The organism is Streptomyces purpureus (assembly GCF_014648195.1).
Lineage (GTDB): Bacteria > Actinomycetota > Actinomycetes > Streptomycetales > Streptomycetaceae > Streptomyces > Streptomyces purpureus.
The window spans coordinates 122,012-233,519 of record NZ_BMQQ01000005.1 but is presented as its reverse complement, the minus strand read 5'-3'; the positions used below and the strand labels follow the sequence as shown (position 1 = coordinate 233,519).

The following is a 111,508-nucleotide window of genomic DNA, read 5'->3' as shown; positions in this document are numbered from 1 at the left end:
CGGCAGGACCCTGGGCGGGGTCGGCTGGTGGCAGGACAACGACCGCTACGGCGCGCTCGTGCTGTGGGACGTACGGGACCAGGCACGGCCGCGCCAACTTGGTGTCCGGCGAGGGGTGTACGAAAGCAAGGAGCTGCATTTCAGTCCTGACGGGCGGACCCTGTTCACCGCTTCCGGTGCGATCCTCTACGTCAAGGACTGGCACGACAAGGACTCGATAGCCCACCACTCCGGTGCGAAGCTGTGGGACATCACCGACCCGGCCCGGCCCAAGGAACTGAGCACGTTTCCCGTACGGGAGGAGGCGGCGGCCTTCAGCCCGGACGGTCGCCGGCTGGCCACCGCCGGCGGCGGGACCGTAGAGCTCTGGGATCTCTCCACACCGGCCAAGCCCCGCCGCATGCACCACTGGCTCGCCCACAAGGAGAATGTCACCGCCCTCGCCTTCCGGCCGGACGGCACAACGCTCGCCACGGGCAGCCTGGACAAGAGCGTGGTCCTGTGGAACGTCACCGATCCGAAGAAGCCCGCGAAGGTGACGACCCTGGTCGAGCACGACGGGTTGGTGGACACGATGGCGTTCGCTTCCGACGGCCGACGGCTCGTCAGCGCCGCGGACGAGGAGGTCATCCACTGGAGGGCGGGGGGAGACGGCCGGCCACGAGCGGTCGCGTCCTTCGACGGGATGCGGGGCTACGACACCTTCGACCTCAGCCCCGACGGCACGCTCCTCGCGGGCGGCGGGGACGAAGTGGTGGACCTGTGGGACGTCCGCGACCTACTACGCCCCAAGCGCCTGGCCTCCCTGGCCGGCCATACGTCCACCGTCAGGGGCGTCGCCTTCAGCGGGGACGGAAAGTCGCTGGTCAGCGGCGATCGCGGCGGCAAGATCGTGTTCTGGGACATTGTCAGACCGACGCGTCCGCGTACGACGGCCACCGTGCGGCGCGACAAGCCGGTCGAGCAGCTGGCCTTCTCACCGCGCGGGGACAGGCTGGTGTCGGTGGAGGGCGACCTGCCGTCCCCGTCCGGCCAGGGCACGGTCTGGGACACGACGGACCGTCGCCGCCCCCGCGCCCTTCTCACCCTCGCCGACCTGGTCCTGGTGGAAGCGCCACGTTTCCGGCCCGACGGCAAGCTTCTCGCCTTCCAGGTCTGGACCGCGAAGCCACTCGGCGTCCAGACGCTGCTGTGGGACATGACGCCGGGCGGGAAACGCGTCGAGGTGAAGGGCGCAGGACCCTTCGCGTTCTCCGCCGACGGTCAGACCTTCGCGAACCTGTACCTGGGCGACGACCTCGAACTGTGGGAGGTCACCGACCCCCTTCGACCCCGCGCGCTGGGCAGAGCGGCGAAGAGGGGAAGAGGGCAGAAACTCCAGGAGCTGGCGTTCCATCCCGGCGGCAACCTGGTCGCCGGGGCGACCAGGGAGGGGAGCGTCGTGCTGTGGGCGGTCGGTGACCGTGGCCTGCCCCACCAGGTCGCGAACCTCACCGAGGCCCGTGCGGGGGTGGATTCCGTACGGTTCACCCCGGACGGGCGTCGTCTGCTCGCCACGGACGGGCGCAGCGTCCTCGTCTGGGACCTGGACGACTTCCCTGAGATCGCCGCCGACACGCTCGGTCGCGCGTGCGCGGTGGCGGGCCGCGGCCTCGCCGACACGTACGACGAATGGAAGAGGTACGCGTCAGCGCTGAAGTACCGGAAGACCTGCCCCTAAGGCACTACCCCGCCAGCGCCGCCGCCCCCCGCGCCAGCGCCTCCACCCGCCCCCAGTCCCGCGCCGCGACCGCGTCCGCCGGGAGCATCCACGTACCGCCGACGCAGCCGACGTTCGGCAGCGCGAGGTAGGACGGTGCCGAGGCCAGGGAGATCCCCCCGGTCGGGCAGAAGCGGGCCTGGGGGAGCGGGCCGGAGAGGGACTTCAGGTACGGGATGCCGCCCGCGGCCTCCGCCGGGAAGAACTTCATCTCGCTCACCCCGCGCTCCAGCAGCGCCACGACCTCCGACGCCGTCGACACCCCCGGCAGGAACGGCACCCCCGACGCCCGCATCGCCTGCACGAGGGCGTCCGTCCACCCCGGACTCACCAGGAACCGCGCCCCGGCCGCCACCGCGTCCCGTACGCCCCGAGCCGTGAGGACCGTACCCGCACCGACCACGGCCTCCGGCACCCCGTCCGCGATCGCCCGGATCGCCCCGAGCGCGGCGGGTGTGCGCAACGTGACCTCGATCGCGGGCAGGCCCCCGGCGACGAGGGCCCGGGCGAGGGGGACGGCGTCGGCGGCATCGTCAAGGACGACCACGGGGACGACGGGGGCGAGGTCGAGGACGGAGGCCATGGCGCCATCCTCACGGGGTGTCGCGACACTCGCAACGAACGTTGCACATGCCGCAACGGGCGGTCAGTGAATCTCGTCCACCAGCACATCCAGAGACCAGGCCGTCCCCGCCCGCGCCGGAGCCTTCGGCTCCACCACGTACCCCAGCCCCCGCAGCGTCTCCACCAGCTCCGCCGGGTCCTTCGGGGCCGCCGCCGACTGAAGGAGGCCGCGGACGATCCGTCCCTTCGTCGCCTTGTTGAAGTGGCTCACCACCTTCCGCGTCGGCGCGTGCAGCACCCGCACCGTCGCCGTGCGCTCCGCCACCTCACCCTTCGGCTTCCAAGCCGTCGCGTACGCCGCCGACCGCAGGTCCAGCACGAGACCCTCCCCGGCCGCCTCGGGCAGCACCGACGCCATCGGCGTGCGCCAGTACGCGCCCAGCGCGCCCAGGCCCGGCAGCTTCACGCCCATCGAGCAGCGGTACGACGGGATCAGGTCGTCCACCCGGACCGCGCCCCACAGGCCGGAGAACACCAGCAGCCGCTCCCGCGCCCGGCGCCGCGCCGCCGCGTCCAGGGTGGCCAGGTCCAGGGCGTCGTACAGCACGCCCGTGTAGATCTCACCGGCCGGCCGCGCCCCAGCAGTCCGCAGTCCGGTGTTCTTGGCGATCTCGCCGCGCAGGCCCTCGCTCAGGCCGAGGACCTCTCGCGCCTTCTCCTCGTCCGAGACGCACAGCTCCACCAGCTCGTCCAGGACCGCGGCCCGCCCCTCGGCGAGGCCGGGCAGGGACAGCGCCTCCGGCTTGAGCGGAGCCCCGCGCCCGGAGGCGGCCTTACCCTCCGACGGCGGCAACAGCACGAGCACGGCGTTTCTCCTTCATGACGTACGGGACGGGGGTGCGGCCCCGACCGCCCAGCGTACAAAGCCCCGCCCCGCCGAAATGCCGCCCCGCGCCCCCCGGCCTACGCTCGACCCATGCCCCGCCGTCATATCCGTGTGATCGGCGCAGACGACGGTCCGCTGCAGGCCGCCCTGCGCGCACTCCGCACCCAGCTCCGCATCCCCGCGGGCTTCCCGCCGGACGTCGTCGCCGAGGCGGCGGCGTCCGCCAAGAACCCGGCCCTGCCGGACCACGACGCGACCGACATCCCCTTCTTCACCATCGACCCGCCGACCTCCGTCGACCTCGACCAGGCCATGCACCTGGCCCGGCGCGACGGCGGATACCGCGTCCACTACGCCATCGCCGACGTCGCCGCGTTCGTCACCCCCGGCGGCGCGGTCGACGCCGAGGCCCACCGGCGCGCGCTGACGCTCTACCTCCCGGACGGCAAGGTGCCCCTGTACCCCGCCGTGATCTCCGAGGGCGCCGCCAGCCTGCTGCCCGGCAACACCGCGCCCGCGCTGCTGTGGCGCATCGACCTCGACGCCGAGGGGCGCAACGTCGGCACCGACGTACGGCGCGCGCTCGTCCGCAGCCGCGCCAAGTACGACTACGCGGGCGTCCAGGCCCAGATCGACGCCGGCACCGCCGAGGAACCCGTCGCCCTCCTCAAGCCCGTCGGACTTCTCCGCGAACGGCTGGAGATCGAACGCGGCGGGGTCTCCCTCAACGTCCCCGAGCAGGAGATCATCGTCGGGGCCGACGGCTCGTTCTCCCTCGAATACCGCGCCCCCCGGCCCGTCGACGGCTGGAACGCCCAGATCTCCCTGCTCACGGGCATGGCCGCGGCCGACCTGATGACGGCGGCCGGCACCGGCATCCTGCGCACCCTGCCGACCGCCCCCAGCGGGGAGGTGGCCCGGCTGCGCCGCACTGCGAAGGCGCTGGGCATCGACTGGCCGCACCACGTCTCGTACGCGGAGCTCATCCGTTCGCTCGACCCGCACCAGAGCAGGCACGCCGCGTTCCTCCAGGAGGCGACCAGTCTGCTGCGCGGGTCGGACTACACCGTCTTCACCGGCGGCCAGGTGCCGGTGCCCGCCGTCCACGCGGCCGTCGCCGACGAGTACACCCACGTCACCGCACCGCTGCGGCGCCTGATCGACCGGTACGCGGGCGAGTTGAGCCTGTCGGCCGCCGCGGGCACGCCGCCGCCCGACTGGGTGGTGGGCGCGCTGGAGGCGCTCCGGCAGGCCATGAAGAACGGGTCCCGGCTCGCCAACACCGCCGAACGCAGGTGCGTCGACATCGTCGAGGCGGCGCTGATGAGCAACCGGATCGGGGAGACCTTCGACTCGGTCGTCATCGACGTCCAGGAACAGGAACCGGACCTCGGCACCGTCCACCTGAAGGACCCGGCCGTGGTCGGCCGCGTCGAGGCCGACGGTGCGGAACTGCCCCTGGGCGACCGGCTACGGGTCCGGCTCACGGAGGCGTCCCCGGGGACGGCGAACGTCCTGTTCGTCCCGGCGTGAGGTCATGGGGGCCGGCAGTGTGAGCCGCGCCCCGCGTCGAGCCGTCCGCCGTCACGCGTGACATTGCACGCACGGCCGTCAGCCCAGTGGCCTCACGCGTGACATTGCACGCGCGGCCGTCAGCTCGATGTGCCCTCACGCGTGACATTGCAACGCGCGGCACCCGCCGCACCCGCCACCGCCTCCCGCACCGCCGCCCCCAGCGCCCTCGCGTCGTCGGCGTGGCACCGTACGGTCCTCACCTCGTAGCGCCGCCCCAGCATGCTCACGGCCGTCACCGGCTCCGACAGCTCCAGCGTCAGCGACGTCTGCGCCGCCACCTTCAGGTCGAGGACGCCTTCCTGCTTCTCATGCGTGAACAGCAGCTCGTGCCGGACTGCCGCGATCCGCTCCAGCGGGATCCGCAGATCCACATGGGCGGCCTGGCGCAGCCGCAGAGTGTCCGACGTCAGCACATGGGGCCGGGTGACGGACGCCGCCTGCAGGCCGACGACGAACAGCACCGTGTACACGTCCAGGAAGAGGACCACGGCGTGCACCATCGGCCAGGCGCCCAGGAGGTACGACATCCCGACCGTCTCCACCGCGCACACGAACGCGAAGCCGTACATCAGCGCCGCCTGGTCCCGGGCGTGCCCGAACGCCCGGTCGCCCGGTCCCACGCCGTCACGCCGCCGGGCCGTCCAGAGCAGCAGGCTGTGCATCAGCCGCAGCTCGTGACCGACCAGTCGCAGCACCGGCACCGGCACCGGCACCCGCCGCGCCGTTCTCCGCAGGGCCCGCCTCACCGGGCACGCTCCATGACGATCCGCAGGGCCCGGGCCACCGCCGCGCCCTGGGCCGGGGCGAAGTCGGCGAGGAAGACATCCAGGAACCGGCCCTCGGACCCGGCCCCGCCCGCCTCCGGGCCGAGGTGGGCGACGGCCGCGTCCGGGATGAGCTCCGCGAGTCCCCGCGCCGCCGTCTCGACCGCCGGGTCGGCCGGGTCCGCGTCCACGAGGGCGTCGAGCATCCCGTACACCTCATGGGCCCGCTCCACCGCTCCCGGAGACCGGGCCATCGTGTGCAGGGCTTCCATCATCCGGTCCCGTTCGGCGTCCGAGGCCACGGTGTCCAGCAGGGCCAGCACCTCCCGGTCCTTCGCGGCCATCGGGGAGGCGTCCGCCGGGCCGCCGGCCATCTCACGGAACACTTCGGCAAGGCGCGGCGACACCGGCCCCTCGGCAGGCAGCCGCCCGGCACGCGCCTGCTCCAGCAGCACCGCGAGCCGCGCCCTGCGTGACTTGACCAGCGCCTCCTGCCGCCCGAGGTCGGCGTCCAACTCCTCCAGTACGTCGACCAGCTCGCGGCCCTCGTCGTCGGCGACCACGTCCCGCACCTCGTCCAGCCCGAGCCCCAGCTCGGTCAGCCGCCTGATCCGGGCCAGCAGTACCGCGTCGCGCAGGGTGTAGTCGCGGTATCCGTTGGCCCGGCGGACGGGCTCGGGCAGCAGCCCGAGGTGGTGGTAGTGCCTGATGGCCCGCGTGGTCATCCCCACCATCGCGGCGATCTCTCCGATACGCATGACCTCAGTACAAACGTTGACGTCGCGACAAGGTCAAGCGTCCGGGCGGGCCCCCTCGGGCGGGTAGCATGGTCGGCACGGCAGACGAGCCGGGCGGGCGGCCGCGTGGGGGTCTTTGGATCCTCCCGAGGAACGTCCGGGCTCCACAGGGCAGGGTGGTGGGTAACGCCCACCCGGGGTGACCCGCGGGACAGTGCCACAGAAAACAGACCGCCGGGGACCTCGGTCCTCGGTAAGGGTGAAACGGTGGTGTAAGAGACCACCAGCGCCTGAGGTGACTCAGGCGGCTAGGTAAACCCCACCTGGAGCAAGGTCAAGAGGGGTCGTCCTCGGACGGCCCTGCGCGGACGATCGAGGGCTGCCCGCCCGAGTCCGCGGGTAGACCGCACGAGGCCGGTGGCAACACCGGTCCTAGATGGATGGCCGTCGCCTCGACGACCGCGAGGTCCCGAGGCACAGAACCCGGCGTACAGCCCGACTCGTCTGCCCCCACCTGGGGCTTCGCCTCGGAAAGGGCCTCTGACCTGCGTCGGAGGCCCTTTCCGGTCTTTCGGGGGCTTGCCGCGTTAGGCGGCGGAAGGTCCCTCGGAAGTCCCTCGGACAGCACTGAAAGTCCCTGAAAAGTCCCTGGCGCAGAGGCGCGGAGGACGCCTCCGACCTGGGCTAACCATGTTTCCTATAGCCTCAGCGCGTGGCCCGCGGAAGCTGGGCGCAGCGGGTCGCAGCGCTCGTCGTCGAGATCATCGAGACCCCCGGAATCCACACGTCGGCCGAGCGCTTCGAGAGCGAACTGAACGTCGTCCTCGGCACCGTCCCCGTCGTCTGGGGGGCGAGGACGAGAGCCTCACCGCCGCCTGCCCCGCCGCACTCGCGGCCTGACACTCCAGCAGGTTGTCCTACGATCGGCCCTGGTCGCCTTTCGGTGGCCGGGGCCCTCGTCGTCTCGGAAGGAACGGGCATCGAGCACGCACACCCTCACCATCAACGGCGAGAAGGTGACCATCACCCAGGAGAGCGTCCTCCTGGCCGCCGCCGACGCTCGCCCGAACGTTCGCCCCCATCGCCATGGCGTCCTCATCGGCTCTGTCCTCTGGGCACCGAAGGACCTTCTGCGGACCGTCATCGGAAACGACGACCTCGGGAACGTCGACTCCCCGCGCGCCATGAAGGCGTTCAATATCCTCGGCTTCCAGACCTTCACCGAGACCGTCTACACCGCGGACGGCCTCCCCTTCGTCCACCCCGACAATCAGCTCCGCACGCAGGGCGCTCGACCGTGACCAGCCCAACCACCACGCCCGTCTACGCCTCCCTGGTCGCCGCGATCGAGGAGAAGAACGGAGTCCTCCAGGCCGATGTCCGCCGCCTGCGGGACATCCTTGGGGCCGGCCGCACCGGCAGCACGGTCGCCCGCACCATCGAAACCGAGCTCGCCCGCGCAGGCATCCTGCACTTCCCGCCGACCATCCCCACCAGCCAGGACCGGCGCGTCGTCCTGTGCACTCACCCGATAGTGAAGCTGGTGATCGAGACCCTCCGTGCTGCTGACGTCGAAGAACCGACAGACGCGGACATCACGAAGGCGCAGGTATCGCTCGAACTCATGGCAGCCGCGTTCAGCCCCGGCAAGACGGCTGAGGAGGCGTAATGGCCAACCCGAACACCGACACCTGCCCCATCCTCGTGGATGCGAACCGCACCTGCGGCGCCACCCTCCGCTGGGAGGTCACCCCCGAGCGCGACATCGAGCCCTACGTCGCCTGCGGCCAGCACATCACCGCGCCCATCATGCGCTCGGACGAGCTCGTGCCGTTCACCGCCCGGCCAATCTGAGCAGCGCAGCTGCCCGTTGTCACTGTTCCACTTGGAGTAGTTCGAGCAGCGAACTCCGCGCAGAGGGGCTTCAGTGATTGCTATGGATCTGACTGTGACCGCGCGGTGCACTGCGGATGAAGTCAAGCACCTGGAAGAGGTGTTTGGCGATTTCAAGCAGAGAAACCTTGCCACTTTGATCGCCAAGGCAGGTGCGCGGGAAGCGCTGGATCAGGCGATGGGTATCGTGACTCCATCTACCGCTAATGATATGCGCGTGGCGCGCATTCGAGCTTTGATCCAGGAGGAAGTTCCTGTTGGAGATGCAGAGAAGGTAGTTGCGGCCCTGTACAGGGTGCCGACACCAACCGCCCGGGGCTTGGTTCGTGCGGCGATTGCCCGATTCGAAGATGTTCGAGAAAAGGTGATTCTCGCAATTCGGTCTTCTTTGGATGGTGCCGACCCGGTACCGGACAATGAGGTGTGGGAGGTATTGCTTATCTCAACGCCTGTGCGTGAATGGATCATGGCGGAGACAGCGGTGAGCAATCATCCTAGCTCGAGGCCTTCCAAGAATGCAGGGCTTCGCCTGTTCCCGGACGATACATATCAGTATCTCAGGGAGCGAGTCGGGCTCCCTAGGAGGCCTTGGTCGTGAATCTCGACAAAGAGATAGGCGACGCGTTCTCCCTCATCGGCCTCTTGCTGGTGTTTTTGTTCGCCTACTTCTCTGCTCTCTGGACGCAGGTTGACAACCTAGTGGGCCGCCCAAAGCGCAACGAGGAAACAGGTGCGTTGCGCAATCTGAGGAAGGTGCTGGTTCTCAAGAGGCGGCATCTTGCAGCCTTGTCACTTCTAATTGTTTTGGTCGTTTTGCTCCTCGCTCCACTCTCCTTCAAAGTGATACAAAGGATGCAATGGGGTGGAACTTTCAGCACCATTCGAGCAGGCCTATTGCTTGTCGCGCTCCTTCTTGTAATGCTGCTCGCGGCGGTGGTTATCCTGAATCGAAAAGCCGCCTTTGACGTCGCATTCATTGACGGTGAACTCGAAAGAAGGAAAGCTTCCCCACCCCCTCCAGAGAGGGAGTCCCAGCTTTCATGGGACCAATTTGTCTTCCCGGGCGGAAAAAGGCCATGGGTGAAAGAGAGGAATCCTAGGGGTGGCGACTGATGCGCCAGCTGTAGTTCCGATCAACTGCACGCATTGCCGGCGATCGACGGTCAGCCCGTCACGATGTCACGAGTTCAAGATCAGTAGGCGGGCCGCTGGATGGTGGCGACCCGCCCATCTTCTCTGCCAGGACCCGCTCAGTGGGTTACCAGCCGAAGGTGTACCCGTCGCCGTTGCACGAGCTGCAGACGCCGTCCCCTCCGCATTTGTCGCAGTCTCGCGGGAAGGGGAAGCCGTCGACCTTGCCGGTGCCCTTGCACTTTCGGCACTCGCCCTTCTTGTCGGGGCATGACTTGCATCGGGCCATGAGAGTTCTCCTTCTCATCTTGAATGTTGATAGCCGTAGCCGCCGTGGGTTGTGCACTTGTCGTCGCCCGGGTCCAGCCGGGCAACGGAGAGGACCTACAGGGGTTCGTCTGCCGGCTCGAAGTAGGGGAGGGACGGGCTGGCTACAACGGCGCTGCCTCCCCATCGGACGCGATGCGTCTCGGTTCCTCCTGAGGGGCAACAGGTGGGATCGGTGTCCTTGAAGATCGGTCGGGTGAGTACGGCTTCCGTGCCGTTCTGCGAGGCGAGGCGGAGCTGCCCGGATCCGGTCGCCTGGCCCACGTACCTGTTGCCGTAGAAGAAGAACACGCTGACGCAGTTGCCGTTGGCGCTGCCTACGCAGGCGGCTTGGACGGCGCGTAGCGGGCCGGTCATGCGGGTGATCTCCTGTGCGGTGACAGTGGTGCTGAAGTTGTGCCGCTGGATGAGCCCCAGGGCCGCGGCGCCGTCGATGGTGGTCGTGGTCGGTTGTTGGGCTGTGGCCGGGCAGCCGGTGAACTCGAGTAGCCGGGCGGGCGGTTTCATGCCTCGGAGTCGGCCGCAGTCACGGACCCAGTCCGGGTCGTGGTCGTCCTCCATGACCGGGACGAGGTGGGTGGCCAGTTTGAGCCGGCCGGCCGTACGGGTGAAGACCGTGGTGATCACGGAGTCGGTGGCGGGAGTGTCTCCCCAGATGACGGCCGACCAGCCGGGGTAGCACTTGCTGTCTCCGAGGTGGACTTCGGAGGGCGCTTGCAAGGTGCGGGTGACTGCCGTCTTCAGTTCCGCGCGGGTGGGGCACGGGTTCGTGGGGACGGGCTTGACGGGCTGTGTGCCCCGGATGCGTTCGATCTGCTTGATCACCGTCTCCATGACGACGGGATCGGTCTTGATGTAAACGTGGTTGCAGCCGCTCTCAAGAACCTTCCAGCCGCTCGGGCGGCAGGTGAGGACTTGCGGCTTGCCGGTCATGTTCGCGTACGCGGTGGCGGAGTCGAGGGTGACGGCGATGTCCCCGATTCCCACTTCGGGCGGCGGGGCGACGTCGAAAGGCCCCCGGGGCAGGGTGAACCTGATGTCGCCCGCGATCGCCCGGACGGGCAGTTCCTTGGGCCAGGGCGGCAGTTTGCCGATCTCGGCCGAGCGGTACCTCAGCGCACGGCCCTGGGGAGATCTGAGCGCTGTGAATGCATTGCAGATGTCGTCTTCGTGTGTGAGGTCGTATCCCGCACAGAAACTGAGGACGGCGTCGAGCGTCATGAGTACGGGGTGACGGGAGATGCTGAGCAGGTCCGTGCCCGTTTGGAGGGCGGTGATGAGTTGGGAGCCGACCGTCGGCGTGCCGATGGTGATGACCTCGGCGATGTTCTGCCACGTCTTGCTGTCGGACCGGCCGTCGGAGCGTGAGGCTGCGTACTGGGTGGCGAGGCCGCCCATGGAGTGGCCGACGACCACGACCTTGTGGCCGGTCGCTCGGGCCAAGCAGTTGATGGCGTCCGCGAGCGCCGGACCGATGCGACGGTCCGTGACCCATTCGGGCTGGGCCGCGTAGTAGTCGTAGGTCCACGCCGTGACCCGGGCCAGGTGGGCGACTCTCGCGGGAAAGGATCCCTTCCCCGGCCGGTATGCCTCGCCTGCCTTCTGCGCCTTGTCGGCCGGGTACACCCCCTCGGGTTGGTTCCAGGTGTCGGCTCCGGCGTTGATGCCGTGGACGAAGAGGACGGGCGTACTGTTCGCCACCGGCCCGCGTGGCTCGACCTGTACGACCTTGCCGCCCGTGGAACAGGGGCCCGCCGCTGCGGTCCCGGAAAGCACCGTAGTGAGGCCGAGGAGGGTCAGCAGGGTGAAACAGAGGGCGACAATGCGTTTCCGGATCGAATGGCCCGTCACTTCAGGACCTCCACTACGGTGATGCGCCATCCGGTACTCCGCTTGGCGAACCCCATGAGGACGTGCTGTGCGGGTTTCCCTGGTTTCGTCAGGGTGGCCTGTGCGTTGGCGTAGCCGTTGGCCTCGTGCCAGCTGTCCTCGCTCAGGTCGATGCGGGTTCCCTCGGGGAGAAGGCGGCCAGCCTCCAGAGCGTGATCCAGTTCCGGGGTGAGTGCCGCCCGCTGGGTGGCGGCATCGCTGGAGGCCAGGTCCTGAGCGATGTCAGCCGCTTGGGCGGGCAGAGGTCCACCCGACTTGTACGGAAGTGAGGGGGCGCCTGGGGGCTTGCCGTTGTCCGGTGGGCGTGGTGGCTGGTCGTCGCGGAGAGCCAGATAGCCGATTCCAAAGGCGGCTACCAGGGTCAGGCCGAGGAACAGGAGGGTTTTTCGCATGACTTCATGCCTCCGTGGAGAGTCAGGTGTGCGAAGGACACATAAGCGGGAAACGGAGTGCCTCGGTGCGGTGCGCCGTGATCAGTACCGGTTGACCGGGCCCCAGCCGCTGGCATGTGAGGTGAGGCGGGTCTTGATGTAGTACGTCGGGCTCAGACCGCCTCCGTTGGGGCGGCCTCCCAGGCCAACAGGAAGGTGCCGTGTGCTCATGGCGGGGCTGTAGGCCCGGAAGATCTCGCCGGCGCCCGTCAGACAGTTGTTTGTGAGGAGGTCATAGCTCGTGCGGGCCAGCGCTCGGTAGGTGCGCTGTGCGTGGGCGATGCTGCCGCTCGCGGTTGTCTGGCATCGGTAGAACTCGTACTTCGAGGGGGCAAGGATGCTGCCTTTCGCAGTCAGGTCTCGCCAGGTTCCGCCTGCGATGCGAGCGCCCATGGCGAGGGGCTGCTTCATGGTCGGCCCTTGGAAGGTTCCCCAGATGTAGTGGTCGGCGCGGGCGGTGTCCTTGACGGCCCAGCCGGCGTGTCCGGCGCCGCCCGCGCTGTCGGTGTCGAGGAAGAAGCACACCTGTCCTCGTCCTGCGGCGTGGGCCTGCGGGGTTGCCAGGGAGGTGGGGAGCAGGGCGAGTGAGAGGGATACCAGGGCTGCGCCGAGGCGGAATGCAGAGGTCCTCGTGGGCTTTGCGGGCATGCGGGCAGGCATGAGCGACCCTTCGGTGGTGGTGGGATGACCGCGATGCGGGGCGTCGCTGCGCGTTCAAGCGCTGCGGCCTGCGATCTGTCACCACCGTAGGACGCCTTGGGGTGTGTCTGTGCAGGTTGGCGTGGTGAGCTTTGGCGTGAGCACAGGTGACCAAGATCATTAAGAGAGGATCGGGGCGCCGGATTGATCCGCATCGCCCCACAGTCGGGATCAGTCGAGCAGGCCCATCCGGCATGCCCTGACCACCAGTTGAGTGCGGGTGCTCACCTCGAACTCGCGGCAAAGGTCCTTGATGCGGCGTCGTGCGGTCGACGGCGATACGCCGAGGCGCCGCGCGATGGCCTCGTCCTTCACCTCGTCGGCGAGCAGCGCGATGAGATCGCGGTGCTTCTGCATCAGGTCGCGGGGTGTCTGGTGATCAGGAGCGGCAAGCGGTGCGGCTCCGCGCCAGTGACGGACGAAGAGATCGGCAGCGGCCGCGACCGCCCCCGGTGTTCGGACGACCATGATCCCTGCCTGATTGTCGGCGGGGTCCAGAGCGGTGGCGACGTACTCGTCGTCGACGATGAACACCCAGACGGGGAGCGTGGGCACGGTGCGGATCTCGACACCGGCCGCTGCCATCGTGTGGGCGCCGTCCACCAGGCTGGGCAGGATGTCGATGCTCTCCAAGAGCAGGAGCTGCACGGGGGTGCCCCGCCGGGCAGTGAAGGCCGCGAGCTCGCCGATCGCCGTGTAGTCGGAGGTCTCCCCTACTCCCGGGGCGGCGCCGGCGGCGGCCATGCACTGCACCGACGTCGACGCCGTGGCCGCGATCTGCTCCAGAAACGACCAGGCCGCAGCGGCTCCACGGTGAACCTCCGCCTCGGCAAGGGAGGAGACCCTCTCCGATCCGATCTCGGAGGCCAGCTCATCGACCGCCGCACGGCTCAGCTCGAGTTCCTTCTGCTGACGTGCCAGACGCAGTTCGGCGCGTTCCAACAAGGGATGACAGGCCAGGACCGGATGGACGGCACGCAGTTCTCCCCCTGCGGTCCCGGCGAGCAAGCCCAGCGACAAGAGCCGCTCTGCGACAAGGTAGGCCTCCTGCGCGGAGAGGCCCACCGAGTCACCGACACACTCTGCGGTCGACGTCAGCCGCGTCAGAAAGAGGCGGTAGAACTCCGACTCAACAGCTCCCAGACCCAACCCCGCCAACATGGTCTTCCCTTTGTCCTCGCTCGCCAGACGAGCCTGCGGCCGCACCATGTGGCGGGTTGCACGGCCAGTTCCGGCACTGGTGTGAAGCTCACCGATTCTGCCCGATCTCTGCGGTACTGAAGTCACAGAAATCAGCCATGTGATGCGGCATCACACTCATGGTCTGGGCCCAACGAAAGTGCGACTCTCCTCGCCGTCGTCATTGGCCACTCCCCGGAGGACGTCCGTACGGGCCTCGAAGGCGGAGCAGCGGTCGTCGCGGTCGCATCCAGGAAGACTTCGGCTCACGTCCTGAAAGACGCCGGGGCCGAAGTGGTCCTCGAGACTTTGGAAGACCTGCCCGCCAGGCTCGTGACGCAGCTACGTCTCGTCGGCCACCTTCGTCCCCTGCGTAGTTCAACCGTCCAGCAAGGCCACGCTCGCGATGGTGTCAGGCAGTTGGCGCGCGAAGTCACCCATCCCCCGGAGATAGAGAGGCCCCGGGCCACCGACCGTGAGCTGCGTGGCCTACTGGTCTCCGTCTGATTCGCGGGCCCGGCGACCGCCTCGTCGTCCCGCTCGATCGCGCGTCGGGCAGGGACCTGGCAGGACCAGCCGCTTCGCACCAGCAGCTTCCGCACACCCTGGATCGTGTAGGTCATGTGGCAGCGTCGGCCGATCACCTTCACGCGGTTCAGAGTCCAGCGCTAGTCTTCCCAGCTGTGCGCGGCCGGCCCCTTGGTCAGCTCTGCCTCCAACTGGGCGAACTTCGTCTCTCGTGACGAGCAGTGAGCCCCTGCGACTCCACGAGTTCAACCTCAGCAACAATCGAGCCTCCGGCAGAGTGGCTGTGGCAGGCTAGGAGCCACCGCTCCATGGTTCAGGCAGCGGTGGCTACGGCGGCGTCGGTCAGGGCGCCACGCGGGCGTGGTCGAGACGGCGGTGAACCATCGAGAGGGTGGTCAGCAACTCCAGCAGCTCGTCGTCGGTGACGGGCCGGTGAAGCCGCGGATCGTGCGCCGTGGGGTTGCGGTACATGCTGCCCAGCCCCTTGATCAAGGCTGCGAACCCCTTCTGTTCGTCTTCCTCCGTTTTGGTCGCTCCGGTGTTGATGGCGACGCGCGGAGTACCGGTCGAGCCGGACATGAGCACGGCGTCGAGCAGTCGGGCGCCGTCCAGCCTCTCGCCGGTGAGTTGTCGGAGGCGGTCAAAGACAGACTTCGTGGCCTCCAGGCTGGCGTGGAAGGCATTCTTGGCCAGGATCTCTTTGGTGCAGTACGCCAGCACTTCCGGGTGCGTTCCACGACGGCGAAGCTCCGACCGCAAGGAGTTGGCGTGCTGAGCTGCCTCATCCAGCGTGCTCGCGGCTGGCCCTCGTGCCACCTTGCCCTCGTTGTTGACGCGCAGGCCGACGTGGACCAAGACCTCGTTGAGGTCGTCACGACGCCGGGAAAACACGTCAGGATGCTGCCGGTAGCGCACGGGAGCCATGGCCTCGGTGATGAACTTGATCACGCAGTTCGACGCCTGATCGCGGGCCTGCCGTACGAGCAGTGCCTGCGCCAGCCGCTTGCGCTTACTGGACCCCTCGGCGTCCGCTATGCCGATCTCGGCCAGCAGGAGATCGACCTCCCCGCCAGTCAGCCCCTCGTTCGTGTCGGCGAGAACGTCCGCGACCGCGGTGACCGTGGCGGGAGGCCAGGGAGCGTACTTGTTGGACGTGGTCATTCCATGCCCGTCCTGGGCCTGCTTCGTCTGCAGGCCAGGCAATCAGGATGGCATGAGCGCGCGCTTCAGCGTGCGGAAGTTGCCTTGCTTACGGCACGGCTGACGCGATCGCGGAGCACGTCGGCGGAGACATATGAGAGTGCCTCGGCCAGCGAATCGAGTGCGGAGGCGAACTGGCCCTCCTGCTGGCGCAGGTGGGCGTCAAGGAAGGAGACGACGGTGCCCGTGGCGCTGCGGCGGGCTTGCCGTGCATACAGCACGGTGAGGGAGAAGGCCCAGCACGCGTGCAGGAAGCCGTAGACGGGGCGAGGAGTTCCCCGCCAGGGGGAGAAGAAGGTGACGTCGGCGGGGAGGCTCACGTCGTGCGCGGCCAAGGCGTCGTTGAGCCAGTTGTGGGCGGCCTCGTGGATCAGGTCGCGGGCCAGGACCTCGGGGTGGGCGGTGTAGTCGGTGAAGACGGTGCCAGGGAGGCGGGTCAGGGCCCAGCTGTGGAGGGTCTCGTCCAGTCGGCGGCGGTTGAGCAGGCAGATGACGGGGGCGTGCTGGGTGAGCAGTGTGCGGAAGCCGTGCTCGGTGGCCGAGGCAAGCGCGGCGCGCACGAGCGCTTGGGCTTCGGGCAGGGCAGGGCTGGTGTCGGGGCGGATGAGGTAGTACGCGGTTTCGGAGATCTCCGAACGGAGCAGGTTCTCGGGTCGCGGGCTGAGCAGGATGTGCGGGCCGGCGGACAGGTGGGTCAGGTCCCGCGTCGTCGTCTTCCGGTACCACGCGAGGAGGTCCGTGTTCCGGGCGTGCGCGGCGTGCTCGGCGCCTTCGAGCAGGTGGTGGGCCACGGCGTAGTCGAGGGTGGACGAGCCGAGGCCGTTGCCGAGTGCGGAGGCGATGCGGCTGGTCCGGAGGTGCTGGTGGCCGGCGATGCCATCGAGGGTGACCAGGGCTTCCGGGGACAGGGTGCTCATCTGGACTCCAGGTGTGGACCGGGGCCGGACCCCGGCTAGGGCCGGCCCCGGTAGAGGGTCAGGCCGTGGTGGTGGGCTCGGTGGCGTCGGGCTCCACCGTGGCGGCGAGCCAGGTCTCGGTGGCCGCGTTGGAGGTGTGCGCGGTCGTGCGCACCGGGTCGCTGTCACGCAGGGACGCGACCGCCTCCAGGAACTCGTCGAATGTCTTGTCGTCTGCCACTGCTCGCTCTCTCTTCTGATCGGGGCCGCGGGTTGGCGGTGAGGGGATGATGGGAGGGACGGCGGGCCACGGGGTCCGTTCATGACGGGGTGCCCGCTCACTCGGAGACGAAGAGCGTGAGGAACTTGCGCACACGGCCGGTGCGGACCGGCTCCGTGCCGTGGACGAGTTGGCTGCCGAAGACCACGAGCGTTCCCGGAGAGGGGGCGACGCTCCAGCGAGTGCGCGGCATGCCGCGGAACCAGGGGGAGGACATGTCCGTCCCCTCGTGTGCGAAGCGCATCCCCGGGGCGTAACCCGACCCGGTCGGCGCCTTGTCCGCGGTCCAGACGGCGTCGCTACCCGTGGTCTCCACGTAGAACGCGCCGCCGGCGTCCTGGATGTCCGTGAGCGTGACCGTCGCGGCGGCGATCTGGCGGGGACGGGTGAGCGGATCGGGGGCGATGCCGTCGGCATGTGGGGTGATGTACTGGCCGGCGCCGTACTCGAGGTAGATCCACGGCCGGTGGCCGGTGACCGACGGCAGCATGCCCGTGATGGCGGCCATGTGCAGTTCCAGGGCCTGGTCGAGGAGGGCGGTCGCCTCGTACGGGATGTCGGTCATCTCGATCCGGCCGGCCGGCTCGTAGACGTCCTGCGCCTCGGCGGGGGAGTGACCGGGGATCTCGTGGATGGTGGTGTGGCGGCCCGTGCCGTACTGGTCGCGTCCGAGGGGGCCGAGTGTGTCGTCCATGACGTCGTTGAGGCGCTGGATCTCTTCCGGCTTGATGAAGCCCTCCACGGTACGGATGGACAGCGTCTCGGCGATGTGAATCATTGCTCGCCTCCGCACGCGCAGGGGGTGGAGGGCGGGGCGGCGGCTTCGGCCAGGGCCACCGTGAGTACGCGCACCGCCTGGGCGAGATCCTCGAAGTACTCGGCAGGAGTGGTGCCGGCAGCGGGTACGAGATGGAGGTCGAGCGTCGGATACACCCGGCCGGTGGTGCGGCACGTGAGCTCGCTGCGACCGAGGACCAACGAACACGCTCCGGGCAGGGAGGACTCGGCTGCGCTGGCGGCACGGCACAGGCGTGCAGCTGTACGCGCGTACTCGGCGCGGTCGCGCGGCAGGATGCCGACCGAGAGGAGGCGGGGCTCGGCCCCGGGGAGGTCGGCGTAGGCGTGGCCCTGGCAGCTGTCGTAGGTGACGGCGTTCCAGCCCGCGGTGAGCGCGTCGACGACCGGGCGGACGCCGGGCTCGATGCCCGCGTGCCACTGGGGGTGGTGGGGGTCGAGGTCGTCTGCCTCGTGCACGCCGGGCAGACCGACCGTGTTGATGTTGCCGTGGGCGCTGACCTGGACGCGTGCGGGCGTGCGGGGCACGGTGGCGTCGTCCCAGCGGGTCAGGAACGCCGCGACGTGGTGCATGTCGTTGGGGCGGACGGGACGCCAGCGCAGCCGGGAACAGGAGGCACCGGGCGGGAGGTTCGGATGGGCGAGCAGGGCGGCGACGCCGTCGATCAGACGCATGCGGTGGTCGCAGTACGCGTCTTCGTCGCCCGCGGCGGCGAAACGGAGGCGGACCGCCGGGCAGCCCGCGCCGCAGGTGTCGCGGTAGTCGCAGGTCGTGCACTTCGTGACCAGAGAGCGCGCCTGCTGAAGCAGCGGAGCGCCGCCCTGGGCGCCTGCCACGTCCGCCTCAGCGTGTACGTCACCGAGCGCGGTGAGGCCGGCCTGCGGCCAGGGCAGTTCGTCGCAGCTTCCCAGGCGGTCATCGGGATAGAGGGTGAGGACGTGGTCGCACTTTAAGTCGGAGAAGTGACAGGAACGCGTCCGCAGACCCCTCAGACGCCGGATGACGGAGACGACGGGCTCCAGCTTGACGCGGCGGAACAGACCGCTGGCGACCCAGTGGTGGGCGGCCTCCAGCACGAAGTCGGCGTACTGACGCGGCGTGACGGCCCAGGCCGGGCCGGTGGGGCCGATGGCCCGTCGCTGGAGTGCCCGACTGGTCGGCGTACGGGATCCGGCCACCGAGGTTGACCGGGTGACCGACGCGTCGAAGCACGGCACCAGGCTGACCGTCGTCACGGCGGGGAAGGAGGCGAGGTGCTCCATGATCTCGGAGGCGCGGCCGAGGACGTACGGGGTGACGGCGCAGATGACGCCGACGTGGCGTTCCCGACGGTCGAGGAGTTCCAGTGCTTCGACCACTCGGGGGTACGTGGGGCGGCCGTCGTAGCCGACGCGCCATGAGTTCCCGAGCGCGTCGCCGTCGAGGGAGAGGCCGATCTCCAGGTCCGGGTAGTGCCGCTCGAAGAGGTCCAGCCAGGTGTCGTCGAGCTGGAGGCCGTTGGTCTGGAGGCTCACGCGGATGACGTTCGGCTGTGCGGCGAGCGCGTCCAGGATCTCCGCGATCCGTTCCCGGCCGGCGGTCAGGGGCTCCCCGCCGTGGAGTTCGACGCTGAGCGGACGTCCGGAGAAGATCGAACCGAGGCGGTGGACCTGTGCCGCGCTGATCCGGGTGCCGCCCGGCGACTCCTTGCGCTTCTCGAAGCAGTACAGGCAGTCGATATCGCAGGTCTCCCCGCGGAGCTTGAGGATGACGGAGACTGCGGTGTCCGGACCGGTGCTCGGCAGCGGGGCGTAGAGACTCTCCAGGTCGGTCGGGGCGGTGCGGGTGACGGGCATCAGAGGACTCCCGAGGAGGAGAGGCGCGGTCTACGCGCCATCGGTGGAGACCGTGGACAGCCACCCGAGAAGCTGTCCGCCGGTGATGGGGATGTGGACGTCGCCGCGGCGAAGGAACCACCCGTCGGCGTACCGCTGGGGCAGCCAGCCGGCGTCGGGGGCATTCAGGTTGGGAGGCTTCTGCAGCGGGTCGTCGACGGGCCAGCAGTCCAGGAGGGCGCTGGTCACGCGTCGCTGAACCGGACGGAACCACTCCCACGTTTCCGTACGGGCCGGGTCGATCGGCGGACGGAACGGAGCGCCGGCAAGCAGCGGCAGCCACTTGTCGCCCAGGACCGGGTGGCCGGCCGCCGCGCACTCGAGCGCGGTGAGGCAGGTCTCCAGCTTCCGGCACACGACGTCGGCGGGTTCGGCCAGGCCGTCTTCGACGAGGCCGGTCAGGTCCTCGGCGAGACTCGCCGCGACCTCGGCCTGGTCGGCGACTGCCCAGCGTCGGTAGCCCTGGCGCTCCTCGGGATCGAGCACCGGATTCCAGCGTCTGGAGCCGTACGAGAGAGCGGTGCGCAGACACATGAGGTCGTGCATCGAAGCGCGTACCCGGCGGAACGATCCGAGGTCGTCGCGGCGGACGTCGAAGGAGCGGAGCAGGTGACGGAGTTCCTCCGCCCGCTGCGGCGCCTGCGCCTGGAGGTCGACACGGACGCCGTCCACGATGCGCGACTCCCACGCCGGAAGGGCGCCGTCCACGATGCCCCGCAGGTCGATGTCGCTCGCCGCGTGGGCGAAGCCACAGGCGAGGGCTCCCTCCAGCCAGACCTCACGAGCCTCGCCGGACGCGAGCAGCGCCTGGGCGACTCTGTCGGCGATCTCCCGGCGCAGTCGTGCCGATGGGTTCACCGGTGGCCTCCCTTGATCAGGATCTTGTCGTCAGCGGTGATCTCCCTGAGGAGATCTATGGCCCATATGTCGAGCGCGCCGCGCACGTCGGACCGCTGGGCACCTATGTGAGGTGAGGCCAGGAGGTTGAGCGGCGTCGTGGAGTCGGTGAGGAGCGGCAGATGCTTCCGCTCGACCGGGTCGAGGGCGAGGCCCGAGAGCCTCCCGTTCGCCAGCGCCCGCAGGCAGGCGGCGACGTCGAGGGTCTCCAGCCGCCCTGCACAGATCAGCAGAGGCCGCTGCGGAGCGACGCGTGCGAGGAAGTCCTCGCCGATGAGCTGTTCGGTCGTGGGACGCAGCGGCAGAGCGATAACGTGTACCTGCGACTGCTCCATGAGGGCTGTCGGCGACAGCTCCCGCAGACCGGGAGGGTTCGACGGCCACGTGGCGAAGGCCGTCCGGCCCATGAAGGGGGCCAGGGCCCAGTCGGCGGCCAGCCCCACCGGGCCCGCGCCCCAGATGCCTGCGGCCAGGGTGCCGAGTGACGCACCCATGCACGCCTGCTTCTCGTGCCGGCCGAGCAGCAGCGCGTGCTGCCCCAAGGGGATCCGCCGGGCCAGGGCGAGGGCAGCGGCGAGGACCCACTCGCCCACGGCGTCCGCGCCGGCCTCGGCGTTGCGGTGCAGCGTGATGCCACGGTGCCGGAGGGCGTTCACGTCGATGTGGTCGATGCCGGAGCCGGTCCGTACGACGTGCCGCAGGCGAGGAAGCACGTCGAGCTCCCTCTCGCCGAGACGGACGCCGGAACGCAGGACGAGCACGGCCGTGTCGGCGGGCGGAGGCGCGTTCAGATCCGGAAACTCGTGTAAGTCGACATCGGGCAGGGCGCGGCGGATCGCGCTCGCATCCGCCGCACCGCGTACCACTAGGACGGCGGTCATCCGAGGATCTCCGGCTTCTCGTACCGGCCGAAGGCGAGATCACCCTCGCCGACGACGACGGTCACTGGCGAGGGCGCGCCGAAGTACGCGTCACAGGCACGCTTCACCCCCGGGAGCCCGTCCCAGGCCCGCGGATTGACCGCCGTGTCCGCGTAGTCGTCGACGAGCAACACGCCCGTCGGCACCAGGCGGGTGACGCAGTGCCTGAGTCCCGTGAGGGTCGAGTCGAAGAAGTCGCCGTCCAGGTAGGCGAACGCGATCTCGTCGGGCAGCTCCTTGGGAAGGGTCTCGTCGAACCATCCCGGATGGATGACCGGCGCCGGCCTGCCCCAGGCCGCGTGCGTGGCGCGCACGTCGTCCGGGGACGACCGGAGCTCGCCCGCCGCCAGATGGTCCGAGTCCTCGGTGCCGGGCGCGGGCATGCCCTGGAAGGAATCGTAGACGTGGATCTCTCGGTCGCGGTCGCCCAGCGAGTCGAGCACGCTACGGATCCAGAGGGCCATCGCGCCCTTGTAGCAGCCGAGTTCCACCACGGCTCCGGGCAGACCGCGGGCGGTCAGGTCGGCGAGTTCGTCGGCCATCACGCGGAGCCGGTCGGCACAGACCGTCCCGGAGTGCTCCCGAAGCAGCCACTCCCGCAGATCCTTCAACATCGGATCCATGAAGGTCACCACCTGTCCACGAAGGGGTCGGCGAGCTCCCCGTTCAACGCCGCCGACAACGGGCTGTTGATCCGGGGCAGCAGGTACACGTCGCCCAGGCGTTCCAGCGGAACCCACTCGAAGCCCACCTGGATGGGGTCCGGCGGTTCCGGCATGCGCGGCTCGGCGTCGTCCACCTGCTCGGCGAGGAAGTTGAACTGAACCTTCTGTACGTCCCCGAACTCGCCCTGCCACGACTCGGGGACGTACTCGACGACGCACAGCAGACGCCGGGCCACGACTTGGAGGCCGGTCTCCTGCGCGACCTTGCGGTTCACGGCCTGGCGCAGGTCCTCGCCGACCTGGGCTTTACCGCCCGGGAGGTTGTAGTGGAACCCGGCCTCGTCGTCGTACGACAGCAGCAGGACGGCGCCGTCGCGCACGATCGCCGCCTTCACGGAGACACTGATCCGAGGCAGCTCGGGTGTCAGACGCACGACAATGCCTCCGGCTCGCCGACGCGCATCAGGTCGCCGACCTCCGCGAGGGACCCCGCGACGGTGGAGCGGAAACTCCCTCCACGCCGGAACTGACGGGCGGCGGCGCGCATACCCGCGAGGGCGGCACGGCTGAGCTGGTTCGCGTAGATGCAGAGGCGGAAGCCGGCCTCGCCGAGGTCGGCGGCGCTCAGATCCGGGAACGCCGTGGGCACACTGAACAGCGGCACGCTGTGACTCCAGGCACGTCCGATGGCCCGCGCCTGCTCACCGGTCGCGTCCTTGGAGTGGATGAGTACCGCATCCGCTCCGGCCTCGGCGTACGCCTCGGCCCTGGCGATCGCCGTGGCCATGTCCTCACCGGCGATCAGGGCCTCGGTGCGGGCCACGACCACGAGGGCGTCACCGGCGACCTTCCGTATGCGCCCCACCTGCTCGCACAGCAGGTCCCGGTCGGCGAGGCTCTGGGCCCGGTGGGCCGCGAAGCTGTTGCACTTCGGGTACGCGCTGTCCTCGACGCACACCGCTGCGGCTCCGGCGCGCATCAGGTCGTACGCGAACCGCTCCGCCGTGCGCCCCGAGCCGCCCGCGTTGTCGATGTCCACGATGACGGGCAGTTCGGTGACACGGCCGAGCGAGGCGACCACGTCGGACAGGTCCCGGGGGCCCAGGACGTTGGCGTCCGGCAGGCCGGAGGCCGCGGAGACCTCCAGACCGCTCACCCACAGGGCGTCGAAGCCCGCCTCCGCCGCGACGTGCGCGGCGAGCGCGTTCACCGCACCGATCGCCAGGAGCGGGTGCTTCCGCTCGCTGTCGTCGAGGGCCTCCCGCAGATGCGTTGCCTTCATGCTGTCAGCCATGGGTCTCTCCTCCTTCCGTGCGGGCGGCGATGGGCGGTACCAACTGCCGTTCGCGCAGTACGTCCCAGGCGGCGAGCAGCACCTCGGACCGGGGCCGGCGGGCGTCCAGACGGACCACGTCACCGAGGAGCGGGAACTCGTCGGGCTTCGTGACCACGGCCTCGTAGGTCTCCCGAACCCGGCTCTGGACGTCGTGCACGTCCCAGTCGGCCCGGACGGCGTCTCCCTGTCGGGCCTGCGCCCGGCTCATCGAGGCGTCGGTCTCCAGGTCCAGGACAAGCGTGAGATCGGGGGCCGCGGTGAGGTGCGCGGCCAGCGTCTCGTACGTCTCCGACGCCCTCATGCCGTGCTTCACGGCGAAGAAGGCCAGTTCGCTGAGGAGCCAGCGATCCGCGATCACGGGCCGGGCCGGTCGCTGGGGGAGAACGAGGCGATCCAGCGTGGCCCGCTTGTCCGCCGCGATCGCGGACAGGTAGGCGTCGCGGTTCCCGGCGTTCGGCTGGTACTTGCCGGTGACGATGGCGGCGGCCTGTTCGGCTGCGAGGAAGTTGGTGGTGAGCACGCACAGCGGGGTGACGCCGTAGAGCCCCTCCCAGAGCCGGAACAGGCCCTTGCGCAGCGTCGTCTTGCCGGTGCCGTCGAGCCCCTCGATGACGATGAACGGATAGCGGTGGTTCATTCGACCTGCCCCGCCCCCGTGCCGCCGGCGTACTTGGTGAAGCGACCACGCCAACGGGCCGTGGTGGACACCAGGTCCACAAGCCGGAGCTCCGCCAACTCGTCGATGAGGCGGGGCAGCTCGGGCTCGGCGCAGATGCCGGCCTCGATGGCCCGGCAGTACGCGGCGCGGAGGGCCGGGTCATCGTCGGAGTCACGCAGCGCCGCCTCCAGCACCCGCGTGGCCATGCCGTGGGCCACGACGCTCACCGCGGTGCCCAGTGCCTGCTCGTGGAGCGGGCCCGGGTGCGGCTCCAGCGTGATGTGGTGCACCCCGCGGTGGCGGATCACCGCGAAGAAGCCCACCCACCACGCGGCGGCGGCGCTGGCGGAGGCCACGGCGTTGGACCATGCCGCCCCGGACTGCTCTGCGAGGATGCTCTGGGCAGCGGTGTCGGCGGCGCGGTGAAGTGCCCCGCGTTGGTTCCGCGACTCCGTTCCGTGCTGCCGGGGCAGCTGCCACCAGAAGCCGAGCCCGGCGTCCTCCAACAACGCCATCGCGGACTCGTCGCCTGCCGCCAGCAGGGACGGGCGCTGGGCCAGCACGGAGACATCGGCGCCCGGCACGTCCGGCAACGCCTTCTCCTCGGCGACGGCAGCCCGCCATTCGTCGAGATGGAGATGGAGCCGCTGGGTCAGCAGGCCGTCCGCCAGCGTCTGCCAGGCATCGGCCAGCGGCGGCGAACCGGGGGGCCGGGGCGGCAGGGTCAAGGAGGTCACAGGTCGGATCCTCACGTCCGGGGAGTCGCGGCACGCGGCTCCGGTCGGTGGTGCTCCACCACGATGGCCGCCACGAAGGCCCACGCCTATGAGTGTTTATGAGCCCCACCAGCGGAACGTGTCCGGGCGTCGCAGGGCGAGGGAGAATGCCGACCATGGTCGACAGCGGACAGCGGCGGTGTACGCGCTGCGGTGCCCTTCTCAGTCGCTTCAACGCCGGTACCCGATGCGCCTCGTGCCAGGACGGGCCGGCTGCCCGACGGGCCGACCCGGCCTTCTGGCGTGATCCGACGGTCCGGCGTGCCGTGGCCGCATGGGAACTCGGCACCGTCGTCAAGCTGTTCAGGAAGCACACCGGCCTATCCCAGGCGGGCGTGGCGCGGATGGTCAGCATCGACCAGGCCGAGGTCAGTAGACTGGAGCGAGGGCTCAAACAGATCCGCGACCGCCGGCAGTTCGTCCAGTGGACCGATGCACTGGGAGTTCCGGAGGAACTGCTCGGGCTCCTGCCCACGGCCGATCCGCACATCCCGGACGCCACGGGCCGCCGGGGAACGGCGGACACCGGAGCCCGTGGGTACGTGGCGCTGCCCGAAGGCCCAGGCCAGCTTCTGTTACCCGCCGGTCGGTCCGTCCCGACGACGGCGATTCCCGTGCTGACCCTTCCCGCAGCCTCCTTCATCGGGGACAGCCTGCGACTTGACTCCCGCCCGGAGCTGGACGCCTGGCGCACCATGCCGATGCGCGCGCTCGTCGTCGCGAACCGCACGGTGGACGGGGCGGTCCGGCAGTTCGTCACCGACGCCAGGCCGAGCGACGTACGCGGCACCGCCTCCGACCCGGTCGACATCCCCGCCGCGTACGAACTGGACGACCTGACTTACGGCATCCTGTGGGCCATGTCGGGATTCGAGGCGGCCCTGCTCGGCGACGACCAGGCCCTACACACCTCGCTGGCTTCGCTCGCCGCTTCCCCAGGCTCGCCGCTCGCCTCCGACCGCGGCCTGACCGAAGTGTCCACGATGCTGATCGGCTCGGAGACCGCAGCCCGGTACATCCTGGGCCACCGTGACCACCTGGGCGACGCACCCGTCTTCTGGACCAGGGAACAGCGCGGTGAGGAGGCCGCCACCTGGCTGTTCTTCCGGCACAAGTACCGCTACCTCGAACGAATGGCGCCCCGGCGTCCAGGCGGTACCAGCGGCCGGGGGTTCTGCGTCCCCGAGACGGCGGTCGCCTCCTCGCCGGCGTACGAGCGCGTCCTGATGTTCCTCGCCATCGCGCTCATGGAGTCCTTCGGTATCCGTACCTGGGTGACGGACGACGGAAGCTTCGCACACACCGACGGTTTCGTCCTCTCCCACGGGCGCCGAGCTGTCATCGCCTCATGGGTACGGACCGAGGGGGCGTCCCACCTCGCGGTCACCGCGCGGCCGGGGGCTTTGCGGACGTTCGCCGACGTGACCGGCCACGTCAGCCACCACTCGGCTACGGCGGCCGAGCAGGCCGGACAGCGCCTCGCGGCAACGGCGGAGTACCTCGGTCTCGACGCCTCCTGGCTCGGACGCCGGTGCGCACAGTTGTCGGCCGTCGGCACGGAGCGGCTGGCCCGGCCGCGCAGCCGGCTGCTGGGCCTCGAAGGGCTGGAGGCCGCCTGCCGGTTCGTGGCTGAACAGCTGGTGATCATTCCGTGTACCCGTACGGCGCCGACCCGATAGCCTGCGTGAACCACTCGCGAGGCCGCGCTCGGCGGCGTCCGGACAGGGGAGCAGGGGATATGACGGAGTCGGTCAGGAACGTGGCGGTCTTCTCCCTCGGCGGCACGATCGCCATGACCACCGATCCCACCACCGGAGGCGTCGTACCCGCGCTCTCGGCCCACGAACTCCTCGCCGCGGTACCCGCTCTGGCGACGAGCGGCATCGGCCTCAAGGTGCGGGACTTCCGGCGTCTGCCCGGCGCCTCCCTGACCTTCGAGGACCTCACCGCGCTGTCGGCCGCGATCACGGCGGAGCTGGAGGCCGGTGACATCGACGGCGTCGTCATCACCCAGGGCACAGACACCATCGAGGAGACCGCCTTCCTCCTCGACCTCTACCACGGCCACGAGCAGCCGGTCGTCGTCACCGGCGCGATGCGCAACCCCACCCTGCCCGGCGCTGACGGTCCGGCCAACCTCCACGCCGCCGTCCTGGCCGCCGCCGATCCCGGACTCGGCGGCGCCGGTTGCCTCGTCGTACTCGGCGACGAGATCCACTCGGCCCGGACCGTCCGCAAGTCCCACACCACCAGCCCCGCTGCCTTCACCTCACCAGCGTGCGGCCCGATCGCGCGGATCGCGGAGAACCGGGTGCGGATGGTGGGCGGTCTGCCGTCCCGTGGACCGCTGGTAGGTGCCCCCGACCGTGAGGCGCGCGTCGGGCTCTACACCGTCACCCTCGGCGACGACGGCGCCCTGCTCGACCTGTGGGACGGCAACTGCGACGGACTCGTTGTCGCGGCCTTCGGCGTCGGCCACGTCCCGGAGCGCCTCGTCGAAGGGCTCACCAAGCTCGCGTCCCGCATCCCCGTGGTCCTCGCCTCCCGCATCGGCAACGGCCCGGTCCTGTCCGACACGTACGGCTTCCCCGGCTCCGAGAAGGACCTTCTCGGCCGCGGGCTCATCGGCGCCGGAGACCTCGGCCCGTACCAGGCACGGCTCCTGCTGCATGCCCTGCTCACCCGAGGCGCCGACGGGGCGGTCGTCCGCGAGACCTTCACCAGCGCCTCCGCCCGCTGATCCCACGTCATCAGGAGACACCCGCACATGCGTGCTCACGAGCTGACCGTCGGCCGTACCTTCGGCGTTACGTTCGACCACGGAGAGGACTTCTTCGAGGCGCTGTCCACCTTCTGCCGGGACAACGGTGTACGACAGGGCTACATCCCCTCGTTCATCGGGGCCTTCGCGGAGGCCGAGATCGTGGGCGCCTGCGAGAAGCTCGCCGACCCGGACGCCCCGGTCTGGGCGAAGACGTACGTCACCAACGTCGAGGCGTTCGGCGCGGGCACCCTTGCCCACGATCCCGCCACCGGCGGGATACTCCCGCACATCCATGTCTCCGCCGGCCTCAAGGCCCAGTCGGCCGACGGCCGCACGAGCCATCTCCTCAGCGCCAAGGTCCAGTTCCTCAGCGAGCTGCTGATCGTGGAGGTCACGTCGCCCACGATGACCCGGCCCCGGGACCCCGACCTCTACGACGTCCCGCTGCTCACGTTCGGCTGACCGGTAGGAGCCGACGGAGCCAGTGGTGAGTGGGTGCGATCACCTTGATCGCGTCCGCCAGCCAGGCGCGTGCCGGAGCCTCGAGCAGCGGCAGCACCGCTTCGAAGTCGGTCTCGTCCTTGTCCCGGGTCGCCTTCGCCTTGTAGAAGAGCTGCACCTCGGGCGCGAGATACGGGATACCCGTCTCGCTCGTCCGCCCGAGCCGGTCGATCGGGAGCCGGATCTCCGGGGTGCGCCGCGAGACCCACTGGGTGCCCTCGGACTCGTCCAGCATGAGCTGCACCGACCAAGGTGCCTCCGGCGTGCGGCGGCACCAGATGTCGTGCAGCGGCGGCCGAAGGACCTCTCCAGGACGCCACGGTCGCAACTCCCCCTGGCCGGGCGGATCCGCCACGTACAGGTCCCAGTCGGCCAGGAGATCTTGTACGCGGGCTTGGTCACGCCGGAGGACGAGGACGTCGAGATCGCCGTGCGCGCGCAGCTCGCGGCCGACCGCGAGTTCGATCGCGTACCCACCGGCGATCCACCACGGGAAGACCGCCTTGGCGAAGACCGCAGCCACATCCTCGGGACGATCCGGCACCCAGCGTCCCAACACGTCAGCACTCACCCGCCCATACTCCCAGTGACCAGACGGGCGAAGGCGAAGGCCGGCGGCGGGTCGACGGCTCGCTGGAGCGCCGTGTTGCCCGCCCGTCCCCGCGCTCATAAACGCCCATGAGCATCAGGGACACCGGCATCCATCGTTGAGTGTGTGACTCGCGACCGGCCTCGTGGCTGGTGCCTGAGCCACGATCCTCCCGGGGCCGCGCGCCCGAAGCCAGGGTGATCCCCGCTGCCGTACGCCTCTCAGCGGCGTACGCGCCGCAGTTCCGCGACCACATCGCAGCCCCGGGAGGAGGCCATCGCTGTCACCCACAGGAGGTCCGTCGCCCGATGATCAGCGCGCCATCCGCCGCTCTCGGCCTCGTGTACCGCTGGACCGACCGCACTCCCAACCCGACCGGCGAAGCCCGCGCGGTTCTGCGACGTGTCCTCAAGGACCTGGGCCTGTCCGGGGACGTCATCAGTGACGGCGTCCTGGCCATCTCGGAGCTCGTGGCGAACGCGCACGAGCACGCGTGCGGCCCGTACGAGGTACACGTCCGCTCGGCCGCCGGGAGGTACATCTGCGAGATCCATGACGGGGATCCTCTGCTCCCCACGGGCCTCTACCTCGGTGCCACGCCCGCGCCGGACACCGAACCGGCCGAGGGAGCGAGCGGGTTGCTCGTTGAGCGTGGACGGGGCCTGCGCATCGTGAACGAGCTGGCCCAGGGGCAGTGGGGGTTCCACGTCACGGAACGTGGCGCCAAGGCCGCCTGGATCGTGCTGGCCCAAGCGTTGCCAGACCCGTCCGACGGGAGTGACGCTGACGGCACTCGGGCATCGCGTTTCGGGAATGAGTCGCTCCGGCGGCTTGACAGCGCATCAGAAGCCCACGATGGCAGCGGTCAAGCCCGCCGCCGGCAGGAATCGGCCACAGATGCTCCACGTGCCCGGTGCGGCGGAGCTCCTCCCCTCGCCAACGTGTACGGTCCATCGAACAGCCTGGTGGCCGAGGGCACGGGGGAGTCTTGAATCTTCAACACAAGGCCGGGAACTACGTCAACGCTTCGTGGTCCATGGTGCGGCTGCGGGACCTGATCTACGACATGCTGGGTCTGCTGTTCACGGAGCTCAGCGCTCATGGCGGGATGGCGGGTGACGACAATGCCGGCCGAGCCTTCGCCGCCGTGTACAAGCCGGCCGTGAAGACCGTCTTCGAGGCGGCTGGCCTCGCTCACCAGGTGATGGCGAACGGTGCGGGCGCCATGCTGAAGGCCACCGAGGACTTTCTCAAGCAGGAGAGCGCGATCGCCGCGTCCCTGCTCGGCCAGAGCGTGGCGCCGGACATCGGGGCGCAGCCGTCGAGGCCGGACTGCAATCCGCGGGCCAGCCACAAAGCCGAGGAACTTCCCGAGGTCGTCGGCGAGACGAGCTGGACCGACCAGTACCTGCTCAGCTCGCGCTTTCACGGCCAGCGGGACAAGCTCCGCAAGACGGCCAACGCCTGGCGTTCGGCGGCGGGCATCCTGGACGACGCGTACTGGGACTCCGACAGCGCCTGGCGCATCGCGACCGCCCAGCAGCTCGGCGAGACCGCCGCAGCCGTCCAGACCTTCTTCACCGTGTTCGTCGGCAAGACTCCGCCTCCCTCCGAGGTCGGCGAGGACGAGACCCTGATGGCGAATCTACCGTCCGCCTGCCGGATGATCGCCCACGCCTGCGACGCGTACGCGGATCACATCGAAACGGCGCTGAAGAAGATCCCGGATGAGGAAAGCCCCCTCTTCGGCGAGCCGCTCGCCATCTGGGAACGACCGCAGTTCGGTGGCGAGGGACATGACGGAGGGCTGCACGAGCTCGTCACCGGCGACATGCGCATCGCGCGCCTGGGGAACATCCCGCCGGCGCTCGACAGCTCGCAGGCCAAGGTCCCCATGCCGCAGCCGGACGGGGGCGGCTTCCTGCCCGTTCCGTCCCTGCCGCCCTTCCTCGCGCCGCTGATCCGGGTGCCCCTCCTGGTCCCAGTGGGCTACCGCCCGCCGAACGGACCTCGCGTCCAGCCGATGGCCCCGCCGACGCCGCCGGACCCGCGCTTCCCACCCCTTACTGCCCCTGAGCAGCAGAACTTCCAGACCTGGTTGAACTCTCTGCGGGCCGGAGACGTGTCCGGCGGGAAGCCCGCAGAGGTCGCCTACCAGAAGCGGGTCGCCGGATACCCCGAGTACGAGGTCCCCATCCCGCTCGGCATCAGCGCCAACAGCACCCTGATGGTCGACGGCTTCCGTGACCGCGACGGCATGGCGATCGAGGCCAAGTACGTCAACAACCCGAACAAGCCGTGCTACCGCTCGCTCGACGAACTCCGCGCGAACCACCAGTCCGCCAAGAAGGACTTCCTCTACGACAAGGACCGCAAGGAGCTCACGAAGTACAACGCCGCTCTCAACGACCCGCGCAACAAGGAAATGCGGGGCGTGGAGACGGTCACCAACAACGCCGATTCCGTGGCCTACTGGCGCGTGATGATGGCCGCCTACGGCGTCAAGGGCTACGCCCGATACGTACCCTGACCAATGGCAGCACACGATGAGGAGCGAGCGCGTGGACGCGTCCGAACTGGCCGAACTCCGCACCATGTACGTCTTCGGCCCTGCCGAGGGTTCCACATGGGGCCTGACCTACGAGGGGATCGAGGCCAAGCTGCGCGAGCGGGAGACGGATACGTTCGTCCGTATTGACGCGGGGGACGAAGGCCCCGTTCGCGGGTCCGTCATGCACTTCGGCATCACGGTCGGCGAGGAGGAGCTGGAGGGCATGGCCAAGCTGTCCCCGGAAGGCATCGCCGTCGAGGACTGCACGGCCCATGCCGCAGCGGAGTTCGTCCGGTGGCTGTGGGGCAGCGTCGTCCCGGACGGCAGCAGCATCACCTTCAACACGGAGTGGGGCCTGGAAGCCGACCTGCCCGACGCGCTCGTCCCCCACGTCCCCCGTCCACGCCTCGTGGCCACCTTCCTCGCTCACCTCGAAGCCACCGGCGGGCTGGACTGACAGCGAGCATCCCCCCGGGATCATGGCCACGTGAGCGACATGCGAAAGGGCCTGGACACCATGACAGAGAAGACCTCCCGTGTCTCGGGCGCAGAGGCCGTTCGCGACGCCGGCCCAGCTGGTGCTCCGGTCGTCCTGGGTAGCGAGCCCGGCTCGTTCGCCTGGGGTGTGCTGGCCAAGCGCCACCCTGCCCTCATCCGGCAGGTTCGAGACGCCTTCCCGTACGGCCGCCGACAGCACGAGGCCCTCGACGCCCTGCTGGACGAGATCACCAACGGCGTCGTCGAGCCCCTGGCCCTCGAAGACCACGACTTCGAGCGTTGGGCGGACTGGGGTCGGGGGTACTTCGGGCGGTCTTGGTACGACGCGCCGTTCTTGTGGGCGGAGAGCTACTTCTACTGCCGCCTTCTCGGTGCGGTCGGGTACTTCGGTACCGGGCCGTGGCGCGGAGTAGACCCCTTCGCGCCGTTCAAGCAAGCCGAACTGCGAGGCGAGGCGGTGGAGGAGGAGCTGCGGGCCCTCGACGCCCTCGCCGACGTGCCGGCCGAAGAGCGGGCTACGGCTCTGCTGCACGCGTCGCTCTGGGGCAACCGCGCGGACCTCGGCTTCCGCGTTGCGGCGGAGGAGTCGGCGGATGGTGAGGCCGCGTCCTCGGCGCTGGTCGCCGACGACAGCGCCACGCTGTGGCAGCTCCTGCCTGCCGGAGCGTCCTCCACCGTCGCCGTGGTGACGGACAACGCGGGGCGAGAGGTGATCCCGGACCTGATCCTCATCGATCACCTCCTCGAACGGCGCCATGTTGAGCGGGTCGTGCTTCACGTCAAGCCCTACCCGTATTACGTCTCCGACGCGATGACGGCGGACGTGGTGGACTGCCTCCGCCGCCTCACCGAGGCGTCCGGCGAAGCCGGCCGGATCGGCGGCCGACTGTGGAAGGCCATGGGGGCGGGAAGCCTGGAGGTCCGCACCCACCCGTTCTTCTGCGCCCCGCTGCCGTACGAAGAGATGCCCGACGATCTTCGGGAGGAGTTCGCGGGCGCCACGCTCACCATCCTGAAGGGTGACCTCAACTACCGCCGCTTGGTGGGCGACCGGTTGTGGGACGCAACGACGCCCTTCGCCGACCTCACCGTGTACTTCCCGGGGGCGGTCGCGGCGCTTCGGACACTGAAGTCGGACGTCATCGTCGGCCTGGAGCAAGGAACGCTGGACGCCCTCGAACGGTCTGGCGCTGCGTGGCGTACCAGCGGCACGCACGCGCTGATTCAGGTGCGCCGGTAGATCTTGGGTGGGGTGAACCCTCGCGCACAGGTCTCATGCCTTGAGTGGCCGGCAAGCTCAGCCCGGCCACTTCACGGTAACTCCCGTCGCAGCGAGGGGGCGCCAGACCCGCAGCAGGACTACTGCGCGGAGGGAGCGGCGGCCGTGACCTGTACGCGGACCTCCTTGCCCTGGTGATGGGGGAGCCGGACGGAGACCTTGGCCTCCGACCCGTGGGCCCTCACTGGTGAGTGGCCGCAGGCGAACGTCCCCCTCCTGCCGACGGAGGAGCCGTGGCGGGGGCATCGTCAGGAGAAGCAACGCAGCACGAAATCGAGCGGCGGCCGCAGAGCGTCGACGAGTTCCTGACCCTCATCGACCGCGAACACGACAAGCACCCTGACCCGTCGAGCGCCGGGGCGTGCACAGGCAGCCTCGACGGCGACGTGCTGCGCGGCGAACCGGTCGAGGGATAGCTCTTCAGGCTGCGGCGCTCGCGGCCTTGGGCGCATCGACATGCCCCATGGCTCGGTCGATCGTGATCTCGATGACCACACGCTCCGGGTCCGGAGCCGGCGTGCGCCGGTACCGCTTTCCGTAGCGCGCCACAGCGTCGTCCACTGCGGCTGCGTCCGTGCGCACTTCAGCCGTGCCTTCCAGCGTTGCCCAGCGGCCTCCGTCCACCTGGCAGACGGCGACGCGCGCTTGGCCGGGAAGCGCCGCCTGCACGTTGGCGACTTTCCTGCTCGATTTGCGGGTGATAACCCGCGCGATGCCGGTGGCGGCGTCCACGGTGACCCCAACTGGCACGACATGCGGGCGGCCGTCTGGGCGGAGCGTGGTCAGAGTGCACAAGTGGTACTCATTCCAGAACTCCAGGTAGTCAGTTCCTTTGCGGTGTATCTCGGCGTGCATGCCCGGAAGTCTAATCGTGAGTGACGTCCCGACTGTCCGAAAGTGGTCGTGGCCACACCCTCCCCTCGTCATGAAGGGCAGGGTTTTTGGTGCTGGATATGCCTATTTGACGTATTCGCTCCCGATGGAGGCATCTCGGATCGGTAACGAAGGCAACCCCTCTTGAGGTGCCTGGCGTGGTCGCGTCGCTCGCGAGAACTGCCAGCTCAAAAGCATGATCTACAACTCTGTGTGCTGATTTAGTGCGATTTGGTGCATCGGTGCCGCCGTGGCCCGGTAGGTGTCTTCCGGCCGGATCTTGATGCGGCTTCGCGTAGTGTCCGATGACGTCCCCAGAGCCTGCCCGGGATGCTTTGCGTCGTGTCATTGCCCGTTCGCGTCAGTGACTTCGGTGTCTGAGGAGTCTTGGGCGCGCGCCTGTGTGGTTCACGGATCAGGTCATTCGCGGCCTGGATCGACGTACTGCCCTCGATGCCCGTGATCACTTTCGGCTGCGCTGTGCGGCGGGACTGGACATGGTCGAAATGGGCGCGGCCGTCGCCCGGCTTCGTGTCGGAGCAATCCACGGCTGGTGCGAAGGGGATTACTGATGTGGCCGGGAAGAACTGACCGCGACACGACTGAACACAAGGTGCCGGCGCAGGGCGGACTGAGCCGTCGGCGCTTGGGGCGGTGGCGTACCGCGCAGAAGCGGACGGTGGAACGAGACCTGCACCGTCGGCTGCGTCGCGAGCTTCGGGACCTCGGTGTCCAGCCGCCGCTGGACGTGAAGGAGCTGTGCCGGGCACTCGGCGAGAGGCGAGGGCGGCCGATTGTCCTGCGGCCCTTCCCCCTGGAGAAGCCCGGACCGTCGGGACTGTGGGTCGACACGCCTCAGATGGACGTGGTGCTCTACCAGCAGGAAACAACCCCCCTACATCAGGATCACATCATCCTGCATGAGGTGTTCCACATCATCGTGGCGGAGGACGAGCAGGCCGAGGAGGAGCAGGAAGCTCCGGACGACTTCGTCGAGGGCTGGGCCACGATGATCCCGGTGCTCGATCCCGCGCTGATCCGGCGTGTGGCCCGCCGATGCTCGTACGACGACGGGGAAGAGTGCGCCGTCGAGCTGGCGGCCACGATCATCCTGGAGTGGTCGTCGGTGCTTGACCATGTTGCCCCGATGCCGGAGGACCCCACGGTGCAGCGAGTACAGGCGGCCCTCGGCGACCGACGAGGATGGCTGTAACCCATGACCGAACTGATCCTCCTGGGCCTCGCCGCTGCCGTGGCGTGGAAGCTCTACCAGTGGTCACGAGCCCCGCAGGACGCGCCGCTGCGTTCCGTCACCCTGTGCCTGCTCACCGCCCTGCTCTCCTACCCCCTGGCCATGCCGGGTGGCGGTTCGGGCGTCGACACCGTGGCCGGGCACGGCACGGCGAAGCTCGTGCAGAACGTGCTGCTCCTGCTGACGGTCTACTTCCTGATGTGCTTTTACCTGTACTCCGCCGACGGGCCGGCCGCCCGTCGACGGGCCCGTGGAGAGGCCGTCGTCGTCGCGCTGGTGGCCGTGGCCATCGTCGTGGCCGCGGAGACGGTCCCCCATGACGTCTTCGCCGGCTCCTTCAGCACGGCGGACATGACGATCCCGCAGATCGCCTTCTTCTACGGTGTCACCGGCCTGTACCTCATGTACGCCCTCGGCGTCACTGGTCGGTGGACCCGCCAGTACGCCCGCATGTCGCAGCGCCCGCACGCGACGGGATTGTGGATGGCCGCTGTGGGCCTGAGCGCGATGGCGGTGGCCTGCGCCGTCCGCGCGGTCTTCGTGGCCGTCCGTTGGAGCGGCGGGACCGTACGGCAGCCGCTCATGGCCGGCGTCGCGGTGTTCCTCGTCGTGTCCATCCTGCTCTTCGTCTCCGGTGTCACCTATGCGGGGGCCCGCGCGAGGGTCACCTCGGCGCGGCTCTGGCTGCGGCGACGCCGTGACCACCGCCGCCTGGCCCCGCTGTGGCAGCTGCTCACCGATGCGTACCCCGAGAACGTGCTGCGCCCGGCTTCTCCGGCGCTTTGGGATCGTTGGAGGGCGCATGGCGTGCACCGGCGCTACCACCGGCGGATAGTGGAATGCCGGGATGGATTGGTTGATATCAGCCCGTATCTGGCTCACGAGGGTGAGGGCACCGAAGTCCTCTATCTCCCCCCTGCCGTGCTGGCGGACCGCCTTCGCCAAGCCGTGACCACGATCGGGATGGACGCCCGTCCAGCGCGTCAGGCCGTACCCCTGGCAATGCCCCAGGCGGATGACCGGGACGCGGACGTGCGTCACCTGAGCGCGGTATCGGACGCGCTGCGCCTGTCCGCCTGAACGTCGACGATCAAGGAGGCCGAGATGCTGATCACCGCCCGCCGAGTCCTCGTGGGCCCCGGAACGTATCTGGACGATGGCGCAGTCCTCGTCGAAGGCGACTCGATCACGGCGGTGGGGCCACGCTCGCAGATCGCGGAGCGGGTCGGCTCGGACAGGACACACCTCGCGTTCCCCGAGGGCACGGTGGTGCCCGGTCTCATCGACGCACACGTGCACCTGGTGTTCGACGGCGGCGCGGACCCGGTGGCCACGCTCCACGAGTCGAGCGACGAGACCCTGCTGAAGGACATGCGCCGCCGCGCGGAACAGCTTCTCTCCAGCGGCGTGACGACGGCACGTGACCTGGGAGACCGCAACGGCCTCGCCCTCCAACTGGACGCGGAGGTCGCCAGCGGCAGCACTCCCGGTCCCCGGATCGTCTCCGCGGGCACACCCGCGACCCCGCCTGGAGGCCACTGCCACTTCTTCGGCGGTGAGGTTTCAGGGGAAGCCGAGGCCCGCGCTCTCGTACGGCGCAACATCGAGGCGGGCGCCACCGTGATCAAGGCGATGGTGACCGGGGGCGGTCTGACCAAGAGTGGGCCGCAGAGCTGGCAGAGCCAGTTCTCCCCGGAAGAACTCCAGGCCCTGGTGGACGAGGCCCACCGGGCCGGCCTGCCGGTGGCCGCCCACGCGCACGGTACGGATGGCATCAACGCGGCCGTCGAGGCCGGGGTGGACACGATCGAGCACTGCACGTGGATGACGAGCGATGGCTTCGACCTGCGGCAGGACGTCCTGAAGCAGATCATCGACCGGGGCATCGTGATCTGTCCGGCCGTGAGCCCCCACTGGCAGATGCTCCCCCGCTTCTTCGGCGAGGAGCGGGCGGCGGCCATGTTCGACCTTGTACGGCAGATGGCGGAGGCCGGAGCCAAACTCATCGCTGGAACCGACGCTGGAGTCCAGCGCGCAGGGTTCGACGGACTGGTGCCGGCCTTGTCGTTCTACGCGCACCTGGGCCTGCCGAACGGCAGGATCCTCGATATGGCGACTGGCGACGCGGCCGACGCGCTCGGACTGGGCGGGACGACAGGCCGGATCGCTCCGGGGTTCCGCGCGGACCTGCTGGTGGTCGATGGAGACCCCCTCGAAGACCTCGGCGCCCTGAAGGCGGTCAGGGCCGTGGTCGCCGAGGGCCGCCTGCACGAGCCGGGCAAGACGCCAGGGCATCAGTAGCCGCGCCGCCCGTCCGCGGCCCAGGAGCTGCGGGCGGGCGCTACTCGGCGGCGTCCGCTTCCTTCTCCTCCAGCTCCGCCACCAACTCGTTTACGAGCGCCATCGCCTTCGGCGACAGCCCCTGCGAGCCCAGCCCGCGAGCCCTCACCCGGCTCACGGCCCCCTTCTTCGCGGCTGCGAGGAGCTGAAGCCCCTCATAGACCTGAGCAGCCACGGCGGCGTCCGGCTCGAAGTACATCCGCGAGACGCCGACGACGGCTGAGAGTGCATCCAGAACCGCAGGAGACGCGGTCCCGGTGATGCCTGTACGGAGATCCCGGAAGCCCTCCTCGGTGGTGACCTGCGCCCTGGCATGAGCGTTCACCTCGTTCGCCATCTCGGCATCCGAGGGGGGCCCCTGGGGACCGGGATACGAGCTGTTCAGGAGCAGGGTGATCTGATCGCCCGGCGGGCCACCGAGGCCGACCTGTCCGGACACCAGGAGACCTCCGGCGTCCGAACGGAGCGGGTCACCGGTGACCGTCCGGATACCCGCCTCGGCTGGGGCGTACGAGGCACAGCCCAGGTCACGTCCGGACAGCCGGCCGAGTTGCCCGGCCCGGACACCGGCCGCCCGGCGGTCACCAAGCGGCCGGACACCTCGGACACCGTGTCCGGAGCGCGGGAGAAGCCGGTCGAACCGGAGCCCGAGCACGGTGGCCGCGACGCTGACCAGGGCGGACACCCCGCTCCCAGACCCCGCCCGGTCACCCACCCCGCCGATCCGGCCAAGCGTCCGGACACCAATTCGGGCCCGTCCCCGAAGGCCGGGCCCACCGACCCTCCGGACGCCGAACCCCGCAAGTCGGCCCCGGTCACCGACGAACAACTCCTCGCGATCGCCCGCCAGGCGGTCACCGAGGCCGGCGACCTGACCCGCAAGGTCGTCGCGGACGCCATCCGCGGTCACGGACACGGCCTCGGCAACGACCGGCTGACCGTCCTGATGCAGCACCTCCGCAAGGAAGCGGACAAGGCTCCGGACACCCTGACCGGCTGACCGGACAGCCTGCTCGGCGGGTGCCCCGGCCCGGACATCCGGACTGGTGTACCCGCCGAGCACACGACTCCCTCCCACCTCGCACACGCACCGGAGCCGCCACATGCGCACCACCACGGCCACCCGAGCCGAAGCCGACGCCTGGATCACCGTGCTCAGCCGGTACGGACACCTCCACCACGCCGAACCCGGCCCCGACGGAGCCTGGACCGTCCAGCGCACACCCACGAGCACACCCCGCACCCTCCACCACCCCGTCCTCGCCCTCGACTTCGTCGCCGAAGTCCTGCGCGACGTACGCCGGGACACCACCGGGCTGCCCCGATGACGCTCCCCGAACCGCTCGGCACACCCCCTGAACTGGGCGAAGACCACCGCCCGGCGCAAGGCCGAGCAAGCTGTAGCTTCCGAAACTCCTCCGCAGCCAAAGGCCGCGGAGGAGTTTCGGAAGCGCATGCCCCCACCCCCGAGGGGGTGGGGGAGAGCCGGCACCAGGGGGCACCGGACTCTGAGGCCGCGGCCGAGGGCGGATCGCAGCCGGGGGGAGAAGAAGCCGTGCGCTCCGAGCCGCGTACGCGCCCCCGCCTGCGCCAGAGCGTGCACCGCGACCAAGTCCGCAGCGTCCGCCTCACCCGCGACGAACTCGACATCATCAAGCGCGCCGCCGAAGCCGTCGGCCTCAAGACCGCCGGATTCCTCGCCGACGCCGCGGTCGCCGTTGCGCAGGCCCAGGGCGGTCCCAAGGCATGGCTGATGGACCAGCGCGGACGGGTCGAGGAGCTGATGGCCGCCAGCGCCCAGCTCGCCCGCGCCGGCAACAACCTCAACCAGGTCGCCCGCGTCCTCAACTCCGGCGGCCAGGCCGAGTACGCCGACGACGCCGTCGCCCGCGTCTTGCGCGCCGCCGCCCGGGTCGAGGCCGCCGCCATCGAGATGGCGAGGCGCTGACACCGTGGTCCCGGACATCTCCACCGGCAGCCGCACGTACGGACTCCTCGCCTACCTCTACGGACCCGGCCGCCGGGACGAACACACCGACCCGCACCTCGTCGCCGCCTGGATGCCGGAACTCGCACCCGACCCCGGACGTGACCCGGCCGCCACCCTCAAGCAGCTCACCGACCGGCTCGACCTCCCCGTCCTCGCCCTCCCCAAGGACCGCCGCCCCGCCCAGCACGTCTGGCACTGCCCCGTCCGCACCGCCCCAGGCGACCGGCACCTCACCGACGCCGAATGGGCCGAGGTCGCCCGCCGCATCGTCCACGCCACCGGCATCGCCGAGGAAGGCGACGACAAGGCGTGCCGCTGGATCGCCGTACGCCACGCCGAGGACCACATCCACATCGTCGCCACGCTCAAACGCGAAGACGGACGAAGCCCCCGCCGTCACCAGGACGGCATCCGTGCCCAGGCCGAATGCCGCAAGATCGAAAAGGAGTGGGGCCTGCAGATCCTCAACGAAGGCGACCGCACCGCCGCCCAACGCCCCACCAGCGCCGAACGCGCCAAGGCGGAGCGCACCGGCCGTACCGAACCGCCCCGTGAAACGCTGCGTGAGCACGTCCGCCAGGCGCTGGCCGGCGCCGCAGACGAGGACGAGTTCTTCCGCCGTCTCACCGAAGCCGGACTTCGCCTCGAAAAGCGCGCGGCCCCCTCCGGCGACATACTCGGCTACAAGGTCGCCCTACCCGGCGACCGCAACCGTGACGGCGAGCCCATCTGGTTCCCCGGCTCCCGACTCGCCCCCGACCTCTCCCTCCCCAGGATCCGCCAACGCCTTGCGGACGGACCGCCCGAGGACCAGCAGACCTCCGCCCCGGGCCCGGTCCCCCGGGCCCTTCGCCCGGCCAGCGCCCGCCGCGACGCAACCCAAGTCGCCGAACAGACCGTCGCCGTGCTCACCGGGGACGACGATGCGGCGGGCGCGGCCCAGCTCATCGGCGTTGGTGCACTCCTCGACGCCGTCGCCCAGACCGCCCCGGCCTCCACCCGCAAGGAACTCGCCGAGGCCGCCCGCGCCTTCGAACGCGCCACCCGCTCCCACACCCGCGCCGAGCACGCCGACCACCGCGCCCTCCGCTCTGCCGCGCGCGGCATCGTGAGGGCCGGCAACGCCCTCGGCAAAGGCGAGGACGGCGGCACCACGGCGATGCTCCTGTCCACGATGGTCCTCGTCACGATCGCCGCCATCCGCTGGCACTCCGCCCGCGGCCACGCCCAGCAGGCCGCCGCCGCCCGACAAACCGCCCAGCACCTGCGCGCCGCCTACCAGACCGCGTCCGCCACGCCCATGAAGGCGATGCGCGAACAGGGACGCCGACTCCCCGCCCCCGTACGCGATCGGTACGCCGACACCGTGGAAGCCGCCCTGCCCGGGCAGTCCGACCACATCCTGCGCGAGCCTGGCTGGGACGCGCTCGCCGCCACCCTCGCCCAAGCCGAACGAGTGGGACACGACCCCGACGCACTGCTCCAGCAGGCGATCGAATGGCGCGAGTTGGAGACCGCCGACAACGTCACCGACGTACTCGTCTGGCGCCTGCGCCGCATGGGGAAACTGCCCGCCACCGCAGACCTGCCCGGCACACGCGCGCACCCGGGGACACCCCCGCCGCAGCCCCGATCCCCGAAGCAGCCTGCGGCCGAGCCCACGGCTCACCGCGACACGAACAGCACCCGCAGGCCGGGCCCACGGCGCTGACCAGCACCTCAAAGCGCTGGACACCTACGGCCGACGCTGTTAGGGCTGGTCAACAAGAGGACGAGGAGACGATGCCAATGCTCAGCGAAGACCTCCGGACCCGGAGAGCCGTGCTGCCGGAGACGGCAGCCGACGACCCCTTGCTGAGGCTCCAGCAGGAGACGCGGCTCGGCGACGGCATCATTCGCCTCCGCGCCACCACCCACCCGGAGGAAATCCGCATCGGCGGCATCCTGGTGATGTGCCCGAAGTGCGGAGCCCGACGCGACTGGATGGTCATCTGCGACCGCAGCAAGATCAGCATCCGCTGCCGATGCGCGCACCAGTGGGTCGAGCCCGAACTGACGCGCGCGGACTACGACGCGATGATCGACATCGGCGGCCAGGACTACCCGAGCCTGGACGCCGCCGCCCAGGCCGTGGGGTACGACGGCACGCTTGCCGGCACCTACCTGTCGAAGCCGAGGCCCGAGTAGACGACCGGCGAGTGCGTACCTCTGGCAGGGGCTCAGGGGCGTATCTGCTCGATGAGACGAAGGTTGCAGGACGCGTGACCCCTGCCGTTCTTCGGTAGCACCCAGAAGGACCCGTCGCTGTCACGCCCCACCAAGATGGACGTACTCCTCAGCGAGTCAGGCACATGGTTCTTGGCCACCCTGCGCAACTCGACGAGCGCCTGTTCACGAGTCTTGTTTCCGTGCAAGGTCCGAACGACCTTGACCCGCCGATGCGATCCCTCCGCATCGGCTGTACCCGTCTCCTCCGAGATGATCAACCACGTGGACACGATCAGCCTCCCTGTGACTAGCGTTGGCGACGACGCACTCTTTACGAGCCGTGAGCATCGGGGATCGACAGGGCTTCCACCCTCGGCATTGCTCCCCGGGGATAGCGCCGATTCCAGGCCGTCGGCCTATCGGACCGGCGGCTGGTACTGCTCTTCGAGACCCATGCCGCGCATCAGGTCGTACATCAGCAGCTCGAACATAGGTTCTTGATCGGAGAAGAGGGGCGCGAAGTGTGCGAATACTTCCAGCGCGACTTGGCCGTAGATCGAGCGCCAGCAGCTCAGCATCACGACCAACGCACCGGGCGGGAGGTCCACACCCGTGTCTGTGCGGTAGTCCCGCATCTGTTGCCGTAGGCGGGGATCCATCTTGTCCTCAGCGAGGACCGGATACGGGCGCTGCGTCCACAACTCTACGAAGATTGGCCCCCATACAGCAGCGAGTCGCCGCACCCAGGCGCTGGTCAGTTCTCCGTGGGCGTCGCCCGCTGCTGCGGATGGCGCGCCAAATAGTAGGTTGAATTCGGGTTTGTGGCTTATCGCCCAGTTCCGAAGTGCGCGTACTGGTTCAACCAGCCGCATCGCGAAGTTGTCTCTGGGGTGAGAAGCGGCCGCAGACTGAAGGTCCTGGACGAGCTCGTCAACGATATCTTCCGCCACTCGGTACACGATCTCCGGGAGGCCGTCCTCGAAGTGGTGGTAGAGGGCGGCAGGAGTCACGCCAACATCCCGGGCGATCGCGGAGAGGGTGAGGGCATCGACGCCCTCGTTCGCGATGATACGACGGGCGGCGGATCGCACTTCTGCCGACATCTGGGCTCGCATCCGTTCGCGACGCCCCCGTGTCGTCATGTGCTCGCCCCTCCTGCTTCTGTGTAGCTCCAGCCACTCTCATGCGCCAAACCCCACGCACTTTACGGCACAGTTGTCAGTCGGCGCCGACGAGGCAGTTGCGGTCACCGCCGCTCGTGTAGATGCTGGCGAGCTCTCGCGGGTCGCTGGGGCAGTCATGGAAGTGTCGGTAGAGGAATTCACCCGAGATCCTCCATCGATCACCGAAGCGCTCCATGTAGATGTAGTCCAGGTCCTCTGGCGTGTCTCCCGGTTCGCGCAGGGTCAACTCGGCAATTCCGCTCTTCACCACGACCTTGGATAGCTGCACGGTGCCGTTTCCGAGTACCTGCAGCGAGCCGGAATCTGCGCTGTTGAATGCCTCCTTGAAGTATTCATCGCATTCACCCATCTTCTGTTCCAGTTTGGTTCGGGCGTCAGGGGTGTGCAGGGTGCACGCCGTGGTCGCATCTCTGCCGGAGATCGCCTTGGCATACGCCGTCCATGTCTCGCGCACACCGTCCTCGCCAGGTGCAGCCCCCACGGAGGCGACGCCCTGAGTCGCACCTGGGGAGCCGAGCCCCGGGAGAAGGGAGTCGCTGTCCTCCCCCGATGTCACGTAGATCACGCCGCCGGCCACCACACCGCCCAGCAGTAGAAGCAACCAGGTGGAGCCGCCGATCCCGAATCGGTTTGACCGCTTCGAGCTGTCGATGTTGCCTCCGGCGACCTGGGCGCCCTTCCCGGAGACGCCGCCGCCGTTGATGTTGACTTGGTGGTGAGGTGACCCGGAGGTTGCGGTGCCCTGGTTTGCGGCCTTGTGGTAAAGGCCGACCGCGTCGTTGAGGGCCTGAGCGTACGAGCGGTCGCTCTGTGCAGCGGCGGCGATCTCGCCAGCGGCGGCCATCCGTCGCCCCGGGTCCTGTGGTGCCTCTTCCAGGCGCGCCAGCGCGGTTACTCCTTCTTCGGTCGACTGTAGGCGTTGCCTGACCAGATCGGTCACAGCGCTGGCTGCCATGTTCTGGGCGACCCCGGCCAGGAAGTCCCCAGCGATGCCGATCGCTACCCCCGCCAGGATTCCGAGCTCGATCATCTGCACTCCTTGCGTTTTCGGTGTCACTACCTCTACCTAAAGAGCCTTTAGAAAGTAGCGCATCTTTAAGATCGCGCTCTAGCGAGGCAGGCGTTTTGGCATATGCGCAATCGGGCCATGGCGATAACCGGCGCGGTCGTTACCGGTGGCAGTGACTCCGCTTTGAGGCGGCCGTCGAGCCTCCGCCCCGCGCGCCTCCATGAGGACCCTTGCGGTCGAATGCCCGCTCATGGGCGTAAGCGTGGCCGCAGTCATGGGGGCGATGGTCGGCGCTCCAGGCGGCCTGGGTGGTGGGTCGCTCATCGTGCTGGGCCAAGGGTGCGACGCGGGCGGTGACGGCGAAACGAGAGCCGGACCAAGTCCCCCGGATGGGATCAAGGGAAGCCTCTGGGCACGGAGCCGTCCTGATGCGCGGTGGCCGTGCCTTGGGGCTCGTGGAACGAAACGCGCCGAGGGGCTGCCCTGGTCGGGACAGCCCCTCGGCGTTCGAGATGCATCGTGGAGTCAGGCGTCAGCAAGGTGGTTGGCGAGGTGCAGCGCGTCGATGGCCACGGACAGCGCTGCGTGCAGACCGATTGCCTCCAGCAGCGTGGGGTGGACGACCGGGGTCCAGTCCCCGTGAAGGTTCGGCCACGTGGCGAGGGTGACATTCGCTGAGGTCAGGCCGAGGTAGGCGGTGACGTCCATCCCGCCGGAAGGGGCGAGTTCCCAGAACAGCAGAACGGAGCCCGGACGAAGAGGAGCGCGGTCCTGCGCGGACACCCAGGTCGTGCGAACCGGCTCGGTGGCGCATCGGGGAACGGAGCGGACGAGAGCACCACGTACGCCTGGAGGCATAGGGCGTCGGGCGACATTGCCGAGGAGCAAGGGCGGGCGCGGAGGGTTCTTCGCGCCCGCCGCGAACTGCGAGCGTGACCAGCGGTTCACACGTCGGCCCAGTCGAGCTGAGTGCGGACTTCAGTTGGCAGCACGCCCTCTTGGCCGTTCTCGGCAAGGTAGACGGCGCCGTCCGGGCCGCTGGTCTCGATGACGTGACCGATGCGGTGGGTCTGGGGCCAGTCCGGGTTGATGGCCAAGTACGCGGGGAGATCCGGGTCGACTGCCTGGAGCTGGTGGATCAGTTGGCGAACGGTGATCTCGCGAGGCAAGAGAGACTCCTGAGTTGGTGAAGGGGGCGGCGTAGGTCAGACGCAGGCGCAGTGGCGGTTGGGGAAGGCGATGAGTGCCGCGAGGAACCCGGCGACGGCCTGGGCCGGGACGCTCGACCCGAAGGTCTGGCTCCATGCCACCCGTCCGTCGGCTTCTTTGACCTGGATGTGCCACAACTCGCCGCGCTCCGCCTCCTTGGTTTCGGGGAGGAACCCGACGTACACACGCTGGTCGGGGCTGGAGCAGTGGACATTGGCAGCGAGGTCGGGGATGACGTCCCACCCCCGGCCTTTGAGGAGGTCGACGACCGGGCCCGCACAGTGGCAGTCGAGCAGCCACTCGCGGTCGCCGGGCGCCGAGTCACGAAGTGCGGCGGGGACATGGGACGGGGCGGTGGCGGTAAGCGTCACGAGCAGCAAACCCTTCGTTGACCTGTGGTTTTTCGAAGCGGTCGTACGTTGACATGGTCGAGGAGTAGGTCTCCAGTCCTTCCCAGAGGTGGGCGTCTGCCGTGGGCGAACTGGCCACGGCAGCGCCCGCATATGACCACTCGGAGGAATGGATCGGTCGCCCCGGGAGCTGTTTCCGGGGCGACCGATGGAAGGCGGGAAGAGCGGCGTGCTGGACCACGAGATGGGTACGTACGGCGAGACCGTGGATGACGTGGTAGCGGCGTCCTTGGGTCGATCCCGCATGGCGGACGGCAGACGGATCGATCTGAGCGTCGAGGAGCTGGCGGAGGCGGTGGGCGCTGGCGGGGGCGAATTCACCCTGGAGCGTCGTGGGGCCGACGTGAGCTGCCGGGCTGGTGGTGCCGGGAGCCACCGCCCGGCCGGCGTCTTGGATACCCGTAGGGACGAACCCGACCGCCTCGGTTGAGCGGGTGCGAGCAGCCTCTACTTGCGTCGTGGTCGACCGTGCCAGAGCGTGAGAGGCCGTCGGTGCGGCCTGCCGTTCACGAGCGTGCCGCAGCGGCCCGCCGTCGATGGGCGAGGCGGGTCGGTGGGACAGCACTGGGGCTGCCCGTCGTTGCGGACGCCGCTGGTGCTCGGCGGACGTGGTGACCCACGTGGGAGCGCGCGCGTGCGGCTGCGGCGCGCCGGATGTCCAGCGGAGTCGGCACCGGGGGAGCCGCCGGGCGTATCCGGGCGGCACTGCGGTTTCGCTTGGGGACCTCGGTCTCGTAGCGGAGTACGGGGGCGGGGTCGGCCAGTCGGGCGGTGGTCGCCGCGATGAGGTCGACGGGGACCGCGGTGGTGAACGTGGCGTACCAGCGTGAGCTGTAGCCGTCGTGGCCACCCCAGAGCAGCCAGCGGTCCTGGTCGCCGCGGAGTTCGGCGTGGGGATTCAGGGCGCTGCCCTTGTGGGTGAGGCCGGCGAGTTCGTCGGGCGTGGTGAAGAGGGTGGTGAGCTGCCGGTTTCCTCGCCTCCATCCGGCGTCCTCCAGGGGGCGAAAGCCGTCCTCGGCCTGGCGGCGAGGGCCAGTCAGGACGGCGTCCGGGTTCTCGGAGTAGTTGGTGGCGAGGGTGGAGGTGAAGGCGGTCACCAGCTCCGTCGGCGTGTTGGAGTCGAAGGTGGCGAGCCAGTCGGGCGGTCCGAAGGGATCGCTGTGGGCGGCGATCTTCCACAAGGTGTTGTCCGTGCCCTCCGGCAGGAATCCGAGCCGGACGTGCTGGTCGGGGGAGGAGACGTAGACGTTCGCCAGCTCGTCGCTCTGCGCCATGAAGCCGTGGTCGAGGAGTGGTTGCATCGCCGGGTCGCCGATGGTGGTGGAGCCGGCGAGGTACAGCGGGGTCACGTAGACGTCGCCGTCGAGCGTGTGTGAGGGCATGCGGGATCTCCGGGTGTGAGCGGCGGGCCGTCAGCGCTGACGGCGTGAACGACCGTGCGCGGCAGGTGATGCGGGCGAGGTTGCGGCCTCCGCCCCGGGCGCGGGTGTGTGGACGGCGTACGGCCGACGGGCCAGGGCCGCCTGGGCCCGGGGAACGGCGGCCATCGGCTCGGCGAGGCGCACGTTCACCAGGTCGCGGTGGCGTTCGGGGATGTCGCCGGCGAAGCGCGGCACAGCGTCCAGGCTGGTGAGAGCGGTGGCGGCAGCGGCGCGCAGGTGCTGTGGGGTACTACTGCTGAAGAAGGCCCTCCAGGTCGGCACGTGGACGGGATCGACGCCGCCGGACAGTCGCCACATGGACTTCTCTGGGGTCAGCAGCTCGGTGTACTCGTCGAGCCACCCGCTGCGCGTGCGCAGGGCCGCGCGGCTGTCGGGCGAGACGATCCAGTACGGCCGACTTCCATGAACCGGCTCCCAGTTGCTCCGGCGCAGTACGTCCTCCTGGCCGAGGCCGGTGTAGAGCTCGCCGTCGCTGAAGTAGTCCCGGAAGTGGTTGGGCAGGCTGTCGACGAGCGTCTTGGTGAAGGCGACGACGATCTCGCGGGGCGTGTTGCGGTCGAAGGTAGTGATCCAGTCCGGAACGCCGAGCGGGTCCTCGGAGTAGGTAATCGTCCAACCGCCATAGGCGCTCTCCACGGGGTTGGCGATACGGACTCGCTGACACGGGCTGGCGTAGTACGTGTCCGTCTCGAAGGCGACGGTCTTCGTCCAGCCGGCGGCGTTGTCGAGGACGCTGAAGACTGCCTCCTCCGTCCCGGGACCCGCGAGGTGGACCGGCGCGACGAGGACCTCGGTATCTTGGGCGAGACCGCCGAGGTCGAGAGGTGACATGGGGAGGTACCTCCGATCGGTGGCGGATGAGGGGCTGGGCGTCATGACCGGCGGCGAGCTCGCGGCTGAGCCGTGGAAGCGGCGGGGGCCGGCGAACCGGCGTGTGCCGGACCTGCGCTCCCGTGCGGGGAACGGGACCGTGCCGCTTGGGCGCGGCGGCCATGGAGCGGCGCGGTCCCGGCGGATGCCTCACGTTCGCGGTCCAGGCGGCGAGCCGCGGTGCGGTACGCGGCCTGGTCCTGGCGCTCGCCTACCGCGAGGAGGTAGATCTCCCGGCGGTGCTGCGAGGTCGCCGGGGCGTCGCGGTACTGGACGACCATGCGCCAGCGGGTCTCCGGATCGACGTAGATCTTGTGGCAGCCCGCGAGCTCGCGGGTCAGCGCCGCGCCGCGTTCGTTGCCGTGGACCAGGTGCTGCAGCTCCAGCAGGGCCAGGTCGCGGATGCTCTCAGGAACGGAGCGCAGATCGGCCAGGGCTTCGGGGTGCGCCGCGAATGCGTACCGCGCCCGGCTCACAGCGAACCCCGGTGAGAGCGCGGTACGGAAGGAGACGCGGGGCGAGAAGTCGCGACGGGCGCCGGGGGGACCGCGAGGGCAGCGGTTCCGGCGCGCGAGGAGCGGGTGCGGGCAGCCTGGGCCCTGTGGACGACGGTGCTCTTCGGGGCCATGGCCAGCGGGAGAGGAGTGCTGCGATCCATGACCCAGGCGTCCGCCGCCCCGGCGCTGGTGAAGGCCCCTTCGCGCACCGTGTAGGAGCGGAAGTCCCTGGCTGTCTCTTCCAGGAAGAGACGGTAGGGGGCGTGCGCTGAGTCCGGGTGGCTGTCGTGGACGAGGGTGCGCACCTCGGTGCCGACGTCGAAGGAGCCCGGGCTGTCGGTGTGGTGGGCGATGACCTCGTACCGGACGTCGGGATTGGTCCGGAGCAGGTCCTCCAGCCGCGAGGTGAGCGCATCGGCGGGGCGTGGCCCGTGGTTGCGGCTCGGAGCGGTGGCCTCCGGCGGGCAGCCCCGGCGGATGAGCCAGTTCTGGGCGAGCGGGGCGGTGGGGGCCCGCTCGTACTCGAAGTCGAAGGTCCGCTGCTCCACGTCTCGGGTGAGGTGGAACGCGACGTACTCCGCTGTGCCGGGTACGTCCCAGATGGCCGCCCGGTCGTGGAACAGCAGGTAGCTGTCGCGTCCGTCGTCGCTGTGGTGCTCGGCGAGGGGTACGAACATGTCGTCCGAGAGCGTGACCGAGAAGAAGTCCTCCTCGATCCGCTCGGTGGCTGCTTCGAAGCCGTCGATCCGGTAGTCCGGAGCCTGGGGCTCGTATGTGGCGGTCATGTCAGGCTCCCGCGGGCTCGGGCGAAGCCAGGAGCCGGTGGTTGGGGCGGGTCGGACTGGTGGTACACGCCCCGAATGGACCGTCGGGAACGCGGAGTTGGAGAAGAGTGGGGTCGAGGTGGTCGCGGTGCCATGTCGAGGGGCCGGTGAGGCCGGCCTCGGTGTCGGTGAGCTGTTGCCAGGCCAGCCACAGGGCATGGAGGCGTGCCACGGCCTCGGGGTGCTCCTGCCACTGCCGGCACCACGGCCGGCCGGTGGTGATCTCCCGCCCGTAGACCGGCAGCAGCAGGTCGTGCACCCAACTCGTCAGCGCCGCGAGTTCCTCGACGTATGCCTTGCCGTCGAGGGCCAGGATGAAGATGGACGCCGGGCGCTCCTGCGAGTCGCCCGGCTCGGCCGCCGACGTCGCGGCGACCGAGCCCTCGCCATCACCGCGCTCGGCTCCGTCGCCCTCGTCGTCCGAGGGCGGGGCGTCGTCGGTGAGCAGGGCGAGCGTCTCGCCCTGCTTACGGCTCTCCGCGACCAGCCTCGCGACCGTGGCGACCAAGTCGTCCAGATCGTGGTCCGCCACGCGAATCGGCTCATTTTCCTGAGCGGGTTCGGTCATCGCTACCCCTCCGCAAGATCGGGTGGTTGGGGTGGCGAGGATCCGAAGAAAACCGGGTTTGGCCAGGCCGGGAATCCGGTGTAGAGAGTGCCGTTCACCGCGAGCCGTGATGGCCGCAGACCGCGACGGGAGGAGCGAGGATCTCCAGCGCGCGAGCGGCCTGCTGTGGCACGACTCCGTTGCCCAGAGCGGATAGTTGGGCTGGGCGTCCCAGTCCCGGAGTGGCCGTCACCCAGCCGGGGTCAAGCCCTTGCATCCACTCGACGAACAGCGGGCTGAGGCGCCCCGCCTCATCCGTGGGTCGGGGTGCCGGGCGCGTTGCCCTCTCCCATCGGGCGATGGCGGCGGCGTACGGTCCCCACGCCCTTCGTCCGTCGGCGTCTGAGCCGTGAACATGGGGAGCACTACCGCTGAGAGCGGGGGCCGGAAGCCCGCGCCCGCTCGGCGTCCCGGAGTGCCGGTGTCGCTTGCCCGTGGGGTCGGCAGCAGTCGGGCAGCCGCCGAGGGCAGTGTCAGGTCCCCGTTCCCGTGACGCTGGTTGGGCGATCCCTTGGCTCCGTCCGACGCCTTCGGTGTCGGCAGCAGCCACTCGACCTCGTCCGCCAGATTCGGACCGTGCCCGCCCTGCTTCCTCTTCGTCGGGTGCTGACTCCCTCCGTTCGTCGCCAGGTTGGTCGTCGGCGTCTTCAGCAACGGCGGTCCGCCAGGAGGGCCAAGCGGCGAGGAAGATGCGCTCACGGCGGTGCGGGGCTCCGACTTCAGAGGCGCGAAGCACGCACCAGCGCGCATCGAACCCGAGGTCGGCCAGGGAGCCGAGTACGGCACCGAGTGCGCGCACAGCAGGCTGGCCTGCGGTGTCTCCCAGACACCACGGGCAGGGTTCCACGTCGCCAGGGGAACCGGCGGGGGAGGTGAGGAGTCCTCGGACATTCTCGATGACCACCAGGCACGGGTTGAGGGCTTCGATGGCACGGACGATGTGCAACCACAGACCGGACCGGGTGCCATCAGCCAGTCCGGCGCGACGGCCGGCGACCGAGACGTCTTTGACAGGGGAACCCGGCCGTCAGGACGCACACCTCCGGGACATCGGCCCAGTTCACGGCCGTGATGTCGCCGAGATTGGGTACGGCCGGCCAGTGTCGGGACAGGATCCGGGCTGGGCCTGGATCGACCTCGGCATGCCAGGCGATCGTTCCGCCGAGGACGGCTTGGACGCCGAGATCCAGACCGCCGTACCCGGAAAACAGGCTCCCGATCGACGGCGGGTGCGCCGCTGCCTGGAGATCAGCGCGCATGGCGGGACACCGGCATGTAGGCGAGACGGGTCGGCTCGGTCGCGGGCAGCTCGGCCGGGACACGGTAGATCGAGTTCGCTGGGCGTGCCGAGCGGCTGAGCGCGGCGAGGACACGAGGCGGGGTGCCGTCGATCCGGTCGGCCGCGTGCCGCAGGGCGACGAAGGCTTCCTGCAGCGAGTCCACGGTGAGGTCCAGCCGGTCCTGCACGACGTCGAACGCGGCCTGGCGGGCGTCGCGGAGGTCTGGCGAGGCTGGGGCTTCCGCGTGCTGGCGCAGGAAGCCGAGCTGCTCGAAGGCTTCAGTGTAGTTGGTCACGGCGCGTCCCGCCGGGGCGGACGCGCTGGTGTACGCGGCGATGACCGGACCGAAGTCGAGGCCCGGGTCGTTGTCGGTGACGCGGAAGAGAACCTCGTCGGACAGGTCCTTCACCAGCCCCGTCAGCGCGGCGAGGTGGTGGGACGCGGTGACGAGGTCAGGCAGGGAGTTCGTTGTGTACGACCCGACAATCTCGTGGCGGGCCTCCTCGAACTCCAGGGCCACTGCGTACAGTTCGTCCTTCTCCAGGCCGGCGCGGCCGGTGTGGTCGGTCATGACGGACTCCGAAGGTTGTGGCGGGAGGGAAGCGCGGCGCAGGAGGCCGCGACCGGCGCCGCGGGGGCCGCCGCATCCGCGAGGCGGCTGCGAGCACGGGCGGCGTCGATACGGGCGGCAGGAGGCGGCGCACCGGGACGGCTTGCCGGCCGCCGCTGCTCGGGTTCGGCTTCGCGCGCGAGGCGCAGTCGGCGGCGTACGTCGTTCAGCGGGCCGAGCGCGTGCAGGGCGTAGCCGATGAGCTGCCCGGGCGCGAGCGCGTCGCGGTTGGCCAGGGCGCCGACCTGCCGGGCCGCGAGGGCGGCCGTGCGGACGAGGGAGGCGTGGACGACCTGCTCGCCGATGTGCTCGGCGGCCCCGCCCACGAGCGGATCGCAGATCCGCATCACACGCTCGGTGTCGAGCGTCCCGTCTGCGAGGGTGCCGCGACGCTGGGTCTCCCACAGCACGGTCAGCTGGTCGATGGGTTCGCCGCGATGGTGCAGGGCCCCCAGCGCGCGGTAGAGCTGCTGATGGCCCGGGTCGGCGAAGTCGCCGGGGCGGAGCCAGCGCACCAGGCCGAGCAGCTGTTCGGGGCGGGCGGCGAGGCAGCCGAGGAGGAACTCCTCGTCGGCGAGGACCTGCTCGCCCACCGGCTGAGGGCGTTCGGCCTGGGGTGCGTACGGGGCGGGCGGCTGCACGGGACGTGCCTCCGTGCCCCAGCCGCGCGCCAGGTCGGCGAGTACGTCAGTCAGGACCTGGGCGTGGTGCAGCGTCTCCTCCACCGTGCCGGCCCCGGCGTCGGCGAGCGCGGCCTGGTGGAGGCGGGCGGCGTGCTGGGCCACGCTGCGGTGGATGGCCCCCTCCAGGACCATCCGCCCGTACACCGGGGCGTGGTCGGGGCGCGGGCACGCCGACGCGAGGGAGTGCAGATACGAGGCGGTGAGCCCGCGGGTCCGTGTGCTCGCCTCCCGCAGCGTGTCGGTCACCCAGGCCAGCGGGACGGGGAAGCCGGCCGCTGTGGCTGCCGCCGGGTGACCGTCGGTCTTGAGCTGGAGCATCGCGGCGTAGATCGCCGTGTGCGCGGGGCGGGAGAAGTGTTCCGGGCGCAGCCAGGGCGAGAGCCTGTCGAGTTGGCCGGGCTCTAGGAAGATCGCGCCCAGCACGGCCTGTTCGGCGTGGACGAGCGGGGTCACGGCCGTGCCTTGCGCGAGGGCTTGCCCTGGGCGCGGATCTCGGCGACTGCACGGTCGGCCGCGGCTAGGTCGGCGGCGAAGCGGTCCAGTTCACCGGTGAACGCGGGGTCTGAGGCGAGCAGGGAGCCGGACGGGGACACGAGCCACCAGTCGGCGCCGCGCCGTACGACGGGTGTGCCGGCGAGGCGCTCGGACCGGCGGATCGAAGCCCAGGACGGGGCGGGGTGGGACATGGGAGTACCTCAAGGAGATGGGGGGCGAAGGCCCAGGGACGCGACGGTTGGGGGCGTGCACCGTTGCGTCTCGCCCGCCGGGCACCTGGCAGCACCGGGTTCATGCGGCCGGACCGAAGTCGTCTCGGCGCCGGCTCTTGGCCAGCGCGCGCTCGGTGATCGCCGCGGTCGCCGTGGCGGACGCGGCGCCGAGCCGGTCGGCGTCCGGCTCCCGGTACCAGGGCTTGAGGTCGAGGAGCGCGGGGCGGATGCCGGTGGCCAGCAGCAGGGCGGAACCCTTGCGCAGGGCGCGGATCGCATCCGCCGGCAGCACGCGCTCCTGGCGCATGGAGACCGATGTGGACTTGCCCGACTCGCTGGTGGAGACCGAGACCGTACGGACGTCGTGATCGCCCACCAGGCGGCTGAGTTTGTCCGCGAAGTCGGCGTCGTCGATGCCCGAGCCGACGAGTTTGATCGTCGCGGCTGACCACAGGGCGTCCATCCCTGCCTCGCCCCAGACCCGGACGCCCTGGCGGTAGGACTGCAGGATCGTGATCGGGATGACGCCGCGGGAGCCGAGGTGCGAGTACAGGTCCGGCAGGTCGGCGATCTTGCACACGTTGGCGGCCTCGTCGAGGATCGCGAGCAGCGGGGCGTCGAGCCGCCCGCCGTCGCGCTCGGCCTGGATGACGGCCGCGCGCATCACCGCGTCGGCGGCGGCGGCGATGATCGCCGAGGCGGAGCCGCCGCCGTCCTTCGACAGCAGGAACAGGGTGTCCTTGCCGGTGGCGAACGCCTCCGGCTTGAACTCGCGGATCTTGCCGAGGCCGCTGGGCGGCGTGACCCAGGCGGCGATGGCCGGGTCGAGCAGGCAGCTCGCGTACTGCCGAGCGGTCTCGAAGATGCCGTCGCGGGTCTCGACGGCGCCGGCCACGGTGCCCTGGAGCTGGGCGGCGACCGCGTCGAGGCCGGCGTCCTGGAGCAGGTCGATGGGGGAGCGGTCGGCCGGTGAGGCGAGCCAGGCCAGGACGTCGGTGATCGGGCGCCGGTCGCGGGCGGCGGCGAGGAACAGCGCGGTGAGCGTGTTCGCGGCGGCGGTGGACCAGAAGTCGCCCGCGTTCGACTCGTCCACGGAGGCGGTCACGAAGTGCCCGGCCAGACGGCGGGCTCCGGCGAGATCGTGGGCGTCCGCGAGGATGTCCCACCACATCGTCTGGGGCGCGTGGGCGATCTGCTGCGGATCGAGCGTCCAGACTGTGCCGGCTTCGGCGCGGGCCGCGAGCGTGGCGGTGTAGGCGTCGCGGGCCGCCTTGTTGGAGGTCAGCAGCACCGGTCCGGGCGCGCGCAGGATCGCCGGGATCGCCAGGCCGGAGGTCTTTCCGGACCGGGGTGCCATGATCGCCAGGATCACGTCCTCCCACGAGGAGCGGACCTCGCGCGCGCCGGGCGTGAGCGTGCCGAGCAGGACGCCGCGGTCGTCGGGGACGACGTCCTTGGGCTTGGTGCCCTTGAGGCTTGGACGGAGGTCGATCGCCTTGGCCGCGATCTTCTTGGGCATCAGGTCGGCCAGGTCACGCTGGTCGGCCAGCCCCTTGGGGTTGCGGCGCAGCCGCAGCCACACCTTCGCGCCGAGCAGCGCGGCGGCCACGAGTACGAATGCGGGCAGGACGTAGCAGGCGCCGATGAGGACCGGCTGTGGAAGGTGCGGCCAGACCTCGTGGGGGTGGAGCAGCGCGTCGGTCGGCTCGTACGGGGCCCAGGAACCGGACCTGGTGAGGGTGTTGGCGGCGTTACTGAACAACCAGGCCAGCGTCCCGGCCCCCATGCCGAGGCCGGCGACGGACAGCATCAGGTACAGCAGGAAGTCGGTGCCGGTGGCGGTGGCGGTCGAGGGTGTGCTGGTGCGTGCAGGAGACAAGGCGCGGTCCCGTTACGTCGTGCGAGAGGGGCGATGGGCTGGGGCCGGCGGGTTCTTCTGGTGGTCACGAGGGGCTCCTAGCGGCTGCGGTGGGCGGAGATGGAGGAAGCCGCGGGCGCGGCCGGGGCCGTGGTGTCCGGGCGCGCCGGTGGCGCGCCCGGACCGACGGTCGACGAGGACGACGTGGCCGCGCCGCTGATCCGGTGCCGCCGGACCTCGTCGCGTACGGCGGCGACGGCTTCCTCGGAGACCAGGTCCTCGGCGACGTTCGCGTCGAAGCCCCGGGCGCGCAGGAGGCACGCGGCGCGCGTGGCGCGCCGCGCTTGTTCCTCCTCGGGCAGTCCGTCGGGCAGCTGGTGCCAGACGTAGTGTGGCGGGACGGTCTTCTTCACGAAGCCGCACGTGGCAAGCACCTCGTGGGCGCGCGGGTCACCGCAGTCGGCGATCACCTCGTTGCTGAACGGCTTGCGGTAGATCTCGGCGTCGGTTCCGTACTCTTCGTGCAGGATGGACACGCAACGGCCTCTCTGATGAAGGGGATTGGTCAGCGCGTTCGGTTCGGCCTGGACGCGGGCGGTGGAGCGGCAGCGGACCCCTCGGGTGTGACGGCGGGTGTTCCGGTGCGTTGGGTGGCCGGGGTGGTCGCGTAGTAGTTGGCGACCCGTGCCTGCCAGCTCGGCTTCGCCGGCCGATTGAGTGAGCGCAGCTGGTCGGTGGCGTCGTGCAGTTCTTCGCCGAGGGCGGTGAGCGTCGCGGCGGCTTCCGCGAAGTCGTACGACAGATCCCAACCGGCATCGGTCTCGGATGCCTTGGCCTGCTCGGCGGCAGCCTCGAAGAACTCACTGAGGCGGACGAGCACACCATCGTGGGGGTCCAGGACGTGCTCCGCGAGATCAGCGGCAGTCTCGTACGCCTCGGCGCCGTTGAGTTCGTCGGTCAGCCGCAGGACCTGGTGGCCGAGGACGTGTTTCCCCTGAGGGTCGGAGGGCGTCGTGAGGGGGCCCACGTGCAGATCGGGGCCGAGGTCGACGCGGTAGCCGACGGCGCTGAGCATGCGGGCCGCGTGGCTGGCCATCTGGTTCTCGCGGGCTTCGCCCATGTCCCAGGGCAGGCGGTACCAGAAGGACCGGGGCGTTGTCTCGATGACGTAGCCCGCGCGCTTGAGGAGTGTGGTGGCGAGTTCGTCTCCGCCTTCGGCGGTGACATTGCCGGTCGGATGGCGTGTGATGACGACGTCGGGCGGGGTGGGCATCGTGTGGTGGTCCGTTCAGTAGTGGGGGTTCTCGGTCGGCCGGTCGCTGGTGGAGGCGGCGTCCAGCAGCTCGGGCAGGTCCGCGGGGTCGGCGTCACGCTGGTCGAGCCACCAGCCGGCGCGGGTCAGTAGCCGTACGGCGTCCTCGATGGCCTCCCACTCCGTCTCGCTCGTGGTTCCTTCGACGACGAGCGCGGTGTACGCGGCGGAGACCAGCTGGTGGCGACAGCGGGTGGCCCAGGCGACCGCGCGGTCGGTGCCGTCCAGCGGGGGCATGCGGTACTGCTCGGACCACGCCTCGGCCTCGGCCTGCTCGGTCACCCTCTGCTTCGCGAGCCACTCGGCCGTGGCCTCGGGGTCCTCCGGGCGAGAGGTCCGCCAGCAGTCGGCGCAGTCCCGGCCGGCGAGCCAGCGGGCGTATCCAGCACGGCGGTCGGCCGGACGGTCGGACAGATCGGCCTCGACGGTGTGACCGCAGGCGTGGTCGATGGTCCAGAACTTCTTCACGGCCATGAGCCGGACTCCTTGAACGTCGAGAAAGGGAGGATCAGCGCGTACGACTCGAGGCAGTCGGCGTTGCCTGGATGCGCGGCACCGGCTCGTCCTGCGGCTTCGGTGCGTTGGCCGGGCGGTTGGGGGACGACGCCATGGCGGCGCGCGCTCGCGCGGTGTGCGTGACCCGGAGCCACTCCTGCCGCTCGGGCAGCGGCACCTCAGCCAGGGGTGGGGCGTTCTCGGGGGGCACGTCGGGCATGACAGCCAGTTCGAGCTGGGCGCCGACGAGCCGGTCGCCGAGGAAGGCGACGTGATGGGCGATGTTGCGCAGATGAAGGCCCAGCTCGTGACCATGCGGAGTGTCGAGCCGCTCGCACCAGGCGGCGGCCGTGTCGATGAACTCCTCCAGGTCGAGCACGACGCCGTGGTGTTCGTCGAGGATCTCTCCCAGGACCTCGGAGACGTCCGCCGCGCGACGCAGCTCGTGCAGCTCGCCGGTCAGCGCGGTAACGGACTGGCCGGGCCGTGTCGCCCGCGCCGCGACTCCGTCCGGAGTCGGGACCGGCGGCGGGATCATGATCCTGGGATCGGCTGCGACCGACAGACCAGCGTCCTGGAATTCGCGGGTCGCCCTGGCCACGGTCCGCACCGCCGTGTTGTGGGGAGTGTCGTCCGCCAGCAGGTAGACGTCGAGGTACTCGCTGTAGCGGAAGTGGTGCTTGCGCAGGACCTCGTCGAGGAACGGTCGGGCGTCCGCGACGGCGGCGGCCACCCCGTAGTCGGGGTGCATTCCGAACGCGACTTCCGGTTCGAGTTGCAGAGTCATCGCGCGGGCTCCTTGGTGGGGACGGTCTAGCGGGTGCGGACCGGCTGCGGGGCGGCGGAGGGGGCAGGGCGGTACTCGACGGCGACGCCGGGCTGCCGCGCCGGCGTCGCGGTCGCGCGGGCCGGAGAGATGGCGGTGGCGGCCTGGGACCTGCGCTGCTGGGCCGCAGGCGCCACCGGTGAGGCGGAAGGTTTCTCCAGCCGCTCCAGGAGGCCCCGGCCCGTGCCGAGCCGGGTATGGGGCTGGAGGTCGTACGCGACATCGGCGTTGACCCTGTACTGCGCGGCCCGCAGGGACTGGACCGCCTGCGCCCCGCGCCGTACCGGATCACGCTGCGGATCGGTCAGCCCGTACAGCGTGCTGCCGGGCAGCCGCTCGAAGCCGACGAGCCGCAGGATGTGCTCGGCGACGTGGTTGTCGTGCGACGTCGCCGCCACGACGCCGTACTGGTCGTGATGGCCGACGGTGATGTGCGGACGTGTTTCCGCCACGAAGATGCACCTCGCAGAGGTCGGGGCCGTGCGGAGGACGAGGATGCGGCCGAAAGGCGGATTTGGTGTGGCCGTGGATTCGCGCTAGTTCCGTACTTCGCGGGTGACTGAATCGGCTGGTTCGGGGCCTGTGGGAGTATCTGTTGGGGCCGTGGCCGCATTGGTGGGGCGTGACGAACTTTTCCCGGTCCCCGCGGCCACGGACGGTGCGTCCGCGCATGGAATGTGTCGTCAGCGCCGTGGTGGAAAAGCGACTGGGCGCTCTGCCTGTCGCTGCCGATCGAGCGCCAGGTCCGCCGGGCCCTCGGGAGCCACCAGAAGATGCTCGGGCTCTATCCGGCAACTAGCAGGTCCGGCCCACCGGCCGGTGATCCTCTACCATCTCTCCGGCCTGCGGCTACGCGTCGTCGGCGCCACCAACCCGCCCATCATCGTCATCAGCCGCAGCGTCCAGCTCCATCTCCTCGACCTCCTCGGCCTGGAACCGACGCACCCACGCTGGCCAGAGACCTGAACGAGCTACCCGTGCCGCGCCATGCGCCCTCCTGGGAGCGTTGACGGCATAGGTCACAACTAGCGGGCGCGCACGCCCGTGTAGGTGCGCATCCTTCCCTCAGCGTTGGTGGACGTACGGAGGATGACCAAGTGGACGCCGGAGGCACGTGACCTGTGGCAAGCTCATCTCCCCGGGGGGAGAGGAACGACTGATGACCCATTACCAATGCGGATCGTGCTCGTATCAGAGCGACCATCTCGGTGAGGCTCAACAACACTCGCACCAGACGGGCCACGTTTGCATCGGCAAGGACGGTGCCGGGCCAGCCGGAGGTAAGTCCGGCAAAGCCAGGGGCGTGGTTAAGGCCGGCGCCAGCGTTCTGGCGGCCACCACCATCGGAGTCCTCGCCTGGAAGTACAAGGAGCTCCAGACGAAGCACGAGGGGCTCCTGTCCATGGCTGCCGGACTGGTCGTGCAGTTGGCGGAGTCGACGGCGGAGAACGAGATCCTGAAGTCGGAGAACCAGAGCCTGAAGTCGGAGAACGACTACCTGAAGTCGGCCACCGGTGCCTCGAAGACGCTCAAGAGCTACGACTGCTGAGTGAGGGCGTACTGCGGGTAGTGCCACTGGTGGACGGGTGCCCCGGCGCTAGATCCTTCTCCGCAGGTCACCCATTCGGGAAGATCAACTGATCGCAGCGGGCCAGCCACCGATCAGCGCAGCGGTCCGAGTTGCAGAACCCGCCGAAGCACGATCACCTGAGGACCGTGATCAAGCTCGGGGGCTGTGCAAATGAGTGACCCGCGAAGTACGGAGCTAGTCAGCGTGAGCGCGGCGGCCTGCTGGAGTTGAAGAAGCGGATGGCCGGCGGACCGGCGTTCTTCTCGATCGCCGCGGTGATCTGGCGGGCGGCGTGTGGCGACCAGGAAAGGGCAGCCTCGGCGCGTGGCGACCGGACCTGCTGCGCACGGAGCGGTCGGGTCGGTGGCGCGGGCGGCGCCTTGTCGGCGCGCGCGATGTCGACGAGGACGCCGGCGTTGTCCATCCAGGTCAGGGAGTAGTGCCAGCCCTCGGCGTTGCGCACGGCCACGGCGTCCGCGAACACCGCCTTCGAGCGAGGATGGTCGGGCAGGAGCGCCTCGGCGACCACCTGGAACTCGGCCTGCACCCGGGCGCCGCCGTCCAGTGCCTCGCGCAAGGCACGGAGCCGGTACGCCCAGCGCCCGGCCGCACGCTCCGCGGGATCAAGGAGAGGAAGCTCTTCCTCGGCGTGCGCGACCAGGGTGGGACCGTGCTCGAGGAAGGGAGCGAACTGCGCCCACATTTCCGCGTCCCGTACCTGTTGGCGCAGGCCGTACCGCTCGTCGAGCGGCCAGTGATCGGCATCGCACAGGCTGTCCGAGACCGCGTCCCATTCGGCCAGAACGCGCTGGCCGGCAGCCACCGACTTGGCGACTTGGCTGAGCCGGGTCTCGCGGACGGCCTCGTGGTACCGGGGCAGCAGGCGGGTTGTCACTCGGGAGGCGGCTCGCATCGGGTCGTTGCTCACGACGATGCCGTTGGGTGTCTTGGTGGTCGTGTCGAACACGCTGCCTCGTGGCTCGAACGCGGCGATGAGGAATTCGTGCTTGCGCAGGGGGCGGTCGGTGACCAGGAGCTCGATCCCTGAGTCACCGGTGAGCACGGCGCTTCGATGTGGGGTGAACTCGGAGAGGGCCCAGCTCACGTGGCCGCAATCCCAGACCCGTTCGCTGAGCGGGAGCTGGCCTCCCTCTGCCGCGTGTTCGTGGACGGTGGCAGTCCAGGAGCCGGGGAGCCGACCCGACAGCTCCTCGGCGAACCGGGTGAGATCGGCCGCCCGCGAGCCCGGCTGGCGCGGTGACGGGGGCGGCGGGTGCGCGGGCTCTGAACCACGTGGCGGCGCAGGGCTGGTGTGCATGGGGCCGTCGAGCGAGGCGTCGTCGATGGCGACGTAGTGGCTGGCCACGGTGCTGTAGAGCTGCTGAAGCGTCGCCCGGACCTCGTCCGGACGGCTGTCGCCGAGGGCATAGGCGAAGTCGGGATGCCCGGTGGAGAATCCGGCATCGAGCAGCAGCCGGTTCGCGGAGCCGAAGTCGTCGTGGAGGGTGGCGGCGGTGAGGCCGAGCTGAGGGTGCTTGCCCAGCGTGATCCATGCCAGCTCAGCCATGGTGGGTCTCGCCCTCGTCGTGCGCGTCAGGGCGCCGGTCGGTCTCTGGCCGTGTCGCGTCCACGGGATCGCACGGGCTGGGGGTTACGGAGGCATGGCCGTGTGCGGTGTGGGCGCGAGCGGCGTCGGCGTAGAGCTGGACGAGGCGGCGCAGGCCGCGACGGATGGTGCGCTTCAGGTGCATGGCGGGGCGACTTCCTGTGCGGAGGGCGTGATGTGACGACTGGCGAGGGGGAGCCGGGGAGGCGTGGGCCGGCTCCCCCGGGGCGTGTACGGGAGCGGACGGCTCAGGTGTGCATCCGGGCATCCGTGTCGAACAGCTCGCGCTCGTGCGGGTGGAGCAGATGTTGAGTAATGAACGACCGGCCTGCGACTTTCCACAGGCCGCGCCCCTTGGTGAGGGCGGAGACGGCCTGGGTCTCGACGCCGGTGAGACCCAACAGGGCGGCGGCGGAGCCGAGTTGGTCGGCTTCCTGGCGGTAGATGATGCGGGTGGAGCAGTCGGTGAGCAGGCCCTCGGCGAGGGCGCGGCCCCGGGATCCGGCGTCGCCCGCGGTGAGCAGGTCGCTGAGGCGGTGGATGACCATCATGTTGGCGATGCCGAGGCCCCGGCTGAGCTTCCACTGGCTCTGCATGCGTTCGAGCAGGGCGACGTGCCGCATCACGCGCCATGCCTCGTCGTAGATCACCCAGCGCCGTCCACCGGTGGGGTCGGCGAGCGCGGACTCCATCCACGCGGAGGCGCAGGTCATCGCCAGGACGAGCGCGGTGTCGTCGCCGGTGCCGCCGAGCCGGGAAAGGTCGATGGAGAGCATCGGCGCGGCCGGGTCGAACGCGACGGTGCTTGGCGCGTCGAACATGCCGGCCAGGTCGCCGTGGACGAGGCGCCGCAGCGCGTGGGCCAGGTCCTCGGCCGCGCGTCCGAGGCGTCCGGACAGGTCACCGAGTGCGGTGTTGAGCCGCTCGGGTGCGCCGAGTACGTACGCGATGTCTCCGAGCAGCGGGGTGGTGCCGGTTGCTTCGGCGTGGGCGACCGCCTGGTCGAGTGCCACGTCCAGGGCGGTGTGCTCCATCGGGTGCAGGTCGCGCCGCAGAACGGTCTTCGCGAGGGAGCCGAGGAGAAGCAGGCGTCGCTTGCGGACCTCGCCGGCCCAGTCGTCCTGGCTGACGCCGTACGGCCGGGCGGGGGCGTCCAGTGGATTCAGCCGGCCGGGAAGGCCCGGGCCGAGTGCGATGGTCTGCCCGCCCAGCGCCTGGGCGACCACGGTCCATTCGCCCTTGGGGTCGCAGGGCACGTAGATGTGGTAGCCGAAGGCCACGGCTCGTACGGCGAGGGACTTGGCCAGGGCGGACTTGCCCATGCCGATGACCCCGGCGAGCAGAATGTTCGGATTCGTGAAGCCGTCGAGCCGTCCGTAGAGCGCGAACGGGTCGTAGGTGAAGGCGGCCTCCGCGTGCACGTCACGGCCCACGTAGATGCCCTGGGCGCCGAGGCCGCCCTCGGCGAGGAAGGGGTAGGCACCGGAGGCGGTGGCTGTGGTCATCCGGTGGGCGGGGAGCTTGAGCAGGCCGCCGCGGGCGGAGGTGGGACCGGAGCGGCCAGCGGCCGGGTAGGTGGCGCGCAGTTCGGGATCGATGCCGGTCGTGGTATGGCGGACTTCGGGCCGGGCGGCGTGGCGGGCCTTGTCGCGGGCGGCGGCGAACTGGTCGCGTGCTGCGCGGGCCGTGCGGCGGTCGGTCTTGCGAGGGACGAACAGTGGGCTGGCGCTGGCGCGGGTGGTTCGGGTGGGCATGGCGGTGGTGCTCCGGTGGTCAGTGGCGGGTGAGGCCGGTGAAGGGGTCGCGCAGGTCGGCCGGGGTGTGGGCACGGCGGACGCGGGCGGCGGTGGCGAGGTGGCGCTGGCACACGGTGAGGTCGGGGGCGCCCTCGGGAAGGTGGGCCCGGCATGCCTCCCGCGTGGGGAGGCGGCCGGTGAGTCGCTGCGGGGCCGCGTGATACGCGGCGTGGAGGTGCTCGGCTGCCTGCCACAGCCGGATGCGGCAGGCCCTCAGGTGGTCGCCCTCGGCTGCGGCCACGGGAGAGGTCCGCGCGGTGTGCGCGTCCAGCAGCCCGTACAGGGCGACCAGGTGGGCGTGCAGGGAGTCCAGTTCGGTGCGGCTGGCGGCGACCGGGGCGACGGGCATGTTGATGGCCCGGTGGAAGTCGAGGGCGGCGGTGGCGAACGGGACGAAGTCCGGAGCCAGGTCGGGCAGGGGCTCGGTCGGCATGGGGGTGCCCTTCGGTAGAGCGCGGTCGGTGGTGCTGGGCTGCGCTACAGGCGGGCGAGCGGCAGAGCGGCGTTGGTGAAGGCTTCGGCCTGCTGCCAGGTCAGCAGGCGCAGGTCGACGAGGGCGGCGACGGCCGCGGTCTCGACGGCGGCGCAGGCGGCGTTGAGTTCCTCGCTCGTGTCCGCGCTCACGGTGAGCAGGCCGGTGAGTGCGACATCGGCGTGTCCGGCGATGAGCTGGCGCTCGCGCTGCTTGATGTCGGCGTACTCGACCGAGTCCTCCTCGGAGTCGACCTGTCCCTTGCGGGCCCGCTCGGCGGCGTCCGCGATCACGGTGGCCTTCTTGCGCTGTACGTCCTTCAGGGCGGCCTCCAGTCCCTTGGGCTCGTAGGTCAGCGAGAGGGTGCGGCGCACGCCGGTGGTGAACAGGAGCTGGTGCAGGAAGCCGGGGCTGGTCTCGATGCGCGGCCAGTTCTCGATCCAGAACGTGGCGTGATGGGCCGAGTCGGTCTGGATACGGTCGGCCTTCTCGACTAGGACCACCGGCCCGGCGGCAGCGGGGTCGGCCTGCGGACGGCCCGAGTCGGACCACCGGTCGAGCGCGGCCGACGCCTTGGGGTCGTACGCGGTGCGGATCACGGCGGCGATCTCGCGCGCGGGGAGCCAGCCCGCGGGCATGAGCCCGGAGGTCCGGGCGGCCTGGTCGAAGGTGGAGGCGAGCTGGGACAGGACCGCGAAGGCTCCGGTGAGCCCGCCGCCGGCCTGGTTGATCAGGCGGCGGGCCGCCTTGAGATCGAGGGCGAGGGAGACGTACGCCTCGTGGGGCGCGGCGGCGGGGCCGGCAGCGGCCAGCAGGTCGCCGTAGATCGGACCGGCAAGCGGGGTCTGGGCGTTGCCGTGCTCGTGCCAGTAGCGGTTCAGCGCGTCGCCGGAGTCGGGGACGGTGCGCTCCAGGACCTGGACGCGGGCGATGTGCCCGGTGCGCGCGAGCGCGGCCAGGGTGCGGCCCCAGCCGGAGACGTTGCCGGTCTGGGTGGCGGGGTCGAGCAGGGCGAAGGCGCGGGAGGAGACCTTCACCACGGCGGTGAGGGTGGCCTGGTGCGGATCGTGCACCGCGCCGAGGCGGCCGTCCGGCGAGGAGACCACCCGCAGGGACGCGGCCGTGCCAGGCAGGTGGAGCAGACCCTCTCGCTGCGGTCGGGTGGACGGCCGGGCGAGCCAGACCAGCTGCCCCCGGAAGCGTCGGAGCGCGTATCGGATCGCGATCGGCGCCCAGTCGACGAGCGCCCGTCCGCGGTGGCGGATGAAGACGGCCGCGAGGACGACGGCCCACAGCGGTACGAGCTGGAGCGCTCCGGTCACACCGGAGGCGAGCAGCACCCCGAGCAGGAGCAGACCGCAGGTCGCGACGACGATCAGCTGCGGGGCCGAGAGACCGAGCAGCACGCCCCGGCGCGAGCGGTGAGGGAACTTGACGGTGGGCGGACCGTCGGGGTGAGAAGTGTCAGAGAGCATGGCGAAGCCGTCCTTGGAACATGAGGAGAAAGAAGAAGACGAGGACGGGGTGGGCCGGGCGGGCCTCGGCCCACCCCGTCAGCTCCGGGCTACGAGCCCGAGCGGTCCGCTGGCCCGGGATAGATCCACCGCTGCGGGGTGGCGCCACCCTGCGGAGGAGGACCGCTGCGCCGTGGTGCCGGCGGGTCCAGGTGCGTGACCTGCGGGACCGAGACCGAGGCGCCCTGTGGTGTAGGCCCGGAGAGCGCCGGCGCCGAGTCGGACGCCTCGCTGCCACCGGGGCGCTGGATGAGCGGGACTCCGCGGTCGCCGTCCGTGGGAGGACGGCGGATCAGCGCCCGGCCCTTGTCGCCGGTCGCGTTCGGATCCTCACCGAAGCGGAAGTGGGTCTGCTTCGGTTTGGCCTCACCACTGGATCCGCCCGTCGGGTCGATCCCGGAGGCGACGCCACCGGAGCCCTGGCCCGGCACCTTTGCCGGTCCCTGCGGAGCCCGCATTCCCGTGCCGGCCTGGACCGCGAGCTGGCCTGCGGTCTTCGCCGCACCCGCGGCGACCGCCATGCCCGCGACACCGGTGCGGTGCAGATCGTCGTGGCCGCCGCCGTCGGCCGCCCAGTGCACGAATTTGTACGTGGCGTAGGGGCAGAGCAGCACCAGGACCATCACGACGATGCCCGCGATCGCGTCCGACAGGGCGCTCAGACCGTCGCTCGCGTCGGTCTTGCCCATGGCGGAGACGCCCAGCAGGAACACGATGGTCATCAGGAGCTTGGAGACGATCAGGGTGCTGGTCGCCTCGATCCAGCCGCGCCGCCAGCGCCGCGCGACCTCCCAGCCGCCGCCGGCCCCGGCGAACACGGCCAGGGTGACCAGGACCAGGATGCCGACCTTGCGGGCGACCATCACCGCCCAGTAGAGGAAGGCGCCGACCGCGCAGCCGAGTGCGACGATGGCGGGGACGCCCCAGCCCAGGCCGTACATCGCCCCCAACTCGTTGACCTTGATGATGCGGCGTACCGCGTCGTCTACGGAGCTGTTGGCGGCCTTGAACAGGCCGGCGCTGAGCGCGTCGACCACGGTGATCGCGACGGTGGTGCAGGCGATGGCGGCGAACGCGAACAGGACGCCGGCCACTGTTCCGTATACCGCCTGAGCGAGGGCGCGTTCGTCCCGGCGCCAGGCGGCGCGGGTGAGCTGGAGGCAGAACGTGCCGACGGTGAGGATGAGGCCGATGGGCAGGATCAGTTCGTAGTTGCTCCTGAACCACTCGGCGTTGAGATCGATGGCGGTGGTCTTGTCGACGGCCTTCGAGGCCAGGTCAGCTGCGGCCTGGGCCATCTCGCCCATCGACTTGGCGATCCAGGCGCCGATGCCGTCCGTGACGGCTTCGCCGGTCGCGCCGACGACACCGCCTACGGTGTCGCAGACCGTACTCATCAGAGGAAGGTCGCAAGCCCCCATGAGGGTGCCTCCTTACACAGGTTGAGGGCGATCACGGCGCGACGTTCGGCAGGACGCCGACGAGGGCGCAGTCGCGGTCCGGTCGGCACTGGACGGCGAGGGTCGTCGAGCGGGACTCGGCTCCGGCACCGGAGCCCTTCCAGGCGATGGACTGCTTGCCGGTGACCGTGACGGCGTAGACGTACGCCTCGGTGATCGCGCCGGGGTCCTGGGCCAGGGCGGTCTTGAATGCCTGCGGGAAGTGGCCCTCGCCGACCGTGGCGCCGGCGTGCTGCCCGTTGTCGTGCATCCGCGACCACAACACCGGGCTGGGTACCTGGTCCGAGACCGACTTCCAGTCCGCGTACTTCTTCTCGCTGGTCATCCACTGCTTGAGACCGGCCAGGTGCTCGGTCTGCGAGAAGGACCGGGTGTCGTACGTCCACAGGACTTTGGTGGCGGCCTTGGCGAACTCGATCGGATCCGTCGTCCTGGGCGGCGCGACCACCGCCACCCCGGCGTGCGTGGTGGTGGCAGGGGAGGGCGACGTCGAAGAGGACGCCGGCGCGGGGGTGGCCTTCGGCGCGGCCGGGCTCTCCGCACGGGTGACGTACGCGACCAGACCGGCGACGGCCAGCAGGACAGCGAGGACGATGCCGCCGATCGAGGCGCGGCGCAGAACCGAGGACGGGGCTCCGTGCCTCTGCCCCCTGGCGGAAGGGAAACGATTCTTCGGCATCAGTGAACCTGCGTCCCCATCGCCGAGAAGAACGCGACGACGCCGTTGGCCGCGCCGAGCAGGAGGGCGCAGCCGGCGGCGACGACTGTGCCCTTCTTGCCGTTGGCCTCGGCCTGGTGGCCTCCGCTGTGGTGGCCCCAGGCCCAGACGATGGCGGAGATGGCGAGGGCGCCGACCGTGGCGATGATGCCGAAGAGGTTGATGCTGCCCATGACCTTCTTGAGGACGTCGAGGCCGGGCAGGCCGCCCTCGCTCGGTGTGACGCCAGGGTTGTACGCCAGCATCTGGGCGTGCTGAATGAGCTTCATTGGAACTCCAGTACGAATATGGGCGCGCGAAGGCCCGGAAGGGGAGGAGTGAGAGGGGGAGAGGGGGGCCGGTCAGACGATCCGGCGGGCGGCGAGCACGTCCGGCCGCCAGTCGGCGAGAGTCGAGATCTTGACCACGTCACCGGTACGCGGAGCATGCAGAATCAGGCCGTCACCGATGAACATCCCTACGTGTTCCGGGACTTGGGCCGTGCCGCGAGTGAAGAGGAGATCGCCCGGCTTGAGGGCATCGACGCTGACCGCCTTGCCCTCCTTGACCTGCGTGTACGTGGTCCGGGAGATCGAGACGCCCCCGGCCTTGTACGACATCTGCATCAGGGACGAGCAGTCGCAGCGGCCCATCGGGTCCTGGCCGCGCGGATCGGTACACGCGCCACCCCACTGATACGGAGTGCCGAGCTGACCGAGACCCCAGCGGATGGCGGTGCGGACCGACTTGGGCGCATCAGCCGGGATCTTGTAGTCCTTGGGGACGGAGCCGGCAGGGATCGGACCGAACTTGGCACCGTCCTCGCCAGTGCCGCACGCGCCGGGCGTCGCATCCGTCGGGTCGGTCTTGTCGCCCGTGTCGGAACTCGACCCTGCGGACAGCGACGTGGCGATGGCCTTCTGTAGGGCCGTGGCCAGCGGCTCCCACTTCGCGTACGCGTCGGGGAAGCCGCTCTTCTGGACCGCCTGCGCCGCCTGCGTGACGGTCATGGACTGCCAGCCCGGGACCTTCAGCAGCGCCTCGTAGAACTTTGTCGACGCGTGCACCGGATCGCGGATCTGCTGGGCCGTTCCCCAGCCCTGGCTGGGGCGCTGCTGGAAGAGACCGAGTGAATCCCGGTCGCCGTAGTCGAGATTCCGCAGCCCCGACTCCTGCAAGGCTGTGGCCAGAGCCACGACCTGGCCCCGGGCCGGCACCTTCATGGCGACGCCGGTGGCCTGGATCGTCTTGGCGTTCGGGATCTGCTCCGCGGGATCGTCCAGCCCCGGGACGGACACTGTGGCCTTGCCGCCGCCGCCCTTGAGGATCGAATCCACCTGCTTGGCAACCGCCGCAGAATCCACAGCCTGTGTATTGCCGTTCGCGCAGGCGGCCTGGGCGCTGGACGCGCCGGCCAGAGCCATCGCGAGCGGGGCGACCAGCAGCAGCGGGCCGAGAGCGACGGCCCCGACTATCGCCGCGCCCGCCTTCACAGCTGAGGGCCGTCCGCCGAACCGAGGGCGCAGGAGCCGGGCTCTGGGGAAGGGCGTGCCTGGGCATGCTGCATCAGCAGCTCCTTACTCGTAGGCAGCGCGGCACCAGCGTTCTCGTCGAAAAGGTCACCGGCACCGCACCGGTCGGAAATTCACAACCCTTGAGATCAGGGAATGGAGGTCCAGGGGTCGGGAGCGGCTAACTCCCGACCCCTGGGCACCTCTCTACTGGAGGGCGGCAGCCAGCCGCGCTCTTAATCTCACGCGCCACATAGAGAAAACGCCTCGCCTAAATATCAGACCGCTTCGCGGATGCTGCCCGTGCTGCCATCTGGACGAGGCAACACGCATCAACACAGCTCAACAGGGTGGGAGGGCGACCCCGGTCCGTCGAACACGGCGAGACTGTAGAGACGAATTCCGGCCGCACCAAACGACGCCACGTCTGGCAGTCGAGGCCCGTGATGCGGCGGCAGAGCGCCATTAGGTGCGGCCGAGAATGGTGGTTACTCTCCAGCCCATCGCTCTCCGCAGGCGGCTGCTTCTGTGGCTTCCGGGAGCGAATCAAGCCGACGTGCGCGGTGTTCCGGGAACGCGGAATCCCGCACGACCGTCCCCGCGGAAAGAGAGAACCGCACCATGCCGTACACCCTGCACCGAGGCGACGCGCTGACCGCCCTCGCCGGCATCCCCGACAACAGCGTCGATGCCGTGATCACGGACCCGCCCTACAACAGCGGTGGCCGAACCAGCGGCGAACGAACCGGCCGCAGTGCCCGCGCGAAGTACACCTCGGGCGACGCCGAGCACGACCTCGCCAACTTCCCCGGGGAGAACCGCGACCAGCGCTCGTACGACTTCTGGCTCACCCTCCTGCTCACCGAGTCCTACCGGGCCACCGCCGAGTCGGGCGCCGCGCTTGTCTTCACCGACTGGAGGCAACTGCCCACCACCACCGACGCGCTCCAGGCCGCCGGCTGGACCTGGCGCGGCATCGCCTCGTGGCACAAGCCCGTCGCCCGACCGCAGAAGGGCCGGCTCAAGCAGTCCTGCGAATACATCGTCTGGGGCACCAAGGGCCCGGTCGACCCCGACCGGAACCCCGTCTACCTGCCCGGCCTCTACACCGCGAGCCAGCCTCGGAAGGACCGCGTGCACATCACGCAGAAGCCCGTGGAGGTGATGCGGGAGCTGGTGCGTATCTGCCCGCCGGGCGGAACCGTCCTCGACCCCTTCACCGGCTCCGGCACGACTGGTGTCGCAGCCCTGCGCGAGGGCCGCAAGTTCATCGGCGTCGAGCTCTCCGAGCACTACGCGGACATCGCCGAGCAGCGGCTCCGCGCCGAGCTGACCAAGGACGACTTCGACCTGGCCGGACCGGAGGCCTGATCATGAGAGCAAAGAGAGCCCGGGGCCGGCGGGCCGCAGACGCCGAAGGGCGGCTGGTGCATCGATTGACCGATGCACCAGCCGCCCTTTTCGTTGCGTCACGCCGCCTCGAACGCCCGCCGGATCAACGGCGCTGCCTTCTCCAGGTCCGCCGCTGAAACGAGGCGCACCTCCAGGTCCCCGGTCCCGAGATGCCCGATGCCTCGCATGTCCCGGGCAAAGCCCTCCTCCAGCACGACCGAGTCCGGGTCGAGTCTGAGATAGACCAGAATCACCTCGTGCTTCGGACGGAAGATCACCGACGCTACGTTCACCAGCCGCCGGTGAGCGATGTAGTGCCGCAGCGCCGCCACCTCCACCTCGCCCCACGCCGTGAGCGCCTCGTCCAGCTCCGAGTACAGGTCACGCAAGGACTCCGGCACGAGGCCAGCACCCGTAGGCGCAGGAGTCGCCGGTGCCGCCGGCGCGCTGCCGATCACCGCGTCCCGCTCCCGGCTCCGTCGAGACGAAGCGGCGCTCGCTGAGCCGGGCGAGGAGTCGACAAGCAGCAGGCTCAGCAGGCCGCCCTCGAAGACCCGGTAGCGCACCAGGTCGATCCGCTCGGGCAGCCACTGCACGGCCACCCGGTCGTGGTGGGAGAAGCCGGCCGCGATGCAGACCATCCGCGGACGCCGCCAGTCGATCGACTCGGCGGCCTCCGCGCCCAGCACCTTCCGGACGAGCGCCTCGAACTCGTGCTGTGCCGAGCGCAGCCAGGACAGATACGAGACGGCCTGCGACAGCACCCCGCTGTCGGAGCCCTTCTTGAACTCGATCACGACCGGGGTGCCGTTCTCATCCAGCCCCAGCGTGTCGATCCGCCCCCGATGCCACGGACCAGTCGCATACTCCGACACCACAAACCGGATACCGAGCATCTGCTCCAGCCCGGCCTCGACCCGCCGCTGCAGCTCCACCTCCAGCGCCACCGTCGAACCGGACAACTCGACATCCCGCCCGTCCGCGTCCCGCCGGAACAACATCAGCTCGGCCACCAGCGTCCCCCTCCGTGATCACTACAAGAGGAGCAATCGAAACCGGCCTGCGGGTATTCCAGTGGATACCTACGCCTCATGCCTCGTCGGGCTCCGCTCGCTGCTTCTCAGCCACCGTGGACGCCTCGGGGTCGTTCAGGGAAGATGATCAGCTGCGTTGGGCTTGTCGCATTCGGACACGTGCTGGACGCGTCACGGCGCTCGCGAAGTGGGCTTGGGAAATCGCCCCGGGGCAGCGTGGGTTCAGCGTCGGATGGCGACGACCTCGACCTCTGCGTTCATCGCGCGCAAGCGACGTGCCGATTGGAGGAGGGAGACCTGGGCGAAGGCGAAGAGGGAGTCGACGGTGATCTCCTTTCCGTCCTTGAGGAGGATGCCGAGCACGACCTTCAGCGTGCCGAAGTCGCTCAGGAGACGGTGCTCGGGAGTACGATCCGCAACCTGCCCCAGGAAGGCGCTGCGGATGGCTTTGTCGCTGCGCAGGGTTTCGACGGCGGTGACCGCCTGGGCGAAGAGGTGGTTCAGCGGCGCGGTGCCGTTGCTGCTGGTGGCCTTCTTGACGCAGATCAGCTGGTTGTCCGGGCCGAGGACATCGCAGACCTCCAGGCCGCCACCGTTGAACTTGTCCGTGACGATGTTCTTCTTGTCGAAGAGGAGGTAGCCCTCCTGGCCTGCCGCCTGCTTGTTGTACCAGTCCTCATCGTGAGAGTCCCGCCCCTTGGCGTTCGGTACTCCCTTTGGCCAGGCGGGCAGTTGGACGCTGGCCGACTTGCCGAGCAGTTCCCGGAGCTCTTCCTCCAGCGTCTCGAGGAATCCGGCTCCCACCTCGTACCACTTTCCGTGGCCGTAGAAGTACCGCACTGTTTCCACAGGGACGTCCGCGATGAGCCACTCCTTGCCGGTGGTCGCGGCGCTGGCCGGCGTTTTCAAGTCGTCGTCGCTGAACATGACGACCCGGACCTGGCCGAGGGCCTTGAGGCGCTCGCCTTCGGTCTTGTCCGAGACGAACTCGAGGAGGACAGGAAGGTCCAGGTCGGTGACGTCGATGCTGCGGCTACCCGAGCTGATCCGGAACGCCTGGGCTGAGCCGAAGCCCTCCTGGCAGCTCTCCGGAACTCCCAGCGTGAGCCGCGGGTGAGTCGGGTCGGCGAGCATGCGCTCAAGGACTGCCTGGGCGTCCACCGCCTTGCGGCTGCGGTTGTCCATCGTGCGGAGCCGATCGACGAAGCCCAGTTCGGGCAGCGGATCCGGGCGCGAGCAGACCTCCTCTATCGCGCGCAGGTCGTTGAGGAATTCCTCCGGGGTGGTGGCCAGCGGCAGCTTGATGGTCGACTCGGAGCACTCGACTCGAACATGCTTGGAGATACCGGAGGGCAGTGAGGTCAACGGGATGCCGCTAACGGTTCCGCAGATGCGGCGGACGACTGCGCCGAACCGGTCAAGCCCGAAGCCGTCGATACGCTCTCCCCGGGCGACGGAGTACTCGTCGACGCGCCCTCGTCCGTCCATGATCTGGTTGCGCACCCTGATGATGCCGTCCTCGTCGAGGCAGCGGGTGGCGAACTCCAGGCCGAACTCATCATCACGGTAGTACGGGTCCAGCATGTGCTGGCCGACCCCGTAACTCAGGGCGTACAGGCCGCGCTCGGTGCGCATGAGCACCAGGCCCGCAGCGGAGTGATTCCGTTCGTTGACCTCCAGGCCGGTGATCCGCTCGACGGCCGGGCACCAGTCGGCGCGGTCTCGGGGGATTCCCCCGTTCACCAGCAGCCCGGTGACGCCCTCCCGGGCGAACTCGCGGACTTGGTAACCGGGTCTGTCGAGATAGTGAGGGCGCACAAGAGTGCGGAGTTCTACCTCGCCACCATTAGGAACAGTGAGCCGGTGCAACGTGGACTTCCGGGTGCCGGTGCTGCTCTTCTCCTTGGCCGCCACGTGATGCTCCTTCGAGTCGAGGTGCCGGAGGTCGATGCCGCGGGGTCGTTCTCCTCGATCCGCGTGACTTCGTGCTCACGCTCGGTTCTCCTCCGGTGGGGTGTGCTGTGTGCGGCGGAGTCCATGGCGCGTGACCCCCAGTGAACAGGAGCTAGTTAACGCCGTCAACTGAATGTAACTTGGAGATCCGAGTGGGAACGGTGTACGGTCGCGCCATGATCGGAGGAAACGAGGCGGCTGATGCCACGGCGACCGCTGCGGAGATCGCACGGTTGGCGGGCGTGACGCGTGCCGCGGTGTCCAACTGGCGCAGGCGTCGTTCGGACTTCCCCGCGCCCGTAGGCGGCACCTCGGCGAGTCCCCTGTTCTCGCTCGCCGAGGTACGGCAGTGGCTGGAGGGGCAGCGCGACGGGCGAGAGGTCAGCGGGGAGGTCCGGCTCTGGCAGGCGCTGCGCGGCGCCTACGGCGAGGAGATGGCCGGGGCGCTGGCTGCTGTCGGGGACTATCTCCGGGGCGATGCGGAAGAGCTCGCCGACCAGGCCGTCCGAGAGGCGGTGGACGGGCTGGTCGCCGACCGGAGGCCCACCGAGGTGATGGACGCTCTGGTCGCCCGGCTGCTGGAGTCCACCGCGCGCGCCGCGTTGGACGGGGCCTCGACATTGCGGCTGGCTCGCGCGGTCCGAGAATTCGCTGGTGAGACCTCAGGTACCGTCTTTGACCCCGCGTGCGGCATCGGCTCGCTCCTCGTTGCGGTGGGCGGCGGTACGGTCCAGAGCAGGCTGGGGCAGGACACACAGTCGGATGCGGCACGCGTAGCCCAGGTGCGTGCGGCCTTGGCCGCCACTGAGAAGGCGGCGCCGGTTCAGGTCGTGGCAGGCGACTCGTTGCGGGCTGACGCGTTCCCCGATCTCCGCGCAGACCTGGTCGTGTGCGAGCCGCCGACCGCCGTGGCCGACTGGGGCCGCGAGCAGTTGCTCGTCGATCCGCGCTGGGAGGCGGGGGTGCCCTCGCGCGGGGAGAGCGAACTCGCCTGGCTTCAGCATTGCTACCACCACACGGCACCCGGCGGGCGAGCCGTGGTGGTCCTGCCGGCATCAGTCGCCCATCGTCGCTCCGGTCGCAGAATCCGTGCGGAGTTGGTGCGTCGCGGCTGCGTCACCGCAGTGGTGGCTCTACCGCCTGGCCTCGCCGCCAGTCATGCACTTCCGCTACACCTGTGGCTGCTGAGCCGTCCCTCCAACCCTGGGCGGGCGGCGGGGACCGTACGCATGGTGGATCTCAGCGCCAACAGCCCGGACGGACCGTGGGCCCCTCAGCCTCACCAGGAGGCGGAGGTGCAGCTGATCGATCTGCTGGACAACGAGGTGGACCTCACTCCCAGCCGCTACGTACGCGAGCCGGAACCCGACTACGCGGTGGAATACGCCAAGCTGCGTGAGGATCTGGACACGCGCCTGCGCCGCCTTCGGGCGCTGCTTCCCGAGCTCCCACCACGTGGCCGGGCCGACGCCCTGGATGATGGCGTCCCGGTGGCTGTGAGCGACCTGCTGGCCGCCGGCCTGGTCAGCCTGGACGGTGACGAGCTCACCTCCGTCAGCGACCAGTTGGACCCCGACTACGTGCGTGGATTCGCCAGCAGCGCGGCGAACGTCCGTCGTAGCACGTCCTCCTCGGGTACGTTCCGAGCGGAGCTGCAGGCGGCGCGCCTACCCCGCATGGACGTTGAGCGGCAGCGCCGCTACGGCGACGCCTTTCGCTCGTTGGGCGCGTTCGAGCGCGAACTCACCGAACTCGCCAGCATGGGCGACCGGGCTGCGCGGCTCGCCCGCGACGGCCTCACCGGCGGCGCACTCGATCCGCCGGCGACCCGTGACGGCGGGAACTCTGAACACCAAAGCACGACGATCGACGGAGACGCCGCAGTGGGGCGAGAGGACAGGACACTTTGAGCAAGAACCAGGAACTGGCCGATTTCATCTGGTCGGTGGCCGACCTCCTGCGCGGTGACTACAAGCGCTCGGAGTACGGAAAGGTCATCCTGCCGCTGACGGTGCTGCGCAGGCTGGACTGCGTCATGGCCCCGACCCGCCCGGCGGTGTGGGACCGGGCGGCCTCCTACACCGGAGAGAACAAGGACGGACTGCTGCTGGCAGCGTCCAAACTCAAGTTCTACAACCTGTCCGAGCAGACCTTCGACACGATCAGCAGTGACGCGGCCAACGTGGCGAAGAACCTCAAGGACTACATCCGGGGCTTCTCCTCGGAGGCCACCGAGATCATCAACCGCTACGAGTTCCACCTTCAGATCGACCGCCTGGACAACGCCGACCTGCTCTACCAGGTGGTGCGGAAGTTCGCCGGCCTGGACCTGAGCTTCGAGGCCGTGGACAACCACGACATGGGCTACGTCTTCGAGGAGCTGATCCGTAAGTTCGCCGATGCCTCCAACGAGACCGCCGGTGAGCACTTCACCCCGCGCGAGGTCATCGAGCTCATGGTCGAGCTGCTGCTCGCCCCGGATGACGACCGGCTGAACGGAGAGGGCCAGGTCGTCAAGATCCTCGACCCGGCCTGCGGCACCGGCGGCATGCTCTCGGCAGCTGAAGAGCACATCCGCAAGCTGAACCCGCGCGTGCGCGTCAACCTCTTCGGACAGGAGCTGAACGCCGAGTCGTACGCGATCTGCCGCTCCGACATGCTTCTGAAGGGCCACACCGCCAAGAACATCCGCTTCGGCAACTCCTTCAGCCAGGACGGCCACGACGGCGAGACCTTCAACTACATGCTCGCCAACCCGCCCTTCGGAGTGGAGTGGAAGAAGGTCGAGAAGGTCGTACGGCAGGAGCACGAGGACCGCGGATTCGACGGCCGCTTCGGAGCCGGCCTGCCCCGGATCAATGACGGTTCGCTGCTGTTCCTGCAGCACATGATGAGCAAGATGCAGCCGCTCAAGAAGGACGCGGCAGGCGATGAGGTCGGCGGTACCCGCCTTGCCATCGTCTTCAACGGCTCCCCGTTGTTCAGCGGTGGCGCTGGGTCTGGCGAGTCAGAGATCCGCCGGTGGATCATCGAGCACGACTACCTGGAGGCGATCGTCGCCCTCCCGGACCAGCTCTTCTACAACACGGGCATCTCCACGTACTTCTGGATCGTCACCAACCGCAAGCCAGCCGATCGCAAGGGCCGTGTGATCCTGCTCGACGCCCGCGACCAGTGGACCAAGATGCGCAAGTCTCTCGGTGAGAAGCGCAAGGAAATCACACGGGCGCAGATCGGAAATATCTGCGCGATCTACCGCGATGCGCTGAGCATCGCCAGCGACGAAGCCCACCCGGATCACGGGCGGGTGAAGGTCTTCGCCAACCGAGACTTCGGCTACCAGCGCATCACCGTGGACCGGCCGCTCAAGCTCCGCTTCGAGCTGACCGAGGACAGCCTCGCTCAGCTCGGCGCGTCTGCCGCCGTGAAGAAGGCGGTCGGGGGCGAGGCAGCGGTCGAGTTGTTGCTGGCCGCGCTCAAGCCACTTCTCGGGTCGCAGTGGTCGACCAAGGCTGAGGCGTGGGACGCCATGCGGACGGCGATGGTGGCCAGCGGCGTGCTGTGGCCCTCCGCCGCGCCGTTCCAGAAGGCTTTGCGTGACGCCGTGGGGGTGACCGACCCGGAAGGTGAAGTCCAGCTCATCAAAGGCAAGCCCGAGCCTGACCCCGACCTGCGCGATAACGAGAACGTACCGCTGAGCGAGGACATCGACGAGTACTTCACTCGTGAGGTGCTTCCCCACGTCCCGGATGCCTGGATCGCCGAGACCCGCAATCCGAAGACCAAGGAGACGGAGCGATTCAAGCTGGGATACGAGATCCCCTTCACCCGCCACTTCTACGTCTACACGCCACCGAGGCCGCTGGCGGAGATCGATGCGGAACTGAAGGCTTTGGAGACAGAGATTCAGACGCTGCTGAGTGAGGTGACGGCGTGACCTCGACCGTTCCGCTGAAGCGAGTAACACGCATGGCGTACGGAAGTTCTTTGGCTTCGGATATGAGGATCGATGGCGAGTTCCCAGTCGTCGGATCCGGCGGAATTTCAGGCACTCACACCGCACGGAATTTTCGGGCGCCAGGCATCGTAGTTGGCCGCAAGGGAAGTTATGGCTCCATCCATTGGCTCCCGACAGGTGGATTCGCCATCGATACGGCCTATTATATCGACGAGCGACTTACCTCCGCCGACCTCAGATGGCTTTACTATGTCCTCCAGGCTGTTGACCTCAAGGGTCCGTCACAAGATGTTGGAGTGCCGGGCTTGGCGCGTGAGGCCGCGTATGAGGTTCCCGTACCGACTCCACCCCCACTGGAGGAGCAGCGTCGCACCGCTGGCTTCCTCGACGCCGAGACCTCTCGGATTGACCGCCTCATGGCGAAAATGTGCTCTCAGGACGAGTTGCTTTCCAGCCGCCGACGAGCGGTACTTGCTGCAACCTGGCACCCCGAAGTTCGGGTGGCGAGGTTGGGGTACTTCCTTAATTTGGTGACTAGTGGCCCGCGCGGGTGGGGCGAGTATATCGGCTCCGAGGGAAATATGTTTTTTCGGAGCGCCAACTTGTGGCGTGATTCCACGGAGCCGAAACTCGCTTCGGTTGCCTATGTTGATCCTCCGCCATCTGCATTGGCGGAATCTATCCGATCTACGATCCGCTCTGGTGACGTTCTCGTTGGTATTACCGGCGCAAATACTGGCTGGGTATGCCTAGCCAATCAGGACGTCGTAGGTGCGAATGTCAGTCAGCATGTCTGCCTGCTCCGCCCCTCCAGGCTTGTGTCTGGGAAGTGGCTGGCCTACCTCCTGTCGTCACCCCTCATCCAAGATTCTCTTCTTGGGAGTCAGTATGGCGGCACAAAAACCCAGCTCTCACTTCCCGATTTGAGGGACTTGAAAGTTCCGATCCCTGACCTTCGGACGCAACAGTCGGTAGCCGACGAGATCCAGCATCAGATCATCGCGATCGAGAACGAAAGGGGTGCACGCGCCAGGCAGTTGGCACTCCTTGCCGAACGCCGTCAGGCACTGATCACCGCTGCCGTCACCGGCCAGCTCGACGTCACCACCGCCCGCCCCGCGCCCGACCGCGATCTCTGAGGGGGATTCAGATGAACGACGCCCGCGTATACACCGAGAAGGCATTCGAAAACGCCGTGGAAGCGGCGCTACTGCGCAGCGGCTGGCAGCGCGGGCTGTCGAACACCTACAACCCCACGCTGGGCATCGACACCTCCGAGTTGTCTGCGTTCCTTGGCGCGTCGCAGAATGACGCGTGGCTGGCGCTACAGGCCGCCTACGGCGAGGACGAAGAGCAGGCCATCGGCCGGTTCGCGAAGCGCGTGGCGCGGGAGATCGACTCGCGCGGCTTGCTGGACGTGCTGCGTCGGGGCGTGAATGACCGCAACGTGAAGATCCAGCTTGCGTACTTCCGTCCCGCGCACACTCTCGCCGCCGACGCTTTGGCCGAGTACGACGCCAACCGGCTCACCTTCGTACGTCAGTTCCGCTACTCCGCGGCGCGTCCGGCCGACAGCCTCGACATGGCGTTCTTCCTCAACGGACTGCCGGTCGCCTCGGTGGAGTTGAAGAACGGACTGACCGGCCAGACCGTCGAGGACGCCAAGCGGCAGTACCGCCGCGACCGCGATCCGAAGGAACTGTTCTTTGCCAAGCGGAGTCTGGTCCACTTCGCGGTCGATCCGACGCTGGCATTTCTGACGACCCGCCTGGCCGGCGACGCCACCCGCTTCCTCCCCTTTAACACCGGCTCCGGTGGCCCCGGCCAGATCGGCGGAGCTGGCAACGTCCCGGCCTCGACCGATGGGAAGTACCCCACCTCCTACCTTTTCGACGAAGTGTGGGCTCGTGACAACTGGCTGGAGCTGCTGCAGCGGTTCCTGCACGTCGAGGACGCCGCCGCGAAGGCCGGCCGTGCGCCGTCTCACAAGCCGGGTAGCGCGCACACGCAGCCGTTGATCTTCCCGCGGTTCCACCAGTGGGACGCGGTGCGCAAGCTCATCGCACACGCGGCCCGCCACGGGGCGGGGGAGAACTACCTGATCCAGCACTCCGCCGGCTCGGGCAAGTCCAACACCATCGCCTGGCTCGCGCACCACCTGTCCAGCCTGCACACCTCCCACGATCCTGGGCAGATCGCACCCGCCGCGCTCGCCTCCGGCTTGGGGGCAAACAAGCTGGTCTTCGACAAGGTGATCGTCATCACCGACCGGCGGGTACTGGACAAGCAGCTCCAGGACACCATCTACCAGTTCGACCACAAGGCCGGCGTGGTCGTGCGGATCGATGAGAACTCCCAGCAGCTCGCGGACGCGCTGACCGGGCCTACGGCCCGGATCGTGATCACCACGGTGCAGAAGTTCCCCTTCGTCCTGGACAAGGTCGCGGGGCTGGGAAGTCAGCGTTACGCGGTGATCATCGATGAGGCGCACTCCTCGCAGGGTGGGGAAAGCGCGGCGGCCTTGAAGAAGGCGCTGGGACGTCTCGGCTCGGACGCGGTGGACGAGGACGGTGACCCGCTGACGGCCGCGGCCCTGGCGCGCGGCAAGCAGCCGAACCTGTCCTTCTTCGCGTTCACGGCCACCCCCAAGGCGAAGACGATCGACCTCTTCGGCACCCCTTACGCCAATCCTGGCTCGGGGGAGCAGGAGAAGGGACCGTTCCACGTCTACTCGATGCGGCAGGCCATCGAGGAGGGCTTCATCCTCGACGTGCTCGGCAACTACATCACCTACGCCACGTACTTCAAGCTCCAGGAGGCCGCCGCCGAGGAGGCGGAGCAGCAGGTGGACCCACGCAAGGCCCGCTCGCGGCTGGTAAGGGCCGCGCTGATGTCGGAGGCGTCGATGGCCTCCCGGGCGAAGATCATCGTCGACCACTTCCGGTCGCACTCCAGCCCGCGTCTTGGCGGCCGGGCCAAGGCGATGGTGGTCACCTCCGGCCGTGACCACGCCGTACGGCTCTACCAGGCCATGCGGGCCTACATCGACCAGCGGGGCTTCACCGACTGCGGCACCCTGGTCGCGTTCTCCGGGGCCCTGACCCTCGATGGGATCGAGTACACCGAGGCCAAGCTCAATGGCTTCCCCGAACGCGAACTGCCGGCACGTTTCGGCTACACCCGCGCGGACGACCCGAACCCGCCGTCCGTCCCCAAGCCCGAGCACCGCATCCTCGTCGTCGCCGAGAAGTACCAGACCGGCTTCGACCAGCCGCTGCTGACCACCATGTACGTGGACAAGATCCTGGTGAAACTGGCCGCGGTGCAGACCCTTTCCCGGCTCAACCGCACCCACCGGCTCAAGACCACCGAGGACCTGTTCATCCTCGACTTCGCCAACCGGCCCGAGGACATCGAGCAGGCATTCCAGCAGTACTACGAGGCGTCAGTCAGCGAGCCCACCGACCCCAACCTGCTGTTCGACCGCGAACGCGAGGTGATGGCCTATCAGCTCCTGGTGGAAGCCGAGATGGACGCCTTCGCTACCGCGTACTTCGCAGCCTTCCAGGGCGGCTCGGCCACCGACACCGCCATCATGAAGGCCCACGCCCGCCTCTACGGCTACCTGCAGCCCGCCGTGGACCGCTTCAACGCCCTCAACGCCACCGAACCGGACACCGCCGCCGAATTCCGCCGCGCCCTGGACTCCTACACCAAGGCGTACGGCTGGCTCTCCCACGTCATCGGATTCGAGAACCTCGAACTGGAACGGCTCTACCAGTACGGACGCTTCCTGCTGCGCCGCCTTCCCGCGCCCGCCCGCAGCGCCGGCGCCGACATAGGGACGGCCGCCCCAAGTCACATGCGCATCGCTCAGACGGGCACCCCGGAGCTGCGCTTGGAGGCGGCGGGCGCCCAGGTACTGCCTGGCCTGGTACCCGAGGCGGCCGGAGCGGTGGCGGAGGCGGAGGAGATGTCGCTGGCCGAGGTGATCCAGTCGGTGAACGAGGAGTACGGGACCGGGCTGTCCACCACCGACCAGATTTTGCTCGGTCAGCTCGTTGTCGCCGTCAGCGAGGACCCGGAACTCCGGGCCATCGCTCTGCACCAGGACCAGGACGTCTTCGGCGGGGAACTGGAGAAGGACCTCGACCGGATCGTCATCGACCAGGCGGCGTCCAACGACGCCCTGATGGTCCGCTACTTCGACGACGCCGACGTCAACCGCCTGTTCAAGCAGGTCGCGACCCAGCAGGCGTACCAGCTCATTCGACGCCCGGTCCGACGTGAGGCCGAGCGCCGGGCCACCGAGCAGCGGGCCGCCGAGCTCAAGTCGTCCGGAAGCCGTCGGGCGGAACCGCCGACCGCATAGCCTGTGCTTTGCAGCACGTCAGACAAGAGGCCGAACGGGGTGGTCACGCTCCGACCACACAGAGGGGGACCTCGTATGGTGCAGGGCGGTACGCCGATCTTCGACGCCGGCGTACCGGCTCGCGTGATCGCGGGCCGGTACCGGCTGCACACGCCCATCGGCGCGGGCGGCATGGGCGAGGTCTGGCAGGCGTACGACGAGCGCCTGGACCGCCGGGTCGCGGTCAAGATGATGCTGGCCGAGAGCCCGGTCCCGCCCGGGTTCCAGGGTGCGGCGTTCGAGGAGACCCTGCAGACCCGCCGTGCCCGATTCCTGCGCGAGGTCCAGATCACCGCCGGCATCGAGCACCTGGGTGTGCCGGCTGTTTACGACACTGGAACCGACGAGGCCAGTGGACGGCTGTTCGTCGTCATGCAGCTCCTGCAGGGACGCGAACTGCAGACGTTCATCGACGAGACCGACTACGAAAGCGAGACGGTCCCCGTCTCCTGGGCCGCGGCCGTCGGCGCCCAGATCGCCTCCGTCCTCGACACCGTCCACCGTCACGACGTCGTGCACCGCGACATCAAACCGTCCAACCTGATGCTCACCCCCGGAGGCGTCGTCAAGGTCCTCGACTTCGGCGTCGCCGCCCTGCGCGGAGTCGGCACCCTGCCCCGCCTCACCCAGGTCGGCATGACCGTAGGCACCCCGCCCTACATGTCCCCCGAACAGAGCCTGGCCAACGCCGTCGGCCCCGCCGCAGACGTCTACGCCCTCGCCTGCGTGCTCCACGAACTCCTCACCGGAAAACCGCCGTTCACCCCCGACGACAGCCGCTCCCACATGTGGCACCACGTCCACACCCCACCCCCGCCCATCCGCACCCTGCGCCCGGACGTGCCGGCCGACATCGAGAAGCTCCTGCTGGCGATGCTCACCAAGGAAGCCGAGCAGCGTACGGACGCGATGGCGGTCTACGACACCCTCCTGCCCTTCGTCCACGCCTCCACCGGCGCCGCCGCCACGACCGACGAGAGCACCCTCGACCCCCGTCTGCCGTTCCTGCGCCCCTTCGGAGGCCGGGCACCCAGCCCCAGTGTTGCCGCTTCGTACACACCCACAGTTGTCGTCCCGTCGCCGCTCGCGCCCTCACTGGCAGCAGCCGCACCTCAGGGGCCGGCATCAGGCCCCGCTGCACTGACAGAGCAAGAGGCGGACGCGGTCTCTGATCGGGCAGCGCGGCTCGCTCAGGATGGCCAGTTCACCCAGGCCGCCGACGCGCTCGCCGAGGCCATCGCAAGAGCCGCTGACCCGGAGCTCAAAGAAGGCATGCAGTTCAGCCTCGCCCAGGTGAAGTTCCTGGCCGGAAGCCACAGCGAGGCCCTCGCTCTCTTCGAGCCGCTCGCCCACCACTACTCCGACCGCTACGGCGACCACGACGAGCAAGCTCAGCTGTGCTGGTACTACGCCGCGCAGTGCCGGATGGAACTGGGCGAGGCCACCGCCGCCATCCAAGCCTTCGACCACGTCAGCGAGGCCACGCCCGCGCCCGATGACGAGGACGCCGTCAACCGCTACTTGGACGCCCTCGCACGATTGATGAGTCTGCACGCCGCGGCGGAAAGCCTCCCGCACGCACTTCACGTAGGTGACCGGCTCCGATCGGAGACCTCCCGCCTCCGGGGAAGCGACTGGCCCGGATTGGTGCAGATCGACGCCTACCTCCGCCGCCTTCGCCAAGACCTGGGCTAATCGGCTGGCACCGCCGGCTCCGTCGGGGATGGCATACGTGTCCGCCCTCTGCGGTCAGCGGGCAACTGCAGAGCTACTGCCGGAGAGCTACACAACGGGCTCGCGGCCCTTGATCAGCTCCGATCCTTCCCCCGGAGGTGGTGGAGGAGTAGACGCTGGGATTGGCCCTGGTCGCCAAGCTCGCCGACAGGCCCGTCACCTACAGCGCGAGTGCCCTGACCGGCATTGTGCACCGGGTTGGCGGCGACTTCGTCGATGTTCCCCTTCTGCCCAGACGACCAAGCCGCCGGGTCAACGCAGCAGGTCGTCTCGTTCGAGGATCAGCAGTTCGACGCCGAGTTCGTCGCAGCGGGCCTTGGCGCGATGCTTGGCCTCCTCCTCGATAGGGCTGGTGGCGGCCATCAGGTAGATATCCGAGCGGAGCCGCTCGGCGATGTCCATGTCCTTGTTGAGCTGCGTGTCGGTGAACGACCTGCCGGACATCTTGACTTCGCCGCTGACCAGCTTGCCGTCGCAGATGCCGATGACGTCGGCTTCGCCTTGCACGCCGTCAGCGAAGAAGAGATCAACCCCCGGCTTGAGGAGGGTGTGCGTGTAGCGCCGGTCCAGGGCGCCGATCACCATGAGGTGGGCGATCACGCCGTTGTCATTGGCGAAGTCCACACGCGCGTCGAGCCGGTAGTGAAGGACCAAGCCGCGGCCCGGCTCGCGCGTGTAGTCGGTCGACGAACCGCATACGGGGCAACGTGCGATCCCACGAACGGTCTCTTGCGAGAACGGCGCGAAGCTTTTGATCTTGCATTCGCTGCACGCGGTTTGGAAGCCACGCTCGGCCCAACCGATTCCGGCAAGGTGCTCCAGAGCCGTTTGCGCGGTCTCGAAGGATCCGCAGCCCAGGCGGTTGGCGCTCTTGAAGACCCGTTCGCTGCGGCCACCGAACTCCTCAGCGAACGCCTTCTGGTCTTCAGTCAGCGGCCGGTCCTTGCCGAACAGCTTCTGCAGCTTCTTCGCGATGTCCTCGCCGCGCGGAGTCGTCAGCTGCCGGATCGTCTCGAAGACGTTTGGCTCGGCCAGGACGTCCGTCGCGGCCTCATCCAGCAGCCCCGCTCCGATTGCCCCCTTGTCGGACAGCAGGTGAGACGCGGTCCGCTCCCGCATGACCGCCTCGTAGGCCGCGGCCGGCGTCGGAATCCGAAGCTCAAGTCGCCAGTCTCGCTGAAGGAGGGCGGCGAGCTGGATTGCGTCGTCGTGCCACTCGGCGTTGTCTGTGACGAGTTTGGCCACCGGCTCACGCTTGGGGAGCGCGTCAATCGGCCCGCCAGAGATGCTGACAAGCGACATCCCGCCGTAGTCCAGCTTCGTCGGCACCGGGCTGGTGAAACGCAATGCGGTCTTTTCACCGACCACCGGCACATCGACCAAGGCCGCCAGGCCGTACCGGCGCTCGAAATCGACGTAACGCATCGGCAAGCCAACCAGGTAGGTGAACGGAGCTGAGCGCTTCGGCACCTCCTTGCCGAACGTCATCGAGCGGCTGACCTGCTGCTCCTCGGATAGCTGCAAGCCCATGTTCTGGGCGAAGGTGTGCATCGCCTGCTCCCCCACAGAGGAGGAGGCAATCAGCACATCGGGGGAGAACTGGTCGGGTCGCTGCAATGCGCCAGCCAGAACGCGCGGCCATGCCGTCCAGTGGCTGATGTCTACGGGTAGCAGGTGCATGGGAATTGCCCCGCGACTCACCGAGCGCAGAGCTCGCAGGTTCCAGAACGCCAGGCAAGTGTCGAAGTCGTCCGCATCCGACACGAGGAAGAGCACCGTCGGCGAATCCGAAGGGGCCGGCGACGCCCATTCCTCACTCATCGACACCGTGGTTGCCCCGAGCAGGGTGTGATCCCAGAGTTGCGACTCGCCGATCTCGTGGTCAAACCGGACCCGGCGCACTGCCGTCCCGGCGTCGTGGAACCCCTTCTCCGCTTCGCTCCTCAGGTCGCCCGCAGCAGCCACCTGCCACAGTGGGGCGCCCTCGGCGGCGATGACGTAGCCGTTGCTCCCGTCGATGGTCGCTGGCAGCGCCAGATCGGCGGGATGGCTCGTGCACCTGGTCGCGCCCCACCGGTCGATGTGATCGATCGGCGTAAGCTGCATATCGAACGACTCGGCCAATGACTGCGCGTGATCGGCCGGCGCATCGACGTTCACCAAACCATCCACGTGGGCGACCTCGATGACGCGCCTGTGGTCCGGGGCGATCGTGCCGTCCTCCGGGACGGGAACGATGGGCTCGGTCTGACCGCCCCACCGAGAAGTCGCTTCCTGAACCGCTCGCCGAAGGCCGTCCCGGCTTCCCTCGGCGATGAGATAGGCAGCCCGGGCAGGCCGCACCGTCAGTTTGAAGAGGGCTGACTGTCCTACAAGACTCATGGCCCCCATCGTCCCGCGCTTCGCTGCGCAATCGGGTATCGGCGCGAACCCGGTGAACCTTTTAGGTCACAGCACTCGCTTCGCCGCCGACGACGAACGCGCGTGACCTTGCCCCGTCGGTCCTGAACGGGATGCGATGGTCCTCGGCACGCAGAGTCTGGTGTGTGTCGGCACTCTGCGGCCTCGGACGTCAGCAGGCGACGGTCGGCCGCTCTTTATCACGAGGTGACAGCCGGGCCAAACCACTGATTCTCCGGATTCTGAACCTGCTCGCCAGCAGTGATCCGTGCGGTTTCGCTGCGCGGTGGGCGGTAGGACGGAACGACTGCTGCTCCGGCAGCGCACACCTCGGAGACACGCGATGCGTAACCAGTCCCAGCCTGCTGTTGAGGCTGCGTTCCTGAATGTTCAGAACGCTGCGAAGTACATGGGCATCTCGGTGAACACGCTCTACGTCTGGCGCCACCGCAGGCAAGGGCCGCCCAGCTTTCGGATGGGTCCCGGCGGAAGGGTCATGTACCGGCGGGATCTGCTCGATGCGTGGCTCAGCGAGCAGCAGAAGGCGGACTCGCGGTCGAACCCCGCCCTCAACCCGCTGAACAAGGCCCCGCGGCAGCGTGAGCGTCGCCGGGCTGCTGACCTGGGAAAACAGGTATGAGGAGTTCAGCAGCACTCGGAATTTCATGCGCACGGCGATCGTCTGTGTGTCTGATCGCGACGCAGATCGCGCCGAGAGAAGCCAGGCGAAGCCGAGGGTAAGACGAGTATGGCGGGTTACATCGAAGACCGGTGGCTCAAGAAGCGACCGAACAAGGAGACGGGCAAGCGCGAACGCACCGCTCTGTGGGGTAAGTGCACGCGCTATCGGGTCAAGGGGATACCAGGGGTCCGCGACCGCTCTTTCGACACGGTCGCGGACGCCAAGGCGTGGCTGGCCGAGGCGCAGACCGACGCGCGGCGTGGGGATTTCGTCGACGCGCGAGACGGTGCGATCAGCCTTCGTGAGTACGTCGAGAAGCACTGGTGGCCGTCCCAGGTGCATTCCGCCCAGACGCTGGAAAGCATGAGGCACCGGATCTGGGGGCAGGTGCTGCCGCAGCTCGGAGACCTGGCGCTCAGGGACATTGGCGTCGCGGAGCTGCGCAAGTGGTCGGCCGACGTTCAGAGGGCGGTGGCGTCGAGTACGGCCTATGTCGCGTGGGTGTACCTCAAGGCGATCATGCAGGCCGCGGTCGAGGACAAGCGGCTCTACCGCAACCCGTGCAAGGGCAACAGCTCGATCAAGCCGCCGAAGAAGCCGGAGCGCAAGGCTCGAGCATGGGAGCAGGACCGTGTCGACGCCGTACGGGAGGCGCTGGCCGACCGCTACCAGATCGCGCTCGATCTCGGCGTCGGATGCGGACTCCGACAGGGTGAGGTGTTCGGCTTCAGTCCCAACGACGTCCACGGCGACTTCGTGCACGTCGAGCGCCAGATCCTCATGTACAAATCGCGGCTGTACTTCGGCCCGCCCAAGGGCGGCAAGGAACGTGACGTGCCTCTGCCGAACGTGCTCGCGAAACGGCTCCTCACCCACCAGGAACGCTTCGAACCGATCGACGTCACCCTGCCGTGGTTGGACCCCGAGGAGCCCGACCTTGCACGCGAGGACCGGCGCAAGGTGACCGTCCCGTTGCTCGTGTACACCGGGCGGCGCGGCGCGATCAACCGCACCACCTGGAACACCAAGGCGTGGAAGCCGGCGCTCGCCGACGTGGGAGTCATCTCGCCGCTGCCCGAGCGGCAGCCGGGCGAGAAGCCGTCGCGTGTATGGGAGCCGAGCCGCGAGCACGGTTTCCACGTCCTGCGCCACACGTACGCCTCGGTGATGCTCGAAGCCGGCGAGTCGATCGTCTCGCTCGCGAAGTGGCTGGGGCACTCCGACCCGGCGTTCACGCTCCGGACGTACACTCACTTCATGCCGCAGGCTGGCGCGCGGGGACTGTCCGCGATCGAGGCGTGGCTCACGGATCTCGGCTGAAAGTCCCTGAGAAGTCCCAGAGGGCCGGAACAGCCGCCAGATTCCAGCAAACGTGCAGGTCAGAGCGTGATCGCTCCCTGAGTGGAACAGAACCCGGCGTACAGCCCGACTCGTCTGCCCCTTACAGCCCTGACCTGGGGCTTAGTCCTGCAATTACTTCCCCCTCCCGGGTGGCCGTACTCGATCGTCTGCGTGCTGGAGCCGGGGCACCTTCCGCCTGTTCAAACAGAACCTCGGCTGGACCTGTCCGAAGATCCGCACCCGGCCAACCCCAACGCACGAACCAGCACCAGCGCTCTGGAAGCACTTGGCCCCGCCGCATGACGAGGGGGCGAAGCGACCAGGCCCGCATCAACCGACAGCATCCGTAAGGGGAGGAGCGGACCTTGGTGCGTGGCGGCTCTACTTGTCGGTGGGTGCGTTGTTGACCGCGAACATGCTGCGTCCGGCGCACGGGTGGTCAGCGAACCGCGAGGACGTCCCTCCGCCCAGGCTTACCTTGTCGCCCTCTCTCGCGAAGACCTTTCCGCGCGCGTCGTAGACGACGGCCTTGCCGTCCTCGACCCGGGCCGTCCATCCGTACCCCCAGTTGAGGGCAACGGTTCCTCCGTCGGTTTCCGGCTTCACGGCTACGCAGTTCTTGTCCGTGACCACGAGCGTTCCCGGGAGGAGCGCTTGCAGGCCGGCCGTGGGGTCGTCCTTTCCGCGCAGGATCATCCGGGGCGGCGTCTCGGGGTTCTTGGCCGTGCCGGTCGTCTTCCCCTTGACGGGGACCGTCTTCGGTATCTGGTCCGCCGGAGGTTCGTCGGTGAGCGACCCGCAGCCGCTGACCCCCGCCAGCAGCAGGATTCCCGCCACGGCCGCTACGCCACGGTGCGCGGTCCGTCTCGTCCGCGTGTCGAGCTGCTCTGCCATCGCATCCGTCCGTTCGCCAGGCGCACGACTGGTGTGCGCTGCCAGGTGGGCCGGGCCTTCTCCCGCACGGGTTCCGTACGGCGGCATGGCCGCGTATCAGCCCACTTCCAGGTTCACGCCCCACGTGTTCAGGATGGTGCTGATCGGCACGTAGTTGACCCACCGCGAGCACCTGATGCCCGACGCGTCGGGGGCCACGGAACCGCACGAGTAGGTCATGGGGCCCCCGCCGTGGTGTCCGCACTGATGAGGATTCCCCGGGCCTGCACGCCGCCGGTCACCTTCTTGAACATCGGGCCGCCGCTGTCGCCCTGGCCGCCCATGATCTGGCCGGCCGGGGCCGCGACCTGGATGACGCCGACCCTCACCCCGTTCTCGTCCACGTGTAGACGTCGGAGTCGTCATAGACGGTGCCGCAGTGCTCCCCCGTGCTGGCACCCGAGGAGCACACCGGGTCGCCCGGCCAGTTGGAATACGAGCCCTTCACCAGCGATGTGGAGGTGGAAGAGTGGCTGCCGCGGAAGATGCGCGGCGTGGTGGCGGGCGAGTTGGACGGGTCGATCAGCATCGAGTCGATGCTGTCGATCGTCGCGACGGACGCCCCGCCGGGGGCGATGGTCTGCCCGGCCTTGTGCCGGCTTTTCCAGCCACCACGGCTGGTCGGATACATTTTTGACTAACCGTCAGTACGCACGGGCAAGGCCCCGCCCCGGTGATGGTGCGCACGCTACGGACCCCCTGACCGGGGAGCGACAAAGCCCCCCATCGGGCCGCCCGGCCCCCCGGCCTTACTCCTCCGGCGGCCAGGCGTCGCCCCACTCCGTGTCGCGTGCCGCCTTGTAGAGCGCGCCGTGGCGCTTGGTCACCGTGGAGCGTTCGAGGCCGGCCGGAGCGCACAGGTCGAGCAGGACCTGGCCCTTGCGGATCTGGGGCTTCCGGGTGACGCGGGATACGGCCGGGGTCACCGGGAAGCGGGTGGCCGCGACGTAGCTGAACTTCTCGTCCTCGTACGGCAGCGAGCCGCCCTTGACCTGCCGGTGCAGGGACGAGCGGCTGACCCGGGCCGCGAAGTGGCACCAGTCCGTGCCCGGCACGATCGGGCAGGCGGCGCTGTGCGGGCAGGGGGCGGCGACGGTCATTCCCGAGGCGATCAGGTGGTCGCGGGCGGCGATCACCCGCTCGTAGCCGTCCGGGGTGCCGGGCTCGACGATCACCACCGCCTGGGCCGCGCGGGCGGCCTCCTCGACGACTGCCGCACGGTCCGCCACGGTGAGCTCGTTGAGCACATACGACACCGTCACGAGATCACTGCTCTCGATCCGGAGCGACGCACTGATCCGAGAGCGCTGCCAGCGCGCCGCCGCGAGCCCCTCGATCCCCGACGCCCGGGCCAGCTCCTCGCCCAGCGCCAGCGCCGGCTCGGCCCAGTCCAGGACCGTCGTACGCGCCGCCGAGTCCCACGCCTCCGCGACCGCCCAGCTCGCCGCGCCCGTACCGCCGCCGATGTCGGTGTGCGTCGCCGGCTCCCAGTCCGGCGCCGCGTCCCGCAGCGCGCCCAGCGCGGCCCGTACCGCCTCGAAGGTCGCCGGCATGCGGTACGCCGCGTACGCCGCCACGTCCGAGCGGTCGCGGAGCAGCGGGGCGTCGGTCGGGGTGGTGCCGCGGTAGTTGGCGATCAGCCGCTCGACGGCCTGAGCGGCCTGCTTCGGCGGCAGCCCGTCGAGCAGTCCGGCCAGCGCGCCGCGCAGCACATCGGCGGTGGGGAGGGAGTCGTTCACCGGCCCATCCTAGGCGGGATACGCTGACGCCCGTTGTCGAGGCGACGGTGCTCATCGGGGGGCAGGCAGTGCGCATCGGAGGGACGTTCCGCAGGACCCGGACCAGGCCCAGGGGCAGCGGTCTCGGACGGTTACGACTCAGCGGTGCCGCCCTCGGCGCCACCACCCGGGAACGCGCGGTCCGTACGGCCCTGCTCGCCGGAGCGGCCGTCCTCGCGATGATCCTGCTGCTGTCGATGTGCGGCCCCGGCGGCGGCGCGGACGATGCCCGGCCCAGGAAGCCGGTGAAGAGGAGCGCCCCGGGCCCGGCGACCAGGCTCGCCGTCCCCGAGGCGTACGACACCGGCCGCGGCTGGGAGATCCCCAGGGCCTCCGCGGTCCACGCCCTGGCCGGGCCCGACACGCTCGGCTACCTGGAACGGGCCGACGCCACCCAGTTCCGGCTGCGCACCCTCAACACCGCCACCGGCAGGCCGCTGTGGGCGGGCAAGCCGTGGCGGCCGCTGACCGCCCCCGGCACGTACCCGCATCTGCTCTCCGTCACCAAGGGCGACCGGCGGTACTTCGTGACCTGGTCGTACGGGAAGGCCGGCGCCGACTCCTGGACCCCGGCCGGGACCTTCGTCTCCCTCGACGTGTACGACGCCGAGGACGGCGTCCGCCGCCGGTTCGAGGTGCCCTGGGCGGACACGCCGACGGTGACCGGCACCGGCCCCGCCCTGCTGATCACCGACGGCAAGGCCAGGAGCGCGACTCTCGACCCGGAGACCGGCGAGGTCACCACCGTCCCGCCGGACAAGCTCGGCCCCCCTGCGGGCTGCGCGGACTGCCGCCGCCTCACCGAGGTGCACGGCGTGACCGCGAAGGGCCTGCTGGTGGGCGGGGCGCGGGAGTTCTGGGTCCGCGGCGGCTGGTTCAGCCGCAACCGCCCGCCCAGCGGCGCCCAGGCCACCGGCGGGCTGCCCACCTCCGTCGTGCCCGGCCGCGTCGTCGCCCGCTGGCAGCAGAAGAAGGGCGCCAAACGGGCCGCCACGCACGACATCTGGGCCGTGCACGACTCGGCGACCGGCGCCCCGCTCGTCCAGGTCGAGTGCCGCAAACCGGCGATAGAGCCCGGTGACCACCCGCAGGCCGTCCTCTCCCCGAACGGCCGCTACCTGATCGCCGGGAACCTCGCCTTCGACCTGGAGCGCAAGAAGGGCTACTGCTTCGAGGAGGCCGACGGCACCCACCGGCCCAGCCTCGCCACCGTCACCGACGACGGCCTGGTCTACGGCGCGGCGGGCGTACGGAACGCGGCGGACGCCCTCGCGGGCCACGGCACCCCCGTCGAGGCGGACCTGGCGACCGGCGACCTGGAGCCGCTGGCCGCCAACGTCCGGCTGCCGGGAGTGGAGGTCGGGGGCGTGGGGATCTTCCGCTGGACCGACGCGAAGGACCGGGTGCATCTCATCGGCTACCCGCGCCGCGACTGACGACTGACGACTGACGACTGACGACTGACGACTGACGACTGACGGATGACGACTGACAGCTGACAGCTGACGGCCTACGCCTCGGTCTCCGGCTTCCCGGGCTCCTTACGCCACGGCCGGCACAGGATCAGGAAGCAGCCGAGCGCCGCCACCGCGCAGCTGAGCTGGACGGCGGCCATCGGCACCGCCGTCGACTCGCCCGCGATCCCCACCAGCGGCGACGCGATCGCGCCGACCAGGAACGAGGACGTCCCCAGCAGCGCCGACGCCGAACCGGCCGCATGCGGGGTCCGCATCAGCGCCGAGGCGTTGGTGTTGGGCAGCGCCAGGCCCATCGCCGACATCAGCACGAACAGCCCGGCCGAGACCGGGACCAGGCCGACCTCGCCGAAGACACCGGACGTCATCAGCAGCAGCGCGGTCGCCGCCAGCGTGATCACGGCGAGGCCGGAGCCGATCGTCTTGTCCATGCTGACCCGGCCGACGAGCAGCTTGCCGTTGATCTGGCCGGCGGCGACCAGGCCGACCGAGTTCAGGCCGAAGAGCAGGCTGAAGGTCTGGGGCGAGGCGCCGTAGATCTCCTGGACCACGAACGGCGAGGCGGAGATGTAGGCGAAGAGCGCGGCGAAGGCGAGGGAGCCGGCCAGCATGTAGCCGGTGAAGATCCGGTCGGCGAGCAGGCCGCGCATGGTGCGCAGGGCCGCGCCGACGCCGCCGCTGTGCCGCCGGTCGGCGGGCAGGGGCTCGGCGAGCCACTTCCATACGACGAAGGTGAGGACGACGCCGATGCCGGCGAGGACGTGGAAGACGCCCCGCCAGTCGGTGACCTGGAGGATCTGGCCGCCGATGAGCGGGGCGACGATCGGGGCCACGCCGGAGATCAGCATCAGCGTGGAGAAGAAGCGGGCCATCTCGACGCCGTCGTACAGATCGCGGACGACCGCCCGGGCGATCACGATTCCGGCGGCCCCGGCGAGGCCCTGGAGGAGCCGGAAGCCGATGAGGAGTTCGGCGGTGGGCGCCAGGGCGCAGACGGCGGTGGCGGCGACGTACACGATCATGCCGGCGAGCAGCGGCCGCCGTCGGCCCCACTTGTCGCTCATGGGGCCGACGACGAGCTGGCCGAGAGCCATGCCGAGGAGACACGCCGTCAGGGTGAGCTGGATGGTGGCGGCTGGCGCCCGCAGGGCGTCCGTGACCTCCGGCAGGGCCGGGAGGTACATGTCCATGGAGAGCGGGGGCAGCGCGGTGAGGCCGCCGAGTACGAGGGTGACGAGGAGACTTGCCCGCCGCGCGGCCGGGGGTGCGGCCTCTGCGCGCGGGCTCGATATATGACCTTGCGTGCTCTGGCCGCTCTCCGGCATCGACAGCTCCGTTTCGTTGAATCTTCCCCCATGTTCTCAGTTCGCCGGGAGGCGTACGGAGGGGCATGGGGGAAGCGGCGGGCTGCCGATGGGGAGCGCTAGGCGGGTTCGAGACCCGGGTCGTCCGCCTCGGTCACGAAGGACGCCGCCGTGGCGATCGTGCCGCCGGGCGTGGTGACATGGGACACCGTGCGGAAGTCGGCCTGGGCCTGGGCCTGGGACAGGGTGACGTTCACATAGCCCCGGCGCCCGTTGTAGAACTTCAGATGCGGGTTCGCCCGGGTGAGATTGTCCCAGTTGGCCGGCTTGTCCGTACCGTCCTTGCCGCTGGCGATCGAGGTGGCCACGATCTCCGTGCCGACCGTACGGGACGCCGGATCGTCGAAGTCGGCCTTCAGGTCGAAGGCGTAGCCGACGTGCACGTCACCGGTGAGGACGACGAGATTGCTGACACCGGCCGCGCGGGCACCGGCCAGGACGCGGTCGCGGGAGGCGGTGTAGCCGTCCCAGGCGTCCATGGACAGCTTGAAGTCCGGCGTCGGCAGGTTGCGCCGCTGGGCGAAGGTGACCTGCTGCGGCATCACATTCCACCGTGCGTGCGAGCGCTGCCAGCCGTCGAGCAGCCACCGCTCCTGCGTCGCGCCGGTCATCGTGCGCGCCGGGTCCTGCGATTCGGGGCCGGGGGTCTGCCAGCCGTCCCCGTACGCCTGGTTGGAGCGGTACTGCCGGGTGTCGAGGATGTCGAACTGCGCGAGGCGCCCGAAGTGGAGGCGCCGGTAGAGCTTCATGTCCGGGCCGTCGGGCCGCTGCGGCGCGCGCAGGGGCTGGTTCTCCCAGTACGCGCGGTAAGCGGCGGCGCGGCGCAGCAGGAACTCCTCCGGGGGCACGCCGTTCTCCGGGATGCCGCCCGCGTAGTTGTTCTCGGTCTCGTGGTCGTCCCAGGTGACGACGAACGGATGCGCGGCGTGCGCGGCCTGGAGGTCGCGGTCGGTCCGGTAGAGCGCGTACCGCAGCCGGTAGTCCTCCAGCGTCACCGTCTCGCGGTTGAAGTGGGCGGGCAGCACCCGGTCGGTGTACTTGCGGACGCCGCCGGCGGAGTTGACCGCGTACTCGTAGAGGTAGTCCCCGAGGTGGAAGACGGCGTCGAGGTCCTCGTCGGCGAGGTGACGGTACGCGGTGAAATAGCCGTCGTGGTACGCCTGGCAGGAGACGGCGGCGAGCTTCAGCTCGGTGACCCGGGAACCGGGGGCCGGCGCGGTACGGGTCCGGCCGGCCGGGCTGATCCAGCGGCCGACCCGGAAGCGGTACCAATGGACGCGGTCGGGGGCGAGGCCCTTCGCCTCGGCGTGCACGGTGTGGTTGTACTCCGGGTGCGCGGTGGCGCTGCCGTGGGCGACGATCCGGCGGAAGCCCTCGTCGCGGGCGAGCTCCCAGCCGACCTGGACGCGGGCCCGGGGAAGGCCGTTGCCGGGCTCGTACGGACGGGGGGCGAGCCGGGTCCACAGCAGCACCGAACCGGGCAGCGGGTCGCCCGAGGCGACACCCAGGGTGAACGGGTCCTCGGTGACCCGGGCCGCGTCGAGCTCGGCGGCGCTCGCGGCGCCCGCGCCCGGCAGCTCGGCGGCGAAGGCGAGGGCGGCGGCCGCGCCGGTGACGGTGAGGAACCGGCGGCGGTCGACGTGACGCACGAAGTGTCGGGCGGCGGCCCGGAATTCGGAGGCGTGGCGGTCTAAGGGTGTCATGTGACCCTCCCCTGGCGGCTGTTGTCCATGGCATTGCAGTGGCGGGGCAAGGCCGGGCGTTGTCGGGTACAGAACATCCGCGTGTCGGACAGATGAGTTCCCTGTGCACCGACCTCACGTACGCTGCGGCCCCATGAACGCTGAAGCGAAGATCGCGGTGGTGACGGGCGCGGGCTCGGGTATCGGCCGCAGCGTGGCTGCGGCCCTCTCCGAGGCGGGCTGGTCGCTGGCGCTGGCCGGCCGCCGCGCGGACGCGCTGGAGGAGACGGCGGTGCTGGCGGGCGGCCCCTGCCTCACCGTCCCGACGGACGTGACGTCACCGGCGGAGGTGGCGGCGCTCTTCGAAGCGGTACGGGAGCGGTACGGCCGGGTGGACCTGCTCTTCAACAACGCGGGCACGTTCGGCCCCGGGGGCGTCCCCTTCGAGGACCTCACCTACGAGGCCTGGCGGTCGGTCGTGGACGTCAACCTGACCGGAGCGTTCCTGTGCGCGCAGGCGGCGTTCCGGGCGATGAAGGAACAGCGCCCGCAGGGAGGCCGGATCATCAACAACGGCTCCATCTCGGCGCACGTCCCCCGCCCGCACTCGGCGCCGTACACCTCGACCAAGCACGCCCTGACGGGCCTGACCAAATCCCTCTCCCTGGACGGCCGCCCGTACCGGATCGCCTGCGGCCAGATCGACATCGGCAACGCGGCGACGCGGATGACGGAGGCGATGCAGCAGGGGATCCTGCAGGCGAACGGCGCGCTGGCGGTGGAGCCGGTGATGGACGCGGCGGATGTGGCGCGGACGGTGGTCCACATGGCGGCCCTGCCGCTGGAGGCGAACGTCCAGTTCGCGACGGTCATGGCGACGAACATGCCGTACATCGGGCGGGGCTGAGGGTTCGACGCCGCGGGGGTACGCCCGGGTGGCGGAGCGGGGACCCACCGGGGGCGGGGCCGGTCGGGGTGGGCGGGTCCCCTGGCGGGGGCGGGCCGGTCGGGGTGGGCCAGGTCCGTGATGCCGCCGCCCCACCCTCCGGGGGCGTCCGTCGGGTGGGCCCGAACCCTTGGCTGGGCGCGAGGCCCGTCGGGGTGGGCCGGGACCGAGTGGGCGCCGCTCGTCGGGGCGTTGTGCCCACCCGCTCCGCCCCGGCGGAACGCATGCCCACAACGGGGTCCGACGTTGCCGCCGCCCGTCGGGGTGGGCGCGAGGCCCGTCGGGGTGGGCCGGGACCGAGTGGGCGCCGCTCGTCGGGGCGTTGTGCCCACCCGTTCCGCCCCGGCGGAACGCATGCCCACAACGGGGTCCGACGTTGCCGCCGCCCTTCGGGGCGTTGTGCCCACCCGTCCCGCCCTGCGGGACGATTGCCCACAACAGGTGCACCTCTGCGGGGCCTTTACCCACAACGCGGGCCGGCGTTGCAAGCCGCATGGCGGGGCGCTTGCCCGCAACGGGGGCCGAAAGGCCGCCTCCGCGGCGTGAAGCTGCCGCGTCCGGGGCCCGGGGGCCTCGCCCCCGGGGCCCTGCCTCCCGCTCCCGGGCCGGGGGCCTTGCCCCCGATCCTTGCCCCCACCCGCCCCCGGCAGGGTTTCGGGAAGGGGCGGGGTGGGGGATTCGAACCGGTGGGAACAAGCCACCCGCCCCCGCCGTTGGGCAGGGCATGACACGCGCATCGCACACCCCCGGCGTACTCCGCTACACCGCCTTCTCCGGCGACCCCGCCGGCGGCAACCCCGCCGGGGTCGTGCTCGACGCCTCCGGGCTCGGGGAGGAGGAGATGCTGGCGATCGCCGCCGAGCTCGGGTACAGCGAGACCGCGTTTCTGACCGGGCCGACGGACGGGCGGACGTTCGGGGTGCGGTACTTCAGCCCCAAGGCGGAGGTGCCGTTCTGCGGGCACGCCACCATCGCCACCTCCATCGCGCTGGGCGAGCGCGTCGGTCCCGGCGAGCTCGTCTTCGAGACGTCCGCCGGGACGGTGCCCGTCACCGTGTCGGAGGAGGACGGCAGCCTGCGGGCCACGCTCACCAGCGTCGAGCCGCACGTCGAGGCCGTCGACGCCGCCGACGTGACCGAGGCGCTGGCCGCCCTCGACTGGCCCGCGGCGGACCTCGACCCCGCCCTGCCGCCCCGGATCGCCTTCGGCGGCGCCCGCCACCTCGTTCTCGCCGCGGCGACCCGGGAGCGCCTCGCGGACCTGGACTACGACTTCGCCCGGCTGGAAGCCCTCATGCACCGGCTGGAACTGACGACGGTCCAGCTGGTGTGGCGAGCGTCGGAGACGGTGTTCCACGTCCGCGACCCGTTCCCGGTGGGCGGCGTCGTGGAGGACCCGGCGACGGGCGCGGCGGCCGCCGCGTTCGGCGCGTACCTCCGGGAGCTCGGTCTGGTCCCGGAGGCGACCGTGCTCACCCTCCACCAGGGCGAGGACATGGGACGCCCCGGCACCCTGACGGTGGAACTGCGCGCCGGCGATCCGCGGGTGCGGGTGGGTGGCGCGGGGGCCCGTATCCCGGACTGATGCCGCGGACGTGACGACGGCCGGACCGCGGGCCGGTCTCAGGCCCGGCCCGTGGTCCGGCGACGGCCGGCTCCAAGCCCGGCCCCTGAGCCCGGCACCCCGGGCTGACGCCCCCGGCCGTAGGCCCGGCGCCGACAGGCGGGCGAGCCGCCGGTCTCAGTACCGGCGCCGCGGGCCGCCCGCAGCCGGTCCCAACCCCGGCCCCGCGGCCCGGCGACGGTCGGCTCACGGCCGCCGGTGCCAGAGCCGCGCGCGCCGCCCGCCTCCGGTCCCAGAACCGCCCCCCACCCCCCCTCACGCCTGGCCCGTTTCGAAGCGGCTCACCTTCCCCTCCTGGACCGTGAACCGCCACGCCGTCCTCATCTCTCCCCACGTGTCGTTGCGGTAGCGGGCGACCAGTGCCCGGCCGCCGTCCTTCTCCGACTCGATCTCCATGTGGCCGCGCGAGGAGAACACCTCCTTGTCGGTCCACTGGTCGATGTCACGGTCCGAACCGTCGTCGGACATGGTCGCGTCCGGCGTGAGGGCGTCGAAGAAGGCGTCGCGGTCGTTGGCGTTCAGTGCGGCCACGAAGGCGCGTACTGCGGGGTCGGACAGCCGGTCGACGGGGATGGTCATGGCAGCGGCTCCTCGGTGGGGCACAGGGGGGCGTACGGGGGCGTACACGGAGGTACGGGTGGTGCACTGCCCACCCGTACACCGCCTGGGCCGCCCCACCGGGGACCGACCTGGCAGGCTCACACCCATGGACGACACCTGGGAGACCGTAGAGGGGCTCCACGCCTGGCTGGACGCCCACAGCCCTGCCCATGGCCCTTTCCCGCCCCAGCAGAAGGCGCTGCTGCGGGTGCTCAAACTGTCCGAGGAGGTCGGTGAGGTCGCCGAGGCGATCATCGGCACCATCGGACAGAACCCCCGCAAGGGCACGACCCACACCTGGCAGGACGTGGAGTCCGAGCTATGCGACGTGATCATCACGGCGATGGTCGCCCTGCGCACCCTGACCCCGGACGCCGCCCGCGTCTTCGAGGCCAATCTCGCCCGGGTGGCGGCGCGCGGCGCGCCGCCCGCCGCCGACCCGGAGCAGTGACTCAGTCCGACGCCTCAGTCCGACGCCTCAGCCGCCGCGCAGCTCCTGCGTGCAGCACTTCACGCTGCCGCCGCCCTTGAGCAGCTCCCCGAGGTCCATGCCGAGCGGTTCGAAGCCCCGCTCCCGCAGCGGGCCGAAGAGCCCCAGCGCGGTGTGCGGCAGCACCACGTGCCGACCGTCGCTCACCGCGTTCAGGCCGAAGGCGGCCGCGTCCTCCTCGTCGGCGAGCAGCGCGTCCGGGAAGAGCCGGGCGAGCACGGCGCGGCTGCCGGGGGAGAAGGCGGCGGGGTAGTACATGATCTCGTCGGCCGCGTCGTCCAGGACGCACAGCGCCGTGTCCAGGTGGTAGTAGCGCGGGTCGACGAGGTCGAGGCCGATCACCGGCCGGCCGAAGAACTCCTGTGCCTCGTCGTGCGACAGCGGGCTGGAGCGGAAGCCCCGCCCGGCCAGGATGTACGAGGCGGTGACGGCGAAGTCGCCCTCGCCTTCGTTGACGTGCTCGGGCTCGCGGATCTCGGTGTAGCCGTGGGCGCGGAACCACGCGCGGTGGGCGGCGGCTTCCGCCGTCCGCTGCGGGTGGGCGAACCGGGCGCCGAGCACGCGCCCGTCGATGACGGTGGCTCCGTTGGCGGCGAAGACCATGTCCGGCAGGCCGGGGTCCGGGTCGAGCAGCTCGACGGTGTGGCCGAGCGAGCGGTAGCGGTCCCGCAGATCCTCCCACTGGGCGAGGGCGAGCCCCAGGTCCACCGGCTTCGCGGGGTCCATCCACGGGTTGATGGAGTACGTGACCTGGAAGTGCGTGGGTGGGCACATCAGGTAGCGGCGGGGCGATGCCTCGCGTGGTGCTGAGCGCAAAGAGGGCTCCTCACGAACGGGCCGGGTGCGACGCACGGTTGTGCGTGCTGCCCATGGTGCGGTGTGAGGAGCCCTCGCGCATTGAGCCGAAAGGGTGGTTCATCCCACTGATCACGAGCCGTCCGGGGCGTGTCGTATCCGTCGCGGAGCCGGCGACACGTGCGACAGCGTCAAGACGATACGTCTCGCCTCGCCTGCTGCTAGATTGCTGCCATGGCAGACACGAAGGCCCCCGACTCCGCCCGCCGCAGCGAACGCTCCCGGCGTGCCATCTACGACGCCGCCCTCGCCCTCGTCGGCGAGGTCGGCTACGCCAAGACCACCATCGAGGGCATCGCCGCCCGCGCCGGTGTCGGCAAGCAGACCATCTACCGCTGGTGGCCCTCCAAGGCCGCCGTCCTCCTTGAGGCCTTCGTCGACCTCGGCCGCCAGGCCAGCGAAGCCCTCGGCGGCGACGCGGACAGCGGCATCCCGGACACCGGCGACCTCGCCGCCGACCTGCGCTTCGTGCTGCGCGCGACCGTCGACGAGATGAACGACCCCACCTTCGACGCACCCTCCCGCGCGCTCGCGGCCGAGGGCGTCATCAACGCCGAGCTCGGCGCCCAGTTCGTTCAGCAGCTCCTGGAACCGCAGCTCCAGCACTACGTACGGCGGCTCGAAGCGGCCCAGGACGCCGGCGACGTACGCCCCGGGATCGACCCGCGCATCGCCCTCGAACTCTTCGTCGGCCCCCTCGCCCACCGGTGGATGCTGCGCACCCTGCCGCTCACCCACGAGTACGCCGACGCCCTCGTCGACTACGCCCTCCACGGCCTGACGCCCCGCGACTGAGCTCGCGTCTGACGCGTACCGGACTCGCCTAGCCCCTGGCCCGGCCGCCCTCCACGGCCTGACGCCCCCGCGACTGAGCCCGCGCCTGACGCGTACCGGACTCGCCTAGCCCCTGGCCCGGCCGCCCGCCCCGGTCAGGCGGCGCGGCGCGTCCGTGATGATGCCGTCGCAGCCAAGCCGCAGGGCCCTGTCCCGGTCCTGCTCCGTGTTCACCGTGTGCGCCCACACCCGGGCGATCCCGGACCGGACCGCCCGGCGCAGATCCTCGTCCCGCGCCCGGTGGTCCACGTCCAGCACGTCCACGTACGTCCGCCAGCGCGACGGGTCGTCGGTCCGCAGCTGCCGTGCCGAGCGCCAGAGCTGGGCCCGCAGCCCCAGCGCGTGGGCCGCGCGCGCCACCTCCGGGTGGCGGGAGTTGACCAGCACCGACGCCGTGAGCCCCCGCCCGTGCACCATCGCGGCCAGCCGCTCCAGGCTCCGAGGGTCCTTCGCCTCCAGCATCAGCACCACCCGCCCACCGAACCGGTCGAGGACCTCCGCCAGCGTCGGCGGCCGCTCGGCGGGCCGGGTGCCCCGCAGCCGTACCTCCCGCCACTGGCGTGCGTCCAGCTCCCGGACCGGGCCCCGGGAGAAGGTCGTACGGTCCAGGGTGCTGTCGTGCATGGCGACCAGCGTGCCGTCGCGCAGCATCCGTACGTCCACGTCGAGCACCGACGCCGCCCCGCCGCGGTATGCCGCCGTCAGCCCGGACATGCTGTTCTCCGGGGACTCCAGCGCCCCGCCGCGGTGGGCGGTGTAGACGAGGCGGGGCAGTGTGTCGATCGTCACCCCGGCCGCCGCGCGCTCCTGCCCCGCTCCCCACTGCGGTGGCGGCAGCAGGGCGGCGAGGCCCGCCAGGGCCAGGGCGATCAGGGCCGCCGGCGACGTCAGCGGAGCCGGCGGAGTCGGTGGGGCCATGGGTAAACGCTAGATCGACATATCTGGACAAAACGGTCAATGACACCCGACGGATCCGTACGCCGGAATCGGCCGCCGTACCCCGGTTGGGGACTCCGGTCACCCGAGGCGCAGGATGGTGGGACCATGGCAGGAGTTTCGCCATGCGGCTTTCGCCGCGTGGGCCGGGGCGAGCGTGAGGTGTGAGGGGATAGATGGGCGACGGTATCGGCCGCTACCGCGGCACGGGGAGCAAGCTTGCGCAGTGGCTGCGCCGGGCACCGAAACAGCCCGCGGACCCGGACGGCGCACACCGCGAACGCCTGCTCCTGGCCGTGGCCGCCGCGGGCCTGCCCCTCGCCCCCGCCGCGTATCCCGTCGGCTATCGCTGTTCCTGTGAACGCGTCGGCTGCCCCACCCCGGCCAGACACCCCGTCTCCTTCGCCTGGCAGACCCAGTCCACCACCGATCGTGCCCAGCTCGAACGTTGGGTACGCAACCAGCCCCAGGCCAACTTCATCACCGCGACCGGCATGGTCCACGACGTCCTGGACGTCCCCCTGGAGGCCGGCCGGGCCGCCCTGGAACGGCTGCTCGCCGAAGGCGTCGACGTCGGACCGGTCGCCCGCTCCGGCGGCGAGGCGCACGACGAAGCGCGGATGCTCTTCTTCACCGCGACCCGCGGCACCCCCGAGGACGAGGACGAGTGGTGGCCCTGCGAGCTGGACTGTCACCCCGAGACCATGGACGAACATCCGGGCCTGCGCTGGCACTGCCGGGGCAGCTACGTCCTCGTCCCCCCGGCCCGGCTCCCCGGTGACCACACCGTCGACTGGGTACGCGGCCCCGAACACGAGCTGCCGGACCCGCTGACCCTCCTCGAAGCCCTCACCGACGCCTGCGCCCGCCACGCGCGGGAGCAGGATGAGCCCCTCGGCCACGCCGTCGCGTGGCCGCTGAGCCGCTGAGGCACCGGCCCCAACTCGCCGGCCCCGCACGCTCCTGAGCTCCCGCACGCTCCGGGGCTCCCGCAGGCTCCGGCGGCGTGCTACGACCCCTGCGCCGAGACCACGCCCTGGAGCCGGCCCAGGACCGTCACCCCGTCACGCTCCTGCCCGGCCGGCTTCACCACCACGGTCTGGCTCGCCACCCACTCCTTGGTGACCGTGTTCTTCACCTCGCCGGTCATCAGCGCCTTCACGTCCGCGCTCACCTTCGGGCGGTAGCCGGGCGCGGCCGTCTGCCGTTCGTGGAAGCGGATCGCGAAGAAGACCAGCGCCCCGCCGTCCTCGGTGGTCAGGCCGAGCGGCGCGAAGTCACCGGTGTCCAGGGCCTGGTCGACGTACTGCGTGGCAAGTCCCGCCCGCCGCGCGCCCTTCACCCGCTCCTCGCGCCACCCGTTGGTGTGCGGGCCGGGCGCGAACTGCTCCGGCTTGCCGTTGCCGAGATACGAGGCGTACGCCTCGCTCAGGTTCCGCGGCGCCAGGGCCAGCGTCGTCGAGGCCGGGTCGGCCGGCTCCACGAACCCGTCGGGGCCCTTCTTGAACGCCGGGATCTGCCCGGGCGTGAGGATCGAGAGGTAGGCCACCTCCCACAGCTGCTGCGAGCCGTTCTTGACGAAGACGAGCAGCCAGCGGGTGTCGGCGGCGCCGCTGTCGGTGTCCCGGTTGGAGTCGGCGTTCGCCACGAACCAGCGCGGCCAGCCCGCCTTCTTCGGGATGAGATACGTCGTGTCCGTCAGCACCAGCGGCTGGTGCTGCGGGTTGCCGTTCGGACTGGTGACGGAACGGGCCTTCAGGCCGGCCTGGTTGACGGCGCCGAGCGGACCGGTGACCCGTCCCGCGTCGAGCGCCGGGTCGTACGCCTTGTCCGCCTTGTTGTACGCCTCGGTGAAGTCCTTGACGGCCTGTTCGGCCTCAGACGCCGTCGCCGTCGGTACGACTTCCAGCTCGCCGTGCACCGTCACGCAGCCGGTCGCCACCGTCGCCAGCACCGTCACCGTCGCGAGCGCCGTCGCGGGCCTCAGCCTTCTCATCGGTTGCCTTCTGCTCCTCGACCCCCACTGACCGACCGAACCATACCGGGGCAAGCAAGAGCGTGAGCGCCGGGATCAGATACAGCACCCACACCCACACCTGGAGCACCGTCGGATCGGGCCGGAAGGCGAACACACCCGCGAGAAGCGTGCCGTACCAGCTGTCCGCCGGGACCACGGATCCGATGTCGAACGCAGTCCCCGACGGACCGCCCAGGAGACGCGCCTCCCGCAGCCCTTGGACGCCGTACGCGAGGACACCCGCCGCCATCACGGCCAGCATCCCGCCGGCCCAGGTGAAGAACCTCACCGACCGGATCCGCAACAGGCCCCGGTGGAGCAGCACTCCGAGCAGGACCGCGGTCGCGACGCCCAGCAGCAGCATCCACAGCGGACCGGACGAACCGGCCTCGTCGCCGGCCGCCCGCACCGACGCCCACACGTACTGCGCCGTCTCCAGGCCCTCCCGGCCCACGGCCAGGAACGCCGCGGCGAACAGCGCCCAGGCGGCCAGGGGCACGCGTCGCCGCATGCCGAGCACCAGCCAGGTCGTCAGGGCCGCGGCGAGGACCGACAGCGAGCCGCCGAGCAGCTTGCGCGCCTCGACCGTGAGCTCCTGCGAGCCGAACTCCAGGAGACAGCCGAAGGCGAGCGCCAGGCCCACCGCGACGCCGGCACCGGCCCGGACCGGCCGCAGCGCGTCCCGCCGGCTGGTCCGCACCAGATACGCGGCAAGGACGCAGACGACCACGACCGCCGCCAGGCCCTGCCGCAGACCTATCAGGTAGATGCCGTACACGTCGGGTCCCTTCAGGTCAGGAGAGCAGCGCCCGGCCCCCAGCCCTGAAGAGGGGCGCGGACCCAACCTAACCGCGTGCGGGAAAACGCACGCCGCGGCCCTTGTTTGCCGTGCGACCCCCGGGGCGCGGATGTTTGAATGCCCGGATGAACGCCGGAACGAAAACGACCGCGACCGCGACCGGAACAGCGACCGGGACCGCGACCGACATCGACGTGCTGCGCGTCTTCTGCGCGGGCGACGGCCGGCACGGCAACGCCCTCGCCGTCGTACGCGACGGGCGCACCCACCCCGACGAGGCCTCCCGGCAGGCCCTCGCCAAGCACCTCGGCTTCAGCGAGACGGTGTTCGTCGACGACCCCGAGCTCGGGGTCGTCGACATCTACACCCCCGCGGTGCGGCTGCCCTTCGCCGGACATTCGCTGGTCGGAGCGGCCTGGCTGCTCGACCTGGAAGTGATCAACCCGCCGGCGGGGGAGGTGTGGGTACGCCACGACGGCGAGTTCACCTGGATCAACGCCCGCGCCGAATGGGCCCCGCCACACACCCTGCGCGGCTACGCCTCGGCGGCCGAGGTCGACGCCCTGGAGGTGCCGGAGCCGGGAGTGGGGGCACCTCCCAGGCCCGCAGGGCCTAGGGGGAGGCTCTACGCCTGGGCGTGGGAGGACGAGTCCGCCGGCCGGATCCGGGCCAGGGCCTTCCCGGGCCGAGGCGACGGCATAGACGAGGACGAGGCGACCGGAGCGGCGGCGCTGCTGCTCACCGCCGAGCTGGGCCGGGCCCTCAACATCAGGCAGGGCCGGGGGTCGCAGCTGCTGACCGCCCCCGGCCCCGACGGCATCATCGAGCTCGGCGGCCGGGTCCGCTTCGACCCGGCCTTCGACCCGGCCTTCGGTCCCGCCCGCTGAGCCGCTCCGCTACGCGCTGAGCGAGAACTCGCCGCCCAGCTCCCGGAACACCGCGCCGTTGAAGTCGAAGGCGCGCTTGCACTCGTCGACGATCCGCTGCTTCTCCAGGTCGTCCGCGTTCACCCGGTCCAGGAGCTCGCGGTAGGCCCGCTTGAACGCCGCCGGGTTGGAGATCTGCTCGAAGACGTAGAAGCGCACGCCGTCGCCCTTGCGCGCGAAACCCCATGTGCGCTCGGCCTTGTCCCGGATGATCTGTCCGCCGGAGAGGTCGCCGAGATAGCGGGTGTAGTGGTGGGCCACATACCCGGCGGGCCAGGTCCGCGCGCACTCCTCGACCCGGGCGGCGTACGCGGCCGTCGACGGCAGCGCGGTCAGCCCGTCCCGCCAGCCGGGACCCCGCAGATGCGCGAGGTCCCGCTCCAGCTCGGCCGTACGGAACAGCTCCGGCTTGACGAACGGCCCCGCGACCGGATCGTCCTTCAGGGCCTCGGCGGCGCCCTCCAGCGCGCGGTACACGAACCACAGCTGCTCGGTGTAGCGGGTGTAGGCGTCCACGCCCAGCCGCCCCCCGAGCAGATCGCTCATGAAGGTCGAGGTCTCCGCTTCGGTGTGCTGCTCGTGCGAAGCGACTCGGATGAGCGTCGAGAAGGGCGTGTCCAAGGCGTGCCTCCGGAACCGAGGGGAACGGGGAACCAGTTACGATCGTGCTACTTAGGTTCACCTAAGTCAACTGGTTCCCGACGGCCTGTCGGTAAGACGCTACCCCGTCACGGGGTCACGGCAACGTGAGAATTTCGGCCCCGGTCTCGGTCACCACGAGCGTGTGCTCGAACTGCGCCGTCCGCTTCCGGTCCTTGGTCACCACGGTCCAGCCGTCGGCCCACATGTCGTACTCGTGCGTGCCCAGCGTCAGCATGGGCTCGATCGTGAACGTCATGCCGGGCTGGATGACGGTGGTGGCGTGCGGGGAGTCGTAGTGCGGGATGATCAGCCCGGAGTGGAACGAGGAATTGATCCCGTGCCCGGTGAAGTCGCGCACGACGCCGTACCCGAACCGCTTCGCGTACGACTCGATGACCCGGCCGATGATGTTGATCTGCCGGCCGGGCTTGACGGCCTTGATCGCCCGGTTCAGCGACTCACGGGTCCGCTCGACCAGGAGCCTGGACTCCTCGTCGACGTCGCCGCAGAGGTAGGTGGCGTTGTTGTCGCCATGGACGCCGTTGATGTAGGCGGTGACGTCGAGGTTCACGATGTCCCCGTCGCGCAGGACGGTGGAGTCGGGGATGCCGTGGCAGATGACCTCGTTGACCGAGGAGCACAGCGACTTGGGGAAACCGCGGTAGCCGAGCGTGGAGGGGTAGGCGCCGTGGTCGCACAGGAACTCGTGCGCGACCCGGTCCAGCTCGTCCGTGGTCACACCCGGCGCGATGTGCTTGGCGGCCTCCGCCATCGCCTGCGCGGCGATCTGCCCGGCGATGCGCATCCGCTCGATCGTGTCGGAATCCTGCACCTCCGGACCGGTGTACGGCGCGGGTCCCGGCTTCCCGACGTACTCGGGGCGTCGGATGGAACCGGGAACGGAACGGGTGGGGGAGAGCTCCCCTGGTACGAGCAGCGACTGGCCAGACATGCCAGCGAGTCTAACCAGCGCGGGTGGGGCAGCATGTGGGCAGAGGAAGGAGCCGGACATGGCCCTGTTCAAGAGGCGCGCGGTGGGCAAGCCGGGCGAGTGGTTCTACTGCCTGGAGCACAAGAAGGTCGAGGAAGGCCCCGAGTGCCCGGCCAAGAACCGTTTCGGTCCGTATCCCTCACGTGAGGAGGCCGGGCACGCGATGGAGCGGGCGCGGGAGCGGAACGTGGAGTGGGAGACGGACCCGAAGTGGCACGACACGTCCAAGGGTGAGGACGCGGGCCCGACGGAGTGAGCCGGGTGGCCCGCCGCCCCGTGCGTCGCGGACGGGGTGGCGGGCCACCGTCATGCCGTGCGTCGGGCAGGGGGCGGCCGCCGTCATGCCTGCCGTGCGTCGCGATGGTGCGGCGGGCCGCCGTCACGCCGTGGCCGAGGCGTCCTCGTGCTGGGCCCGGCGGCGTACCGCGTCCTCGTCCGTCGTCGCGTCGTACGTCACCAGCTTCGGAAGCACCACGGTCAGCGCCGCCACCGACGCCAGGCAGGCCAGGCCGCCCGACCAGATCGCCGGACGGGTGCCGGTCCAGCCCGCCATCGCGCCCGCGCGGACCTGCCCCAGCTGCGGGCCGACGCTGTACGACAGGACCTCGATGCCGGCCAGCCGCCCACGCAGCGACTCCGGGATGGTCTGGTTCCAGATCGTTGACCGGCCGAGACCGCTGAGCATGTCGCCCGCCCCGGCGGCCACCAGGCACAGCAGCACCAGCCATACGTTCGAGAACCAGCCGGCCGCCGCGATCGCCGCCCCCCAGCCCGCGGCCCCGAAGACCACCAGCAACCCGTGCCGCCGCACCCGCGAGGTCCAGCCGCTCGTCAGACTGAGCAGCACCGAGCCGACCGACCCGGCCGCGTACATCAGGCCCAGCGCCCACTGCGCCTCCAGCTCGTCCGCCAGGAACGGGAAGATCGTGTTGGGGAAGGCGAAGAACATCGCGGCCAGGTCGATCGCGTACGTCCCCAGCAGCACCGGCCGCGACCAGGCGTACCGCGCGCCCTCCGCGATCCCGCGCAGCGACGGCTTCTGGGCGTCATGGGCGGGCGGCGCGGGCGCCAGCCGCAGACAGAGCAGTACGGAGACGGCGAGCCCCGCGATCGTCACACCGTAGGAAGGGGCGTGGCCCGCGTACGCCACCACGAGCCCCGCCGCCGCGGGCGCCGCGACCGCGGCGACCTGCCAGCGCAGCGCGTTCAGCGCGGCCGCCGCCGTCTGCTGGTCGTGCGGCACGATCCGGGCCAGCAGGGAGTCCAGCGCGGGCCGCTGGAGCCCGGCGGCCGCCGAGACCCCGGCCGCGACCACGTACAGCGGCCACAGCAAAGGCTGCGGCAGCAGCGAATTGACCAGCAGGATCGCCGCCAGCAGACCGAGACCCGCCTCCGTCCACAGGATCACCCGGCGCCGGTCGACGGCGTCCGCGAGCGCCCCGCCGTACAGCCCGAACACCACCAGCGGAACCAGCTCCACCGCGCCCATCGCGCCGACCGCGAACGGCGAGCCGGTCAGGTCCTTGATCTGGAGCGGCAGCGCGACCATCGCCATGAAGCTCGCGAAGGTGGTGACCAGCCCCTGGATCCACAGCAGACGGAAGTCCCGCGAGGAACGCCAGGGGGAGAGATCGGGCAGGACGGAGGAGAGCTTGGAGGTCACGAGGGGCCATGGTCCGCCCGGGGCTGCGGACGGGCAATCGATTTACGGGCCGGCAGGTTTTGGGTTGCGTCGGCACATGCGGCCCTTCACGTGGCTGGTCCGAGCGATCGACGCAGACGACGCTGTCCGGCCCCGCCGGCGGATCCTGCCGTGGCCGTTGTGTCTCAGGTCAGCTTCTTGAGCATTTCGGCTGCGGCGGGTCCTGCCGAGGCGGGGTTCTGTCCCGTGACCAGGTTGCGGTCGACGACCACGTTGGGTGCCCACGGTTCGCCCTCCTGATAGTCCACGCCGGCCTCGACCAGGCGGTCCTGCACCAGCCACTTCGCTTTGGCGGCCAGGCCGGCCTGGGTCTCCTCGGCGTTGCTGAAACCGGTGAGCCGGTAGCCGGCGAAGGCGTTGCTCCCGCCGGCGCCGGTGGCGGCCAGCATCGCGGCCGGGGCGTGGCAGACCACTCCGAGCGGTTTGCCCGAGGCGAGGGTGTCGCTGAGCAGTCTGCCGGAGGTGGCGTCGACGGCCAGGTCCTCCATCGGGCCATGACCGCCGGGGTAGAAGACGGCGTCGTAGTCGTCCGGCTTCGCGTCCTCAAGAGCGATCGGATGCCGGAGCTCGTCGATGGCCTCAAGAGCGGCGGCCACCTTTTCGGCGCCTTCCCGGCCGCCGTTGGCCTGAGGGGTGAGGCTGGCTTTGTCCACGGTCGGGACGACTCCGCCGGGGGTGGCGATGGTGATCTGGTGGCCGGCGGCCGTGAACGTCTCGTACGGGGCGACGACTTCCTCGGCCCAGAAGCCGGTGGGATGGCGGCTGCCGTCGGCGAGCGTCCAGTAGGTGGCACCGGTGACGACGAAAAGGATCTTCGACATGCTGTCTGCTCTCCTTTGATGGCGCGCCGCACAAGGACCCGCCGGGATCGACAGGGTCGACGGCGCGAACGCGTTGACCCGATGTAGGGCACTCGGCCCAGGGATACGGGCCGGTGAGGTGTTCGACCACGCCGAGCCCTCGACACCCGATCGCCGGGCGCGTACCCGCTGACTCCCGAGTCGGCCTCAGCCACGGTTCCGGCCATGTCCATCCCGACGATCAACGGGTGCTCGGCTGCGACGTCCAGGCGGTCAAGTGGTTGGTAATCGGTGGCGACGGGGGGTTTCACAGGCGATTCTCTGGGCTGACGCGACACACAAGAGCCGTACCGACGACGCGGAACGGCACGGACCGAGGCGGTCACCGCCTGCCGACGCCTCGGAACCGTGGGACTGAAGACGGGAACACCGATCCGTTTCTACGTCACCAGGGCCCGTCCCAGGGGTAAGGCTGCCCGTATCGCTGCCGTGCGCGACACATTCGGCGCAGTCCTCTGCCTGGCCGCCCCGGCGGATGTCCTGACCCGGCGTCGGACCCCCGGGTCTCTCGGGCGGCGGCCGCGCCGGTCACTCGGGCGTGGGCCTACCAGCGCACCGGCGGAGGGGACGTCAGCTGGTCCGCCAGGCGCGACAGCCGGTCGCGCAGGCGGCGCCGGCCCCGGGGCTCGGCCGGCAGGCTGTTCTCCCCGGCCGCCGCGCTGACCAGGTGCTGCACGATGTCCAGATCCACCCCCGCCGTCTCCTCGGGAACGGCGAGCGACTCGTGCGCGAGACCCCGCACCTCCGCGTCGCCGCCGTCCAGCGCCAGCACCGTCGCCCCGGCCCGGCGTGCGTCGTGCACCCGCTCCAGCAGGCCGGGACCGGGCCGGTGCGGCGCCACCATCAGCAGCGTCGCCCCGCGCCCCGCCGACTCCAGCCGGCCCAGACCCACCGCCAGATGGGCCGGGTCGCCCGGGCGCACCCGGTGGCGTACAAGCGTGGGAGACAGCTCCGGCTGCCCCGACCACGCGGCCTCGTCCACCAGATGCGCGGCCAGATGCCACGGCTCGTACTCCTCGGTGCCCACCAGCAGCAGCCCCCCGCCCCGCGGGACCACCGACGACCGCAGGGCCCCGGCGAAACAGCGGGTCGTCGCGGGCCACTCGGTCCCGGCGAGCACCTCACGCAGCAGCGCGACACGCACGGCATCCATGGGGCCGCATCCTGCCCGAAGGACGCCGCGGGGGAGGCCGGTCGGGCAGCGGCTCACCCGTACGGGAACGCTCCGACCCGTCCCGTACTGTCGGGTCCATGACTTCGAATGACAGCACGCCCAAGCCCGCGGCCAAGGACCCGTGGGACCTCCCCGACGTCTCCGGCCTGGTCGTCGGCGTCCTCGGCGGCACCGGCGACCAGGGCCGCGGTCTGGCCTACCGCCTCGCCCGGGCCGGCCAGAAGGTGATCATCGGCTCCCGGGCCGTCGAGCGCGCCGAGGCCGCCGCCGCCGAGCTCGGCCTCGGCATCGAAGGCGCCGACAACGCCGACTGCGCCCGCCGCAGCGACGTCGTGATCATCGCCGTGCCGTGGGACGGGCACGCCAAGACGCTGGAGTCCCTGCGCGCGGAGCTGGCCGGGAAGCTGGTCGTCGACTGCGTCAACCCGCTCGGCTTCGACAAGAAGGGCGCCTACGCGCTCAAGCCCGAGGAGGGCAGCGCCGCCGAGCAGGCCGCCGCCCTGCTGCCGGACTCGCGGGTCACGGCCGCGTTCCACCACCTGTCCGCGGTGCTGCTCCAGGACGTGTCGATCGAGGAGATCGACACGGATGTGATGGTCCTCGGCGAGGCCCGGGCCGACACCGACATCGTGCAGGCGCTGGCGGCGCGTATCCCGGGCATGCGCGGCGTCTTCGCGGGGCGGCTGCGCAACGCCCACCAGGTCGAGTCGCTCGTCGCCAACCTGATCTCGGTCAACCGCCGCTACAAGGCGCACGCGGGTCTGCGCGTGACCGACGTCTAGCACGCTCGGGGCATGGGGGACACTGGTGGACGTACCTCACCGCCGGAGAGAAAGCCGACCCCCATGCCCCGCCTCGCTCTGTACGCCCTCGCCGTCTGCGTCCTCGCCGTGGCCGCCGCCGTCGTCTCCTTCGTCCAGGGCAGTTGGCTCGGCGTGATCTGGGTGCTCCTGGCCGGCCTCTCCTCCAACATGGCCTGGTACTACATCCGCCGCGCGCGGATGAGCCACGAGGCCTGACCGAGGCCCGGGCGGGTGCCTAGCCGCCGACGGCCGCGGTGCACAGCTCCGGGGACTCCTGCCAGAAGCGGTAGAGCTCCCAGCCGCAGTAGCGCTCCGCGTCGCTGACCCCGAGCCCGCGCAGCAGCGCGTCGATCACGTCGAAGAAGGCGTCGTTGACCACGGGCACGAAGAGCAGCGCGATCACGATGAAGAAGCCGTACGGCGCGTACGGCTCGATCTTGCGGCGGAAGTTGTACGAGAGCCACGGCTCCACCACGCCGTAGCCGTCCAGCCCCGGAACCGGCAGCAGATTCAGCAGCGCGGCCGTGACCTGGAGCAGCGCCAGGAATCCCAGCGCGAACCGGAACGCCATCGGCACCCCGTCGAGCGCGCCGAGCCAGAACGGCGCGGTGCAGACGACGGCGAACAGGACGTTGGTCAGCGGACCGGCGGCGGAGATGAGGCTGTGCTTCCACCGGCCCCGGATCCGGCCCCGGTCGATGAAGACAGCGCCACCGGGCAGACCGATCCCGCCCATGATCACGAAGAGGACCGGCAGCACGATGCTGAGGAGCGCGTGCGCGTACTTCAGCGGGTTGAGGGTGAGATAGCCGCGCGCCTCGACCGACGCGTCGCCGCTGTGCAGCGCGGTGCGGGCGTGCGCGTACTCGTGCAGACAGAGCGAGACGACCCACGAGGCGGTCACGAAGAGGAACACCGCGAGCCCGGGCGACGCCGCGAAGTCCGTCCACACGGCCCAGCCGGACACCGCCATGACGGCGAGGATCCCCAGAAAGACGGGACTGATCCGGCGGTCGCGGCGCGCGGTGGCCGTGGTCATGGGGCGCTCCTGGGGTCGGGTGAGAGTCGACCGTACCGGTGACGAGAGGAAAACGTCCCGCCGGGGCGGCGGGGTTCCTGCCCACGCGGCCGGGCGGGGGCCGACTGGGACCCGCCCCGCGCGCCGCCGGGCGAGCCCGGAGGGGGCTGGCCGCGCGCCCGGGCGTGCCCGGTGGGGG

At 69.9% G+C, this 111,508-nt stretch carries 117 protein-coding genes, 1 other RNA gene and 2 pseudogenes (1 of these 120 only partly in view); 45 read left to right on the top strand and 75 right to left on the bottom strand.

Features of this window, described 5'->3' with window-relative positions:
* Positions 1-1,720, top strand: the final stretch of a protein-coding gene (locus IEZ01_RS09745; RefSeq protein ID WP_189201092.1) for a caspase, EACC1-associated type. 2,693 nt of this gene lie to the left of the window's left edge; 1,720 of the gene's 4,413 nt are visible here — the last part of the coding sequence; the start codon falls outside the window, past its left edge; it ends in the stop codon at positions 1,718-1,720.
* Positions 1,721-1,724: 4 nt separating this feature from the next.
* Here IEZ01_RS09745 and eda read toward each other — a convergent pair whose 3' ends face one another.
* Together eda and yaaA are read right to left on the bottom strand one after the other, a co-directional pair.
* Positions 1,725-2,342, bottom strand: a complete 618-nt coding sequence (gene eda, locus IEZ01_RS09740) for a bifunctional 4-hydroxy-2-oxoglutarate aldolase/2-dehydro-3-deoxy-phosphogluconate aldolase (RefSeq protein ID WP_189201090.1) — start codon at positions 2,340-2,342, stop codon at positions 1,725-1,727.
* Positions 2,343-2,405: 63 nt separating this feature from the next.
* Positions 2,406-3,188 carry a peroxide stress protein YaaA gene (gene yaaA / locus IEZ01_RS09735; RefSeq protein WP_189201088.1) on the bottom strand — a complete coding sequence of 261 codons (783 nt, stop codon included), beginning with the start codon at positions 3,186-3,188 and terminating at the stop codon, positions 2,406-2,408.
* Between the two features lie 111 nt (positions 3,189-3,299).
* Here yaaA and IEZ01_RS09730 point away from each other — a divergent pair, with 111 nt between their 5' ends.
* The gene (locus IEZ01_RS09730; protein ID WP_028797466.1) at positions 3,300-4,742 is read left to right on the top strand and encodes an RNB domain-containing ribonuclease; all 1,443 of its coding nucleotides are present in this window, start codon (positions 3,300-3,302) and stop codon (positions 4,740-4,742) included.
* A 119-nt stretch (positions 4,743-4,861) separates the two neighbouring features.
* Here the strand turns inward: IEZ01_RS09730 and IEZ01_RS09725 are convergent, their stop codons facing one another.
* Together IEZ01_RS09725 and IEZ01_RS09720 are read right to left on the bottom strand one after the other, a co-directional pair.
* Entirely contained in the window at positions 4,862-5,530 is a 669-nt protein-coding gene (locus IEZ01_RS09725; protein ID WP_229832831.1) for a hypothetical protein, read from the bottom strand.
* On the bottom strand, positions 5,527-6,306 hold the full coding sequence (locus IEZ01_RS09720) for a MerR family transcriptional regulator (protein ID WP_019885894.1): 780 nt from the start codon (positions 6,304-6,306) through the stop codon (positions 5,527-5,529). Before IEZ01_RS09720 ends, IEZ01_RS09725 begins: the two co-directional genes overlap by 4 nt.
* An 85-nt stretch (positions 6,307-6,391) precedes the next feature.
* Between IEZ01_RS09720 and rnpB the strand changes: the two genes are divergently transcribed.
* From rnpB to IEZ01_RS09690, 6 genes are all read left to right on the top strand, one after another.
* An RNA gene (gene rnpB, locus IEZ01_RS09715) (RNase P RNA component class A) lies at positions 6,392-6,792 on the top strand.
* A 509-nt stretch (positions 6,793-7,301) separates the two neighbouring features.
* Positions 7,302-7,586 (top strand): hypothetical protein, encoded by a 285-nt coding sequence (locus tag IEZ01_RS09710; RefSeq protein WP_189201086.1) that lies wholly within the window; start codon positions 7,302-7,304, stop codon positions 7,584-7,586.
* On the top strand, positions 7,583-7,954 hold the full coding sequence (locus IEZ01_RS09705) for a hypothetical protein (RefSeq protein WP_189201084.1): 372 nt from the start codon (positions 7,583-7,585) through the stop codon (positions 7,952-7,954). The genes IEZ01_RS09710 and IEZ01_RS09705 overlap by 4 nt, the downstream gene beginning before the upstream one ends.
* Positions 7,954-8,139 (top strand): hypothetical protein, encoded by a 186-nt coding sequence (locus IEZ01_RS09700; protein ID WP_189201082.1) that lies wholly within the window; start codon positions 7,954-7,956, stop codon positions 8,137-8,139. The genes IEZ01_RS09705 and IEZ01_RS09700 overlap by 1 nt, the downstream gene beginning before the upstream one ends.
* An 82-nt stretch (positions 8,140-8,221) precedes the next feature.
* A complete protein-coding gene (locus IEZ01_RS09695) occupies positions 8,222-8,776 on the top strand; it encodes a hypothetical protein (RefSeq protein WP_189201080.1) in 555 nt (184 codons plus the stop codon).
* Positions 8,773-9,291: a hypothetical protein gene (locus IEZ01_RS09690; protein WP_189201078.1), complete on the top strand. Its 519-nt coding sequence runs from the start codon at positions 8,773-8,775 to the stop codon at positions 9,289-9,291. Before IEZ01_RS09695 ends, IEZ01_RS09690 begins: the two co-directional genes overlap by 4 nt.
* Positions 9,292-9,436: 145 nt before the next feature.
* Here the strand turns inward: IEZ01_RS09690 and IEZ01_RS09685 are convergent, their stop codons facing one another.
* From IEZ01_RS09685 to IEZ01_RS34775, 18 genes and pseudogenes are all read right to left on the bottom strand, one after another.
* Positions 9,437-9,598, bottom strand: a complete 162-nt coding sequence (locus tag IEZ01_RS09685) for a hypothetical protein (RefSeq protein ID WP_189201076.1) — start codon at positions 9,596-9,598, stop codon at positions 9,437-9,439.
* Between the two features lie 95 nt (positions 9,599-9,693).
* Positions 9,694-11,337 carry an LppP/LprE family lipoprotein gene (locus tag IEZ01_RS09680; RefSeq protein ID WP_189201074.1) on the bottom strand — a complete coding sequence of 548 codons (1,644 nt, stop codon included), beginning with the start codon at positions 11,335-11,337 and terminating at the stop codon, positions 9,694-9,696.
* A 146-nt stretch (positions 11,338-11,483) separates the two neighbouring features.
* Positions 11,484-11,918: a hypothetical protein gene (locus tag IEZ01_RS09675; protein ID WP_189201072.1), complete on the bottom strand. Its 435-nt coding sequence runs from the start codon at positions 11,916-11,918 to the stop codon at positions 11,484-11,486.
* A gap of 81 nt (positions 11,919-11,999) precedes the next feature.
* On the bottom strand, positions 12,000-12,617 hold the full coding sequence (locus IEZ01_RS09670; protein ID WP_189201070.1) for a hypothetical protein: 618 nt from the start codon (positions 12,615-12,617) through the stop codon (positions 12,000-12,002).
* Positions 12,618-12,827: 210 nt separating this feature from the next.
* Positions 12,828-13,865: a helix-turn-helix domain-containing protein gene (locus IEZ01_RS09665; RefSeq protein ID WP_189201068.1), complete on the bottom strand. Its 1,038-nt coding sequence runs from the start codon at positions 13,863-13,865 to the stop codon at positions 12,828-12,830.
* 491 nt (positions 13,866-14,356) lie between these two features.
* Positions 14,357-14,572: pseudogene (locus tag IEZ01_RS36190) on the bottom strand (helix-turn-helix domain-containing protein); the annotation flags it as partial.
* A gap of 133 nt (positions 14,573-14,705) precedes the next feature.
* Complete coding sequence (locus tag IEZ01_RS09655) at positions 14,706-15,524, bottom strand: TIGR02391 family protein (protein ID WP_189201066.1); 819 nt, start codon at positions 15,522-15,524, stop codon at positions 14,706-14,708.
* A 65-nt stretch (positions 15,525-15,589) separates the two neighbouring features.
* Positions 15,590-16,480 carry an aKG-HExxH-type peptide beta-hydroxylase gene (locus IEZ01_RS09650; RefSeq protein ID WP_189201064.1) on the bottom strand — a complete coding sequence of 297 codons (891 nt, stop codon included), beginning with the start codon at positions 16,478-16,480 and terminating at the stop codon, positions 15,590-15,592.
* Positions 16,481-16,538: 58 nt separating this feature from the next.
* Entirely contained in the window at positions 16,539-16,700 is a 162-nt protein-coding gene (locus tag IEZ01_RS09645) for a hypothetical protein (protein WP_189201062.1), read from the bottom strand.
* A gap of 97 nt (positions 16,701-16,797) precedes the next feature.
* The gene (locus IEZ01_RS09640) at positions 16,798-17,517 is read right to left on the bottom strand and encodes a 2OG-Fe(II) oxygenase (protein WP_189201060.1); all 720 of its coding nucleotides are present in this window, start codon (positions 17,515-17,517) and stop codon (positions 16,798-16,800) included.
* Complete coding sequence (locus tag IEZ01_RS09635) at positions 17,514-19,370, bottom strand: radical SAM protein (RefSeq protein ID WP_189201058.1); 1,857 nt, start codon at positions 19,368-19,370, stop codon at positions 17,514-17,516. The genes IEZ01_RS09640 and IEZ01_RS09635 overlap by 4 nt, the downstream gene beginning before the upstream one ends.
* Before the next feature lie 30 nt (positions 19,371-19,400).
* Positions 19,401-20,267, bottom strand: a complete 867-nt coding sequence (locus IEZ01_RS09630) for a nucleotidyltransferase domain-containing protein (RefSeq protein ID WP_189201056.1) — start codon at positions 20,265-20,267, stop codon at positions 19,401-19,403.
* Positions 20,264-21,187: an NAD(P)-dependent oxidoreductase gene (locus IEZ01_RS09625; RefSeq protein WP_189201054.1), complete on the bottom strand. Its 924-nt coding sequence runs from the start codon at positions 21,185-21,187 to the stop codon at positions 20,264-20,266. The genes IEZ01_RS09630 and IEZ01_RS09625 overlap by 4 nt, the downstream gene beginning before the upstream one ends.
* Positions 21,184-21,849, bottom strand: coding sequence for a TylF/MycF/NovP-related O-methyltransferase (locus IEZ01_RS09620; protein ID WP_189201052.1), 666 nt, complete (start codon positions 21,847-21,849; stop codon positions 21,184-21,186). The genes IEZ01_RS09625 and IEZ01_RS09620 overlap by 4 nt, the downstream gene beginning before the upstream one ends.
* 5 nt (positions 21,850-21,854) lie before the next feature.
* The gene (locus tag IEZ01_RS09615; RefSeq protein ID WP_189201050.1) at positions 21,855-22,325 is read right to left on the bottom strand and encodes an NUDIX domain-containing protein; all 471 of its coding nucleotides are present in this window, start codon (positions 22,323-22,325) and stop codon (positions 21,855-21,857) included.
* Positions 22,316-23,185: an isocitrate lyase/phosphoenolpyruvate mutase family protein gene (locus tag IEZ01_RS09610; RefSeq protein ID WP_229832829.1), complete on the bottom strand. Its 870-nt coding sequence runs from the start codon at positions 23,183-23,185 to the stop codon at positions 22,316-22,318. Before IEZ01_RS09610 ends, IEZ01_RS09615 begins: the two co-directional genes overlap by 10 nt.
* On the bottom strand, positions 23,178-23,864 hold the full coding sequence (locus IEZ01_RS09605; RefSeq protein ID WP_189201048.1) for a dTMP kinase: 687 nt from the start codon (positions 23,862-23,864) through the stop codon (positions 23,178-23,180). The genes IEZ01_RS09610 and IEZ01_RS09605 overlap by 8 nt, the downstream gene beginning before the upstream one ends.
* Positions 23,861-24,622 (bottom strand): hypothetical protein, encoded by a 762-nt coding sequence (locus IEZ01_RS34775; protein WP_229832827.1) that lies wholly within the window; start codon positions 24,620-24,622, stop codon positions 23,861-23,863. Before IEZ01_RS34775 ends, IEZ01_RS09605 begins: the two co-directional genes overlap by 4 nt.
* Positions 24,623-24,927: 305 nt before the next feature.
* Here IEZ01_RS34775 and IEZ01_RS09595 point away from each other — a divergent pair, with 305 nt between their 5' ends.
* From IEZ01_RS09595 to IEZ01_RS09585, 3 genes are read left to right on the top strand one after another with little or no spacing between them, the layout of a single operon-like run.
* On the top strand, positions 24,928-26,340 hold the full coding sequence (locus tag IEZ01_RS09595; RefSeq protein WP_189201046.1) for a helix-turn-helix domain-containing protein: 1,413 nt from the start codon (positions 24,928-24,930) through the stop codon (positions 26,338-26,340).
* 59 nt (positions 26,341-26,399) lie between these two features.
* Positions 26,400-27,401 carry an asparaginase gene (locus IEZ01_RS09590; protein ID WP_189201044.1) on the top strand — a complete coding sequence of 334 codons (1,002 nt, stop codon included), beginning with the start codon at positions 26,400-26,402 and terminating at the stop codon, positions 27,399-27,401.
* A 27-nt stretch (positions 27,402-27,428) separates the two neighbouring features.
* The gene (locus IEZ01_RS09585; protein ID WP_189201042.1) at positions 27,429-27,887 is read left to right on the top strand and encodes a PPC domain-containing DNA-binding protein; all 459 of its coding nucleotides are present in this window, start codon (positions 27,429-27,431) and stop codon (positions 27,885-27,887) included.
* On the opposite strand, the gene IEZ01_RS09580 is transcribed toward IEZ01_RS09585, so the two are convergent.
* Complete coding sequence (locus IEZ01_RS09580; protein ID WP_189201040.1) at positions 27,874-28,497, bottom strand: nucleotidyltransferase domain-containing protein; 624 nt, start codon at positions 28,495-28,497, stop codon at positions 27,874-27,876. The genes IEZ01_RS09585 and IEZ01_RS09580 overlap by 14 nt on opposite strands.
* Before the next feature lie 326 nt (positions 28,498-28,823).
* Between IEZ01_RS09580 and IEZ01_RS09575 the strand changes: the two genes are divergently transcribed.
* The 5 genes from IEZ01_RS09575 (at position 28,824) to IEZ01_RS09555 (ending at position 33,259) form a co-directional block, all read left to right on the top strand.
* Entirely contained in the window at positions 28,824-29,507 is a 684-nt protein-coding gene (locus IEZ01_RS09575) for an ATP-binding protein (RefSeq protein ID WP_189201038.1), read from the top strand.
* Entirely contained in the window at positions 29,504-31,045 is a 1,542-nt protein-coding gene (locus tag IEZ01_RS34770) for a restriction endonuclease fold toxin-2 domain-containing protein (protein ID WP_229832825.1), read from the top strand. Before IEZ01_RS09575 ends, IEZ01_RS34770 begins: the two co-directional genes overlap by 4 nt.
* A gap of 31 nt (positions 31,046-31,076) precedes the next feature.
* The gene (locus tag IEZ01_RS09565; protein ID WP_189201036.1) at positions 31,077-31,523 is read left to right on the top strand and encodes a hypothetical protein; all 447 of its coding nucleotides are present in this window, start codon (positions 31,077-31,079) and stop codon (positions 31,521-31,523) included.
* 60 nt (positions 31,524-31,583) lie between these two features.
* Positions 31,584-32,804, top strand: a complete 1,221-nt coding sequence (locus IEZ01_RS09560; protein ID WP_189201180.1) for a damage-control phosphatase ARMT1 family protein — start codon at positions 31,584-31,586, stop codon at positions 32,802-32,804.
* A gap of 272 nt (positions 32,805-33,076) precedes the next feature.
* Complete coding sequence (locus tag IEZ01_RS09555) at positions 33,077-33,259, top strand: hypothetical protein (protein WP_189201034.1); 183 nt, start codon at positions 33,077-33,079, stop codon at positions 33,257-33,259.
* 4 nt (positions 33,260-33,263) lie between these two features.
* On the opposite strand, the gene IEZ01_RS09550 is transcribed toward IEZ01_RS09555, so the two are convergent.
* Positions 33,264-33,698 carry a pyridoxamine 5'-phosphate oxidase family protein gene (locus tag IEZ01_RS09550; RefSeq protein ID WP_189201032.1) on the bottom strand — a complete coding sequence of 145 codons (435 nt, stop codon included), beginning with the start codon at positions 33,696-33,698 and terminating at the stop codon, positions 33,264-33,266.
* Positions 33,699-34,395: 697 nt separating this feature from the next.
* Between IEZ01_RS09550 and IEZ01_RS09545 the strand changes: the two genes are divergently transcribed.
* Genes IEZ01_RS09545 through IEZ01_RS09535 form a run of 3 tightly spaced genes read left to right on the top strand, consistent with a single transcriptional unit; the run spans position 34,396 to position 37,269 of the window.
* Entirely contained in the window at positions 34,396-34,929 is a 534-nt protein-coding gene (locus IEZ01_RS09545) for a hypothetical protein (protein WP_096627519.1), read from the top strand.
* 3 nt (positions 34,930-34,932) lie between these two features.
* Entirely contained in the window at positions 34,933-36,048 is a 1,116-nt protein-coding gene (locus tag IEZ01_RS09540) for an MAB_1171c family putative transporter (RefSeq protein ID WP_189201030.1), read from the top strand.
* Positions 36,049-36,072: 24 nt separating this feature from the next.
* A complete protein-coding gene (locus IEZ01_RS09535) occupies positions 36,073-37,269 on the top strand; it encodes an amidohydrolase family protein (RefSeq protein ID WP_189201028.1) in 1,197 nt (398 codons plus the stop codon).
* Between the two features lie 40 nt (positions 37,270-37,309).
* Here IEZ01_RS09535 and IEZ01_RS09530 read toward each other — a convergent pair whose 3' ends face one another.
* Complete coding sequence (locus IEZ01_RS09530) at positions 37,310-37,645, bottom strand: hypothetical protein (protein WP_189201026.1); 336 nt, start codon at positions 37,643-37,645, stop codon at positions 37,310-37,312.
* Between IEZ01_RS09530 and IEZ01_RS09525 the strand changes: the two genes are divergently transcribed.
* From IEZ01_RS09525 to IEZ01_RS09505, 5 genes are all read left to right on the top strand, one after another.
* On the top strand, positions 37,622-38,308 hold the full coding sequence (locus tag IEZ01_RS09525) for a hypothetical protein (RefSeq protein ID WP_189201024.1): 687 nt from the start codon (positions 37,622-37,624) through the stop codon (positions 38,306-38,308). The genes IEZ01_RS09530 and IEZ01_RS09525 overlap by 24 nt on opposite strands.
* Positions 38,309-38,411: 103 nt before the next feature.
* Positions 38,412-38,636 carry a hypothetical protein gene (locus IEZ01_RS09520; RefSeq protein ID WP_189201022.1) on the top strand — a complete coding sequence of 75 codons (225 nt, stop codon included), beginning with the start codon at positions 38,412-38,414 and terminating at the stop codon, positions 38,634-38,636.
* Between the two features lie 227 nt (positions 38,637-38,863).
* Positions 38,864-39,256, top strand: coding sequence for a plasmid mobilization protein (locus IEZ01_RS34765; RefSeq protein ID WP_229832823.1), 393 nt, complete (start codon positions 38,864-38,866; stop codon positions 39,254-39,256).
* 4 nt (positions 39,257-39,260) lie between these two features.
* Positions 39,261-41,009 (top strand): relaxase/mobilization nuclease domain-containing protein, encoded by a 1,749-nt coding sequence (locus IEZ01_RS09510; RefSeq protein ID WP_229832822.1) that lies wholly within the window; start codon positions 39,261-39,263, stop codon positions 41,007-41,009.
* 77 nt (positions 41,010-41,086) lie between these two features.
* Entirely contained in the window at positions 41,087-41,485 is a 399-nt protein-coding gene (locus IEZ01_RS09505) for a hypothetical protein (RefSeq protein WP_189201018.1), read from the top strand.
* A 437-nt stretch (positions 41,486-41,922) separates the two neighbouring features.
* Here IEZ01_RS09505 and IEZ01_RS09500 read toward each other — a convergent pair whose 3' ends face one another.
* From IEZ01_RS09500 to IEZ01_RS09405, 21 genes are all read right to left on the bottom strand, one after another.
* Entirely contained in the window at positions 41,923-42,609 is a 687-nt protein-coding gene (locus tag IEZ01_RS09500) for a TetR/AcrR family transcriptional regulator (RefSeq protein ID WP_229832821.1), read from the bottom strand.
* 115 nt (positions 42,610-42,724) lie between these two features.
* On the bottom strand, positions 42,725-43,720 hold the full coding sequence (locus tag IEZ01_RS09495) for a hypothetical protein (RefSeq protein ID WP_189201014.1): 996 nt from the start codon (positions 43,718-43,720) through the stop codon (positions 42,725-42,727).
* 504 nt (positions 43,721-44,224) lie between these two features.
* On the bottom strand, positions 44,225-44,482 hold the full coding sequence (locus IEZ01_RS09490; protein ID WP_229832819.1) for an esterase: 258 nt from the start codon (positions 44,480-44,482) through the stop codon (positions 44,225-44,227).
* A 161-nt stretch (positions 44,483-44,643) separates the two neighbouring features.
* Entirely contained in the window at positions 44,644-44,868 is a 225-nt protein-coding gene (locus IEZ01_RS09485) for a hypothetical protein (protein ID WP_189201010.1), read from the bottom strand.
* A 36-nt stretch (positions 44,869-44,904) separates the two neighbouring features.
* Complete coding sequence (locus IEZ01_RS09480) at positions 44,905-45,279, bottom strand: SPDY domain-containing protein (protein WP_229832817.1); 375 nt, start codon at positions 45,277-45,279, stop codon at positions 44,905-44,907.
* Positions 45,280-45,824: 545 nt separating this feature from the next.
* Positions 45,825-46,700, bottom strand: coding sequence for an SPDY domain-containing protein (locus tag IEZ01_RS09475; protein WP_189201006.1), 876 nt, complete (start codon positions 46,698-46,700; stop codon positions 45,825-45,827).
* A 30-nt stretch (positions 46,701-46,730) separates the two neighbouring features.
* On the bottom strand, positions 46,731-47,591 hold the full coding sequence (locus IEZ01_RS09470; protein WP_189201005.1) for an SPDY domain-containing protein: 861 nt from the start codon (positions 47,589-47,591) through the stop codon (positions 46,731-46,733).
* A 41-nt stretch (positions 47,592-47,632) separates the two neighbouring features.
* On the bottom strand, positions 47,633-48,106 hold the full coding sequence (locus tag IEZ01_RS09465) for a type II toxin-antitoxin system RelE family toxin (protein ID WP_189201002.1): 474 nt from the start codon (positions 48,104-48,106) through the stop codon (positions 47,633-47,635).
* Entirely contained in the window at positions 48,103-48,912 is an 810-nt protein-coding gene (locus IEZ01_RS09460) for a hypothetical protein (protein ID WP_189201000.1), read from the bottom strand. The genes IEZ01_RS09465 and IEZ01_RS09460 overlap by 4 nt, the downstream gene beginning before the upstream one ends.
* 1 nt (position 48,913) lies before the next feature.
* Positions 48,914-49,519: a DUF4913 domain-containing protein gene (locus IEZ01_RS09455; protein ID WP_189200998.1), complete on the bottom strand. Its 606-nt coding sequence runs from the start codon at positions 49,517-49,519 to the stop codon at positions 48,914-48,916.
* Between the two features lie 94 nt (positions 49,520-49,613).
* Positions 49,614-50,534, bottom strand: coding sequence for a DNA cytosine methyltransferase (locus IEZ01_RS35625; RefSeq protein WP_267907256.1), 921 nt, complete (start codon positions 50,532-50,534; stop codon positions 49,614-49,616).
* On the bottom strand, positions 50,527-50,817 hold the full coding sequence (locus IEZ01_RS35620; protein ID WP_267907255.1) for a DNA cytosine methyltransferase: 291 nt from the start codon (positions 50,815-50,817) through the stop codon (positions 50,527-50,529). Before IEZ01_RS35620 ends, IEZ01_RS35625 begins: the two co-directional genes overlap by 8 nt.
* The gene (locus tag IEZ01_RS09445; RefSeq protein ID WP_189200996.1) at positions 50,807-51,409 is read right to left on the bottom strand and encodes a hypothetical protein; all 603 of its coding nucleotides are present in this window, start codon (positions 51,407-51,409) and stop codon (positions 50,807-50,809) included. Before IEZ01_RS09445 ends, IEZ01_RS35620 begins: the two co-directional genes overlap by 11 nt.
* Positions 51,406-52,584: a DnaB-like helicase N-terminal domain-containing protein gene (locus IEZ01_RS09440; protein WP_189200994.1), complete on the bottom strand. Its 1,179-nt coding sequence runs from the start codon at positions 52,582-52,584 to the stop codon at positions 51,406-51,408. Before IEZ01_RS09440 ends, IEZ01_RS09445 begins: the two co-directional genes overlap by 4 nt.
* Positions 52,581-52,817, bottom strand: coding sequence for a hypothetical protein (locus IEZ01_RS09435; RefSeq protein WP_189200992.1), 237 nt, complete (start codon positions 52,815-52,817; stop codon positions 52,581-52,583). Before IEZ01_RS09435 ends, IEZ01_RS09440 begins: the two co-directional genes overlap by 4 nt.
* 100 nt (positions 52,818-52,917) lie before the next feature.
* The gene (locus IEZ01_RS09430; protein ID WP_189200990.1) at positions 52,918-54,717 is read right to left on the bottom strand and encodes a type IV secretory system conjugative DNA transfer family protein; all 1,800 of its coding nucleotides are present in this window, start codon (positions 54,715-54,717) and stop codon (positions 52,918-52,920) included.
* 77 nt (positions 54,718-54,794) lie between these two features.
* Positions 54,795-55,232, bottom strand: coding sequence for a hypothetical protein (locus tag IEZ01_RS09425; protein ID WP_189200988.1), 438 nt, complete (start codon positions 55,230-55,232; stop codon positions 54,795-54,797).
* Positions 55,233-55,261: 29 nt separating this feature from the next.
* Positions 55,262-55,969 carry a hypothetical protein gene (locus IEZ01_RS09420; protein ID WP_189200986.1) on the bottom strand — a complete coding sequence of 236 codons (708 nt, stop codon included), beginning with the start codon at positions 55,967-55,969 and terminating at the stop codon, positions 55,262-55,264.
* Positions 55,970-55,984: 15 nt separating this feature from the next.
* Positions 55,985-56,482 carry a hypothetical protein gene (locus IEZ01_RS09415; protein ID WP_189200984.1) on the bottom strand — a complete coding sequence of 166 codons (498 nt, stop codon included), beginning with the start codon at positions 56,480-56,482 and terminating at the stop codon, positions 55,985-55,987.
* A gap of 34 nt (positions 56,483-56,516) precedes the next feature.
* On the bottom strand, positions 56,517-57,290 hold the full coding sequence (locus tag IEZ01_RS09410) for a hypothetical protein (RefSeq protein ID WP_189200982.1): 774 nt from the start codon (positions 57,288-57,290) through the stop codon (positions 56,517-56,519).
* 26 nt (positions 57,291-57,316) lie between these two features.
* Complete coding sequence (locus tag IEZ01_RS09405) at positions 57,317-57,781, bottom strand: hypothetical protein (RefSeq protein WP_189200980.1); 465 nt, start codon at positions 57,779-57,781, stop codon at positions 57,317-57,319.
* 367 nt (positions 57,782-58,148) lie between these two features.
* Between IEZ01_RS09405 and IEZ01_RS09400 the strand changes: the two genes are divergently transcribed.
* Positions 58,149-58,295, top strand: coding sequence for a hypothetical protein (locus IEZ01_RS09400; protein WP_189200978.1), 147 nt, complete (start codon positions 58,149-58,151; stop codon positions 58,293-58,295).
* Between the two features lie 337 nt (positions 58,296-58,632).
* A complete protein-coding gene (locus IEZ01_RS09395) occupies positions 58,633-58,878 on the top strand; it encodes a hypothetical protein (RefSeq protein WP_189200976.1) in 246 nt (81 codons plus the stop codon).
* 220 nt (positions 58,879-59,098) lie between these two features.
* Here the strand turns inward: IEZ01_RS09395 and IEZ01_RS09390 are convergent, their stop codons facing one another.
* From IEZ01_RS09390 to IEZ01_RS09350, 9 genes are all read right to left on the bottom strand, one after another.
* Positions 59,099-60,466, bottom strand: coding sequence for a hypothetical protein (locus IEZ01_RS09390; RefSeq protein ID WP_189200974.1), 1,368 nt, complete (start codon positions 60,464-60,466; stop codon positions 59,099-59,101).
* Positions 60,459-60,650 (bottom strand): hypothetical protein, encoded by a 192-nt coding sequence (locus IEZ01_RS09385; protein WP_189200972.1) that lies wholly within the window; start codon positions 60,648-60,650, stop codon positions 60,459-60,461. Before IEZ01_RS09385 ends, IEZ01_RS09390 begins: the two co-directional genes overlap by 8 nt.
* A 103-nt stretch (positions 60,651-60,753) precedes the next feature.
* Positions 60,754-62,259: a putative type IV secretion/conjugal transfer ATPase gene (locus tag IEZ01_RS09380; protein WP_189200970.1), complete on the bottom strand. Its 1,506-nt coding sequence runs from the start codon at positions 62,257-62,259 to the stop codon at positions 60,754-60,756.
* A gap of 19 nt (positions 62,260-62,278) precedes the next feature.
* A complete protein-coding gene (locus tag IEZ01_RS09375; RefSeq protein WP_189200968.1) occupies positions 62,279-62,734 on the bottom strand; it encodes a DUF6238 family protein in 456 nt (151 codons plus the stop codon).
* A gap of 44 nt (positions 62,735-62,778) precedes the next feature.
* Complete coding sequence (locus tag IEZ01_RS09370; protein ID WP_189200966.1) at positions 62,779-64,248, bottom strand: SCO6880 family protein; 1,470 nt, start codon at positions 64,246-64,248, stop codon at positions 62,779-62,781.
* Between the two features lie 89 nt (positions 64,249-64,337).
* Complete coding sequence (locus IEZ01_RS09365) at positions 64,338-65,708, bottom strand: SCO6881 family protein (RefSeq protein WP_189200964.1); 1,371 nt, start codon at positions 65,706-65,708, stop codon at positions 64,338-64,340.
* 31 nt (positions 65,709-65,739) lie between these two features.
* Entirely contained in the window at positions 65,740-66,426 is a 687-nt protein-coding gene (locus IEZ01_RS09360) for a hypothetical protein (protein WP_189200962.1), read from the bottom strand.
* On the bottom strand, positions 66,426-66,734 hold the full coding sequence (locus tag IEZ01_RS09355) for a DUF6112 family protein (RefSeq protein ID WP_039649441.1): 309 nt from the start codon (positions 66,732-66,734) through the stop codon (positions 66,426-66,428). Before IEZ01_RS09355 ends, IEZ01_RS09360 begins: the two co-directional genes overlap by 1 nt.
* A 72-nt stretch (positions 66,735-66,806) precedes the next feature.
* Positions 66,807-67,937, bottom strand: coding sequence for a C40 family peptidase (locus IEZ01_RS09350; RefSeq protein WP_229832815.1), 1,131 nt, complete (start codon positions 67,935-67,937; stop codon positions 66,807-66,809).
* A 639-nt stretch (positions 67,938-68,576) separates the two neighbouring features.
* On the opposite strand from IEZ01_RS09350, the gene IEZ01_RS09345 reads away from it, so the two are divergent.
* On the top strand, positions 68,577-69,326 hold the full coding sequence (locus IEZ01_RS09345; RefSeq protein WP_189200960.1) for a DNA-methyltransferase: 750 nt from the start codon (positions 68,577-68,579) through the stop codon (positions 69,324-69,326).
* Positions 69,327-69,424: 98 nt separating this feature from the next.
* On the opposite strand, the gene IEZ01_RS09340 is transcribed toward IEZ01_RS09345, so the two are convergent.
* Both IEZ01_RS09340 and IEZ01_RS09335 read right to left on the bottom strand, forming a co-directional pair.
* Positions 69,425-70,360 (bottom strand): DUF5655 domain-containing protein, encoded by a 936-nt coding sequence (locus IEZ01_RS09340; protein WP_189200958.1) that lies wholly within the window; start codon positions 70,358-70,360, stop codon positions 69,425-69,427.
* 243 nt (positions 70,361-70,603) lie between these two features.
* Positions 70,604-72,295 carry a DUF6119 family protein gene (locus IEZ01_RS09335; protein WP_189200956.1) on the bottom strand — a complete coding sequence of 564 codons (1,692 nt, stop codon included), beginning with the start codon at positions 72,293-72,295 and terminating at the stop codon, positions 70,604-70,606.
* A 215-nt stretch (positions 72,296-72,510) separates the two neighbouring features.
* On the opposite strand from IEZ01_RS09335, the gene IEZ01_RS09330 reads away from it, so the two are divergent.
* From IEZ01_RS09330 to IEZ01_RS09310, 5 genes are all read left to right on the top strand, one after another.
* On the top strand, positions 72,511-74,244 hold the full coding sequence (locus tag IEZ01_RS09330) for an HsdM family class I SAM-dependent methyltransferase (protein ID WP_229832814.1): 1,734 nt from the start codon (positions 72,511-72,513) through the stop codon (positions 74,242-74,244).
* A complete protein-coding gene (locus tag IEZ01_RS09325) occupies positions 74,241-76,271 on the top strand; it encodes a type I restriction-modification system subunit M (RefSeq protein WP_189200954.1) in 2,031 nt (676 codons plus the stop codon). Before IEZ01_RS09330 ends, IEZ01_RS09325 begins: the two co-directional genes overlap by 4 nt.
* Positions 76,268-77,431 (top strand): restriction endonuclease subunit S, encoded by a 1,164-nt coding sequence (locus tag IEZ01_RS09320; RefSeq protein ID WP_189200951.1) that lies wholly within the window; start codon positions 76,268-76,270, stop codon positions 77,429-77,431. Before IEZ01_RS09325 ends, IEZ01_RS09320 begins: the two co-directional genes overlap by 4 nt.
* A gap of 11 nt (positions 77,432-77,442) precedes the next feature.
* Positions 77,443-80,664 carry a type I restriction endonuclease subunit R gene (locus tag IEZ01_RS35615; protein ID WP_189200949.1) on the top strand — a complete coding sequence of 1,074 codons (3,222 nt, stop codon included), beginning with the start codon at positions 77,443-77,445 and terminating at the stop codon, positions 80,662-80,664.
* Between the two features lie 75 nt (positions 80,665-80,739).
* Positions 80,740-82,398: a serine/threonine-protein kinase gene (locus IEZ01_RS09310; RefSeq protein ID WP_189200947.1), complete on the top strand. Its 1,659-nt coding sequence runs from the start codon at positions 80,740-80,742 to the stop codon at positions 82,396-82,398.
* Positions 82,399-82,689: 291 nt separating this feature from the next.
* On the opposite strand, the gene IEZ01_RS09305 is transcribed toward IEZ01_RS09310, so the two are convergent.
* A complete protein-coding gene (locus IEZ01_RS09305; protein WP_189200945.1) occupies positions 82,690-84,819 on the bottom strand; it encodes a hypothetical protein in 2,130 nt (709 codons plus the stop codon).
* A 361-nt stretch (positions 84,820-85,180) separates the two neighbouring features.
* On the opposite strand from IEZ01_RS09305, the gene IEZ01_RS09300 reads away from it, so the two are divergent.
* Together IEZ01_RS09300 and IEZ01_RS09295 are read left to right on the top strand one after the other, a co-directional pair.
* Entirely contained in the window at positions 85,181-85,477 is a 297-nt protein-coding gene (locus tag IEZ01_RS09300; protein WP_189200943.1) for a helix-turn-helix domain-containing protein, read from the top strand.
* A 108-nt stretch (positions 85,478-85,585) separates the two neighbouring features.
* Entirely contained in the window at positions 85,586-86,839 is a 1,254-nt protein-coding gene (locus IEZ01_RS09295) for a tyrosine-type recombinase/integrase (protein ID WP_189200941.1), read from the top strand.
* A 402-nt stretch (positions 86,840-87,241) separates the two neighbouring features.
* On the opposite strand, the gene IEZ01_RS09290 is transcribed toward IEZ01_RS09295, so the two are convergent.
* Together IEZ01_RS09290 and IEZ01_RS09285 are read right to left on the bottom strand one after the other, a co-directional pair.
* Positions 87,242-87,754 carry a hypothetical protein gene (locus IEZ01_RS09290; protein ID WP_189200939.1) on the bottom strand — a complete coding sequence of 171 codons (513 nt, stop codon included), beginning with the start codon at positions 87,752-87,754 and terminating at the stop codon, positions 87,242-87,244.
* Between the two features lie 215 nt (positions 87,755-87,969).
* Positions 87,970-88,137, bottom strand: a complete 168-nt coding sequence (locus IEZ01_RS09285) for a hypothetical protein (protein ID WP_189200937.1) — start codon at positions 88,135-88,137, stop codon at positions 87,970-87,972.
* Between the two features lie 45 nt (positions 88,138-88,182).
* Between IEZ01_RS09285 and IEZ01_RS09280 the strand changes: the two genes are divergently transcribed.
* The gene (locus IEZ01_RS09280; RefSeq protein ID WP_189200935.1) at positions 88,183-88,434 is read left to right on the top strand and encodes a hypothetical protein; all 252 of its coding nucleotides are present in this window, start codon (positions 88,183-88,185) and stop codon (positions 88,432-88,434) included.
* A 108-nt stretch (positions 88,435-88,542) separates the two neighbouring features.
* Here IEZ01_RS09280 and IEZ01_RS09275 read toward each other — a convergent pair whose 3' ends face one another.
* On the bottom strand, positions 88,543-89,532 hold the full coding sequence (locus IEZ01_RS09275) for a small ribosomal subunit Rsm22 family protein (protein ID WP_019885808.1): 990 nt from the start codon (positions 89,530-89,532) through the stop codon (positions 88,543-88,545).
* Between the two features lie 218 nt (positions 89,533-89,750).
* Here IEZ01_RS09275 and IEZ01_RS09270 point away from each other — a divergent pair, with 218 nt between their 5' ends.
* On the top strand, positions 89,751-91,007 hold the full coding sequence (locus tag IEZ01_RS09270) for a hypothetical protein (RefSeq protein ID WP_189201174.1): 1,257 nt from the start codon (positions 89,751-89,753) through the stop codon (positions 91,005-91,007).
* Positions 91,008-91,081: 74 nt separating this feature from the next.
* Here the strand turns inward: IEZ01_RS09270 and IEZ01_RS09265 are convergent, their stop codons facing one another.
* Both IEZ01_RS09265 and IEZ01_RS09260 read right to left on the bottom strand, forming a co-directional pair.
* Positions 91,082-92,371 (bottom strand): multidrug effflux MFS transporter, encoded by a 1,290-nt coding sequence (locus IEZ01_RS09265; protein WP_189200933.1) that lies wholly within the window; start codon positions 92,369-92,371, stop codon positions 91,082-91,084.
* 98 nt (positions 92,372-92,469) lie between these two features.
* Entirely contained in the window at positions 92,470-94,113 is a 1,644-nt protein-coding gene (locus tag IEZ01_RS09260; protein ID WP_189200931.1) for an alkaline phosphatase D family protein, read from the bottom strand.
* Between the two features lie 133 nt (positions 94,114-94,246).
* Between IEZ01_RS09260 and IEZ01_RS09255 the strand changes: the two genes are divergently transcribed.
* Both IEZ01_RS09255 and IEZ01_RS09250 read left to right on the top strand, forming a co-directional pair.
* A complete protein-coding gene (locus IEZ01_RS09255) occupies positions 94,247-94,999 on the top strand; it encodes an SDR family oxidoreductase (protein ID WP_189200929.1) in 753 nt (250 codons plus the stop codon).
* Between the two features lie 763 nt (positions 95,000-95,762).
* Complete coding sequence (locus IEZ01_RS09250) at positions 95,763-96,623, top strand: PhzF family phenazine biosynthesis protein (RefSeq protein WP_189200927.1); 861 nt, start codon at positions 95,763-95,765, stop codon at positions 96,621-96,623.
* Between the two features lie 294 nt (positions 96,624-96,917).
* Here the strand turns inward: IEZ01_RS09250 and IEZ01_RS09245 are convergent, their stop codons facing one another.
* Positions 96,918-97,241, bottom strand: a complete 324-nt coding sequence (locus IEZ01_RS09245) for a nuclear transport factor 2-like protein (protein ID WP_019885801.1) — start codon at positions 97,239-97,241, stop codon at positions 96,918-96,920.
* 127 nt (positions 97,242-97,368) lie between these two features.
* On the opposite strand from IEZ01_RS09245, the gene IEZ01_RS09240 reads away from it, so the two are divergent.
* On the top strand, positions 97,369-97,713 hold the full coding sequence (locus tag IEZ01_RS09240; RefSeq protein WP_019885800.1) for a MazG-like family protein: 345 nt from the start codon (positions 97,369-97,371) through the stop codon (positions 97,711-97,713).
* Between the two features lie 27 nt (positions 97,714-97,740).
* On the opposite strand, the gene ddaH is transcribed toward IEZ01_RS09240, so the two are convergent.
* Positions 97,741-98,568: a dimethylargininase gene (gene ddaH / locus IEZ01_RS09235; protein WP_342342040.1), complete on the bottom strand. Its 828-nt coding sequence runs from the start codon at positions 98,566-98,568 to the stop codon at positions 97,741-97,743.
* 213 nt (positions 98,569-98,781) lie between these two features.
* Between ddaH and IEZ01_RS09230 the strand changes: the two genes are divergently transcribed.
* The gene (locus IEZ01_RS09230) at positions 98,782-99,402 is read left to right on the top strand and encodes a TetR/AcrR family transcriptional regulator (protein WP_019885798.1); all 621 of its coding nucleotides are present in this window, start codon (positions 98,782-98,784) and stop codon (positions 99,400-99,402) included.
* A 105-nt stretch (positions 99,403-99,507) separates the two neighbouring features.
* On the opposite strand, the gene IEZ01_RS09225 is transcribed toward IEZ01_RS09230, so the two are convergent.
* Positions 99,508-100,359 carry a glycerophosphodiester phosphodiesterase gene (locus IEZ01_RS09225; protein WP_189200925.1) on the bottom strand — a complete coding sequence of 284 codons (852 nt, stop codon included), beginning with the start codon at positions 100,357-100,359 and terminating at the stop codon, positions 99,508-99,510.
* 194 nt (positions 100,360-100,553) lie between these two features.
* Between IEZ01_RS09225 and IEZ01_RS09220 the strand changes: the two genes are divergently transcribed.
* Positions 100,554-101,306 carry a bifunctional DNA primase/polymerase gene (locus tag IEZ01_RS09220; RefSeq protein ID WP_189200923.1) on the top strand — a complete coding sequence of 251 codons (753 nt, stop codon included), beginning with the start codon at positions 100,554-100,556 and terminating at the stop codon, positions 101,304-101,306.
* Positions 101,307-101,386: 80 nt separating this feature from the next.
* Here the strand turns inward: IEZ01_RS09220 and IEZ01_RS09215 are convergent, their stop codons facing one another.
* Both IEZ01_RS09215 and IEZ01_RS09210 read right to left on the bottom strand, forming a co-directional pair.
* On the bottom strand, positions 101,387-102,373 hold the full coding sequence (locus IEZ01_RS09215) for an SCO2278 family lipoprotein (protein WP_063828502.1): 987 nt from the start codon (positions 102,371-102,373) through the stop codon (positions 101,387-101,389).
* A complete protein-coding gene (locus IEZ01_RS09210) occupies positions 102,255-103,172 on the bottom strand; it encodes an FTR1 family iron permease (protein ID WP_189200921.1) in 918 nt (305 codons plus the stop codon). Before IEZ01_RS09210 ends, IEZ01_RS09215 begins: the two co-directional genes overlap by 119 nt.
* Positions 103,173-103,318: 146 nt before the next feature.
* On the opposite strand from IEZ01_RS09210, the gene IEZ01_RS09205 reads away from it, so the two are divergent.
* Positions 103,319-104,080, top strand: coding sequence for a PhzF family phenazine biosynthesis protein (locus tag IEZ01_RS09205; protein WP_019885793.1), 762 nt, complete (start codon positions 103,319-103,321; stop codon positions 104,078-104,080).
* Between the two features lie 9 nt (positions 104,081-104,089).
* Here the strand turns inward: IEZ01_RS09205 and IEZ01_RS09200 are convergent, their stop codons facing one another.
* Positions 104,090-104,740 carry a biliverdin-producing heme oxygenase gene (locus IEZ01_RS09200; protein WP_019885792.1) on the bottom strand — a complete coding sequence of 217 codons (651 nt, stop codon included), beginning with the start codon at positions 104,738-104,740 and terminating at the stop codon, positions 104,090-104,092.
* Positions 104,741-104,855: 115 nt separating this feature from the next.
* Positions 104,856-105,713, bottom strand: a complete 858-nt coding sequence (gene map, locus IEZ01_RS09195; RefSeq protein ID WP_028797458.1) for a type I methionyl aminopeptidase — start codon at positions 105,711-105,713, stop codon at positions 104,856-104,858.
* Positions 105,714-105,771: 58 nt separating this feature from the next.
* Here map and IEZ01_RS09190 point away from each other — a divergent pair, with 58 nt between their 5' ends.
* Entirely contained in the window at positions 105,772-106,008 is a 237-nt protein-coding gene (locus IEZ01_RS09190) for a hypothetical protein (protein WP_019885788.1), read from the top strand.
* A gap of 123 nt (positions 106,009-106,131) precedes the next feature.
* Here IEZ01_RS09190 and IEZ01_RS09185 read toward each other — a convergent pair whose 3' ends face one another.
* The 4 genes and pseudogenes from IEZ01_RS09185 to IEZ01_RS09175 form a co-directional block, all read right to left on the bottom strand.
* Positions 106,132-107,415 carry an MFS transporter gene (locus tag IEZ01_RS09185; RefSeq protein WP_189200919.1) on the bottom strand — a complete coding sequence of 428 codons (1,284 nt, stop codon included), beginning with the start codon at positions 107,413-107,415 and terminating at the stop codon, positions 106,132-106,134.
* Positions 107,416-107,579: 164 nt separating this feature from the next.
* Entirely contained in the window at positions 107,580-108,275 is a 696-nt protein-coding gene (locus tag IEZ01_RS09180) for a type 1 glutamine amidotransferase domain-containing protein (protein ID WP_189200917.1), read from the bottom strand.
* Between the two features lie 152 nt (positions 108,276-108,427).
* Positions 108,428-108,565: pseudogene (locus IEZ01_RS36010) on the bottom strand (hypothetical protein); the annotation flags it as partial.
* Positions 108,566-108,858: 293 nt separating this feature from the next.
* Positions 108,859-109,467, bottom strand: a complete 609-nt coding sequence (locus tag IEZ01_RS09175; RefSeq protein WP_019885784.1) for a hypothetical protein — start codon at positions 109,465-109,467, stop codon at positions 108,859-108,861.
* Between the two features lie 98 nt (positions 109,468-109,565).
* On the opposite strand from IEZ01_RS09175, the gene npdG reads away from it, so the two are divergent.
* Both npdG and IEZ01_RS09165 read left to right on the top strand, forming a co-directional pair.
* Positions 109,566-110,270, top strand: a complete 705-nt coding sequence (npdG, locus tag IEZ01_RS09170; RefSeq protein WP_189200915.1) for an NADPH-dependent F420 reductase — start codon at positions 109,566-109,568, stop codon at positions 110,268-110,270.
* Between the two features lie 12 nt (positions 110,271-110,282).
* Entirely contained in the window at positions 110,283-110,507 is a 225-nt protein-coding gene (locus IEZ01_RS09165; protein WP_078513279.1) for a hypothetical protein, read from the top strand.
* A gap of 19 nt (positions 110,508-110,526) precedes the next feature.
* On the opposite strand, the gene IEZ01_RS09160 is transcribed toward IEZ01_RS09165, so the two are convergent.
* Positions 110,527-111,330 (bottom strand): site-2 protease family protein, encoded by an 804-nt coding sequence (locus IEZ01_RS09160; protein WP_019885780.1) that lies wholly within the window; start codon positions 111,328-111,330, stop codon positions 110,527-110,529.
* Positions 111,331-111,508 lie beyond the last annotated feature (178 nt).

Bases quoted from the DNA above. Each gene is read 5' to 3' on its own strand.
- IEZ01_RS09720 (WP_019885894.1), bottom strand. From the start codon at position 6,306: ATGCGTATCGGAGAGATCGCCGCGATGGTGGGGATGACCACGCGGGCC.
- IEZ01_RS09355 (WP_039649441.1), bottom strand. From the start codon at position 66,734: ATGAAGCTCATTCAGCACGCCCAGATGCTGGCGTACAACCCTGGCGTC.
- IEZ01_RS09695 (WP_189201080.1), top strand. From the start codon at position 8,222: ATGGATCTGACTGTGACCGCGCGGTGCACTGCGGATGAAGTCAAGCAC.
- IEZ01_RS09215 (WP_063828502.1), bottom strand. From the start codon at position 102,373: ATGAGAAGGCTGAGGCCCGCGACGGCGCTCGCGACGGTGACGGTGCTG.
- IEZ01_RS09165 (WP_078513279.1), top strand. From the start codon at position 110,283: ATGGGGGACACTGGTGGACGTACCTCACCGCCGGAGAGAAAGCCGACC.
- IEZ01_RS09665 (WP_189201068.1), bottom strand. From the start codon at position 13,865: ATGGTGCGGCCGCAGGCTCGTCTGGCGAGCGAGGACAAAGGGAAGACC.
- IEZ01_RS09455 (WP_189200998.1), bottom strand. From the start codon at position 49,519: ATGACCGAACCCGCTCAGGAAAATGAGCCGATTCGCGTGGCGGACCAC.
- IEZ01_RS09540 (WP_189201030.1), top strand. From the start codon at position 34,933: ATGACCGAACTGATCCTCCTGGGCCTCGCCGCTGCCGTGGCGTGGAAG.
- IEZ01_RS09420 (WP_189200986.1), bottom strand. From the start codon at position 55,969: ATGCCCACCCCGCCCGACGTCGTCATCACACGCCATCCGACCGGCAAT.
- IEZ01_RS09505 (WP_189201018.1), top strand. From the start codon at position 41,087: ATGCTCAGCGAAGACCTCCGGACCCGGAGAGCCGTGCTGCCGGAGACG.
- IEZ01_RS09685 (WP_189201076.1), bottom strand. From the start codon at position 9,598: ATGGCCCGATGCAAGTCATGCCCCGACAAGAAGGGCGAGTGCCGAAAG.
- IEZ01_RS09605 (WP_189201048.1), bottom strand. From the start codon at position 23,864: ATGAACCACCGCTATCCGTTCATCGTCATCGAGGGGCTCGACGGCACC.
- IEZ01_RS09620 (WP_189201052.1), bottom strand. From the start codon at position 21,849: ATGGATCCGATGTTGAAGGATCTGCGGGAGTGGCTGCTTCGGGAGCAC.
- IEZ01_RS09460 (WP_189201000.1), bottom strand. From the start codon at position 48,912: ATGACCGCCACATACGAGCCCCAGGCTCCGGACTACCGGATCGACGGC.
- IEZ01_RS09375 (WP_189200968.1), bottom strand. From the start codon at position 62,734: ATGCCGACCGAGCCCCTGCCCGACCTGGCTCCGGACTTCGTCCCGTTC.
- IEZ01_RS35615 (WP_189200949.1), top strand. From the start codon at position 77,443: ATGAACGACGCCCGCGTATACACCGAGAAGGCATTCGAAAACGCCGTG.
- IEZ01_RS09240 (WP_019885800.1), top strand. From the start codon at position 97,369: ATGGACGACACCTGGGAGACCGTAGAGGGGCTCCACGCCTGGCTGGAC.
- IEZ01_RS09585 (WP_189201042.1), top strand. From the start codon at position 27,429: ATGCGTGCTCACGAGCTGACCGTCGGCCGTACCTTCGGCGTTACGTTC.
- IEZ01_RS09385 (WP_189200972.1), bottom strand. From the start codon at position 60,650: ATGCACCTGAAGCGCACCATCCGTCGCGGCCTGCGCCGCCTCGTCCAG.
- npdG (WP_189200915.1), top strand. From the start codon at position 109,566: ATGACTTCGAATGACAGCACGCCCAAGCCCGCGGCCAAGGACCCGTGG.
- IEZ01_RS09305 (WP_189200945.1), bottom strand. From the start codon at position 84,819: ATGAGTCTTGTAGGACAGTCAGCCCTCTTCAAACTGACGGTGCGGCCT.
- IEZ01_RS09470 (WP_189201005.1), bottom strand. From the start codon at position 47,591: ATGTCACCTCTCGACCTCGGCGGTCTCGCCCAAGATACCGAGGTCCTC.
- IEZ01_RS09640 (WP_189201060.1), bottom strand. From the start codon at position 17,517: ATGATTCACATCGCCGAGACGCTGTCCATCCGTACCGTGGAGGGCTTC.
- IEZ01_RS09675 (WP_189201072.1), bottom strand. From the start codon at position 11,918: ATGCGAAAAACCCTCCTGTTCCTCGGCCTGACCCTGGTAGCCGCCTTT.
- IEZ01_RS09180 (WP_189200917.1), bottom strand. From the start codon at position 108,275: ATGTCGAAGATCCTTTTCGTCGTCACCGGTGCCACCTACTGGACGCTC.
- map (WP_028797458.1), bottom strand. From the start codon at position 105,713: ATGTCTGGCCAGTCGCTGCTCGTACCAGGGGAGCTCTCCCCCACCCGT.
- IEZ01_RS09435 (WP_189200992.1), bottom strand. From the start codon at position 52,817: ATGTCCCACCCCGCCCCGTCCTGGGCTTCGATCCGCCGGTCCGAGCGC.
- IEZ01_RS09390 (WP_189200974.1), bottom strand. From the start codon at position 60,466: ATGGCTGAGCTGGCATGGATCACGCTGGGCAAGCACCCTCAGCTCGGC.
- IEZ01_RS09230 (WP_019885798.1), top strand. From the start codon at position 98,782: ATGGCAGACACGAAGGCCCCCGACTCCGCCCGCCGCAGCGAACGCTCC.
- IEZ01_RS09590 (WP_189201044.1), top strand. From the start codon at position 26,400: ATGACGGAGTCGGTCAGGAACGTGGCGGTCTTCTCCCTCGGCGGCACG.
- IEZ01_RS09560 (WP_189201180.1), top strand. From the start codon at position 31,584: ATGACAGAGAAGACCTCCCGTGTCTCGGGCGCAGAGGCCGTTCGCGAC.
- IEZ01_RS09525 (WP_189201024.1), top strand. From the start codon at position 37,622: ATGAGCGTTCACCTCGTTCGCCATCTCGGCATCCGAGGGGGGCCCCTG.
- IEZ01_RS09265 (WP_189200933.1), bottom strand. From the start codon at position 92,371: ATGCCGGAGAGCGGCCAGAGCACGCAAGGTCATATATCGAGCCCGCGC.
- IEZ01_RS09345 (WP_189200960.1), top strand. From the start codon at position 68,577: ATGCCGTACACCCTGCACCGAGGCGACGCGCTGACCGCCCTCGCCGGC.
- IEZ01_RS09655 (WP_189201066.1), bottom strand. From the start codon at position 15,524: ATGACCACGTCCAACAAGTACGCTCCCTGGCCTCCCGCCACGGTCACC.
- IEZ01_RS09625 (WP_189201054.1), bottom strand. From the start codon at position 21,187: ATGACCGCCGTCCTAGTGGTACGCGGTGCGGCGGATGCGAGCGCGATC.
- IEZ01_RS09445 (WP_189200996.1), bottom strand. From the start codon at position 51,409: ATGACCGACCACACCGGCCGCGCCGGCCTGGAGAAGGACGAACTGTAC.
- IEZ01_RS09530 (WP_189201026.1), bottom strand. From the start codon at position 37,645: ATGGCGAACGAGGTGAACGCTCATGCCAGGGCGCAGGTCACCACCGAG.
- IEZ01_RS09550 (WP_189201032.1), bottom strand. From the start codon at position 33,698: ATGCACGCCGAGATACACCGCAAAGGAACTGACTACCTGGAGTTCTGG.
- IEZ01_RS09365 (WP_189200964.1), bottom strand. From the start codon at position 65,708: ATGGGGGCTTGCGACCTTCCTCTGATGAGTACGGTCTGCGACACCGTA.
- IEZ01_RS09295 (WP_189200941.1), top strand. From the start codon at position 85,586: ATGGCGGGTTACATCGAAGACCGGTGGCTCAAGAAGCGACCGAACAAG.
- IEZ01_RS09175 (WP_019885784.1), bottom strand. From the start codon at position 109,467: ATGGATGCCGTGCGTGTCGCGCTGCTGCGTGAGGTGCTCGCCGGGACC.
- IEZ01_RS09205 (WP_019885793.1), top strand. From the start codon at position 103,319: ATGAACGCCGGAACGAAAACGACCGCGACCGCGACCGGAACAGCGACC.
- IEZ01_RS09300 (WP_189200943.1), top strand. From the start codon at position 85,181: ATGCGTAACCAGTCCCAGCCTGCTGTTGAGGCTGCGTTCCTGAATGTT.
- IEZ01_RS09410 (WP_189200982.1), bottom strand. From the start codon at position 57,290: ATGACTCTGCAACTCGAACCGGAAGTCGCGTTCGGAATGCACCCCGAC.
- IEZ01_RS09260 (WP_189200931.1), bottom strand. From the start codon at position 94,113: ATGACACCCTTAGACCGCCACGCCTCCGAATTCCGGGCCGCCGCCCGA.
- IEZ01_RS09160 (WP_019885780.1), bottom strand. From the start codon at position 111,330: ATGACCACGGCCACCGCGCGCCGCGACCGCCGGATCAGTCCCGTCTTT.
- IEZ01_RS09650 (WP_189201064.1), bottom strand. From the start codon at position 16,480: ATGAGCACCCTGTCCCCGGAAGCCCTGGTCACCCTCGATGGCATCGCC.
- IEZ01_RS09495 (WP_189201014.1), bottom strand. From the start codon at position 43,720: ATGATCGAGCTCGGAATCCTGGCGGGGGTAGCGATCGGCATCGCTGGG.
- IEZ01_RS09370 (WP_189200966.1), bottom strand. From the start codon at position 64,248: ATGCTCTCTGACACTTCTCACCCCGACGGTCCGCCCACCGTCAAGTTC.
- IEZ01_RS09360 (WP_189200962.1), bottom strand. From the start codon at position 66,426: ATGCCGAAGAATCGTTTCCCTTCCGCCAGGGGGCAGAGGCACGGAGCC.
- IEZ01_RS09290 (WP_189200939.1), bottom strand. From the start codon at position 87,754: ATGGCAGAGCAGCTCGACACGCGGACGAGACGGACCGCGCACCGTGGC.
- IEZ01_RS09190 (WP_019885788.1), top strand. From the start codon at position 105,772: ATGGCCCTGTTCAAGAGGCGCGCGGTGGGCAAGCCGGGCGAGTGGTTC.
- IEZ01_RS09310 (WP_189200947.1), top strand. From the start codon at position 80,740: ATGGTGCAGGGCGGTACGCCGATCTTCGACGCCGGCGTACCGGCTCGC.
- IEZ01_RS09500 (WP_229832821.1), bottom strand. From the start codon at position 42,609: ATGTCGGCAGAAGTGCGATCCGCCGCCCGTCGTATCATCGCGAACGAG.
- IEZ01_RS09575 (WP_189201038.1), top strand. From the start codon at position 28,824: ATGATCAGCGCGCCATCCGCCGCTCTCGGCCTCGTGTACCGCTGGACC.
- IEZ01_RS09730 (WP_028797466.1), top strand. From the start codon at position 3,300: ATGCCCCGCCGTCATATCCGTGTGATCGGCGCAGACGACGGTCCGCTG.
- IEZ01_RS09475 (WP_189201006.1), bottom strand. From the start codon at position 46,700: ATGCCCTCACACACGCTCGACGGCGACGTCTACGTGACCCCGCTGTAC.
- IEZ01_RS09225 (WP_189200925.1), bottom strand. From the start codon at position 100,359: ATGGCCCCACCGACTCCGCCGGCTCCGCTGACGTCGCCGGCGGCCCTG.
- IEZ01_RS09250 (WP_189200927.1), top strand. From the start codon at position 95,763: ATGACACGCGCATCGCACACCCCCGGCGTACTCCGCTACACCGCCTTC.
- IEZ01_RS09610 (WP_229832829.1), bottom strand. From the start codon at position 23,185: ATGGCTGACAGCATGAAGGCAACGCATCTGCGGGAGGCCCTCGACGAC.
- IEZ01_RS09220 (WP_189200923.1), top strand. From the start codon at position 100,554: ATGGGCGACGGTATCGGCCGCTACCGCGGCACGGGGAGCAAGCTTGCG.
- IEZ01_RS09670 (WP_189201070.1), bottom strand. From the start codon at position 12,617: ATGCCTGCCCGCATGCCCGCAAAGCCCACGAGGACCTCTGCATTCCGC.
- IEZ01_RS09245 (WP_019885801.1), bottom strand. From the start codon at position 97,241: ATGACCATCCCCGTCGACCGGCTGTCCGACCCCGCAGTACGCGCCTTC.
- IEZ01_RS09520 (WP_189201022.1), top strand. From the start codon at position 38,412: ATGCGCACCACCACGGCCACCCGAGCCGAAGCCGACGCCTGGATCACC.
- IEZ01_RS09415 (WP_189200984.1), bottom strand. From the start codon at position 56,482: ATGGCCGTGAAGAAGTTCTGGACCATCGACCACGCCTGCGGTCACACC.
- IEZ01_RS09635 (WP_189201058.1), bottom strand. From the start codon at position 19,370: ATGCCCGTCACCCGCACCGCCCCGACCGACCTGGAGAGTCTCTACGCC.
- IEZ01_RS09700 (WP_189201082.1), top strand. From the start codon at position 7,954: ATGGCCAACCCGAACACCGACACCTGCCCCATCCTCGTGGATGCGAAC.
- IEZ01_RS35620 (WP_267907255.1), bottom strand. From the start codon at position 50,817: ATGCGCGCTGATCTCCAGGCAGCGGCGCACCCGCCGTCGATCGGGAGC.
- IEZ01_RS09535 (WP_189201028.1), top strand. From the start codon at position 36,073: ATGCTGATCACCGCCCGCCGAGTCCTCGTGGGCCCCGGAACGTATCTG.
- IEZ01_RS09380 (WP_189200970.1), bottom strand. From the start codon at position 62,259: ATGCCCACCCGAACCACCCGCGCCAGCGCCAGCCCACTGTTCGTCCCT.
- IEZ01_RS09255 (WP_189200929.1), top strand. From the start codon at position 94,247: ATGAACGCTGAAGCGAAGATCGCGGTGGTGACGGGCGCGGGCTCGGGT.
- eda (WP_189201090.1), bottom strand. From the start codon at position 2,342: ATGGCCTCCGTCCTCGACCTCGCCCCCGTCGTCCCCGTGGTCGTCCTT.
- IEZ01_RS09330 (WP_229832814.1), top strand. From the start codon at position 72,511: ATGATCGGAGGAAACGAGGCGGCTGATGCCACGGCGACCGCTGCGGAG.
- IEZ01_RS09270 (WP_189201174.1), top strand. From the start codon at position 89,751: ATGATCCTGCTGCTGTCGATGTGCGGCCCCGGCGGCGGCGCGGACGAT.